Source organism: Shewanella sp. SM71 (assembly GCF_025653905.1).
In the GTDB taxonomy this organism is placed as follows: Bacteria; Pseudomonadota; Gammaproteobacteria; order Enterobacterales; family Shewanellaceae; genus Shewanella; species Shewanella oncorhynchi.
Genome location: NZ_JAKKRW010000023.1, coordinates 1 through 85,910, shown reverse-complemented (window position 1 = coordinate 85,910; position 85,910 = coordinate 1). Strand labels below are relative to the sequence as shown.

65 protein-coding genes, 1 rRNA gene and 1 other annotated feature are annotated in these 85,910 nt (G+C 45.9%); of the genes, 35 read left to right on the top strand and 31 right to left on the bottom strand.

Going from position 1 to position 85,910, the window contains the following annotated elements; all coding sequences use genetic code 11:
- Both L5L97_RS19440 and gmhB read right to left on the bottom strand, forming a co-directional pair.
- Window positions 1-725 (bottom strand): 16S ribosomal RNA (locus tag L5L97_RS19440); the annotation flags it as partial.
- A 653-nt stretch (window positions 726-1,378) separates the two neighbouring features.
- Window positions 1,379-1,927: a D-glycero-beta-D-manno-heptose 1,7-bisphosphate 7-phosphatase gene (gene gmhB, locus L5L97_RS19435; protein WP_198574014.1), complete on the bottom strand. Its 549-nt coding sequence runs from the start codon at window positions 1,925-1,927 to the stop codon at window positions 1,379-1,381.
- A gap of 468 nt (window positions 1,928-2,395) precedes the next feature.
- Between gmhB and L5L97_RS19430 the strand changes: the two genes are divergently transcribed.
- Window positions 2,396-3,067 (top strand): GntR family transcriptional regulator, encoded by a 672-nt coding sequence (locus L5L97_RS19430; RefSeq protein ID WP_028760950.1) that lies wholly within the window; start codon window positions 2,396-2,398, stop codon window positions 3,065-3,067.
- Between the two features lie 91 nt (window positions 3,068-3,158).
- Window positions 3,159-4,226 (top strand): ketoacyl-ACP synthase III, encoded by a 1,068-nt coding sequence (locus tag L5L97_RS19425; RefSeq protein WP_028760951.1) that lies wholly within the window; start codon window positions 3,159-3,161, stop codon window positions 4,224-4,226.
- A gap of 88 nt (window positions 4,227-4,314) precedes the next feature.
- On the opposite strand, the gene L5L97_RS19420 is transcribed toward L5L97_RS19425, so the two are convergent.
- The 12 genes from L5L97_RS19420 to L5L97_RS19365 form a co-directional block, all read right to left on the bottom strand.
- On the bottom strand, window positions 4,315-4,908 hold the full coding sequence (locus L5L97_RS19420; protein ID WP_263183557.1) for a lecithin retinol acyltransferase family protein: 594 nt from the start codon (window positions 4,906-4,908) through the stop codon (window positions 4,315-4,317).
- 214 nt (window positions 4,909-5,122) lie between these two features.
- Window positions 5,123-5,809: an exonuclease domain-containing protein gene (locus L5L97_RS19415; RefSeq protein ID WP_173244176.1), complete on the bottom strand. Its 687-nt coding sequence runs from the start codon at window positions 5,807-5,809 to the stop codon at window positions 5,123-5,125.
- Between the two features lies 1 nt (window position 5,810).
- Window positions 5,811-7,658 (bottom strand): DUF294 nucleotidyltransferase-like domain-containing protein, encoded by a 1,848-nt coding sequence (locus L5L97_RS19410; RefSeq protein WP_173497354.1) that lies wholly within the window; start codon window positions 7,656-7,658, stop codon window positions 5,811-5,813.
- A gap of 201 nt (window positions 7,659-7,859) precedes the next feature.
- Window positions 7,860-9,596 carry a sodium:solute symporter family protein gene (locus L5L97_RS19405; protein WP_105252157.1) on the bottom strand — a complete coding sequence of 579 codons (1,737 nt, stop codon included), beginning with the start codon at window positions 9,594-9,596 and terminating at the stop codon, window positions 7,860-7,862.
- Between the two features lie 11 nt (window positions 9,597-9,607).
- Window positions 9,608-9,874, bottom strand: coding sequence for a DUF4212 domain-containing protein (locus L5L97_RS19400; RefSeq protein WP_006082142.1), 267 nt, complete (start codon window positions 9,872-9,874; stop codon window positions 9,608-9,610).
- 631 nt (window positions 9,875-10,505) lie between these two features.
- The gene (locus tag L5L97_RS19395) at window positions 10,506-11,126 is read right to left on the bottom strand and encodes a thiol:disulfide interchange protein DsbA/DsbL (protein WP_263183554.1); all 621 of its coding nucleotides are present in this window, start codon (window positions 11,124-11,126) and stop codon (window positions 10,506-10,508) included.
- Between the two features lie 125 nt (window positions 11,127-11,251).
- A complete protein-coding gene (locus L5L97_RS19390) occupies window positions 11,252-12,115 on the bottom strand; it encodes an NAD(P)-binding domain-containing protein (protein WP_168824139.1) in 864 nt (287 codons plus the stop codon).
- Between the two features lie 56 nt (window positions 12,116-12,171).
- On the bottom strand, window positions 12,172-13,377 hold the full coding sequence (locus tag L5L97_RS19385) for an HD-GYP domain-containing protein (protein WP_263183551.1): 1,206 nt from the start codon (window positions 13,375-13,377) through the stop codon (window positions 12,172-12,174).
- A 222-nt stretch (window positions 13,378-13,599) separates the two neighbouring features.
- Window positions 13,600-14,085: a DUF2919 domain-containing protein gene (locus tag L5L97_RS19380; protein ID WP_263183549.1), complete on the bottom strand. Its 486-nt coding sequence runs from the start codon at window positions 14,083-14,085 to the stop codon at window positions 13,600-13,602.
- A gap of 246 nt (window positions 14,086-14,331) precedes the next feature.
- Window positions 14,332-16,389: an NAD-dependent DNA ligase LigA gene (gene ligA / locus L5L97_RS19375; protein WP_263183546.1), complete on the bottom strand. Its 2,058-nt coding sequence runs from the start codon at window positions 16,387-16,389 to the stop codon at window positions 14,332-14,334.
- A gap of 102 nt (window positions 16,390-16,491) precedes the next feature.
- A complete protein-coding gene (gene zipA, locus L5L97_RS19370) occupies window positions 16,492-17,565 on the bottom strand; it encodes a cell division protein ZipA (protein WP_131523551.1) in 1,074 nt (357 codons plus the stop codon).
- 23 nt (window positions 17,566-17,588) lie between these two features.
- Entirely contained in the window at window positions 17,589-21,005 is a 3,417-nt protein-coding gene (locus L5L97_RS19365) for a chromosome segregation protein SMC (protein WP_263183544.1), read from the bottom strand.
- 197 nt (window positions 21,006-21,202) lie between these two features.
- Here L5L97_RS19365 and cysZ point away from each other — a divergent pair, with 197 nt between their 5' ends.
- Window positions 21,203-21,982 carry a sulfate transporter CysZ gene (gene cysZ / locus L5L97_RS19360; RefSeq protein ID WP_131523549.1) on the top strand — a complete coding sequence of 260 codons (780 nt, stop codon included), beginning with the start codon at window positions 21,203-21,205 and terminating at the stop codon, window positions 21,980-21,982.
- A gap of 146 nt (window positions 21,983-22,128) precedes the next feature.
- On the top strand, window positions 22,129-24,570 hold the full coding sequence (locus L5L97_RS19355; RefSeq protein ID WP_411568959.1) for a DUF5916 domain-containing protein: 2,442 nt from the start codon (window positions 22,129-22,131) through the stop codon (window positions 24,568-24,570).
- Window positions 24,571-24,672: 102 nt separating this feature from the next.
- On the opposite strand, the gene L5L97_RS19350 is transcribed toward L5L97_RS19355, so the two are convergent.
- The gene (locus tag L5L97_RS19350; RefSeq protein ID WP_168824151.1) at window positions 24,673-25,794 is read right to left on the bottom strand and encodes a beta-ketoacyl-ACP synthase III; all 1,122 of its coding nucleotides are present in this window, start codon (window positions 25,792-25,794) and stop codon (window positions 24,673-24,675) included.
- Complete coding sequence (locus L5L97_RS19345) at window positions 25,791-26,993, bottom strand: RDD family protein (RefSeq protein WP_263183537.1); 1,203 nt, start codon at window positions 26,991-26,993, stop codon at window positions 25,791-25,793. The genes L5L97_RS19350 and L5L97_RS19345 overlap by 4 nt, the downstream gene beginning before the upstream one ends.
- Before the next feature lie 250 nt (window positions 26,994-27,243).
- Here L5L97_RS19345 and cysK point away from each other — a divergent pair, with 250 nt between their 5' ends.
- The 4 genes from cysK (at window position 27,244) to L5L97_RS19325 (ending at window position 34,193) form a co-directional block, all read left to right on the top strand.
- Complete coding sequence (gene cysK, locus L5L97_RS19340; protein ID WP_113940761.1) at window positions 27,244-28,212, top strand: cysteine synthase A; 969 nt, start codon at window positions 27,244-27,246, stop codon at window positions 28,210-28,212.
- Between the two features lie 202 nt (window positions 28,213-28,414).
- A complete protein-coding gene (locus tag L5L97_RS19335; RefSeq protein ID WP_263183533.1) occupies window positions 28,415-29,488 on the top strand; it encodes a methyltransferase in 1,074 nt (357 codons plus the stop codon).
- Between the two features lie 151 nt (window positions 29,489-29,639).
- Window positions 29,640-30,644 (top strand): TDT family transporter, encoded by a 1,005-nt coding sequence (locus tag L5L97_RS19330; protein ID WP_263183531.1) that lies wholly within the window; start codon window positions 29,640-29,642, stop codon window positions 30,642-30,644.
- A gap of 651 nt (window positions 30,645-31,295) precedes the next feature.
- Window positions 31,296-34,193 (top strand): TonB-dependent receptor domain-containing protein, encoded by a 2,898-nt coding sequence (locus tag L5L97_RS19325; RefSeq protein ID WP_263183530.1) that lies wholly within the window; start codon window positions 31,296-31,298, stop codon window positions 34,191-34,193.
- Window positions 34,194-34,337: 144 nt separating this feature from the next.
- On the opposite strand, the gene focA is transcribed toward L5L97_RS19325, so the two are convergent.
- Window positions 34,338-35,333, bottom strand: a complete 996-nt coding sequence (gene focA, locus L5L97_RS19320; protein WP_105252136.1) for a formate transporter FocA — start codon at window positions 35,331-35,333, stop codon at window positions 34,338-34,340.
- 1,218 nt (window positions 35,334-36,551) lie between these two features.
- Between focA and pflB the strand changes: the two genes are divergently transcribed.
- Both pflB and pflA read left to right on the top strand, forming a co-directional pair.
- The gene (gene pflB, locus L5L97_RS19315; RefSeq protein WP_028760972.1) at window positions 36,552-38,834 is read left to right on the top strand and encodes a formate C-acetyltransferase; all 2,283 of its coding nucleotides are present in this window, start codon (window positions 36,552-36,554) and stop codon (window positions 38,832-38,834) included.
- 63 nt (window positions 38,835-38,897) lie between these two features.
- Window positions 38,898-39,638, top strand: a complete 741-nt coding sequence (pflA, locus tag L5L97_RS19310; protein ID WP_105252135.1) for a pyruvate formate lyase 1-activating protein — start codon at window positions 38,898-38,900, stop codon at window positions 39,636-39,638.
- A 44-nt stretch (window positions 39,639-39,682) separates the two neighbouring features.
- On the opposite strand, the gene yfbV is transcribed toward pflA, so the two are convergent.
- Window positions 39,683-40,126, bottom strand: coding sequence for a terminus macrodomain insulation protein YfbV (gene yfbV, locus L5L97_RS19305; protein WP_081729091.1), 444 nt, complete (start codon window positions 40,124-40,126; stop codon window positions 39,683-39,685).
- 141 nt (window positions 40,127-40,267) lie between these two features.
- On the opposite strand from yfbV, the gene ackA reads away from it, so the two are divergent.
- The 3 genes from ackA to L5L97_RS19290 all read left to right on the top strand — a co-directional run bounded on the left by ackA (window position 40,268) and on the right by L5L97_RS19290 (window position 44,644).
- Entirely contained in the window at window positions 40,268-41,467 is a 1,200-nt protein-coding gene (gene ackA, locus L5L97_RS19300; protein WP_105252134.1) for an acetate kinase, read from the top strand.
- A 111-nt stretch (window positions 41,468-41,578) separates the two neighbouring features.
- Entirely contained in the window at window positions 41,579-43,732 is a 2,154-nt protein-coding gene (gene pta / locus L5L97_RS19295; RefSeq protein WP_263183528.1) for a phosphate acetyltransferase, read from the top strand.
- A 477-nt stretch (window positions 43,733-44,209) separates the two neighbouring features.
- Window positions 44,210-44,644: a hypothetical protein gene (locus L5L97_RS19290; protein ID WP_105252133.1), complete on the top strand. Its 435-nt coding sequence runs from the start codon at window positions 44,210-44,212 to the stop codon at window positions 44,642-44,644.
- Window positions 44,645-45,444: 800 nt separating this feature from the next.
- Here L5L97_RS19290 and L5L97_RS19285 read toward each other — a convergent pair.
- Window positions 45,445-46,362: a class I SAM-dependent methyltransferase gene (locus tag L5L97_RS19285; protein WP_131523541.1), complete on the bottom strand. Its 918-nt coding sequence runs from the start codon at window positions 46,360-46,362 to the stop codon at window positions 45,445-45,447.
- A 6-nt stretch (window positions 46,363-46,368) separates the two neighbouring features.
- Window positions 46,369-47,478: an AI-2E family transporter gene (locus L5L97_RS19280; RefSeq protein ID WP_219234382.1), complete on the bottom strand. Its 1,110-nt coding sequence runs from the start codon at window positions 47,476-47,478 to the stop codon at window positions 46,369-46,371.
- Between the two features lie 98 nt (window positions 47,479-47,576).
- Here L5L97_RS19280 and folX point away from each other — a divergent pair, with 98 nt between their 5' ends.
- The 3 genes from folX to gltS all read left to right on the top strand — a co-directional run bounded on the left by folX (window position 47,577) and on the right by gltS (window position 50,676).
- On the top strand, window positions 47,577-47,939 hold the full coding sequence (gene folX, locus L5L97_RS19275; protein WP_006082167.1) for a dihydroneopterin triphosphate 2'-epimerase: 363 nt from the start codon (window positions 47,577-47,579) through the stop codon (window positions 47,937-47,939).
- Window positions 47,940-48,026: 87 nt separating this feature from the next.
- Window positions 48,027-48,920: a TIGR01777 family oxidoreductase gene (locus L5L97_RS19270; RefSeq protein ID WP_263183524.1), complete on the top strand. Its 894-nt coding sequence runs from the start codon at window positions 48,027-48,029 to the stop codon at window positions 48,918-48,920.
- A 532-nt stretch (window positions 48,921-49,452) separates the two neighbouring features.
- Complete coding sequence (gene gltS / locus L5L97_RS19265) at window positions 49,453-50,676, top strand: sodium/glutamate symporter (protein WP_263183522.1); 1,224 nt, start codon at window positions 49,453-49,455, stop codon at window positions 50,674-50,676.
- Window positions 50,677-50,751: 75 nt separating this feature from the next.
- On the opposite strand, the gene lepB is transcribed toward gltS, so the two are convergent.
- The 3 genes from lepB to L5L97_RS19250 all read right to left on the bottom strand — a co-directional run bounded on the left by lepB (window position 50,752) and on the right by L5L97_RS19250 (window position 54,907).
- A complete protein-coding gene (lepB, locus tag L5L97_RS19260; RefSeq protein ID WP_263183519.1) occupies window positions 50,752-51,414 on the bottom strand; it encodes a signal peptidase I in 663 nt (220 codons plus the stop codon).
- A gap of 266 nt (window positions 51,415-51,680) precedes the next feature.
- Complete coding sequence (locus L5L97_RS19255; RefSeq protein ID WP_263183517.1) at window positions 51,681-54,176, bottom strand: ABC transporter permease; 2,496 nt, start codon at window positions 54,174-54,176, stop codon at window positions 51,681-51,683.
- 2 nt (window positions 54,177-54,178) lie between these two features.
- Window positions 54,179-54,907, bottom strand: coding sequence for an ABC transporter ATP-binding protein (locus L5L97_RS19250; RefSeq protein ID WP_212600695.1), 729 nt, complete (start codon window positions 54,905-54,907; stop codon window positions 54,179-54,181).
- A gap of 52 nt (window positions 54,908-54,959) precedes the next feature.
- On the opposite strand from L5L97_RS19250, the gene L5L97_RS19245 reads away from it, so the two are divergent.
- Together L5L97_RS19245 and L5L97_RS19240 are read left to right on the top strand one after the other, a co-directional pair.
- Window positions 54,960-55,559 (top strand): arylesterase, encoded by a 600-nt coding sequence (locus L5L97_RS19245; protein WP_028760985.1) that lies wholly within the window; start codon window positions 54,960-54,962, stop codon window positions 55,557-55,559.
- Between the two features lie 145 nt (window positions 55,560-55,704).
- Window positions 55,705-56,772: a DUF3083 family protein gene (locus tag L5L97_RS19240; RefSeq protein WP_028760986.1), complete on the top strand. Its 1,068-nt coding sequence runs from the start codon at window positions 55,705-55,707 to the stop codon at window positions 56,770-56,772.
- 87 nt (window positions 56,773-56,859) lie between these two features.
- Here the strand turns inward: L5L97_RS19240 and sohB are convergent, their stop codons facing one another.
- Window positions 56,860-57,876, bottom strand: coding sequence for a protease SohB (gene sohB / locus L5L97_RS19235; RefSeq protein ID WP_263183514.1), 1,017 nt, complete (start codon window positions 57,874-57,876; stop codon window positions 56,860-56,862).
- A 111-nt stretch (window positions 57,877-57,987) separates the two neighbouring features.
- On the bottom strand, window positions 57,988-60,498 hold the full coding sequence (locus L5L97_RS19230; protein WP_263183512.1) for a VolA/Pla-1 family phospholipase: 2,511 nt from the start codon (window positions 60,496-60,498) through the stop codon (window positions 57,988-57,990).
- Window positions 60,499-60,760: 262 nt separating this feature from the next.
- Between L5L97_RS19230 and L5L97_RS19225 the strand changes: the two genes are divergently transcribed.
- Window positions 60,761-61,498, top strand: a complete 738-nt coding sequence (locus L5L97_RS19225; RefSeq protein WP_105252124.1) for a YciK family oxidoreductase — start codon at window positions 60,761-60,763, stop codon at window positions 61,496-61,498.
- Window positions 61,499-61,644: 146 nt separating this feature from the next.
- Here L5L97_RS19225 and L5L97_RS19220 read toward each other — a convergent pair whose 3' ends face one another.
- From L5L97_RS19220 to rnm, 6 genes are all read right to left on the bottom strand, one after another.
- Entirely contained in the window at window positions 61,645-62,610 is a 966-nt protein-coding gene (locus L5L97_RS19220; RefSeq protein WP_263183509.1) for an exo-alpha-sialidase, read from the bottom strand.
- Window positions 62,611-62,711: 101 nt separating this feature from the next.
- Window positions 62,712-63,587, bottom strand: a complete 876-nt coding sequence (gene rluB, locus L5L97_RS19215) for a 23S rRNA pseudouridine(2605) synthase RluB (RefSeq protein WP_028760991.1) — start codon at window positions 63,585-63,587, stop codon at window positions 62,712-62,714.
- Window positions 63,580-64,176, bottom strand: coding sequence for an SMC-Scp complex subunit ScpB (gene scpB, locus L5L97_RS19210; protein WP_173496374.1), 597 nt, complete (start codon window positions 64,174-64,176; stop codon window positions 63,580-63,582). Before scpB ends, rluB begins: the two co-directional genes overlap by 8 nt.
- 3 nt (window positions 64,177-64,179) lie before the next feature.
- Window positions 64,180-64,968 carry a segregation and condensation protein A gene (locus L5L97_RS19205; RefSeq protein ID WP_105252121.1) on the bottom strand — a complete coding sequence of 263 codons (789 nt, stop codon included), beginning with the start codon at window positions 64,966-64,968 and terminating at the stop codon, window positions 64,180-64,182.
- Between the two features lie 159 nt (window positions 64,969-65,127).
- On the bottom strand, window positions 65,128-65,748 hold the full coding sequence (locus L5L97_RS19200; protein ID WP_028760994.1) for an L-threonylcarbamoyladenylate synthase: 621 nt from the start codon (window positions 65,746-65,748) through the stop codon (window positions 65,128-65,130).
- Window positions 65,745-66,605, bottom strand: a complete 861-nt coding sequence (gene rnm / locus L5L97_RS19195; protein WP_263183506.1) for an RNase RNM — start codon at window positions 66,603-66,605, stop codon at window positions 65,745-65,747. Before rnm ends, L5L97_RS19200 begins: the two co-directional genes overlap by 4 nt.
- A 210-nt stretch (window positions 66,606-66,815) precedes the next feature.
- Window positions 66,816-66,923 (top strand) — a sequence feature (Trp leader region).
- Window positions 66,924-67,020: 97 nt separating this feature from the next.
- Here rnm and L5L97_RS19190 point away from each other — a divergent pair.
- The 16 genes from L5L97_RS19190 (at window position 67,021) to xthA (ending at window position 85,224) form a co-directional block, all read left to right on the top strand.
- Entirely contained in the window at window positions 67,021-68,679 is a 1,659-nt protein-coding gene (locus L5L97_RS19190; protein WP_263183503.1) for an anthranilate synthase component 1, read from the top strand.
- A gap of 9 nt (window positions 68,680-68,688) precedes the next feature.
- A complete protein-coding gene (locus tag L5L97_RS19185; RefSeq protein ID WP_263183502.1) occupies window positions 68,689-69,291 on the top strand; it encodes an aminodeoxychorismate/anthranilate synthase component II in 603 nt (200 codons plus the stop codon).
- On the top strand, window positions 69,288-70,334 hold the full coding sequence (trpD, locus tag L5L97_RS19180) for an anthranilate phosphoribosyltransferase (protein WP_263183500.1): 1,047 nt from the start codon (window positions 69,288-69,290) through the stop codon (window positions 70,332-70,334). The genes L5L97_RS19185 and trpD overlap by 4 nt, the downstream gene beginning before the upstream one ends.
- 6 nt (window positions 70,335-70,340) lie before the next feature.
- On the top strand, window positions 70,341-71,819 hold the full coding sequence (gene trpCF / locus L5L97_RS19175) for a bifunctional indole-3-glycerol-phosphate synthase TrpC/phosphoribosylanthranilate isomerase TrpF (RefSeq protein WP_263183498.1): 1,479 nt from the start codon (window positions 70,341-70,343) through the stop codon (window positions 71,817-71,819).
- Window positions 71,820-71,997: 178 nt separating this feature from the next.
- Window positions 71,998-73,188, top strand: a complete 1,191-nt coding sequence (trpB, locus tag L5L97_RS19170) for a tryptophan synthase subunit beta (RefSeq protein WP_063884781.1) — start codon at window positions 71,998-72,000, stop codon at window positions 73,186-73,188.
- Window positions 73,189-73,193: 5 nt separating this feature from the next.
- The gene (gene trpA / locus L5L97_RS19165) at window positions 73,194-74,015 is read left to right on the top strand and encodes a tryptophan synthase subunit alpha (RefSeq protein ID WP_248067121.1); all 822 of its coding nucleotides are present in this window, start codon (window positions 73,194-73,196) and stop codon (window positions 74,013-74,015) included.
- A gap of 246 nt (window positions 74,016-74,261) precedes the next feature.
- Complete coding sequence (locus L5L97_RS19160; protein WP_263183495.1) at window positions 74,262-74,693, top strand: glycerate kinase; 432 nt, start codon at window positions 74,262-74,264, stop codon at window positions 74,691-74,693.
- Between the two features lie 71 nt (window positions 74,694-74,764).
- Window positions 74,765-75,049: a DUF2798 domain-containing protein gene (locus L5L97_RS19155; RefSeq protein ID WP_028761002.1), complete on the top strand. Its 285-nt coding sequence runs from the start codon at window positions 74,765-74,767 to the stop codon at window positions 75,047-75,049.
- A gap of 732 nt (window positions 75,050-75,781) precedes the next feature.
- Window positions 75,782-77,296, top strand: coding sequence for a lysine N(6)-hydroxylase/L-ornithine N(5)-oxygenase family protein (locus tag L5L97_RS19150; RefSeq protein WP_131523528.1), 1,515 nt, complete (start codon window positions 75,782-75,784; stop codon window positions 77,294-77,296).
- 2 nt (window positions 77,297-77,298) lie between these two features.
- Window positions 77,299-78,048, top strand: coding sequence for a GNAT family N-acetyltransferase (locus L5L97_RS19145; protein WP_263183491.1), 750 nt, complete (start codon window positions 77,299-77,301; stop codon window positions 78,046-78,048).
- Window positions 78,049-79,977: an IucA/IucC family protein gene (locus L5L97_RS19140; RefSeq protein ID WP_263183489.1), complete on the top strand. Its 1,929-nt coding sequence runs from the start codon at window positions 78,049-78,051 to the stop codon at window positions 79,975-79,977.
- Between the two features lie 84 nt (window positions 79,978-80,061).
- Complete coding sequence (locus L5L97_RS19135) at window positions 80,062-82,266, top strand: TonB-dependent siderophore receptor (protein ID WP_263183487.1); 2,205 nt, start codon at window positions 80,062-80,064, stop codon at window positions 82,264-82,266.
- 123 nt (window positions 82,267-82,389) lie between these two features.
- Window positions 82,390-83,454: a siderophore-iron reductase FhuF gene (gene fhuF, locus L5L97_RS19130; protein ID WP_263183485.1), complete on the top strand. Its 1,065-nt coding sequence runs from the start codon at window positions 82,390-82,392 to the stop codon at window positions 83,452-83,454.
- A gap of 113 nt (window positions 83,455-83,567) precedes the next feature.
- Complete coding sequence (locus tag L5L97_RS19125; RefSeq protein ID WP_028761007.1) at window positions 83,568-84,113, top strand: septation protein A; 546 nt, start codon at window positions 83,568-83,570, stop codon at window positions 84,111-84,113.
- Window positions 84,113-84,412, top strand: a complete 300-nt coding sequence (locus tag L5L97_RS19120; protein WP_028761008.1) for a YciI family protein — start codon at window positions 84,113-84,115, stop codon at window positions 84,410-84,412. The genes L5L97_RS19125 and L5L97_RS19120 overlap by 1 nt, the downstream gene beginning before the upstream one ends.
- Window positions 84,412-85,224 carry an exodeoxyribonuclease III gene (gene xthA, locus L5L97_RS19115; RefSeq protein ID WP_263183482.1) on the top strand — a complete coding sequence of 271 codons (813 nt, stop codon included), beginning with the start codon at window positions 84,412-84,414 and terminating at the stop codon, window positions 85,222-85,224. The genes L5L97_RS19120 and xthA overlap by 1 nt, the downstream gene beginning before the upstream one ends.
- The last annotated feature ends 686 nt before the right edge of the window (window positions 85,225-85,910 follow it).

The following is an 85,910-nucleotide window of genomic DNA, read 5'->3' as shown; positions in this document are numbered from 1 at the left end:
CCACCGGTATTCCTCCAGATCTCTACGCATTTCACCGCTACACCTGGAATTCTACCCCCCTCTACAAGACTCTAGTTCGCCAGTTCGAAATGCTATTCCTAGGTTGAGCCCAGGGCTTTCACATCTCGCTTAACAAACCGCCTGCGCACGCTTTACGCCCAGTAATTCCGATTAACGCTCGGACCCTCCGTATTACCGCGGCTGCTGGCACGGAGTTAGCCGGTCCTTCTTCTGTAGGTAACGTCACAGTAACGTGCTATTAACACGCTACCTTTCCTCCCTACTGAAAGTGCTTTACAACCCGAAGGCCTTCTTCACACACGCGGCATGGCTGCATCAGGGTTTCCCCCATTGTGCAATATTCCCCACTGCTGCCTCCCGTAGGAGTCTGGGCCGTGTCTCAGTCCCAGTGTGGCTGATCATCCTCTCAGAACAGCTAGGGATCGTCGCCTTGGTGAGCCATTACCTCACCAACTAGCTAATCCCACCTAGGTTCATCCAATCGCGRAAGGCCCGAAGGTCCCCTYCTTTCCCCCGTAGGGCGTATGCGGTATTAGCAGTCGTTTCCAACTGTTATCCCCCTCGACTGGGCAGATCCCTAGGYATTACTCACCCGTCCGCCGCTCGCCGCCTCAGGAGTAAACTCCCTTGCGCTGCCGCTCGACTTGCATGTGTTAGGCCTGCCGCCAGCGTTCAATCTGAGCCATGATCAAACTCTTCAATTAAAGTTTTGTTGTTTGACTTACGTCAAACGGCTCAATGAATTCTACTGTTTTGATTCGCTTTGCTCACTAAGAAACATCGCGTTTCAATTCATACATTACTGTATGTACATATTACTATGAACACTCAATCATGCTTCCCGCTAAGGAGAATGACTTGAAAACATTGATTTAAATTTTTGACTGCTAACCCGAAGGCTAAGCAGTTTCGATTAACTCAACACCTGTGAGTGTCCACACAGATTTGCTTGATAAATTGTTAAAGAGCATGGTTAGCGGCTTATTCAGCGTTTAACCCTTGACCCCGCTGGGTCAGTGGATGCGCATTATAGGGATGTCAGATTTTACCGCAACCCCTTTGGCGCGAATAATTACGAAAAACGATTCAAGCGCACACTTTTTAAACTAAAAGTGTGTTTTAACGCCAATATTATCGAATTTGTGCTGGATTAAGGCAAAAGATGAGGTTAACCCAGCGCTAGAAATGACAAGAGCCAACCTATTAGTTAGCTCTTTATGCCATATTAGATCGCTTTTAACGCAAGCTTCCATTCAACAAGAGCAACAACCCACGCTACTGGCTACTATGATAGTAGCTACTTGAGATGAACTTAATAAGCAAATGTTTATCTGCTTATTAAGTAGTAGCGTAGCGACTAGCCTAGGCTTTTTAAGTAAGCTGGCACATCGGCAATACTGTCGAGTACCACAGTGGCATCACTGTCATCAGCAATAACCTTACCACTGCGCACTAATATACGAGTAGTCACGCCCGCAGCTTTCGCGGCCTGCATATCTTCAGCTTTGTCGCCAACCATGACTGAGTTCGCTAAGTCGATTTTTAAGAATTGCGCCGCATCATTGAGCATACCCGGCTTAGGTTTACGGCAATCACAATCAACCTTATATTCCCCTATGCCTTTCTCGGCATGATGCGGGCAATAGTAAATACCATCGAGCTCGACCCCTTTGTCGGCAAAGTTCCAATCCATCCACTCCGTTAAGCTGTGGAATTGGTCTTCAGTATACATGCCACGGGCAATACCGGATTGATTAGTGACGACAACTAACTTGTAGCCCATTTCTTTTAAAGAGAGGCAAGATTCAAACACACCGTCAATATATTCGAAGTCATCCACTAGGTGGACATAACCATGGTCTTTGTTAATCACACCATCACGGTCTAAAAATACTGCTCGACTCACTGTAATACTCCCAAATCGCCTAAGGCGTTATCGCGCTATTATTCCATTCATTATCAGAAATTGCACCGCGAAGTTATGCTTTTAGCGCTAAATTGCGCATTAGTGATATTTCGTGGCTGTACAGGCAAATCTCTATGCACAGCTTGTGTCTATGCGAGATAGCAATTGTCCCACCAAATTAGAGTCCAAAAAAATCCAGCAGTGAAATGTGTAATTACACTGTTTTAATCAAAATACTCAATCGAAGAAGCTGAACAGCGTTTTTACAAATAATTGCCACCGTTGCCATCGAAGCCGCTCGCAAGGAATGCGCTTCAAATCGTAAGAGAAAACCACAAAAAAACCCGTCTTTTGGGCATTGTTAGTCTCTGAGATGCTGCACTCAATCAAGCATTTCCCTTTATTTGTGGTGTTTTTAACGGTAATCTTGGGCAAATAACGAGAAAATACCCGAAATAGACGGAAATAATGAGTCGAACTACGCCTATCGTCCACAAAACCCGCACCCAGTTAGTTGTTGAAGTGCTCAGAGAGAGAATTCTTTCAGGTGACATAGCCGCAGGAGAACCCCTCAGACAAAGTGCCTTGGCTGAAGCGTTAAATGTCAGCCGTATTCCGGTGAGAGAAGCATTATTGCAACTCGAAGCCGAAGGACTCGTTAAGTTTGAGCCCCATAAAGGTGCGACCGCGACAGTTTTATCCGTCGAACAAGTCACCGAACTCTTTGAATTACGTGCAATGATCGAAACCGATCTGCTTGCGAAAGCGATCCCACGACTTCAAGAGGCTGATTTAGAAAAAGCAGAACGTGTACTCGAACAATTGGAGTCGGCCTTCAAACATGAAGATGCCGTCGCCAGTTGGAGCGAGTTGAATACGCAATTTCACACTTGCTTATATCAGGCGGCTAATCGCCCACACACCCTTGAGGTTGTTCACGGCCTCAATACTAATTGTGATAGATACATTCGTTTGCAGTTATTGCTCGCGGGGGGGATTCCTGCTGCAGAGCATGAGCACAGAGCTTTACTCAACCACTGCAAACTGAGAGAAACAGAAAAAGCGACGGCGCTACTGCGTCATCATATTCTGCATGCCGCAATGACAATTCGAGATCTCGTCGCCAAACAGGTGGTCTAGATCACGGACGGCCATTAGAGTTGCCGATAAGCTTTGTTGTCGATTCAAGGCAGCGCTCAGGTTCTGCCTTTTTTATTTGAGAGAAACCACCATGCAGTACGCCACTATCACAGGTTGGGGCAAATGTGTTCCACCAGCCACTCTAACCAACGATGATCTTGCGACCTTTATCGAGACATCCGATGAATGGATTAAATCTCGCACCGGCATTAGCCAGCGCCATATCAGTCATGTTAACACCTCTGAACTCGCTTCAGTTGCAGCACAACGTGCGCTCGCAGCAGCGGGTATTGATGGCAGTGAAATCGACATGATCATTCTGGCCAGTGCCAGCCCAGACACTTTGATCCCAAATATTGCATCCACTGTACAAGCTAATATTGGCGCCAGTTGTGCCGCATTCGATATCAATGCTGCCTGCAGTGGCTTCTTATATGGCTTAGGTTTAGCCAGCTCACAAATCAAGAGTGGCCAGAGCAAGAAAGTATTAGTCATTGGTGCTGAACGTTTATCTTTCTATTTAGATTGGTCGCGCCGCGAAACTGCAGTGCTATTTGGTGATGGTGCGGGTGCCGTTGTGGTTGAAGCGACAGATGTTGCCGGTGGCGTGCTCGGTTATGAGCTAAATAACGATCCTGAAGGTCGTGATATTCTGAAAGCGGGCTTTGGCACGGCGATGGACAGATTCTCTGCCGACTCATTGGACTTTTTCATTGAATTCGATGGCCAAGAAATCTTCAAGCGTGCGATTAACGGAATGAATAAATTGAGCACTAAAGTGCTTGAAAAATGTGGTGTTGATAAAGATGAAGTGGATCTCGTGATCCCGCATCAAGCCAACGAACGTATTATTGATACCTTAGTTAGCCGAATGAAAATCCCGAAAGAAAAAGCCTTCGTGAACATCGCTAATTATGGCAATACCTCGGCGGCGACGATTCCAATTGCCATTTGTGATGCGTTAGAACAAGGCATTATCAAGCCGAATCAAACCATACTCTCTTGTGCCTTTGGCGCAGGCTTAACCTCTGCCGCACTCTTGCTGCAATGGGGTAATCGCGTCACACCTATCAATATCAGTGATGCCGAGTTACCGCCTTGCGATAAAACAGGCATAGAGTTAGTCAAACGCGCTGTAGATTATTTTTGTAAGCCGTAAACGGTTTCTGCAAAACGATTACATAGTGTTTCACTAAAACATAAAAGCCATCTTAATCGATGGTTTTTTTAGTATATGACTACAGAACTTATTCATTCAGCTTGCTAATGATCATCTCATCCCAATAGATAGCTTGATTAAAATGTTCGGCGAGTTTTTGATTTAACTCGTTAAAGCCTTTAATCACGCCTTCGCTGCCACTAATACAAGACCAGACAAATCGATGGCAATTATTATCGAATAAATCATATTCCCGATACTGATAAATCGCCTGTTCAGCGCGGGGCAACACAGAGTCGGCAATAAGAGGCTGATGTTGGTGATTACAGGCAAGATAGATTTGGCTACCGGTCCGTCCCGCTAAAAAACGCTTTACCGATACAGCCCGTACCAGCCCTGAGCCATGTAACTCTACGAGGCAATCATCACCAAGCCAAATGCCAGTATGCTCAATCACGCCAAAAACATAACAACAGACGATACTCCCAGGAATTGGCGATACTTGTTTTAATCCCTTTTGCCATTGACTCGGCGGTGCCACCATAGCGCGATTGGCAACGGGGTACTTAGGGGCCTTACCGAGTAATCTGTCACGCTCAAGCTGTTGACGCTGCTCGCGCTCATCGGCCAGCAAAACCGCACCGATTACGGCACCACCCACCCAAAGTAAAGGTAACGGCATCATATTCTCCTACCCACTCAACTTAGTAGAGTGAAGTACAAGTTGGTTGGATTGCCAAATCAACGGCAGGTTGAATTTGAACAGAAGATTAAATGTCAACTGAGTTTAGCTTGTCAGTGATTAACCTAAGATGAAATCAAATTGAAATCAAAGTGAAACCAATCCATCTCAAATAGATTCACTCACCACAAAGAGTGATTTCAGTTAACACTGACTAAGTCGATTTTTGCAATAAATCAGCCACGGTAAGCTTTGCCGCACCGCCCATGGCGGCCATTTGCGCGAGTAATAATTCTCCACAAGCTAAGGCATCGGTCAGCGCGCTATGGGCCGTATAAATGGGTAAACCATAACGCTCGCGACAAGCGCCAAGGCGCAAACTCCCCTCTTTAATCACTGAGTGCTCCCGTAGTAAACGGTGTTTTTCAATCATTAAAGTATCAATTGTAGGTAAAACAAGGGCTTGATGATAAATCGTCAATAAATCCTGCTGTAAAAAACGACAATCTAAAGGGGCATGATGTGCCACCAGCACACGGCCATAGGTTTGATTGATAAACCAGCCCATAGCCTCCTCAATGGTGACAGCTTGCACCAAATGATTATCAAGAATGCCGTGGATCGTCGCGCTTTGGCCTACGCTGCCGCGAATTTGCACTAACTTTTGCTCGGCGCGTACCAACGGGATCTCACCGCGCTCAATCGGCACCAATCCAATGCTGAGAATTTGATCTTGCTGCGGATTGAGCCCTGTCATCTCCAAATCCATCGCCGTTAACGGCGCTTCGGATAACGGCATTGCCAGCAGAGGCAACAGCGACTGATAATAGCCTTTAAATAAATGATGTTGGCAACGCAGCGCCCGCCAATTGAGCTGAGTTTTCAGCAACAATGTATTCATATCAAAAGCTTCGCATAAATTTCATCTTCATCCCCGCCTGCGCCTCATGTACGACTTTAAAAGCGTCACGTAACTGATGACGAACCAGCGAAGATAAATGCCCAGGCAGCAAATAATTACTCACCTCTACCCCTTGATTATGTTGATAACCTTGGTTCGATAACCGCATATGGGCGATAAACTCGTGGGCATCAGCCAAATTGAGCGCATCTTGTCGATTGAGAATATTCGCATCCATCAAGGCACGAATACGTTTTGCAGTATTCACTTCTTTAATGCCCGCAGACAAGGCATAAACACGGGCAATATCGTTGATCAATGCATTGCCCTTATGTTTCAAATCTATGCCTTTAACTTCGCTACCATCCCGTTCGAGTACAAATTTGCGGAAAAATCCTAGCGGCGGCGACTCCACCAGGGAATTACCTGTCATACCCGCGAGGAAAATATCGTTATCGCGGGTTTGAGCTAAGACTTTATCCTGTAAGGCATCAAAAAGGGTTTGTGGACCGTAAACCGATCGCATATCGAAGAAGATGCTGGCGTGCATTAACGCCTTAGGCTCAGGCGTTATGACCCATTTTTCAAATACCTGTTGCCACTGTTTGAGTGACATCCGCCATTGGGGATTTTGCGCCATAATATTGCCGGGACAAAATTCATAACCGCATTGGTCAAGCCCTGCGCACACGGCATGGGTTAAGGCATCAAAATAACCTTTAGCAAAATCATCCATCTCTTCTGCGACTAACAAGCCATTATCTTGATCTGAACACGCAGCCTGATCTTGTCGTCCCTGCGAGCCAAATGCCAACCAGCAAAAGGCCATTGGCGGTTCACCAAGCAATTGTTGATTGAGCACAATTAATCGCCGCGTCAGCGCATCGGTGACAGAGGTTAACACTCGACCAATTTCTTCAGCTCTGGCATCGGCACTAATAAGATTTTGCAGCAATAGGGGAATTTGCTTACTGACACCAATTAAACTGGCAAGATCCTGCTGCCGTTCAATCTCACCAATCAACAGTAGCGGTTGTGAGCCCTGCCCGCGCAAGATGTCAGTACTGGTCACCATACCGATAGCTTTATCTTGATCGATAATAGGTAAGTGATGAATGTTATGCTCACTCATCAGCAGCATGGCTTCAAAAATCAAGGCATTGGAGGAAATCGAGATAGGTGAAACCGTCATAGCTTGATGCACAGCAACGCTGCCATCAAGCCCTGCTGCTAACACGCGATTACGCAAATCCTTATCGGTTAAGATGCCAACCAATTTATGATTATCCGTCACCAATAAGGACGATACTCGGCGATTTCGCATCAAGAGTGCCGCCTGAGTCACGCTAGCTTGGGCATCTATAACGATGGGAGTGGAAGACATCAAGGTACTTATCCGACTTGTGGTCGTCAGATCCTTTGCCTTAAAGCGGGCCTCATGGCGTAAACGCTTTGCGAAGGCGCGGGTAAAAAACTTATCGAAGTGACGACTCTCACTCCTAAGGCTATCAAACAAGGCTTGGGGCAGATGATAAACTAGACCGTCTTCAAGAATAGCGACTTTATTAACGACTTTTTCCCCTGATAACAAAGTAGAAAAGCCAAAAAACTCACCCTCGCCCACTCTATCCACCAACACACCGTCAGGATCGCGCACCTCAAAGGCGCCGCTACGCACCATATACAACTTAGGCGAATTCGCGTCGAAATTAACATAACCAGAGGCTTTGCTGTAATACCCAACAGTAACAGCCTTAGCGCAGCGCACGACTACATCCTCAGGCAGAGCATCAAAGGGCACAAGTCCCTGTAGAAATTGCACTACGGGTTGTAACTCACTGGCATTCATAGGCAACACCTTCTTTAGGCGAATTTTTACTGAGATGTCATCACTATAGCCTGCATTGTCGCTACGCTACATTCGACTAAAGTCAGCCGCAAGCATAATAAAGTGACTCCCCACAGAGTGATAAAGGCAGGCCAAAAGAGGCAATAAAAAAAGAGCGCTGAAGCGCTCTCTTGTGTTGATACTCACCATTACGCAGTAAGGTTAGTGGCCGCTTGCTTCACCCGAACCTTTAGGGAAACGAATCGATTCAACCATCTCCTGAACATGCAGTGGTGTTGCCGCAGTGACTCGACTCACTATCGCTGCCACACCGAAGTTCACTAACATGCCTACCATACCAATACCTTCTGGTGAAATACCCAGGAACCAGTTAGCAGCTACGTTAGCCGTTGGATCAACAAACTTGAAGTAGATGATATAACCAGCAGTAAACAGTAGACCCGTTAACATACCGGCAATCGCACCTTCTTTATTCATTGTCTTAGAGAAAATACCCATAACAATGGCAGGGAACAGTGAGGAAGCCGCTAATCCGAAGGCGAATGCCACCACTGCCGCCACGAAACCAGGAGGGTTCACCCCAAAGTAACCCGCAATCACAATGCCGATACCTGCCGCCAAGCGAGCGTATAGCAGCTCTTTTTTATCGGAAAGGTTAGGCATTAAATTCTTTTTCAATAGGTCGTGTGAAACCGACGTTGAAATCACCAATAGCAAGCCTGCAGATGTTGATAACGCTGCTGCTAAACCACCCGCCGCCACGAGGGCGATAACCCAAGCTGGTAAATTAGCGATTTCTGGCGTAGCAAGTACGATAATATCGTTATCAATCTTCATTTCATTTTTGCTAGCGGGATCTTCAATCTTACCTGACGAATAGTAAATTTTACCGTCGCCATTTTTGTCATCCCACTTAATCAAACCGGTTTTTTCCCAGTTCTTAATCCAATCTGGTGCAGACTCATAAGCCACACCTTTAGAATCGGGACCGTTAATAGTTTCAATCATGTTCACGCGGGAGAACGCTGCTAACGCAGGCACTGTGGTGTACATAATAGCAATAAAAACAAGCGACCATCCGGCAGTGATACGTGCATCTTTCACCTTAGGTACAGTGAAGAAACGCACGATAACATGGGGTAAACCCGCAGTACCCACCATCAAGGCACCCGTAATACAGAACACATCTATCATGCTCTTAGAACCGTCGGTGTAAGGTGCAAAGCCGAGCTCAACCGAAACGTTATTGAGTTTTTCTAACAAATACACACCGCTATTATTGCCAGCGGCATCCAGTAACTCAGCACCAAAACCAATTTGCGGAACTAAGTGGCCTGTCATCATCACTGAAAGGAAAATAGCCGGAACCATAAAGGCGAAAATCAGTACGCAGTATTGGGCAACCTGAGTGTAGGTAATCCCTTTCATACCACCGAGTACCGCGTAGAAGAACACGACCGCCATACCGATATATACGCCAGTATCCACCTCCACTTCAAGGAAGCGCGAGAACACAACACCCACACCGCGCATTTGCCCTGCAATATACGTAAAGCAAATAAAGATGGCACAGATAACCGCTACAGTACGTGCCGCCTGTGAGTAATAACGCTCTCCGACGAAATCTGGCACAGTAAACTTACCAAATTTACGTAAATACGGTGCCATACAAAGGGCAAGCAATACGTAACCGCCCGTCCAGCCCATCAAGTACACGCTACCATCGTAACCGACGAAAGACACAATACCCGCTAACGAAATAAATGACGCCGCTGACATCCAATCTGCCGCCGTTGCCATACCGTTCACCACAGGGTGAACACCGCCGCCAGCAACATAGAACTCTTTGGTTGAACCCGCACGGGTCCAGATTGCAATCCCAATGTAGAGCGCAAATGAGAGCCCTACGATAATATATGTGAGTGTTTGAACATCCATCTCAAAGCTCCTTAGTCTTCTTGTACGTTATATTTTTTATCTAAGGCGTTGGCTTTTGCCGCGTAGACAAAGATAAGCGCAACGAATACATACATAGATCCCTGTTGTGCAAACCAGAAACCTAATTTGAATCCCATGAAATGGACTTCATTGAGTACATCAACCAATAAAATGCCGCATCCAAAAGAAACTGCCGCCCAAATGGCTAATAAGCTCAGTACGAGACGAATATTCTCGCGCCAATAACCCTTTGCCTTGTCGTTGTTTTCAAAACCCATAGTGACTCCCCTGTGCTGTTTTAATTTTAAGTCATGTTTAATCTAGCAACAGCTGGTGTGAGCACAATCACGACTTTCGTCTAACCCGTGATTCAAAACACTGTCCGAAAATAGCGAATAGAAACAAATTCAAAGAGTTAACAATGATATTACATTTTGATACGGTTTTAACTTTTTTAACAGGTTAGACCAATGTCGAACATGAATGAGTGGGATGTGAATGGAGAAAGAGGATTTGCAACCCATAAATAGAAATAACTTATTGTCTGAACTAGGGAAATTAGAAATTTAAATGACCTTTAATACGACTCTAGACTGGTTAAAAATCAGATAATTGAGATTTTTAGCCTAGATTATTGAGAGTTTTAATCATGAGTTCCTCAATTAATTAGAGACGTTAAATCTCTCATCAAACCTAGGTCAGGCCAATTGCTTACCGTTTTATTTCATCATGTTATTTCGTCAAAATGTTAGGGTTTGACTCACAGTCACCTTGCAGGTTTACAACAAAAAATAACCCAGCCTATGCTGGGTTACTCAATCGACCTTGAGGAAACGTGACTAAGCGTTACTCGCAACAAGCAACTTTCATCGCATGATACATCGCGCGCCGTCCGTCTATAAAATGCCGTTACTTCGCAGCTAAAAACTTCACTAACGCCGCCAATTCTTCTGCGGTATGTGCGGTTGAGGTCAGCATATAACGGCCATTAACCAGTAATGACGGTACCCCCTTGATCCCAGCAAGCTCAGCTTGAGAGTCATAATTCATTAGGGTGAATTTAGCATCGACGGAATTCATCGCGGCATCGACATCATCCGCCTTAGCGCCTTGGGCAAGGAAAAAGGCTTTTACTTGCTCAAGGGTGGTAAATTGCTCACCTTTCTCATGAATTTGCTTAAAAATGGCACCATGGGTTTGCTTAGTCATCTTTAATTTTTGCGCCATATAATAGGCAAACTGGCTCAATTCCCAAGCGGGACGACCTGCACCAACGGGTGTACGCTCAAAGGCCACATCTTTGCCAAGCAGCTTTACTGTCGACTCAATGAGCGGTTCTTGCTTATAACAATGTGTGCAGTTATAAGAAAAAAACTCCCGCAGCACTGGCTTTTGCGTTTCGGTAATGCCCGCCACAGTGACATAATCCTTGCCTTCTTCGAAACTTGCAGCCTGCAGGGCAAAACTGGCACTCAGCATTAATCCGCACGCAAATACTGCTATAGGTCGAACTCGATTAAACACGCCCATTATATTGTCTCTTTTTATTCGTCATTTGTTTAAATAAATAAGGATTACACATTTGCTAAAGCAAATTTGGAACCCAAAGATAACCTAAAAGTTCGACTTTTACCTTTTACAGTAATGAACCTTTCTCAACATGCCGCTAGCATATCCAGCGGCGAAACATACTGATATCGAAAGCCTAAATCTGTGACAATCGCGTCAGCTTGGATGACTTTACTCGGCATAGATTGTTGATTAAATTCTGGCGCGACTAAACCTAGAGATTCGGCAGCAGCTTGATAAAACTCAGCTTTAGTCGGATGTGAAGGTGCGCAAAGATTATAAATCGGCGCCACTGATAATCCAGAATGAGTTGCCGCGAGAATTGCGCTAACGGCGTGCACACAGTCACTAAGATGGACTAAATTTACCGCGACATTCGCCCCACTCACATCAGTTTTTCCAGCAAGAAAACGCCCAGGATGACGTTTAGGACCGACGAGTCCAGCAAAACGAACGATACAGGTATGGGGCAATGCTTGAAATAAAGCTTCAGCATCTAATAGCACTTGGCTATCGCTTGATTCTGCTATCGCATCGGCTTCTGTCATCAATTTATCTTGGGTCGGATATACGCCCGTAGTGCTGATAAACACAATCCGCTGATATTGCCAGCCTTGAGTTAATGCGATGAGTTGTTGTAATTCTTCAAGATAAGCGGCATTACCACGCTTTAATCGGGGAGGAATATTGACCACTAAATAATCGGTCTGAAATAAACCGCTTAACGCCTGAGCATCGGGGGCAGATGATGCTTCGTGGCCCAATTGCAGCGGATAGGCTTCAATCCCGACTTCAGTTAATACCGATAATTCTTCGGCACTGCGCTTACAGCCAGTGACTCGATAGCCCTCATGGACAAGTTGCTTTGCCAAAGCAAAACCAAACCAACCACAACCGACCAAAGCAACACTGGATTTTACTGTGCTGTTTTCTGCTTTTACATTCGCCATATTAGCCCTAAGGGAATCACATCAGCGGATAGAATACGGAACTTAGCGCATAAGATTCAAGTTTGTAGCGAACTAAAATAAAAACTAATCCCTTTATCGACTTGTAAGGTACGAATAGCCCCCTCGGACAACTCTTCCGCCTTGATGGCTTTTTGTACTGTCACGCCTTCATTACTTAAAAAACGCAGCGATGGTTCACTGCCATCCTCTTTGCAGGCCCACACTTGGGGTTGACTCACATCTTTAGTCGTCATCATGACTTTTGCGATACAGCCATCGGAGAGTTTCACTATGGTTCCTGGTGGATAAATACCGAGAATTTTAACCAAAATAGCGATTAAAGATTCGGCATGTTTAGTGGCCCGATTCTTAAACAAATAACCTAAAGCGACTTGAGGGGAGGATATTTGTTGACCACTGAGCTGTTGATCGTAGTCATTTGCCAAACTTACGATCTGCGTAATGATAGGAATTTTATGGTCAGTTAACCCATCAGGGAAACCTGAACCGTCAATAAACTCATGGTGGTGTAGCACAATGTGGAGTACTTCTTTTGGGAATAATCCGGAACGATTGAGCATGTCATAGGCGAAATTAGGGTGCATTTGCAGATAATTTGACTCATGAGGTGTTAAGGCTCCACGCTTACGGCGAATAACATCAGGTACCTTAAGTTTACCAATATCATGTAACAAACTACCAAGAGCAATATCACGCAGTTCCCTTGGACTTAAATCCAGTGCATGGCCCATCATCATTGCTAATACTGCCACGGAGACGCCGTGCTGGGTCACACTGACATCGTTATCATCCATTCCAACCAAAGTGAGGAAAGGTTTTTCAACTTCCTGTAGATGGCTGAGCAAGTCTTCTACCAATGACGCCGACAATCGATAGGCACCTTCGGGATCACTGGCTATCTTGCCAAATACATTTCTGCAGTTATTTACGTTCTCAAGGAAACGTTTTTGGCTTAAACGTATCGCCTTACGGGTATCGGCCTTAAGATCTCGCTCAGGTGGAACTTCAATTTCATATTCAACATCCTTATCTTCCCTAACTGTCTCCGATCCGCGATTCAATTCAGATAACAAAAAAACATAGGGAACACCTAAGCCACGGATCATTTCGATTTGAGCGGCACTGCTAATATCAACACGGTTAAATAAAAAAGGGTGGTTCGTCCATGACAAAGGCAACTTGACTCTCATGCCAAGTTGAATTTCTGACAGTAACAACTTTTTTTGAGGTACTTTTGCCACGCAATATGACTCCTTTCAAATGTAATGTGGGTATAAACAGATGGCCTCATCTGCGTATCCAACAGGGCACATTTAAGCTAAGTACATATAACTATAGATGATTCAAAGAATTCAATGGCGAAATAAGGTAAAAATCCTTATCAAACTGAGGGATAGAACACATCGTCATGTGCCCCACCGCTCAGATCTAAATAAAGTTATTATATAACAATACGATAAAAACTAAGGCTGAAGTTCTTTAGCTTCTTCTTTTGGCCAATCACGGAGGTAATAACTGAGTCGCTTCGATTTAATAAGATAAATACTCGACCAAAACAACATTAAAGCATCTAAAGCAAGACTCCAATGAAACAGAAATTGGCCATGGAACAATCGCTGACCCAACAAAACGCCATCAATAATCAACAGCAACCACAACCCCCATTTTAAATGCACAAAAATCGGTCTTAACCATTGGGGCGAACGTCGACGTTCAGCTATCACCACAAGATAAATCAAAACCGCGCCAAGTCCCGCACCGAGTGCTAGCAAAAAATCTGACTTTTCAGGGTAAAAAATCCGCACTAACTCAGAACGATCACCCATCTGAGTCAGCGAGGCGATAAAAATACACCAACCACGCGCGAGATAAGCCAAAAGCGCATATAAAAAGATGGGCGGTTTAATGTGGCCTTTATCATCGAGCCAAGTGATGTGACTAAAATTCAAATAGGTTTCCAATCAGCAAAATCTAAAACAGCATATCAAGGAGATGGTGCCAATCGCGGTTAATTCAATAGCCAAAGCAGATAATCTTTCCGCACCTTGATTATTTTCAGACAAAAAATAGCGCCTTAAGCCAGGCGCTATTTAATATCGACTATTCGGCGGTTTCCCACCTTGATACAAGGCTGCAGCCGCTACAGCCAACATTGAATCAACATCAAGCCAACGCCCTCTCTCAACTGACGCCAATCAAGCGTTAGCCGCGAGAAGGGCTAACAACTCATCTTCATCCATCACTTTAACACCAAGCTCCTGCGCTTTAGCCAGTTTTGAACCTGCCGCCTCACCTGCCACTAAACAATCGGTATTTTTGGAGACACTGCCTGCCACTTTCGCCCCCAGCGCCTGCAACTGCGCTTTAGCATCATTGCGATTGAGCTGATTTAAGGTGCCAGTCAATACCCAAGTTTGGCCTTTAAGCGGCTGAGCATCTGCACTAGGTGCTTCAATGGCGGGCCAATGAACACCAGCAGCAACTAAAGCATCAATAACTTCAAGGTTATGGGGCTGGTCAAAAAAATGGGCCACATGCTGGGCAACGACAGCACCAACATCTTCTACTTCAGTTAACTGCTCCACAGTTGCCTCCCGCAGCGCATCTAGACTGGCAAAGTGCGCCGCCAGGTTTGCTGCCGTCGCCTCGCCCACTTCGCGAATACCTAAGCCATATAAGAAACGCGCGAGAGTGGTGGTTTTGGCTGCTTCAATCGCGGCAGCTAAATTGGTTGCCGACTTCATCCCCATGCGGTCAAGCATAGTCATCATAGAAGCGGTGAGCTTAAACAGATCCGCAGGACTTTGGACGAGTTCTTTATCAATCAATTGCTCAACGACTTTGTCGCCCATACCATCGATATCTAAAGCCTTGCGGGATGCAAAATGCTTAATCGCTTCTTTACGCTGCGCTTCGCAGAATAAACCACCGCTACAGCGAGCCACAGCCTCACCTTCTAGGCGCTCGACTAAACTGCCGCATACAGGGCAATTGTGTGGGAATACAATATCAGTCGCTGTTTCAGGGCGTCTTTCGGGCACTATGGCAACAATTTGTGGGATAACATCGCCAGCGCGGCGGATAATCACCGTATCACCGACCTTAATGCCTAAACGGGCAATTTCATCGGCATTGTGCAGAGTTGCATTTGATACAGTGACGCCGCCAACAAACACTGGCTTTAAGCGTGCTACTGGCGTGACAGCACCTGTGCGGCCCACTTGAAAATCAACGCCTTCAAGTTGGGTCATTTCTTCCTGTGCGGGGAACTTATAAGCAATCGCCCAGCGGGGTGATTTAGCCACAAAGCCTAAACGTTGCTGCTGGGCAATGTCGTTAACTTTCATCACTACGCCATCGATTTCAAAGGCTAAATCACCGCGACGGCTGAGAATATCTTTGTAGTAGTCATAAACTTGGCTTAGTTCAGCGCAGACTTTGATTTCGCTACTTACGGGTAAGCCCCACGATTTAAGCTGCTGTAACTGCTCGAAATGGGTTTTAGCTAACGGATGGGAATCCGGCTCCACCACACCGAGCGCATAGGCATAAAAAGCCAATGAACGGGCAGCAGTAATTTTACTGTCAAGTTGTCGCAAGCTACCGGCTGCTGCGTTACGCGGATTCACGAAGAGTTTTTCATCTTTGGCGCGCGCCCTGTCATTCAAAGCTTCAAAAGCGGCTTTTGGCATAAAAGCCTCGCCGCGCACTTCAACGAGCTCGGGAAAATCATGACCACGTAATTTAAGCGGGATCGATTTAATGGTTTTAACATTTCCAGTGATGTCTTCACCCACTGAACCATCGCCGCGCGTCGCCGCACGCTCGAGCACACCATGGCGATACAAGATACTCACGGCAAGGCCATCGAGTTTAGGCTCACAACAAAAGCTCACCTCACCCACTTTATCGGTGACACGCTTATGGAAAGCACTGAAATCCGCCTCATCGAAGGCGTTATCTAGGCTTAACATAGGCTTAAGGTGCGTGATTTGCTCAAACTTAGCCAGTGCCAATCCGCCCACCCTTTGAGTCGGTGAATCAGCGACAATCAAATGGGGATACAAGGCTTCTAACTTGAGTAAACGCTGCATCAACCTGTCGTACTCAGAATCGGTAATGCTCGGAGCATCGTCCACATAGTAACGAATGTTGTGCTCGTTCAGCGATTGGCTGAGCGCCTGCATCACCTGCGATGCGTTTTCTGGGGTGACGTCTTTAGACAGAAGTATATCGAGTTGAATGTCTTGCATATTCTTTATCCAGAATTCTTTAGATCACAAAAAGTAGATCACAAAAAATGAGGCCGCAATCGCGGCCTCATCAATCTATTAACCGCCAAATTGCGGCGTCGGCTAAGCGTTAGCGCGAATGCGGTGTAAATAATCTTGCTTAGTGAACTCACCCCAAGGTTGGCGTTGTCCGTCAAGCACCACCGCATCGATATCATCCGCGAGTTGACGCGCCGAGTTAAGCATAATCGAGAAGTTCATTAGGGCGTCACCGTAACAAGGCAAAGTCATGAAAAACACCACGCCTTGGGTACTGAACTGCTCCATATTATCAGGATCAAACACGCCAGGCTTTAGCATATTCGCTATCGAGAACAATACTTTACCATTGCCAGCATTATCCACATGGCGATGGAAAATATTCATATCGCCATATTTAAAATTCAAGGTTAAGAAACAAGGCAGCAATTCGGCGCCGTTAAGCTGTAGACCCTCTTTAGCGACCACGTGTAATACCAGTACGTCGCGTGGTTCACCTAACTCATCTTCAGCGGCTTGTTCAACAACCTCTTCTTGATAGCTATCTTCTTTATATTCATTTTCGTCAAACAAGGCCGTTTGCTGCGGAGCTGCACTACGTAACGCATGTTCCTGTTCAGCTGCTTTTTGCGCGACAATAGCCGCATGGGATTGACCCATTGGCGGAGTTTGCATACTCGCTTGAGTGTTCAAAACGGGCTCTTGACGCGAGACTTTCGGGCCACGGTGTTGCTCTTTTGCCACGGGTGGCTGCAAGCTAAAATCAGGCTGAGCTGTCACAGGCTCGTGTTTAGGGCCAACTTTCAACTCTGGTTTAAATTCTGCTGATTTAAACTCTTGTGGTTTAAATTCAGGCTTTGGTTCTAGCTTTACTTCCTGCTTCAAATAAGGATTGGCCGCAGGAGTTTCATTGTTAGGTGCAAGTTCACCGGCTTTGCGCACGCGTACGGCGCCAATACCATCGGCATCAAACCCTTCTGAATCGATCCGCTTCGGACTCGGCTCACCTTTCTCAGCCTGTTTCTTATAAAAGTTGCTCATTGGGCTATCTTTCAATGATTTAGGCTGTTGTCTTCTGATAGACCAAAATCCATGCACCAGCACAGCAACTATGGCTATGGCGCCTAAAACGAACAATACTAGTTGCAAATCTTCCATTGGTTACCCTGTCTTTCTTCTAGTTATCCAGCGTCAGCCATCGCCACCGCTTGCTCTATGTCTACCGCAACTATACGAGACACACCGGGCTCGTGCATAGTCACGCCAATAAGTTGATCCGCCATTTCCATGGTTATTTTGTTATGGCTGATATAAATAAACTGTACGCTCTGTGACATTTCTTTTAGCAATCGACAGAAGCGTTCTACGTTGGCATCGTCTAATGGCGCATCCACTTCATCTAACATACAGAAGGGAGCAGGATTCAGCCTAAAAATGGCGAATACCAATGATAAAGCGGTTAATGCTTTTTCACCACCCGAAAGAAGATGGATTGTGCTGTTCTTCTTCCCCGGTGGTTGGGCCATGATAGTCACGCCCGTTTCTAACAAATCGTCGTCAGTTAACGCTAAATAAGCTCGGCCGCCACCAAACACTTTCGGAAATAAGCGTCCGAGATCTTCGTTGACTGAATCAAATGTCGTCTTGAAGCGGCTTCGGGTTTCCTTATCTATTTTACGGATCGCTTCCTCTAAGGTTGCAAGCCCTTTATTTAAATCGTCATCTTGATGATCAAGATAAGATTTTCGCTCACTTTGCTGTTCAAATTCTTCGATCGCTGCAAGGTTAATGGCACCTAAACGAACAATTTTCTGCCGTATTTGATCTAAATCACTCTGCCACTTGTCTGGCATCCCCTCTGCGGGCAAGTTTCCAAGGATTTCAGACAGAATGATTTGCTGTTCCTGTAAGGCTTCCAGCTGACTATTCGCTTGGCCTTTTATTCCTTCACGACGTAACTTTAACGTGCTCAGGCTTTGAGTCAAGCCCTCAAGCTTACCAAGCTCTTGTTTTTGCTTTATTCCTATACGGTTTAATGTGTCTGTAAGCACACTTTGCTGCTGACGAACCTCTTTTAAGCCCTGTTGTTGCTCATGTTGTTGCTTTAGTAACTGCGTTAACTGCTCAGTCAGCTGCACACTATTTTGCACCCCACTCAATTGGGCAACTTTGGCAAGTTCTGTTAACACAGACTCGCGGGAGTGGATGAGTTCATTGACACGCACTTGCTGTAACTCAATTTGCTCCGTGCTCACGGCCATGCGCATCGTCACAGCTTGCAAACCCGTCGCAGTGGCTGATAATTGACGTTCAACCTCAGTAATACGCCCTTTTAATGCTTGATGGCGCACACTATCTGCCTGTGTGTCTTGGATGAGTTGCCGCTGAATATCTTCACTAGCCTGCAGCGTCTCATCGAGCTCCATTTCTTGTTCTACTAATAATTCGCATTGCTCGCTTAAGCGTTCAATATCAATCAAACTCGCACTTAAAGCTGCGTCGAGTTTACTTTGCTGTTCGACGCGCGCCTTCACTTGCTCGATTAAACCACTAAGCTGCATCGACTTAGTCGCTTTGTCTAACTGCAATTGATGTAATTTTTGCGCGCCATCGGTCAGTTGCAGTCTTTGTTGCTGCAAAATAGCCGCAAGATCTGTCATCTTGTCTTGCCGAATCTGCAGGGATTGTTGCAAATCGAGGATATTTTTCGCTAACTGAGCTTGCTCTTTACTGAGTTGCACCAGTGACTGGGCGCCCTCTGTTTTCGTGATTAAAAAACCTTGTCCCAGTAGATAACCGTCGGCAGTGACAATCCGTTGATCGGATGTTAGCTGTGGCAGCAGTTCTTTCGCTGCATGGATATCCTTTGCCCACTTAAGCCCCGCTAACCAAGGGGCGAGATTCACCTTAGCCTGTAAAAATTCACTTTGGTTTGATTGTGACGCTAATGCTTGAAACCCCATTTCAGTTTCAGTGACGCCAACGGGCAAGGTCAACAAGCCATTTAGGGCGAGTTCCGCCGCGGTTTCCCAACCATTTTCAACGGTTAAACTCTGCCATAACTGCGGTTTATCACTCTGCTGTTCTTGCTTAGTCAACCACTGTTCAACCAGCTCATGGCGCGCTTTAGTCGCAGTTAATTGATGCTGAATTTGCTCAGCGCTATGGCGGGCTTCATCTAAGGCTTGCGTACTTGCACTTACACTTTGTTCTTGCTGATGATTAATTTCATTTTGCAGTGTGAGCGCATCATCCAAAGACTCAATATCTTGCTGCAATGGTGTAATACTCGATGCGAGATCACCATCCATTAACGCCGAAAGTTGCGCCTGCTGCTCACGACTTTGCTGCTGTTTGTGTTGCAGTAATTGCTGCTGATGCGCTAACTGGCTGCGACGCAGTTCAAGCTGTAACTTATGCTGAGAAACATCCGCTGCCTGTTGGCGCGCCACTTCGGCCTGCTGCTGACTGCGTTCAATGCTCATTTCCCATTGGGATTGCAGCTCATCCATGAGCTCTTGTTGCTCATCATGCTGTGGCCCAAGTTTGGCAAGTTCAAGCTCTAACGCGCTAAGACTCGCTTTATAGCCGTTAAGCTTATCGGTGTTTTGTTGGATCTGCTCTTTGACTTGCGCCAACTGGGTTTCGAGCTGGGCGTCGCGCTGCTTTTGATTCTGTAGCTGTTGCTCTAACTTAGCGATTTCAGTACCAGTCAGATAATAGGCTTCAACGGCTCGCTGCTCTTGCTCCGCCAATTGCGCGAGTTGCACTTGCAATTCAGTGGTCTGTAATTCATCGGTTTGCGCGAGTGACTGCGCCGACGCTTGCTGTACTTCAATAGCACTTATCTGCTCAGATAGACTCGCCATCTGAGCTTGCAACTCTTGATAGCGCATCACAAGGAGTTCAGCATGGGTCTTACGCTCGGCCTGTTTAAGCTCACGATATTGTTTAGCGGCTTTAGCCTGCTGCGCGAGTTTATCTAACTGCTTACCGAGTTCACTGCGAATATCGCCCAAACGCTCGAGGTTTTCGCGGGTATGGCGAATACGGTTTTCAGTTTCGCGCCGACGCTCTTTATAGCGGGAAATCCCAGCGGCTTCCTCAATAAAGGTACGCAAGTCTTGGGGTTTAGATTCAATCAGGCGGGAAATAGTGCCTTGCTCGATAATGGCATAACTGCGCGGGCCAAGACCTGTGCCCATAAACAAGTCGGTAATGTCTTTACGACGACACTTTTGACCATTGAGAAAATACCAAGACTCACCGTCGCGGCTCACTTGACGCTTAACGGCGATTTCTTCATAACTGGCATACTGACCAGCAAGACGGCCCTCTTTGTTTTCAAAAATAAGTTCAACACCCGCCACAGACACAGGTTTTCGCGCGCTTGAACCGTTAAATATCACATCAGCCATAGAATCACCGCGTAGGTGCTTCGCCGAGCTTTCACCGAGCACCCAACGCACGGCATCGATCACGTTCGATTTACCGCAGCCATTTGGGCCAATAATGGCGGTTAATGCCTGTAAAAAAGGAATTTTCGTGGGATCGACAAACGACTTAAAGCCGGCAAGTTTTATCTGTTTTAATCTCATGGTGCCAGTTAGCGCGTCTCTGAAGTCTGGCCCGAAAATGAGCCGAGCGGTGTAAATGCATTTATCGGCCAACTTTAACAAAGCAGGCAGCATTTTGTAACGCTTTTTATTGAATTCATGCGGCTTTTAGCTTGTCATCTGTCCATGAGTTGATCACAATCGCATATAGCTGTCGCTTAACTTTTTGGAAAAACGATATGACACAGAAAAAAACCTTGCCCTTCCCAGCCAAAAGTGGCGTTAATTATTTTCTCGATGGCTTTGGTTTAATCACACGTAAAGGCCTGCGCACTTTCGTATTTATTCCGCTAATGATTAACCTTCTGCTGTTTGCTGGCGTCATTTATGTAGCCATAGGCCAGTTAGATACGCTATTCACTTGGATGAATGCCCAGCTCCCTGAGTACTTAAGCTGGTTAAACTTTTTACTTTGGCCACTCGCCGTCACCACTATGCTGGTGATGCTTGCTTTTGTATTTAGCTCCGTCATGAACTGGCTCGCCGCCCCCTTTAATGGTCTGTTGGCTGAAAAAGTCGAACAGTTGTTAACTGGTAAGCAGCTGAATACCGGTTCTGGTATTGATTTAATCAAAGACTTACCGCGTATCCTTGGGCGTGAGTGGATCAAACTCAAATACTATCTGCCCCGCGCACTGGTATTTTTGTTATTGTTTTTAGTGCCTATGGTAGGCCAGACGCTGGCGCCGATTTTATGGTTTCTGTTCAGCGCTTGGATGATGGCGATTCAGTACTGCGATTATCCCTTCGATAACCACAAGGTCAGTTTTAAAGATATGCGCTTTGCCTTGAATCAAACCCGTGGCACCAGTTTTAGCTTTGGCGCCACTGTGACGCTATTTTCGATGATCCCCATAGTCAACTTTATCGTCATGCCAGTGGCGATTTGTGGCGCGACGGCCATGTGGGTCGATAAGTATCGTGAAGCGTATCGCAACCATGCAATCGCACCCGAGTAGTAACACCAGCAGTGCTGAGTCATGGCTCAGCACTGCTCCCCAATTTTTTTTTAGACCCAATAATCCAATCATGTTTCGCCTCGTTAAAATCAACGCAAACCTTGTAACAATTACTCGCTATTGTTAACTTCACGTTTTCTGGCAAAATGCGCGCCACGAATGTGTTATTTGAGTCTTTTTTGTTGAAATCAATCTTAGCCATAATCTTATCTAGTCTTACTTTTCTACCTGTAACTTGTCTTGCTGGCTATGCCAGCCAATTTCAGTTAGCCATTCCAACACTTAACAGTGCTGCCAATATCGACGGTGAGTTGGACGATGCCATTTGGCAACAAGCCGCAGTCACAGAGCTCAAATACGAAACCCAACCAGGGGAAAACATTGCCGCATTAGTGAAAACCGAGGCGCGAGTCTATGCGACTAAAACCAGTCTTTTTGTGGCATTTACTGCCAAAGACATTAATCCCAAACTCATTCGCGCCACACTCAAGGACAGAGACAAACTGTGGAGTGATGATTTAGTCGGAATTAAACTCGATACTTTTAATAATGCCCGTTTAGCATACCAATTTTTTATTAATCCCCTTGGCGTGCAATTAGACTCAATTGAAAACGAACTAACGGGTGAAGAAAGCGAAGCATGGGATGGTATTTGGAAATCCGCAGGCAAGATCACCGCCGATGGCTATCAGGTCGAAGTCGAGTTACCACTGAGACTGTTCAACTTTGACGACAAGAAAAGCCTGCAAGAATGGGGCTTTGAGTTAATTCGTTATTATCCACGCAATGAAAAACATCGCCTATCGACCCATAAGATTGACCGTAATACGAGTTGTCAACTTTGTCAGTTAGGTGTGGCTTCTGGCTTGGCGGGGGCAGAACAAGGACAGGATGTACAAATCACCCCGACTTTTATCGCCAACCGTAACGAACATAAACAGGCGGATGGCTGGGAAGCTGATAACAATCTCGAGCCAGGTGTAGACTTACGCTGGGGCATTAATTCCAGCACCTTACTCAATGCCACCATTAATCCCGATTTTTCCCAAGTGGAATCCGATGCTGGCCAGCTCGATGTGAACAGCACTTTCTCCTTGTTCTATGATGAGAAACGGCCGTTTTTTTTGGATAATAAAGACTATTTCGACACACAGGTCAATCTGCTGCACACCCGCAATATTGTTGCACCTGACTATGGTATCAAACTGACAAGTAAGAGCGATGATCACACTTTAGCTCTGCTAGCAAGTAACGATAGCCAAACCACGTTTTTAGTGCCGGGAAATTTAAGCTCAGAGGTTGCCTCGCTTGATCAAGAAAGTTTGAACCTTGCGGGACGTTATCGTTTCGACATGAGCAAAACCTTCTCCATCGGCGGATTACTTACCGCGAAAACAAGCAGTGACAACACTCACAATGGTGCAGCAAATGCCCCCCATAATGGGATCAACAGCCAACCCGATTACCACAACTATGTCATTAGTCTGGATGCGAAATATCAACCAACACCACAGGACAGTTTCACTGCGCAAGTGGCCCAATCGGATACTCAGTACCCCACTGGAGTCTATCGTCAATTTTGTACTGACACTGAAAAGGCCCCTAGTAATGGGTTGCCCTGTGGCCAATCTCAGCTTGATTGCGAACTCGGTCACTGCCAACTCAACGAACAAGTATTACGTAGCAAATCTGATAACCGCTTTGGCGGCAATTTATATCAGTTAACCTTTAAGCACGAAGAACGAAATTGGTTTGCTTACAGTGAATACAACGCCGTTGATCCCGATTTTCGTGCCGATTTAGGCTTTGTCGAAAAAATCGATTACCGCACCTTTGAGGCTGGTGCGGGTTTGATTTGGTATCCTACGGGCACCTTTAACAAGGTGGAATTAGCGGGAGATTGGGATATCACTCATAACCAAGCAGGCGAACGACTTGAAGAAGAGTATGAAGCCTACATAGAAATCCTCGGCGCATTACAAAGCGAAATCACCTTTGGTGTAGAAACCCGTGAACGTGTGGGCCCTCGCCTCGATGCTTCACTGCTCACTATCGCCGGAAATAGTCAACTATATGATGAAACCCAAGTGTGGTTTTATGGCGCAGTAACCCCGTTATCGCCCCTGAGTATGGAGCTTGAAATGTACTACGGCGATGAAATTGATTTTATCAATGATAGGCTGGGCACTAAAACGCAAATGAACCCGAGTATCAATTGGAAAATTGCTAATGGACTTTCTATCGATATCTCCCATCTTTATCAGCAAATGGATGTGGAACAAAGTGCGCTTTTTACCGCGAATCTGAGCGATGTACGCCTCAACTGGCAATTCAGTCTACACAGTTTTATTCGCCTTTCTAGCATTTACACCCGGATAAATCGCAATGTGGCGCAGTATTTATATTCGGCGCCGCAGAGTGAGGAAGCGCATTTAGGCAATGAGCTCCTCTACGGTTATAAACTCAATCCGCAGAGTGTATTCTACCTCGGATACTCTGATAGTTTGCAGGCTAATGATGAGTTAAGCCGCCTGACGCGGGACGAGAAAACCTACTTTATGAAGTTAAGTTACGCATGGCTGCTATAAACAATCATTGCCTTAAACAGAAAGCAACTTAGACAAACAACTGACATAATAAAAAGCCCACATCTTCCTCGATGTGGGCTTTTTATTATGACGGTGAGAATCTTAGACCTTCTGCAGAATAACACTGCCAATAGAATATCCTGCGCCAAACGAACTCAATAAACCTAAATCGCCAGCCTTAAAGTCACCGGAAAACTTGTGAAATGCAATCACAGAACCCGCGGAAGCCGTATTGGCGTATTCATCTAGTACCACGGGCGCTTGTTCCGCTGACACATCATCCCCTAACAGCTTTCTCACCACAAACTGATTCATGTTGATGTTCGCTTGATGTAACCACAAACGTTTGAAGGACTGTGGCGTTAACGCTTGTTCGGCCAGATGTTCATCCAAATGTTGATAAATCATCGGCAACAGCTCTTTAAATACCTTGCGCCCTTGTTGGTGGAATAACTTATCGGCTTGATGGGCCGCACTCGGATCGCAGCGATTCAAGAAACCGAAATTACTGCGAATATTGTTCGAGTAATCGGTAAAACAGCGGCTTGAGATGATCTTAAACACATGGTCAGACTGGGCTAAGCTTTGTTCTTCCAGTACCAGAGCCGTCGCCACATCACCGAAGATAAAATGGCTGTCACGGTCGCGATAATTCACCTGTGCCGAGCAAATTTCAGGGTTGATCACTAGCACTCTTGAGGCAGAACCCGTAGCAATGGCATTAGCCGCGGCGACAATTGCAAACGTCGCCGATGAACACGCTACCTGCATGTCGTAACCATAACCCCGCGTACCCAGTGCACGTTGAATTTCAATCGCCATAGCAGGATACGCACGCTGAGTATAAGCGCAGGCAACAATCACTAAGTCAATTTGTTCAGCCTTGAGATTGGCATTTTTAAGCGCCATCAATGCGGCTTCAAGGCCAATCTCGGCCTGCATCGATAATTCGTCACTACTGCGCTCAGGAATCAACGGCATCATGACTTCGGGATCCAGAATGCCCTCTTTCACCATCACATATCTGTGCTTGATGCCAGAGGCTTTTTCAATAAACTCGCTCGATGAATAGGACAAAGCCGCAACATGGCCTTGCTCAATTAAGCCTGCATTTTCAAGATTAAAAATATCCACATAAGCATTGAAGCTCTCAACTAAGGCTTCATTGGAAATACTGTGGGGCGGCGTAAATAGGCCACTCCCCGAAATGACGACCTGTTTCATAAATGCTCCAAACGGGTACTGGTTGTAAGGTGAGCAGAGGATGCATCATCACTCGTAAGCACAGGTGCTAACTCATTTTGCCCCTGCGCTTGTTGCTCTAATCGTTGCTTTTTATGCATTTGCACTAAGTCTATCACGACTGTTGAAGATATTTTATCTTGGATCCCCTGCCGATTGGCATCCCAAAATATTTGCATAAAGCCAAGTAAGCCTGTGGTAAAGCCTGCGGCATAGCCACCATAACGGCCAAACGCGGCCCATAAACTGATGTTGGCACCATCGAGCTGGATCACCCGAATGCCCAGCATCTTCTTACCTAAGGTTTGACCATCAAATCGTGCAGTAAAGACGGTAAAGTAAAACGCTGCCCAACCAAAACCCAGCCCCATATCACTCAGAAAGCCTTTAACCCAAGCGACAACTCTATGGCTTGTAGCTTCATCAACGGTTCTGAGGCGAGAATATTGCGAAGAGCTCACATTCACTGCATCAGCCACCGCGCTTTGCGGCTGTACATCCGGCGAAATAGCTTGAATAGGCTGAAGTGGCTCAGGCGGAGAATCTGTTGTCGCCAACTCAACAGGAAGCGTAATAACAGGCCATAGGCTGCCATTAAGCACTTCCGCCTGTAACTTTTCACTGTCTATGGCAGGCAAACTACTGTTGGCTATGGTTGCTAGCACTATTTCACGTTGATCATTTTCTGTCATGCCCTTTGATCCTGAAGCGCTTTTTATCGCTTCATGTAGGGATTGAACTTGAGTTTTACCACAAGCATAATTATTGCACTGGCTCAACGACATCAATGCTGGTAGTGACGTAATGATTTGTTCACCTAATGCCAATTGTTGCTCTACTCCCTCACTGCTTTTAACGTCTGTTCCATTAAAATCAAACAGATTATTGGCGGTTGTCAGCAACATAAAAACCAACATCAAGGCATAAAGTCCCCACTTGAGTAAACGACCAAACTTACGACTGCGCTTTTCAATCCAGATAATACTGACCACCAGCAAGACAAACATCCAATCCATCTGCTCAGCTAACACAGTGATCAGCAAACCATCAATCAGTATGGCTAACATCCGCTTCAACGGTGTCGCCAATGGGGTGTATAACACGGATGCTGCAATGGTAAATGCCTTTGGTGTTACCATCGTTTTTGGATCTTTACCCAGATCCATTTGTTGCTGCTTCATCTTTGCGCTTGTCCGATACGAGTGATAGGCTAGTTTTACGATTGAGACATCAAGAAGTTATCCCTGTTAATGCCACAATCTTTTTTATGTTAGCAAGAGGTTAACACAGTTAAACTGGCTGCCAATCAGGGTTTGCGAATAACAGCACCCCCTTTAATAACCAAATCGAATAAAGAAGAACAAACAATCACTTCTAAAAGCGCCACAGCAGATTATGATTCAGTAGTGCCAACATAGGAGCAAGCAATCCATGAGCAAAATTTTCGAAGATAATTCATATACTATTGGTAATACACCACTAGTACGTTTAAACCGTGTTAGCCAAGGTAAAGTGCTGGCCAAAGTCGAAGCCCGTAACCCAAGTTTCAGTGTTAAATGCCGTATCGGTGCCAATATGATTTGGGATGCCGAGAAGAAAGGTCTATTAACAAAAAATCACGAGCTGATTGAGCCGACATCAGGCAACACAGGTATTGCATTAGCGTATGTTGCCGCGGCCCGTGGCTATAAACTGACCCTGACCATGCCAAATACCATGAGTTTAGAGCGTCGTAAGCTACTCAAAGCCCTAGGCGCAACTCTCGTGCTGACTGAAGGCGCGAAAGGCATGAAAGGTGCCATTGATAAAGCGGAAGAAATTCGCCAATCGGCTCCTGAAAAATACATTTTATTGCAGCAGTTTAATAACCCTGCTAACCCAGAAATCCATGAAAAAACCACAGGTCCAGAAATCTGGAATGATACCGATGGTGAAGTGGATGTGTTTGTTGCCGGTGTAGGTACTGGCGGTACAATTACTGGGGTAAGCCGTTACTTGAAAAAAGTGGCCGGTAAAACCATCACCTCAGTTGCGGTTGAGCCAGCAGATTCTCCTGTTATAGCTCAAACCTTAGCGGGTTTACCTGTGCAACCAGGGCCGCATAAAATCCAAGGTATTGGTGCTGGCTTTATCCCAGGTAACTTAGATTTAGAATTGATTGACCGTGTTGAAGCTGTTACTAACGATGAAGCCATCGACATGGCCCGCCGCTTAATGCAAGAAGAAGGCATTTTAGTGGGTATTTCATCGGGTGCCGCCGTTGTCGCCGCCAACCGCATCGCTGAGTTGCCAGAGTTTGCAGGCAAAACCATTGTGGTGATTTTGCCATCGGCTGCCGAGCGTTACCTATCTTCAGTCTTGTTCCAAGGCCAATTCGGCGACGAAGAAAACGTTCAATAAACGACGTTTTATCGTCCTTAAAATACCCAGCTTTGGCTGGGTATTTTTATTTATGGCATTCCATTGTTTAGATCTCGATTACAGAGCATAAACAAGTTACTGCTCAAGTTTGGATACAGCTCATAGTTCTTTGTATCTCAACTGGCTTTCACGGCTAACTTGGTTATAAAGAACGGACCAGCTCGCCAATTCATTCCTTTTTATGTCTTTTTACCGAACACCAAGTAATATCAGCGCCTTCAATGCGAAGTTTGAAGCTCAAAAAATTGCCTTTGGCCCCATCAGCTTTCAAGTCACCCACTGCCTACTCAAATTCGATGTGCTAGCCCAAATAGATAACGCGGCCGATCATGGGATCACTGCAGCCGAGTTAAGCCAATCCACCCCACTGAGTGAATATGCCTTGGGGGTATTGTTGGATATGGGACTCAGTATGGGGCTCGTTTGGCAACATGAAAATGGTTATGTGCTCGATAAAACGGGGCACTTTTTACTCCATGACGACATGGCAGCCATCAATCTTAACTTTGTGCAGGATGTTTGCTATCAAGGCCTTTTTAACCTTGATACCGCGCTACTCGAAGGCAAGGCCACAGGACTTAAGGTGTTCGGTGACTGGAATACCATCTACCCCGCCTTAAAAGATCTACCGCCCAAAGCGAAACAGAGCTGGTTTGCCTTCGATCATTACTATTCGGATCATGCCTTTCCACAGCTTCTGCCATTAGTGTTTGCCCATAAGCCAAGCCATTTAGTGGATATAGGCGGCAATACGGGAAAATGGGCACTGAGCTGCTGTGATTATGACGCGAACGTTGAAGTCACGATTATGGATTTTCCGGGGCAACTAGAGGTAGCCACACAAAATGCACTCGCACGAGGTTTTGCAGCACGCGTGCATACCTTTGCCACCGATCTGCTGGACGACTCACTACCCTTTGTCGAAGGCGCCGATACTTACTGGATGAGTCAATTTCTGGATTGCTTCTCAAAAATCCAAATCCTGAGCATTTTACAACGCACGGCAAAGGCAATGACATCAAGCAGCCAACTCTTTATCGTCGAAACCTTTTGGGATAGACAGCCATCGGCCGCCTCCGCCTATTGCGTAAATGCCACTAGCCTCTATTTCAGCGCCATGGCCAATGGCAATAGCCGCATGTATCACTCTAAGGATTTATTGGCCCTGCTTCACCAAGCGGGACTGTATGTGGATGAAGACACAGACAATCTTGGCCTAGGGCACACGCTACTGCGTTGTAAACTCAAACCTTAAGTTTAATAGCAACATTAAAGTAAATAAAACTTATGCAATGAATAAAATTAATCAAATTTATTTATCATTGATACCCGCAGTACACTAAATATATCAAAACAGCGCCCCAAAAAGCGATGTTAAGCATTGTCAGTATTGAGAGGTATTCAAAATGACTTCAAAACGCAAACGCTGGACATCCCACGCAGCTAAACTTCCCAGCCCTATGGCTGGGTTGGCACTGGCAATTGCCAGCTTAGGTTGGACATGGGAGAACATGACACCTTCACTTAATGGCGCAGGACAACTCACAGGGGCCATCATAGCCTCTGTGTTACTGTTATTGCTCATGGGTAAATTCATGCTTCATCCTAATATTTTAAAGGACGAGCTAAGCCACCCAGTGATTGGTAGTGTGATCCCCACCTTCGCCATGGGCTTGATGGTGGTGTCTAAATCACTCGGCGATTATTTCCCCCATGCAGGCTTAACTCTGTGGCTAGTCGCCATTGGTATCCATGTGATCTTCCTAAGCGCGTTTATCTACTTTCGCGCCATCGATTTTAAACTCGAGCACATGGTTCCAAGCTGGTTTGTACCACCGATTGGCATTATCGTCGCGGCGGTGTCTTTCCCTGTGTCTGATTACCAATGGTTAGCAAACGCCATTTTGGTTTTTGGAATGTTAGCCTACTTAATCATGCTGCCTTTGATGCTCTATCGCCTAATTTTCTGTCAGGCGATACCTGATGCCGCTAAACCAACCATTGCCATTCTCGCAGCTCCCGCCAGTTTATCACTCGCGGGCTATCTGACTGTTTGTGAGCAGGCATCAATTCCCTTAGTCGCCTTACTACTGAGCATCGCCATTCTGATGACCAGCATCATCTACTTAGCCTTCTTTCACCTACTAAAACTGCCCTTTAGCCCAGGCTACGCCGCCTTTACCTTCCCAATGGTGATCGGTGCAACCGCCCTCTTTAAAACCGCAGCTTGGTTAACGCAGTTCAATAACATGGGTGAGTTAGCGATATGGATAAAATACTTAGCAGAATTCGAACTGGTAATCGCCACCTTAGTGGTTGCCTATGTCGCCCTACGTTATTTAGGACACTACTTTCCACTGCAATTTAACGTGGTAGAGCTAATAAACAGAATAGAACCAAGTAAAAATTAATTCTCTATTTTATGCACTCTGTACACATTAATTAGAAAAAACTACTGAAACTCAAAAGAAGATGAATATCGATTCGTCTTCTTTTGAGTAATTAGAATATTAAAACACCCCCTCAAAAATCTGTTCAATTTCAAACCAAACCTATCCTAGATCTTCTAAAAAAAGCGCACATTTAAGAGAATAAACTATCTAACTTAAACAGCATGAAACCCTATATATCAAGTCCAGCTTCACGAACAAACCTGAAGATATACAGAATGAAAAACTAAATAAGCAACATTTCCTGTTTTCTCTATAAAAATAATAAAAAAGTATGATTTAACCAAAAACAAATTAAAGCAAAATTAAAACAATATAACAACAATACACTCAAAATCTAAACAGAATTTAAACAAAATTTACAAAAAAAGATACATGAAATGTCAAATAACCATCACTAACGGCATTAATGATGCGCAAACCCTTTTTAAAAAAACATTTAGTATCAACTTTTACAAATCAGAAACAATTTAAGAAACATTTAGAATGTTGCACTTGTTATTTTCTTGTGGTTATATCTTGAATCTAATTAAAAGTGACACTTATTAATTACAAAAGTGACTTTTAATAAAATAAGAATTAAACAAAAAACAAATGTCAAGGGAGAATAAAATGCGCGCAAATTCTACATTAGCCAAAGCCGTTCGCTTTGCGTTAATCAGCGGGGCAGCAACTGCTGCTTTAAGCACTTCAATAGTCAATGCAGCTGAAGATGGGGCAAAAGTTGAACGTATTGAAGTAACAGGATCTCGTATAATTAGGGAAGGAGCAATTGCTCCTACGCCTGTCACTGTAATTACGGGAGATGAGCTGCTGTCAACAGGTGTAACTAACATTGGTGAGGCACTAAACCAATTACCTGCACTAGGTAATACATACTCTTTAGCTAACTCAGGTCGTTTCATTGGCACTTCAGGTTTAAACCTTTTAGACCTAAGAAGTATGGGAACTGACAGAACTTTGGTACTTGTAAATGGTAAACGTCATGTTGCAAGTTCAGCAGGAACTTCTTCAGTTGACGTAAATACGATTCCTAGCGGTTGGGTTGAAAAAGTTGAAGTTATTACCGGTGGCGCATCAGCCATCTATGGTGCAGACGCCGTAACTGGTGTTGTCAACTTTATCCTAAAAAAAGACATTGAAGGATTGGATGTTTCAGCGACTAAAGGTTGGGCAGGAGATAATCCACATTCAAAAGACCGATTAGCTTTATCTTACGGTAGTAATTTTGACCAAGATCGCGGTAATGTGGCCTTTGCAGTTGAATACAGTGCTCAAAATCAGTTAAAAGCATTTGATCGAGATGAAACGTCAACTTCATTTACTAATCTGAAGAACACTAATCGTCCGATCGGACCTGATGGTAAGCCTATTGATTCTAATAACCCATCAGATCCTGATAAATATTACACCCCCAATGGTGGTCATTATACGATCAGTAACGCAGGAACATTTTTCTTAGATGGTTGGAAAACATTTAATCAAGATGGTTCGTTGCGTGATGTCTATTCTGGCCCTAAAGTAGACGGTATCTACTGTGTTGATTGCGATTACACTAACCTCAATCAGTTTGTGGAATTACAACCAGAATTTAAACGTTACAACATTAACTTCAAAACAAACTATCAAGTTAATGATAATATGAACGCATATTTCGAAGCAAAATATGTCAATAGTCAATCTACGAATGAAGGTCAACCTGCATTCTTTTTTGGCAAAGGAAGTGACCCTCTAAAAAATACTGACATAAAAATTGATAATGCATTTATTAGCCCAGAACTAGTGGCATTAATGAAAGCTAATAAAGACGCAGATGGTAATCCTGCACCACTTGATACCATTAATATCCGTCGCTTTATGACTGATCTAGGTCAACGTATTGAAGACGATACTCGTGAAACCCAACGCTATGTTATCGGTCTTGAAGGTCTAGTCTTTGAAGACTGGGACTACGATGTCTATGGTATCTACGGTCAAACTGATCTTGAGCGAGTAAATAAAAATAACCTCGTATTAGCCAATTACCAACACGCATTAGATTCCATCAATGTTAATGGTAGTGCTGTATGCCGTGATGAAAATGCAAGAGCGGCAGGATGTGTTGCTCTAGATATTTTTGGCTTTGGAAAACCAAGCCAAGCAGCTATTGATTATGTCAACACCATTTCAACAGGAACATCTGTCATTAAACAAACTGTCCTTGGGGGTTCTTTAACCAACTCAGCTTTATTTGATATGCCAGCTGGTGCTGTTGGTTTTTCAACAGGTGTTGAATACCGTAAAGAAGAGAGTGAAATTTTTGAACCTTCAAATGCCAAAGGAACCTTCTTTAATGCCTTAGGTGAAGATAAAGGTGAGTTTGATGTAAAAGAAGTCTTTGCAGAGGTCAATGTTCCACTACTCACAGATCTACCAATGATCCGTCAACTTGACATGGAGTTAGCAGTTCGTTTTGCTGATTACAGCACTATCGGAAATGCTACTACCTGGAAAGCAGGTCTAAGTTGGGAAGTGAATGACGAACTGCGTGTCCGTTCAACTTACTCAGAAGCCATTAGAGCACCAAATATTAGCGAATTATATGGTGCTGAGAGTCAAAACTTCTTTAGAGTCGAAGACTCATGCAGAACTAAATACTTAAACGATTTAAGCAACCCAGATATACGTAAAGCTAACTGTGCTGCGTTAGGCATTCCAGCAGATTTTAACTCTGATTATGACTCAAAAACACTTGAGGGTGTGAGTAGTGGTAATCAAGATTTAGATCCTGAGGAATCAACTAGTTATACTGTCGGATTTGCTTATCAGCCTAGCTTCATTGATGGCTTATCTATCACGACTGACTACTGGAATATCGCCATTGACAACGCTATTTCCTCAGTAAGTGCACAAGATATTATTGATCGCTGTGTTGATTCAACTTCAGGCATTAACAACGAATATTGCGCATTACTAACCCGTAACCCAACGACTCATGAAATATCATCAATCAGACAGTCATCTCTCAATATCGCAGCTTTGGAAGCCGCTGGTGTTGACTTTGATATTGGCTATAACTTTGATGCATTTGGTGGTGACTTCCGTACAAATCTAATTGCAACTCGTTTGCTAAAACGTAAGAACTTTTCATTCCAAGATGATCCCGATGATTTTGAGGAAGTAGGAGGCACATTAGGTTATGCGAAGTGGCAAGCAAATTGGTCTTTAAACTACTCAATAGCTGAATGGAGCGCCAACTGGAGAACACGTTTTATTGAAGGTGTAAGTCTATATACTGACAAAGAACTTTCACGCAACGCGAACCCAAGTAGCAATATGGAATATAGTGATTATTTTATCAGTGATATCTCTGTTGCCTATGCTTTCGATTCAGGCGTTACATTAAAATTTGGTATCGATAACGTATTCGACCGTGACTTACCATATGGAACAACAGGTACTAGCGCTGGTGCTGCAGCGTACGACAACGTAGGCAGATTCTTCCATACAACAGCAAGCTTTAAATTTTAATTTAAAGTGACTTGTATCAAAAAACGGCATCTTCGGATGCCGTTTTTATTTACTTCATCATTTACACATCATAGAAAACCGACATAAAAAAGTGCCCAGCTACCTGCTGGGCACTTTCACTTCAGACTGATAATTAAAGACGTTTTAGGAATGTTTAGTCAGCTTAATTTCACTCTGATGCTGAGGTTTTTCAGTATGTGAATGTGGTGCAGAAAAGTGTTCATGATGAGCTTTGTGTGGTTCAGCCAAGGTGACTTTACCCTGCTCTATCCACCAATAACCTAAACCAACAATCACACCGCCACCGACAATATTGCCTAGGGTGACTGGGATTAAATTATTGAATATAAAGTTTGCCACGGTTAAATCGGCAAATTGTGCTTGAGTAACCCCTAAAGACACGAAGAACTCTGGGCTGGCGATTGATTGGATCATCATGCCCATAGGCACCATAAACAGGTTAGCGATACTGTGTTCAAAGCCACTACTGACGAACATAGCCACAGGTAAAATTAACAGTAACGATTTAGTCAGCACATCACGGCTGGCAAAGGTCATCCACACACCTAAACACACCAACATGTTACATAAAATGCCTAAACTAAAGGCTTGAATCCAAGTATGGTGCAGTTTGTGCTGTGCCACTTTAAGGGCATTTAATCCCCAGTTACCACCATCAAGATCATACATACCTGCGGCAGTGATCAAGCAAACCATCAACATCGCGCCGACAAAATTGCCGGCATACACGCGGCACCAACATTTGAGTAATTCAGCGCCAGTGACCTGTTTTTGTGCCCAGGCAACGGTACTGAGCACAGAACTGGTGAACAGTTCTCCACCGCAAACAACCACTAAAATTAAACCTAAACTAAAGGCTATTCCGCCAACGAAACGAACTAAACCCCAAGACGCATCGCCTGCGCCAGTAGTTACGGTTAAATAAAAAACAAAGGCTAAAGCGATAAATGCGCCAGCAAACACAGCTAAGCCAAAGGACTGCCAAGGTGCTTTAACCACTTTGCTTGTCCCGTAAATTTCAGCCTGATTGTAACAACTAAAATGAGCTGAAACCTGTGGCGCTTCATGTGCGCTGTTTGTCACAGTTGGAACTGATGACGATGGATTTGGGCTTTTCATTGCATAACTCCAACTTCAGATAAACAAACTTGAACGCGTAGCATAGGTATCTCCAGCAGCGCCATTGCGCAGATAACACGAATCAAAACCGAGATAATGATTTGCTTAGCTTAAATGATGATTCACTAAAGTCTCGCTTTGTATCATACAACGCGCTTATGCTGTGAAGCAGATATTGCTAAAGCGTGATGCTATTCACACCCAAAATGTGAAAACTTTGAAGCCAAAAACACAAAAGGTTAATTGGTCTTACCACGGCGACCCGATTTTCATCGCGAGAATGTGGCTTAATTAAGATGGTATACAATGCATATCCTGCACGTTTCCATTTCATATTTAGCGAACTAACGCTTAAATTAATGCCCTATAGATTCAAGTTAACCTCAGCAATGACACATTAAATGACCAATAGCTTGACGCGTGTATCTCAGTATTCATTAAATTGAACCCATACTTTAGCATTTACAGTTTAGTCCAACAGCAAGTAACAAGTTGCCTGCATCATTGCAAACTACCATATTTAGCCACTCTCTAACCCTTCCTGAATGATTTAAGCATTGCATGCTTTATTTGATGGCGTTATGACATGCCGTCTCCTAAATCGACACTAAGTTAGCAAAGAAAAATAAATTAATACAAATAGCTAACATCAAACTTATTTTTAATATCATAACCACTGCGCCTACTGTGACAGCTCCCATTATCGAGCCGTGACTCCCACCAATCAAAATCAGCCTATACGAGGATAGATTTATCCTCGCTAAAGGTGGACAGTAAATGGTAACAATATAGGCAGGCTGATTTAAGAGATAATGGGGTTCAGATGTCACACCAAGTTAAAAAGCGTGCCGTATTCCCTATTGTGGTAAAAAAATGCTACCTAGCTAGCAAATTTGGGATTAACAGAGCATAAACCAAGCCGTTTAAGATGCGATAGCGACAGACCTATGTTAATATGCTCATGGACAATTGGTCTTACCAATTATAAAGATTTATCAGTAGCCGATAATCAAAGTAAGCGAATATTTGTCATCTTATCGGGTATCAATAGACAGACTTTTGGAGTGACGAGCGCTTCAAAATCCAGTTCCCATCATAGGGCGTCATCATGAAGGGAGCTTTATTTCAGGAATTAGCTATTGGCTTATACTCAGCATTGCTTAACGCTTAACGCTGATCGCCAATAACCTTTTATCTCAACCAGAAGGTATTAGTACGATGACCGACAAAACTGAACTGTTTGCCAACGCATGGGAAGGCTTTACTCCTGGCGATTGGAAATCTGAAGTCAATGTACGTGACTTTATCCAACAAAACTACGCGCCTTTTGAAGGCGACGAGTCCTTCCTCGCCGGTGCCACCGAAGCGACCACAAAATTGTGGGATAAAGTCATGGAAGGCATCAAACAGGAAAACCGTACCCACGCGCCTGTTGATTTCGACACTAAGATGGTTTCAACCATCACTTCCCACGACGCTGGCTACATCAACAAAGAATTAGAAACTATCGTTGGCTTACAAACAGACGCGCCGCTAAAACGCGCTATGTTGCCTAACGGTGGTATTCGTATGGTGGAAAGCTCATGCGCCGCCTACGATCGTGTACTGGATGAAGATGTTAAATACGTTTATTCAGAACTGCGCAAAACCCATAACCAAGGTGTGTTCGATGTTTACACCCCCGAAATTATGGCCTGTCGTAAATCAGGTATTTTAACGGGCTTACCCGATGCTTATGGCCGTGGCCGTATCATTGGTGACTATCGCCGTGTGGCACTTTACGGTATCGATTACCTGATGAAAGATAAGTTTGCCCAATTTAGCTCACTGCAAGCGCAGTTCGAAGCGGGTGAAGAGTTATCTAACGTTATCCAATTACGTGAAGAAATTGCCGAGCAACACCGTGCATTAGGCCAAATGAAGAAAATGGCTGCCAAGTATGGCTTCGATATTTCTCGTCCAGCGACCAATGCACAAGAAGCGATCCAATGGACTTACTTCGGCTATTTAGCTGCAGTGAAGAGCCAAAACGGCGCTGCCATGTCATTAGGTCGTACCTCTTCATTCCTCGACATCTATATTGAACGTGATCTGAAAAATGGCACCTTAACTGAGCAACAAGCTCAGGAAATGGTTGACCATTTCGTGATGAAATTACGTATGGTGCGTTTCCTACGTACCCCTGAATACGACGAATTGTTCTCAGGCGACCCAATTTGGGCGACAGAGTCAATCGGCGGTATGGGCTTAGATGGCCGTACGTTAGTGACGAAATCAAGCTTCCGTTTCTTGAACACCCTTTACACTATGGGTCCAAGTCCAGAGCCAAACATCACAGTCTTATGGTCAGATAAACTGCCAATCGGTTTCAAAAAATATTGCGCCAAAGTGTCTATCGACACTAGCTCAATCCAATACGAAAACGATGACTTAATGCGTCCTGATTTCCAATCAGACGACTATGCAATCGCCTGTTGTGTGAGCCCTATGGTTGTGGGTAAACACATGCAGTTCTTCGGTGCTCGCGCTAACTTAGCGAAAACCATGCTGTATGCGATTAACGGCGGCGTAGACGAAAAACTGAAAATCCAGATTGCCCCTAAAGCAGACATGATCACAGACGAAGTGCTCAACTTTGATGATGTGATGAATCGCTTAGACGGTTTAATGGATTGGTTGGCGACTCAATATGTCACTGCACTGAACTCAATCCACTACATGCACGATAAGTACTCTTACGAAGCCGCGCTTATGGCGCTGCACGACAGAGACGTACGTCGCACTATGGCTTGTGGTATTGCGGGTTTATCTATCGCAGCCGACTCACTGTCTGCCATCAAATACGCCACCGTAAAACCGGTTCGTGATGAAAACGGCATAGCAGTTGATTTCGATATCAGCGGTGACTATCCAAAATTTGGTAACAACGACCCACGTGTAGATGATATCGCCTGTGACTTAGTTGAACGTTTTATGGCGAAAATTCGTGACCGTAAAATGTATCGCAATGCGATCCCAACGCAGTCAATTCTGACCATCACCTCAAACGTGGTTTATGGTAAGAAAACCGGTAACACACCCGATGGTCGTCGTTCAGGTGCGCCATTTGCACCGGGTGCAAACCCTATGCATGGCCGTGATGAAAAAGGCGCAATCGCTTCTTTAACCTCAGTGGCAAAACTCCCATTTGCCCACGCTCAAGACGGTATTTCTTATACCTTCTCAATCGTGCCAAATGCGCTGGGTAAAGATGATGATGCTCGCCGTACCAACTTAGCGGCATTGATGGACGGATACTTCGACCACAATGACAAAAAAGAAGGTGGCCAACACTTGAACGTCAACGTGATGAACCGCGAGATGCTCGAAGATGCCGTTAAGCATCCAGACAAGTATCCACAGCTGACCATCCGTGTTTCTGGCTATGCAGTGCGCTTCAACTCACTGACTCCAGAACAACAACAAGATGTGATCACGCGTACGTTCACAAAAGGTCTGTAAGCTAAATTAGTCAAGGCTGTAGTACACTGTGCTACAGCCTCACTTATTTTAACAGGAGTCACAATGGCAGTTATCGGTCGGATCCACTCGGTGGAATCCTTTGGCACAGTAGATGGTCCCGGCATACGGTTTATCACCTTTATGCAGGGCTGTTTAATGCGCTGCCAATATTGCCACAACCGTGACACTTGGGATCTTGATGGCGGAAAAGAAGTTCTGGTCGATGAGTTAATGAGTCAAATCATCAGCTATCGGCCTTTTCTCGATGCCAGCAATGGTGGTGTTACGGCCAGTGGTGGTGAAGCCATTTTACAGGCCGAATTTGTCGCCGAATTATTCACAGCCTGTCAGCAAGAAGGTATTCATACCTGTTTAGATACCAATGGTTTTGTACGTAAGTACACGCCAGTGATTGATGAGTTACTCGACCATACTGACTTGGTCCTGCTCGACATCAAGCACATGGACGATGAAAAACATATTGAGTTAACTAAAGTCAGCAACCATAGAACATTACAGTTTGCGCAGTATTTGGCAGAGCGTAATCAAGCGACGTGGATACGTTATGTCGTAGTGGGCGGATTTACCGACGATGAAGCATCGGCATTACAACTGGCCGAGTTTATCAAACCCATGAAAAACATTGAAAAGGTAGAGTTACTACCCTATCACGAATTAGGTAAACATAAGTGGGAAGCCATGGGCGAAAGCTATCAACTCGATGGGATATCCCCCCCGAGTCGAGAAACCATGGAAAAGATCAAAGCGGTATTTGTCCAACAAGGGATTAACGCGATTTATTAATCCACAGTAACAAAAGAGCCAAAAGGGATAACCGCGGCAACAGCCTAAAGTTCTTCCCAATAACTGGCATCTAAACGCTCAAAGGCTATTTTTAAAATCAGTGCCATATCGAGGTAACAGGCCTTAGCGCCTAACGTGTGGCAATTGATACCCATGGATGACAACTTCGCACTCAACTGGTTAATCCAGTCGAACAGCGTTAACGGTAATGGATGGCGAGCTCGCCAGCCTAACCACAGCAGCCCCTGTAACGGTAAGCTGATGAAAAATAAACCGAGAGTGACAGCTTGGGGCAGAAATGCCCAACCGTGAATATACAGCTGGCTCATGCTCACAAAAATCGCCAGCACTGGCATCACCAGTATGGCGAGCTGAGTTGCTCGGACGACCCGATACTCAGGAAAATAAAAACCCAGTTGTCTAACCATAGGCCAAGTCTTCATATACTGATGACCATCACCTAAGGTTTTGAGGATCTTAATGCTCAATCTTAGACACCAACTACAATGGAATACTGCTCTTACCATAGCACAATCTGGCGAATCGCCCCAAGACTGATATGGTAAAAACACCGCAGTTCCTCATTATTTTGAATCGTTATATTAAACACAATGGCAAAGGGTTTACACATGTCAAATAAACTGGTTTTAGTTCTCAATTGCGGTAGCTCTTCTCTCAAATTTGCCGTCATTGACGCGCAAACAGGTGACGACCAAATTTCTGGCTTAGCCGAATGTTTTGGTTTAGAAGACTCTCGCATTAAATGGAAAATCAACGGCGAAAAACATGAAGCAGCCTTAGGTGCATTTACGGCTCACCGTGAAGCAGTTGAATACATTGTTAATAAAATTCTTGCGGAACAACCTGAATTAGCAGCAAAAATTCAAGCCGTTGGCCATCGTATCGTTCACGGTGGTGAGAAATTCACTCGCTCAGTGATCATCGATGAGAGCGTGATCAAAGGTATCGAAGACTGTGCTTCATTAGCCCCACTGCACAATCCTGCTCACCTTATCGGCATCCGCGCGGCAATGGCCTCTTTCCCTAAATTGCCACAGGTTGCTGTATTTGATACCGCTTTCCACCAAAGCATGCCAGACAGAGCTTATGTCTACGCCCTGCCTTACAAGTTATACCGTGAACACGGTATCCGCCGTTATGGCATGCATGGCACGAGTCATTTATTTGTTAGCCGTGAAGCGGCAAAAATGCTCAACAAGCCAATTGAAGAAACGAATGTTATCTGTGCTCACTTAGGCAACGGTGCATCAGTCACTGCCATCAAAGGCGGCAAAAGTGTCGACACTTCTATGGGCTTAACCCCATTAGAAGGTTTAGTGATGGGCACACGTTGTGGCGATATTGACCCTTCAATCATCTATCACTTAGTCCATCAACTGGGTTACACCTTAGAAGAAGTGAATAACCTGATGAACAAGCAAAGTGGTCTGCTGGGTATTTCCGAGCTGACCAACGATTGCCGTGGCATTGAGGAAGGTTACGCCGAGGGCCATAAAGGCGCGACCTTAGCCTTAGAAATCTTCTGCTACCGCTTAGCCAAGTACATCGCCTCTTACACTGTGCCACTGGGCCGTTTAGATGCAGTCGTCTTCACCGGTGGTATTGGTGAAAACTCAGATTTAATCCGTGAAAAAGTGCTCAACATGCTGGAAATATTCAATTTCCATGTCGATAGTGAGCGCAACAAAGCGGCGCGTTTCGGTAAGAAAGGTATCATCACCCAAGATAAAGGCACGATTGCCATGGTGATACCAACGAACGAAGAATGGGTTATCGCCGAAGATTCCATTAAACTTATCAACAAATAAAAAGGCCGAAGCCGTTTGCTCACCCAAACGGCTTTATACCTTACGTAGCCGTACTCACAAGCAAATTTGCAGAAACTATTCTGCCAAAAACCATCGAAACTAGAGGTTTTTATGTCTCGTAATATTATGTTAATCCCCATAGGTACCGGAGTCGGCCTGACCTCCTTAAGCCTTGGGATGGTGCGCGCACTGGAGCGCCACGGGGTTAAGGTTCAGTTCTTTAAGCCTATTTCTCAGCTTCGTCCAAACGATAATGGCCCAGAACGCTCAACCACTATTCTGAGCAAATCGCCAACAGTAAATCCCTTAGAGCCCTTCGACATGACCCATGCCGAAGCCTTAATTCGCGCCGACCAAATCGACGTCTTAATGGAGCAAATCATCGCCCGTGCGGCCGATTGCGCTAGCAACACAGAGACCTTAATTGTCGAAGGTTTAGTGCCAACGCGTAATCATCCCTTCGCCGATGATGTGAACTATGCCATCGCTAAAGCCATGGATGCCGACGTAATTTTTATTGCCACACCAGGCAGTGATACGGCTACAGGGCTAATGAATCGCCTCGAAATCGCCTATAACTCTTGGGGCGGAAAAAAGAACAAACGCCTGATTGGTGCTGTGATCAACAAGATTGGTGCCCCCGTTGACGACGAAGGTCGCGCGCGCCCTGACTTATCTGAAGTCTTTGATCACCAAGGTGTTCAACGCTCAGATGCAGCCAGCATGTTCCAACTGCCGGGTAAGAGCCCACTGCGTATTTTAGGCAGCGTGCCCTACAATCTTGATCTTGTCGCTCCTCGTGCGTCGGATTTAGCGAAACATTTAAGTGCACGCATTCTGAATGCTGGTGAAATGCATACCCGCCGCCTGCGTAAAGTAACGTTTTGTGCCCGCAGTATCCCGAACATGGTCACTCATATTAAGACTGACTCCTTGCTTGTAACCTCAGGCGACCGCTCAGATGTGATCGTATCAGCCTGTCTTGCGGCCATGAACGGCGTGAAAATTGGTGCCCTGTTGTTGACCGGTAGCTATGAGCCGGAGCCAGAAATTCTTAAGCTGTGTGAGCAGGCCTTTGAAACCGGTTTACCTGTGTTCTTGATCGACAGTAACACTTGGCAAACCTCGCTCAACATTCAACGTTTCGACCATGAAGTACCCGTCGATGACGCGGTTCGTATCGATCTGGTGCAGGATTATGTGGCCAGCCACATTGACCAAACGTGGATTGAAAGCGTGACTAAAAACTCACCCCGTGAGCATCGCCTGTCACCACCCGCTTTCCGTTACAAACTCACGGAATTGGCGCGCGCCGCCCACAAGACTGTGGTGCTGCCAGAAGGTGATGAGCCGCGTACCATTAAAGCAGCGGCCATTTGTGCCGAGCGCGGTATCGCGCGCTGTGTACTTTTAGGCAAAAAAGATGAAATCCTGCGTATTGCCGCACAACAAGATGTAGTGCTTGGCGAAGGTGTGATCATTATCGATCCAGAAGAGGTGCGCGACCGTTACGTAGAACCTATGTTGGAACTGCGTCGCAGCAAAGGCTTAACTGAAGTCGTTGCCCGTGAACAGTTAGAAGACAACATGGTGCTCGGCACTATGATGCTGGCGCAAAACGAAGTCGACGGTATCGTTTCTGGTGCGGTTAACACCACAGCCAATACCATTCGCCCACCACTGCAATTGATCAAAACGGCACCGGGCTCAAGCTTAGTTTCATCCATCTTCTTTATGCTGATGCCAGATCAAGTGCTTGTTTACGGTGACTGTGCGATTAACCCAGATCCCAATGCTGAGCAGTTAGCTGATATCGCCATCCAATCGGCAGAATCAGCAAAAGCCTTCGGTATCGAGCCAAGAGTGGCAATGATCAGCTACTCAACTGGCAACTCAGGTACAGGTTCTGATGTGGATAAAGTGCGTGAAGCAACCCGTATTGCCAAAGAAAAACGCCCAGATCTGATTATTGATGGTCCATTGCAATACGATGCGGCAGTCATGCCAAACGTTGCACGCTCTAAGGCACCTAATAGCCCTGTCGCTGGTCAAGCTACCGTTTTCGTGTTCCCAGACCTTAATACAGGCAACACGACTTACAAGGCCGTACAGCGAAGCGCCGATCTGATCAGTATTGGTCCTATGCTGCAAGGTATGCGCAAACCTGTGAACGACTTGTCTCGCGGCGCGTTAGTCGATGACATCGTCTACACTATCGCACTAACGGCAATTCAAGCCGCACAAAACGACGCAGCTAAAGGCTAACAGCATTAAATCTGCATAGCGTTACGCACAAAAAAGCACTGGTTATTACCGGTGCTTTTTTATGCTCAAATTTAGCGTAAACCATACCGTTGATCGCAAGAATCGCTTAATGGATAAGTCGAAATTGCAAAAGATGAAGAAAAAAAGAGAAATATCGAATTATGCAGTGTGAATAAGCTCGGCAAATTGCGAAAAATATCCACAAGTAGAAGTGGAACATAATGGAAAGCAGAAAAGCGTCACTTTTTAACCAGCAAATAAAGCAAGACAATATCAATGACTTACAAAGTATCACTGAAGTCTTCAACATAGTTTTCCACAGTTTCTGTGGATAACCTTTTTATATGACTCCTAACTATATGCCACACACATGAGGTTTGAGTCAATGCTTTTCACAATAGACAGCGAATCACGACAAGACTTGTACATTACAGCTAAAATCGCGATACTCGGAACAAATTCCAATAACTAAAACTTATGCGAACTCTATTTTTTTTCTCCCTCCTGTTCCTCTTCGGTTGTGGCGATCCCTCAACGCAAGAGCAACGCCAGTTATCACCGGAAGAAGTGAGCTTAGGCTTTTTTAAAGCGATTTATGTTGATCGTAATGTTGAACAAGCCAAGCAATACGTCGACGATCCCATTAAACAAGTGCTCACCCATTACCACATTGCCGCAGCCGTACAGCGTAATATGCTCGGCCTATCTATGACCAATGTTGAAATGGAAATTGATGATATCGATATCGACTTCTTCCGCAAATTTACCAAAGACGTCATTGTTGTGGTCAAAATGAAAGGTCTTAAAGGTGGTCAACCATGGATTGATGACAGGACCATACGCCTACACAAAATTGGTAGCCAATGGATTATCGTCGAACTTCTGCCTGAAAAGCGCAAAGTTAACGGTTAACCCCCTTTCTTGCCTGCTTTCACCGCGCATACCTTGTCATACAATCATTCTGCTTACTTTCAGCCAAAAAAATAGCAACCTTAGGGTTGCTATTTTTTTGTGCTTGTTCTGTTATTTCCGACTCATAAGTACCGTCAGTTTAATCGCTATCGATTAAGCTTGGATCACTTCTTCTTCGCTTTCAGCAGGTAAAGACGTTAGTACATCGTCTTTCACTTGATAATAAGCATTTTCGTATTCATGAACTTCCATAACAACTCCTGCTTGATTGGGTAAGGTCGCAGAGGCTTGCCATTCTATGCTGACATTTTGCCTATGAGGAAAGGGATACATTCCGTGGGCTGGAGTATAACAAAGCAAAAGCCACAATTACAGAAAACTTTCAGTTTTGTATCACCAAGCATAGCATTTAAGGCTGGTTATCATTTAAATAGCTCACAATCAGTGATTCAACATGAAAGACTTTCACTTTCTACGAGGATATTGAGGCCATGCTGACGCCATTTCATCATTCGCTTTATACACAAAAGCGATTAACAGAAATCGCTTACATAAAATGAATCTAGGGAATGCCATTAGATGTTCAGGGCAGGCTCTATGGTGAAATGTCCACCCTAAAACACTTAGACCAACATCAAGTCAGTAAAGTGATTAAAACCTATGGGCGATCGCAGCTATCTGAGCGATTAAGCTACTGAATAATAAGTGCTGAGTAATCAGCGACAGTGTAAAAAGCTAAACACTCAACCTAAGCCGACAAAAAAGGCCAGTTAATACTGGCCTGTTAAGCTAAATCAGGCCTAGGCTTGAGTCGATAAGCGGTAGCGAAGCACCTTAAGTGACTTCTCTTCCGACACATCCATAAAGGCTAGCGGATTGGCTAAGCGCTCTATGTATTCGAGTGCAGGTGCTGCTTCCGCTACCTGTTGACGCAGGAAAGCGGTATCGAGTTCAGGTGCATTTAGACACAGTAATACTTCGCCATTCTCGGCAAGCAACTCAGGTAAACGCCTAATTAAACGCACATAATCCTTAGTCGCTACAAAACTGCCCTTCTGATTGCTCGGTGGATCGGCAACAACAATGTCGTAGGGACCGAGCTTTTTCAGTTTGCCCCAAGATTTAAAAATATCATGGCCTAAAAAACGGGCTCCCGCGCTAAAGCCATTCAGCAAATGGTTCTGCTTACCTATGCCTAATGCGCCTTTGCTCATGTCCATATTCACAACTTCATCGGCGCCCCCTTGTAATGCCGCGACCGAGAAACCACAGGTATAAGCGAACAAATTAAGCACCTTTTTATAACGGGCGTTTGCTCTAACCCACTCACGACCATTAGCCATATCGAGGAAGAGTCCGTGGTTTTGTCCGCGCATTAGGTGCACCTGAAACCGTGCGCCATTTTCGCTAACGATATGCGGCTCAGGCACTTCACCTTGCAATAATTGGGTAAACGTCTCCCCCGCACTACGGTATTGGTAGACTAAATTCAATTGGCTATCTGGCCTAATAGCTTGCCAGCGCGCTGCAATCGCCTGTTGGCAGAGGGTTAAATCCGTATCCTCCAAGGGAGTAAAACTGGTCAGCAATAGTACGGGTGCAAACCAATCTAAACATAGGTGCTCACAACCCACGTAATGCCCACCGCGGCCGTGGAATAACCGCACCGCATCATCACCTAACTCAATTGTCGCTAGCGCTTGTATAAAACTTTGCATCTTCTACTACTTACTCTCAGTTGCACTTGTATTGGCTTCATCGCCATTGGGAATTGCATTTTCCGTGTTACTGGCCAAGAACTTATCTTCGATATCGTCCGATAATAAAATGGCTAACCAATTACCACTCTTACTCGATTCGAGGGCAATTTTAACCACCATAGTCAATGGCACTGACAGCAACATGCCCACAGAACCTAATAACCAGCCCCAGAAAATTAATGATAAAAACACCACTAAGGTCGATAACCCCAGACCGCGCCCCATAAATTTAGGCTCAATGATATTGCCCATCACCATGTTGGCACCCACGTACAAAAGTGCAGTCCCCCCCGCAGCCGCAGGGCCAAGCTGAATAAAGGCCAACAACACCGCTGGAATTGCGGCAATGATAGAACCAATATTGGGAATGTAATTAAACAGGAAAGCAATCACCGCCCATAACATGGCGTAATCCACGCCAATGAAGGTCAACCCCACACCGACGATGATCCCAGTAGCCAAACTCACTAAGGTCTTGATCACCATGTACTGATTCACAGATTGTAAAAAGCGGTCAATCTGCTTTAAGCGCATATCGGGATCGTCCAATGCCAGATGCAATTTCTTTGGCAGCGACTGAGCTTCAAACAGCATAAAGACGATAGTGAGGATGATCAGAAATAAATTCGCCATCACATTGCCGACACCCGATAGCATATTCGTGGTCATAGACAAGGCCATACCTGGGTCAAAATAGGCTAATACCTGATCCTTCGAAATCTGAATATTTAATGCCTGTAATTTATGGATAATCCACGAAAACTGCTCCACCAGCTGATCGCGATATTGGGGCAATTGTTTAGAAAACTCATTGACAGAACTGCCGACGACTGAGGCTAACCATAGGCCCATCAACACAATAAAACCCATCAAGAGGATCACTGCCAGCCATTTAGGCACACGGAACTTTGTCATCAAACCGATTGCAGGATTACAAATCACCGCAAGAAAACTGGACAGCACAAACGGCACCACAATCGGGCTCGCCGCCTTAATCCCTGCCAAAATAATCACTACAAAGGCCATAACCGCAAAGCCACGATAGGCAGCAGAGGGCGCATTAGGTCGAGTCATTTATTAAAAATCCTTCTTGATCTTAGATAAAATTGTTAGGCTAACCCTTGAAACCACTTAACCTCAGCAACTTTAGCTTAAGATAGCCATTTGTCATTATGAAACCAGAAACCGCGATTATACGCATTAAAAACTTAAGACTTCGTACTTTTATTGGCATTAAAGAAGATGAAATCCAAAATCGCCAAGACGTGATCATTAATGTCGTGATCCATTATTGTGCCGAACGTGCCCGCAACAGTGACAATGTCGAGGATGCGCTCAATTACCGCACTATCACCAAAAAGATCATTGAACTGATTGAGAATAACCGTTTCTCATTACTCGAAAATCTCACCAGCCAAACGCTGGCCATCGCCAGTGAGCATCCTTGGGTTGAATTTGCCAGTGTCGAAATCGACAAGCCCCATGCACTACGCTTTGCCGATTCAGTCTCGATGGAGTTATGTTATCAAAAATAATCTAGCTAAAAATACTCCGACTAAGTGATCGTTGCACACCGCATTTTGGTATATATCCGCAGAGCTTAACCAATTAAGAGAGGTTCCATGAATATACTGATCACCGGCGCAAGCGGCTTTATTGGCCGCCAATTAGTCGAACGACTGGCGCCATATCATCAACTGACGTTATTAACTCGCTCGGTGCAACAAACACAAAAAGTGCTCGGCAATCAGCACCATTACCTCGAGAGTCTCGATGAGCTAAGCGACTTAAATCACATTGATGCCATTGTAAATCTTGCGGGTGAACCCATAGTCGCTAAACGTTGGAGTAAAAACCAGAAGCAACGCATTTGTGATAGTCGCTGGAATATTACGGCAAGATTAACTCAGCTAATACAACAGAGTAGCACTCCTCCTCAGATCATGGTGAGTGGTTCGGCAGTCGGTTATTACGGGCGGCACGATGATAAATTACTCGATGAGTCTAGTGGCGCCCATGTTGAGTTTAGCCATGACATCTGTCGAAAATGGGAACAAGAGGCGCTAAATGCAACCTCAGAGCACACACGCGTCTGTATTATCCGTATTGGTATCGTGCTAGGTAAAGGTGGTGCCTTAGAGAAAATGTTACCGCCATTTAAACTCGGACTCGGTGGCCCAATTGGCCATGGACGCCAAGGTATGAGCTGGATCCATGTGCAGGATCTCATTTCCCTTATTGATTTTTTACTCACTCAACAACACTGTAAAGGCATATTTAATGCCACTGCACCCAATCCAGTAAGTAACGCTGTGTTTACCAAAGCGCTCGGAAAAGTACTTAATCGCCCAGCGTTAATCACTACCCCACCGCTTGCATTACGCTTAGCGATGGGCGAAATGTCGGAGCTGCTGACAGAAGGGCAATTTGTTTACCCCAAACGTGCCCTCGAAGCGGGTTTTCAGTTTCAATTCAGTGATCTTGATAACGCCTTAACAAACGTGTTAGCCAAATAGGCTAGCACGCTAGAGCCTAAACTCAGCTTAAATATCCTGATAAAATCAGTCGCTGATGCAGGCGGATCTTAGTATTCAAATCCGCTCAACAACCAAGTATATTGTAGCGTCAATCTTGCCATTATTTTAGCAACACTAGAAAAACAAGAATATAACATCATGATTTCTATTATGATTTAGCGACAATCCGTCCATTTTCTGCTAAACTCGCCTCCATTCGGTCATAGGAGGCACGCATTAACCGCCTCAGCCTTGATCACAGATAGACTCAGCAACACCTCATAAATAGACAGTTATTTATGCTCAGGAACAGGCTATTTAATCTGCTGTTCTTGGTCTGTAGACCATAAAACGATACACACTCGCGCCTACTCGTCCTTTAAATTTTTTATCGGATTAACACTGATCTGTCCTCGACATCAAGCGCTTAACATCCAGCATTAGCAGGTACTTAATAACAAGATGGGTTACTTCTCATTGGACATTGTGCCCAATGAAACGCCCGCACTTAGACAGTTTGTAAGGAATTTTCATGCACACGACCTATATGATTGGCGAGCTAGAATCATTTTTAATTGCCATTTTCGTGCTATTTATCGGCCACTCTATCAATCGCCATGTACGTGTCTTCAGGCAATATAATATCCCCGAACCCATAGTGGGTGGCCTAGTTGTCGCCGCGGGAGTCACATTTCTTCACTTTCAAAATATCAGCCTCGACTTCAGCCTATCACTGCAAAATACCTTAATGCTGATGTTTTTTAGCACAATTGGCCTCTCGGCAAACTACAAGCTATTGCTCAGCGGTGGTAAAAAAGTCTCCATCTTTTTAGGTGTGGCCTCAGTGTATATTGTGATTCAAAATGCCGTCGGCGTCAGTTTAGCCAGCCTATTGGGGCTCGATCCCATCATGGGACTTATCGCAGGATCAATTACCCTGTCGGGCGGGCATGGTACCGGAGTTGCTTGGTCACAAACCTTTGCTGAGCGCTACGGTATCAACACCTTAGAGTTTGCTATGGCTGCGGCAACCTTTGGTTTGATCATGGGTGGGATCATCGGTGGCCCCGTCGCGCAGCGATTAATCGGTAAGCATAATCTTGTTTCTCGCTATGGGGTTGGCCGCAAGCATCACAGTGAACATCCACATTTAGTCACTTATGATCACTTAGAAGAAGACCAAGTCACCGCCAAAACCATATTAGAAACTCTGTTTGTGCTGTTGTTGTGTGTTGCAGGATCAAAATGGCTCACGCTGTGGATCAGCCAATCGGGTATTGTATGGCTAAAGATGCCCGACTTTGTATATGCTCTTTTTCTTGGCGTGCTCATCGCTAATCTCACAGAACTCACCCGCGGTTACAAACCCCATACCGAAAGCATCGATGTGATAGGGACTGTCGCGCTGTCTCTCTTCCTCTCAATGGCCTTAATGACTTTAAAGTTATGGGAAATTTTTGATTTAGCGATCCCGCTACTGGTGATATTACTGGTACAAACCGCAGTGTTGGCCATTTTTGCCTATTTCGTGACGTTCAAAGTCATGGGCAGTAATTACGATGCTGCGGTGATCACCGGTGGCCACTGCGGCTTTGGTATGGGCGCTACGCCAACGGCGGTAATGAACATGGGCGCGCTCGTCTCACGCACAGGGCCATCCCCCCAAGCCTTTATGGTAGTACCTATCGTCGGTGCCTTCTTCATCGACATAGTTAACTTAATTGTCTTACAGGGCTATCTGAGCTTTATGAAGTAGTTGTTTATAACTCAATCACTTAAAAAATAGGGCGCCGACTTTGGCGCCCTATTTCATGGTTCAAAATAGTTAAGACTAGAATTCACGCATTAAGCGTTCAGGCTGAGGCAGGTAATAATCATCATAATCAAGGGAGAAAACGACTGAACTTGAACGCCCAACAATCTCATCACGGGGCACGAAGCCAATAACCCGAGAGTCAGCGCTGTTATCACGATTATCACCCAGGGCTAAATAATGCGCATCTGGCACTGTGACAGGTCCAAAATTGGCAAGCCTTGAGGGTACTGGGTTAAGGCGAATACTGTGGACCATACCGAGTAAATTTTCCTGCATTTCTGTCACATCAGCGGGAGCATAAGTACTCAATGCTTGGGATGTGTAGCTGAGCAGTTTGCCGTTTAAATACAAGCGATTATCCTGCATCATCACAGTATCGCCTGGCACAGCTATTACTCGCTTAATCAGCTTTTTATCGGCCTTTTTCGAGTCAAATACCACAATATCGCCACGAGCAGGATCTGCCAGTTTAACTAATGCAATATGCGTAAATGGCACCCTAAGATCATAAGCCATCTTATTAACAAGAATGCGATCACCCTCGACGATAGTCGGCAGCATAGAACCCGATGGCACAGTATTCCAATCGGCCACCGCGCTCCTGAACACTAGCATTAAACTGATAAACAGAAAAAAGGAGCGATTATCCTTAAGCAGTTTTGTTATTCCTTTGAACATAATATTCCCTCTATGGCATATATAAGCTAGTCGCTGTTCTCAGTTAGATAGACCCATTGCGTTGCACTAAGTTCTGTTGCTACCTGCTTAAGCACAGATCAATTTGTAAGCCGATGTAAAAAGCATATTCAATTCAAGTGCAGCAGAATCAACCCCATAACAAAAAAGCACTGAGCTTATGTGGCATCAGTGCTTTTATTGTTGGCTCAGCTTGTTGTTTTAATAAGCTTTATGTTTTAGCCCATCAACAGAGTTCACAAACCGCCCTAGATCCCAGCTTTCAATAGCTCGGAACAGGATTGGCTGAGCAATTGTCGGCAACGCCATACCCCAAGTAAGGCGACAATTAAGGCTCCAGAAACTGGGGCAATACCCCACCAAGGCCAGTGCATGTATACATTAAGCTCAAACACTTGTGTCTTAAGTAGATATAACGCAAATTCGGCCACAATTACGGCTAACACACCCGCAATACCGCCAAGCAAGGCGAACTCTAAACCCGTTGCACTGCGCAATAACCATCCTGAAGCACCAAAGGTACGCAACACAGCGAGTTCACGTTGCCGAGTTGCCATGCCAGCCTCAGTCTGTGCAATCAAGACTAAGGCACTGGCTAATAACACTAAGGCCAGCACTAAAGACAAGGACAGCGACACTTGCTCAATTATCTGCCGCAACTGCCCCACCATAGCGCCAACATCTATGATAGATATCGTCGGAAATTGCTGAATAAGCGCAAGGATCACTGCATCCTTAGGCGTACCATCGGCACTCAGTGCTTGACCGTTTGTTGACTGGTCATTCAGATAGAAACTCGCCATCGAGGTATAAGCAAAGGGCGCGAGAGCTTCTTGGGTGAAAATCATAAAGAAGTTCGGCTGCAGCGTTTCCCAGTGCACGGCACGGATACTGGCAACCTTAACTGTGAGCTTTTGATTATCAATCACATAAGTCAACTTATCGCCAATGCCAATACCTAAACGGTCTGCCACGCCAGATTCCACCGACACTTCATCGGCCGCTTGATTAAAATGCCCCTCTAACAGTTCGTTGTTAGCAGGCATTGTATTGCGCCACGTTAAGTTTAACTCGCGCGAAATGCCCACTCTCCCCTTTTCACCCGCTTCGGACTGTTCATTCGAAATCAGCGCTTCACCGTTAATTTGGGTTAACCGGCCACGGATCACCGGATAAATGTCCGTCGCCACTATTCCCTTAGCCGTCATGAAATCATTCAAGGGCTTTGCATCATCAGGCGCAATATTGACAAGGAAATAATTAGGCGCATTTTCGGGCAACTGTTTTTGCCATTCGTTAAGTAAATCTTGTCTTAGCGCTAAAATCGTCAATAAAAGTACCAGTGCAGCGCTAAAACCAACCAATTGCACCGCATTTTGCCGCGCACGACGCCTTAGCCCCGCCAGCGCTAATTGCAAAGGATTGGTAGTCTTCATACCAACACTGTGTCCCGCGCGGATCATCACAAATCCGAGCAGACTTAACAGCACAGCCAGCAATAGCACAGCCGCGACCACAGTCAGAGTCAAAGTCCAACTTTGGGAATACAAATAGCCCAGTAGTGCCATAGCCCCTAGACTCAGTAGCAAATGCAGCCACATACCAAGCTGTAAGCCTTCTAACTGGCGCTGCAACACTCGCAGTGGCGGAATAGCCAGTAAACGCATCAATGGATAAGCCGAAAACATAAAGGCGCTGATGAGCCCAGTGCTGATACCGAGTAATAATGGCCGTGTGAGTGGCGGTGAATAGGCCGCAATTTCGGGTGGCAATAGATAACTGATCCCAAAATCGAGTAACCCTCCCCCAATTAGACCTAGACCAATTCCCAGTAGCGTTACCAACAATAAATGAGTACCAAACAACAGGCGAATTTGCTTTGCCGAGGCGCCAAAGGTTTTCAGCATGGCAACCACATCGTAATGGCGCTGACAATAACGCTGGGCGGCAATACCTATCGCCGCGCAGGCCAATGCAATGCCCATCAAACTTGCCAGCAGTAAGAAGCGCTCCGCTCGCTTAACCGCTCCCGCAATCGGTGAATCACCGGATTGCACATCGACCCAACGTTGGGTGCTATTCAAAAGCGGTTTAACACTTTGCTCAAAGGCCGTAAGCGAGGCTTCATCGCCAGCAAATTGATACAGATAGGTCACGCGGCTGCCTGGTTGAATAACACCTGTTTTGGTGACATCCTCCATCCGCATCAATACCACCGGCGATGAAGCAAAAGGATTAAAACCTGCGTCGGGTAAGCGGCTGATCTCATTGCTGAGCACAAATTCGCTGTTACCTAGTTCGATGGATTTGGGATAACCCAAAAGTCCGCCTAAGCGAGTCTCAAACCAGATTTCGCCCGCTTGAGGTAACGCCTTGGTTTTACCGCTGGTGAGTTCAATATCGCCCTTAAGCGGGTAACCCGACTCTACGGCGCGTACTGTGACTAACTGAAACTTATCTCCCGAATAGACCATGGAATTAAATTGCATGTTAGTCACATGCTTAAGCCCAAGCGCTTCGGCTTTGGATAAAATCGCCGCATCAATTTTAACCGGCGAATCGATAATACGGTCGGCAGCAATAAACTGTGAAGCTTGACCACTAATTGCCACTTGCAGACGTTCACTCACCCGCGCCAAGCCACTCACAGACAAAACCGCGAGCGTAATAGCGAGGATAATCAATAACAATTGTCCCTGCTGTAACTCGCGTTTAAACAGGCGCCATGCCAGACTTAACTCCATTATTAAGCCTCCTTAACATCGGCTAGCGGTTCTGTTTGAGTGATATCTTCCTGTAAATGGCCGTTATCCATCACCAATTGACGCTCACACCGCTTGGCCAGCAGCAGATCATGGGTAACAAGGACTAAAGTTGTATGGCTTTCTTGATTAAGCTCAAACAACATATCGGCAATCTTATGGCCGTTGACGCTATCTAAATTGCCTGTTGGTTCATCGGCAAACAAAACTGTAGGTTCACAGATAAAAGCGCGGGCAATTGCCACCCTTTGCTGTTCGCCACCCGAAAGCTGTTTGGGTAAATGGGTCAAGCGATGGGATAAACCAACCCGCACCAACATGGCCTGCGCTTTTTCCTTGGCATTGCTCACGCCTGCAAGCTCGGCGGGTAACATGACGTTCTCGAGCGCAGTTAAGGTATCAACTAACATAAAGGATTGAAAAATAAAGCTGACCTTCTGTTTACGCAGTGCAGCTTTTTGCTCTTCATTCAGTGGTGATAATGCCACACCATCGAGCCAAATCTCCCCCGACGTAGGCGTATCAAGCGCCGCAAGCAATCCCAATAAGGTGGATTTGCCTGAACCTGATGGGCCGAGAATAGCCACACTCTCACCTTGCTTGACATCTAAGTTAATGCCCTTGAGGATAGTGAGCGTTCCTTCCTGAGTAATCACTGATTTTTCGAGGTTAACAACATTAATGGCACTGTTTTTTAAGATGACGTTAGACATAGGATCCTTCTTATATAAATCGTTCTGGTATCAATCGCTAAGATTAAAATCAATGGCGAAGACCCTAGGGGCATTCATCCTACTGAGTGTACTCATGGTCACGCCCGCTCACGCGGCAAAGATACTGATCCTCGGCGATAGCTTAGGCGCTAGCTACGGCATGGCAGAACAGTCAGGCTGGGTAGCACTACTGCAAAAAAATCTGCCCGAACATCAGTTTACCAATGGCTCAGTGAGCGGCGAAACCACAGCGGGCGGCCTACGCCGATTACCCGCCTTGCTCGATTCTGTTGCTCCCGATCTTGTGGTCGTTGAGCTAGGAGGTAATGATGGTTTACGTGGATTCCCCCCAACGCAACTCGAAAATAATCTAATCCAAATCATTACCCTAGCCAAAGATAGCGGCGCAAAAGTGCTGCTGACCGAGATCATGGTACCGCCTAACTATGGCCCTCGCTATACCCAAAAGTTCACCCAAGTGTATCAAGACATATCTAAAACCCAGGATATAGTGTTGATCCCCTTCTTTATGCAGGATATCGCGCCCCATCCAGAATTAATGCAAAGGGATGGCATTCATCCCAACGAAAAGGCACAAGCTCAGATTGCGGCTTGGATGCAACCATGGATAGAAAATGCGTTAACCCAATAAAATAGCTGCTATTTTAAGCTAACGAACCGCTTACTTAGCTAAACTCATACTCAACGGATAAAAACGTGTTCTAACGCAAGATTAACCCTATAGATAAACAGTAAAATTCGTGTTAGCAAATGGTTAACTCAAACAAGGAGTCAATATGTCCCTTAGCCATCAGCAAAAAGTGTACATACCCAAGGAAGCCCGTACAAATCAATACATCACAGCCGAAATCAAGGTGACGGATGAGCTACTCAATCAATATCCCGATTATCAAAGCTGTTATCAAACGTTAAGCCGTTTGATATTTAATTTGGCAGAACAACACGATCTCCGTAATGTTCACGTGATCACTAACGATAAACTGCCAGTAGTGCGTTACCATACCGAAGCATATTGCTTCCAAACCACTGAACAAATTCTATTTTTTTATAACCCAGCCTACCACGAAGCCCAAAACTTATTCTCGCAAGAAAACTATCGCGCCCGTAAACTGCGCATTGTGTTTCTCGCCACAGGTGACGATATTCGCAGTAATTCCGCCAGTTTCCATATCAAGGTGCGTGAGTTACTCACTGAATTAATGCCCTTGATGCCGATAAGCGATCTTAAGGTTAAGGTCCGCGACCATCAGCATTTATCCTATGATCTGTTCGCAAAAGCTAAGGGCTATAAAGAAACCTATGGTTATAAACTGCGCGCCATCGGCCCAAGATATAAAGCCAGAAAATGTGAGTTACCAGAAAACGTTAGCTCTCTCACCTATGTGACAGTGAGCTTGCCGCTGAGCCGCAAACTCAAACAGGGTTTATTACCTGACTCAGCCACTGACTTTACGCCTTTATATCAACATCTTGAAGACTGCTTCCTCAAAGCGGCAGCTAATAGACAGCTGACACGCCTTGCTATGATAGCGAACGGCTTAACACCGCTTGTGCGTAACAGTAAGTTTGAAAAGCTCGACAGCAAAGCCGAAGTACAAATGATAGGGTTCGATCCTAATGCGACTGAGCAACAAGTTATCCGTCGCTGGGATGCCGATAACTTAGTCGAAGCCGCGCACTTTACCATAGTGGCAGGTACTAAGGACTGTGACGATTCGGGTTTCGGTCGTTTTATGAACAATGTTGAAACGGCTCTGAAGGCCTTCGCAGCCGACATAGGTGTCGATCCGGAGCGTGAAGATCTCATCGTACGCTTCCATCAACATATCAGCTATCAAATCTAACCCACTTAGGTATTAGCCGCGAAAGCTCAGCAAATGAAAACGCCTGCAAATGCAGGCGTTTTTACTTTTATTCACCAATAGACAGAATTACATAGGACGATTTTTTTCTATGAGGCGATTGAAAATAGCGTTCACAGACAAAGAAGCACCGTGGGCAATTTTATCGGCAAGTTTCTTTCTCACCTGATAACGCATCTTGTACACAGTACGCTCTGTGGCGAGTGACATTATCACATCATCGCTGGTCGAAATCGCATCAACTAAACCTAATTCAATAGCTTGCTGACCGTACCAATGCTCGCCAGTAGCGACTTTCACTAAATCCAACTCAGGGCGATACTTACCAACAAACGCTTTAAATAAGACGTGGGTTTCTTCGAGTTCTTCTTGAAACTTCTGTCTTCCCTCATCGGAGTTTTCACCAAATACTGTCAAGGTGCGCTTAAAATTACCGGCCGTGTGTTGCTCATAATCAATTTCATGCTTTTTCAGCAGGCGATTAAAGTTAGGCAGTTGAGCGACAACACCAATTGAACCGACAATGGCAAAAGGCGCAGCATAAATTTTATTCGCAACACAGGCCATCATATAACCGCCACTGGCGGCGACTTTATCAACACAGACAGTCAATGGAATATCTGCTTGACGTAAGCGATCTAACTGGCTGGAGGCTAAACCATAACCATGCACCATACCACCGCCACTCTCTACATTGACAACCACTTCATCGCCTTTTTCTGCGATAGCGATAATTGCACTGATTTCTTCACGCAGTGATGCAACCTCAGCGGCATCGATACTGCCCTTAAAATCAATCACGAACACTTTGCCCGTGCAGGCTTCATCTGCGGCCTTGTCTTTTGCCTTTTCGTCAGCTTTTAATTGCTTTTCATAGGCTTTGAATTGTTTCTTTGACAGAAGTTCTTCTTTTAAGCCATGCTTAAGTTCTTCTAACTCTTCAGACAAGTTAGTGATCCTCAGCTCGCCCTTATCTGACTTGTGTTTTACAGTGGAAGCCAACACCACAATAATAACGGCAACGATTGCGACCACTATTGTGACGGCTTTCGCCAAAAACATTCCATACTCGTATAAAAATTCCAAAGTGTTCTCCGTTAGGGCGTTACATCATTCAGTCAATTGCGCGCTATTCTAACAGCCTAAAGGCCCATAAAAAAACCCAGCAAAGGCTGGGTTTTTCCGATTAAGGCAAGATTAGTTAGGACAAGTCGCAATGACCTCACTGTTTGTCACTAAAATCGTCGCATCGCCCTTACCTGCAGTAGCAGCATAGGTTGCCACTTGAGTCTGCATTTCAACCGTGGCAGCCGCGGCCATACCATCCGTTGATTCCTTTTCTTTAGGATCAACAATCGAACTGTGGTGACCTTTAGCGAAGCGCACAACGCCATGACCTTTGCTCGTGCTATCGGCACAAGGTAGCCCGATGGCAGCGATCAGCGGCTCAGTGCCCGATAATGGGAAGTTATCGACGCGATTAGGCAGCACTTGGTCTGCTAAGTTACCGTTACCATCACCCGCCACTTCAATTAAGTGCACAGGTAAGCCAGTCACTTTTAACATAGCGGCATGGTTAATTGGATCCGCAGAATCCACAGCCGTTTGAACCGCAAAGGCAAACGTAGGAATAAACTGGGCATATACTGCCTGCACCAGTGCCTCATATTCAGGACTCCCCACCTCATATCCTGCAGTATTAGCCTTATCGACCAGCGCTTTAAAGGTGGCTGATGCGGTAATATTACTAAACAGCACTGGGCCAAATCTTACAGAACCGGCAAATGTTCCTGCCAATCCACCTGCTGGTGCAACTAAGGATACGGCTTTGATGCCATACGCATTTGGCAAGGCATCACCCGTAGCAGGATTCTTCATGCCTGTACTGGCATAAGTCGCAAAGTCGGTGCCGACAATGGCGCCTAAACTCAGACCTTGAGCACTGATTTTAGTCACGTCAAATAATTGTGGCTGCCCTGCTTGTGCTAAGCCCTGTGCTAATCCCGTAAGTGCAAGACGCACCCCTAAATGGTCCATCGTCGCTTGGCGGAAGTTATCTCGCACTGACAAAGTGCTCGCGATATTCACAAATACCAACGGGTTACCATTTTTATAGGCATCAGGTTTATTTGGAGGAGCGGGGAACAATGGATCTGTCGCAGAGACTTCATAAACCCCATCGTTGTTAGCATCGAATGAGCGCGCCCCATGGAGCGGCATATCAATCGCAACAGTGGCAACGCCCATTGCCGCATACGAACCCGCATAAGCCAGTGACATTTCTTTACCGCCGCCTAAACCATGCAGTGCGATTGTGGTTGGCCAACCAGCTGATGGCGCAGTCGCTAGATCAGGATTATTGTAGAGCGCTGCTAATTTAGCCGCATTAGGGATTGAAATCAGTACAGGTACGGTTTCATATCCTTTAATCGCTGGAATAGGATTGAACTTAGTCAGATGCTTAGTTTTATCTACCGCTGTACCATCGTCTAACAACCAAGTTTTACCCGCCATTAGAGCCGGATTTGCTAACGCATCGGCAGGGTTCGCAATCCCATTGGCCACGGCTTGCATACCAAAACTATTTTGGCTAAGAGTGCCCGCTTGCAAAGCTAATAGTACAGAGACTGGACTATCGCCTTGTGCTTTCCAATGGCCATTAATTAATGGTTTGCCTTCTGTTGATAAACAACTGACCGAAGAACAGTCACCGTAAATCGGCAGTTTAATTTTGGCGGTATACACATCGGCTAAATCAGCGGCTTTAAAGGCTGCACTATTTGAGTCCGTTAATCCCGCCGCTTGTGCAACAGTTATGCCTAAAGGCGTTGGCATCTGGGCAAAACTTGGCGCATAGGGAGACCCTGGTTGTACCATCAATAGTTTAGTGGTTTCATAAACATTAGCGACAGATTGTGTGGTGAATAAGCCGGTAAAGCTTATAGTCGATAAATCAACATTATGAGCCGCAGCTATGCCTTTCTCATAACTATTAATCAAAATCTGTAGGGACTTTTGTTCTGGTAACGGTAAGCCTAATGTATCAGAATCCATTCGAACCGCTTTATAAGTGCTAGATGTAACCAATGACTCGCCTTCAGAATCTCGTATGACATTAGTTGTTGCATAAATATACGATTGACCTGCTTTCAACGGCTTAATTGGAATGATGACAATCTGTTTACCGACAGCTTTAGAAACAAAGTCTACGCCAAATTGTAATTCGCTACCGACTTTACAAGCCGAAACCGATGGTTTTTGCTTACATTCAGGATCAGATGATAAAGGACCACCGACAGTGGCTTCAAACATTCTAACTGCACCGGGTAATCCAACGGTGTCTTCATCTAATGAAAGTACAACGCCCTTATGGACAAGCGTCACGTCATCAATTGGAATTGTAATGGGTGAAGTCGTAGACCAACCATCTAAAGCACCCAAAGCCATTTGAGGATCAGTGTAATCACTAGTGCCATCAGCCTTTTCCTTAGGCATATTTAATGTACCATCAACAGTACCATTAAATATTAGATCATTCGGAGTCGATAAAACTGGTGAAACCTTATTACCTGGATCAAATCCAATCGTTATACGCGATTCAGGGACGAGCGGATCAGTCTTATCCTTGAGTTCGTTAAAACTGTCCTCTCCACATCCTGTGAGGCCCAGTGCAGATGCGATCGCAACACACAAAATGAGTCTTTTCATCTTTTTTCCCCAAATCTTGTTGTAATAGTTTTGTTTTCCCCAAGAAATTAGTCACAATAGCTTTTAGATCTGTGACCAATAGGGCTTATGTTAGCCCCTAACTCATTTCAAGTTAACGTAAAAATATTGAGTTAGCCACAAGTTTGTCACAAAGATTTTAGCTATTGATAACAAAGTTTCATTCATTTGTTTGAAACATGCGTTTATCACTTCGGCGACTCTAGAAGTGGCGGGCATTCTCGCCAAGAGGAAAAAGAGACTCATGTTGGAATATCAAGCAGCAAAAGATTTACTCAAGGGCAAGACGATTTTAGTCACAGGCGCTGGTGCTGGCATAGGCCGAACCGCCGCCATTGAGTTTGCAAAACACGGCGCCACTGTGATTTTACTTGGTAAAACAGTGAAAAAATTGGAAGCAGTTTACGACGTAATAGAACAAGCCGGTTATCCCAAACCTGCCATAGTGCCATTGGATCTTAAGGGCGCAACGGAACAAAATTATCGCGATATGGCCGATACCATAGCCGAGCAATTCGATCATTTAGACGGCTTATTACATAATGCTAGCTTACTCGGTGCCTTAGGTCCGTTTGAACACATAGATATTCCATCACTCGAAGACGTGCTCAAAGTGAACGTCACGGCCCAAGTAATGCTAACTAAAGCATTACTACCTGTGATGCGCCAAGCACCCAGTGCATCGATTATCTTTACGTCGAGCAGTGTGGGGCGTCAAGGCCGCGCCTATTGGGGACCTTATGCTTTCTCTAAGTTTGCCACCGAAGGCATGATGCAAGTTCTCGCCCATGAATGCGATGGCACCTCAGTTCGAGTTAACAGCATCAATCCAGGAGCTACCCGCACTGAGATGCGCGCTAAAGCCTACCCTGCAGAGAATCCACTGGATCTCAAAACCGCTGAAGAGATCATGCCGACCTATCTCTATTTGATGGGTCAAGATTCTAGTGCCGTCAATGGACAGCAGTTTAACGCACAGTAATCAAATCGCTTATTGAGTTTCTGCCGGTATGATTCAGCAATATTAAAGGGCCTATCAAGGGCTCTTTAATATTTTAGATATTCTCAAAATGAAACCCAGAACTTGTCGATGACATTAAGTACGACAAAGATAGCGCACCGCCAATCTTAGCTTAACTGAATTTTTGCAAAATAAATCATCGTTTTAGCTTTGGCGACTCTGTTTGATTCATCAAGCGAATTTTGCGTATCCAGCAGTGAGTCTGCTAACTCATGGCTGGAGTAATAACTTACCCACAACTCATTTCCGTCAATCACAACGCCCGCATAACTGGTATCGCCCTTCGATGGCAGCGTCAATAACTCTTGAACCACGCCAGTATCTGGATGAATTTCAACTAAAGCCGTTCGAACTTGTTCATCGTATAAACGCACCACAGCCAACAAACGGGATTGATACATCAACATCACTGGCCCACCAATGCGCTTATCGAGTTCTTGCCATTGCCAATCAGTGAATGGCATTTGACTGCGGCCGAGTAAACCGACAAATTCTGGGCCCCATACGGGATCGCGCCTCAATAGACAAAAGCCGTTTTCTTGATGAAAAACAATGGCAGTTTCGTTGACATAACCTTGATTATTAAACACCTTTAACCAAGTCTCAAACTGCACCCCATCATCACTTTTATACAAGCGGGTATCGCCATCAGGCCCAGCGCGATAACCCACGCCATAGAGTGCATTTTGATGCTCGGTTAAGCGCCATAACCAATAGCCTTTATCAGCGACTTTTAACGCATCCGACCACGCTAGCCCATTGGCTGAGCGCCAAAGATGTGATTGTAAACCAGACTTATCGTGTAAAGTCCCGCCGCCGAGTAAGAGTAATTCCCCTTGATACTCAATCAGTTTGCCATCGCGTAAATCCGCCTCATCCGAACGGATCAGCGCCACGCTCTGCCAAGTGTCGCCTAAATCCGCTGAGCGTAGAATTCGTAGCACACCATCGGGTGACACATGGGCTGTCCCTTCACGGAAAACGCAAAACAGTGCCCCCTGAAACGTGATTAAATCGGTAAACGCATTATGGGCAGCATGTTCCCAAATCCGTTTCACTGAAATTAGCTTCATCCATTCACTCCTCAATCCAACTGAGACTTGTTATAACATAGCTGCAAATAACAGAAAGCAAAAAGGCCGCTTAGCGGCCTTTTTCATTGGGATAAAACAACTTAGCTGCGCTGACGCGATGGCTTAGGTTTTCCCGATCCGGTCACTTTATGCTTACGTACGGCGCGGCGAATTTTAGCACTCTTCACCTGAGCACGGGCTACGCTGTGTTTATCAGCGGCGAGCATAGTACGAGTTTCGGGCTCAAGACCTGCCAGCTTACGCAAGTAGTTAACTTGCTCTACGGGCAATTCAACCCAGCCACCGCGAGGCAGTGATTTTGGCAGTTCGACCATACCATAACGAATACGGATCAAACGGCTCACCTGCACTTCTTGAGATTCCCACAAACGGCGCACTTCACGGTTGCGACCTTCGCGTAAACACACATGCCACCACTGGTTCATGCCTTCGCCGCCCGCTGGCTTGATGCTATCAAACTGCGCAGGGCCGTCTTCTAACATGACGCCAGTACGTAAACGTTGCACTGTCGCCTCAGGGATTTCACCAAAGGTACGCACTGCGTATTCGCGGTCGACTTCGTTCGATGGATGCATTAAACGGTTCGCCAACTCACCATCTGACGTAAACAACAATAAGCCTGAGGTGTTAATGTCTAAACGACCAACCGCTACCCAGCGTGAATCACGCACTTTTGGTAAGCGATCGAATACCGTTGGACGGCCTTCAGGATCTTTACGACTGCAAATTTCGCCTTCAGGTTTATGATATGCCAGCACACGGCAAATCACGTCTTCGGCAGACTTTAACGAAATGGCTCTGCCATCGATACGCACTTTAGCATCCGCTTCAATACGATCCCCAAGGCTAGCAATTTCACCATCAATACTAACTCGGCCTGCAGCAATCCATGCCTCCATCTCACGACGGGAGCCATGGCCTGCACGGGCCAAGACTTTCTGCAATTTTTCACTCATTAGTATTTTGCTCTTCTGACTGTTCTGGCGCTGATTTCAAACCTGAAAAAACCGCCTGCAATGACTCAGTATCCGACAGCGGCGGTAAATCCGCTAAGGTGTCTAAGCCAAAATATGCTAAAAATTCTAAGGTAGTGGCATATAACGCGGGTCGCCCCGGTACTTCTTTATGGCCAACTACTTTAATCCAATGTCTATCTGACAAACTTTTTATGATATGGCTACTTATAGCCACACCGCGCACCTGTTCAATATCGCCGCGAGTCACAGGTTGACGATAAGCAATCACCGCCAAGGTTTCTAATGTCGCACGCGAATATTTAGGCGCCTTTTCTTGCCACAGAGGCTGCAAAAATGGACTCAAGACGTCTAAGGTCTGGAAGCGATAACCCCCAGCGACTTTCACAAGTTGTACACCTCTGTCTTGATAATCCTGCTGCAGCTCATCCAATGCCGCTTTTATTTTGTCTCTGGAAACCGTGAAATCCACCAATACAGTGTCTTTCAACATTTTCGCCGACAAGGGTTTCCCCAATACAAACAAACTCGCTTCAATAAGCTGTTTTAATTGAGTCGGATTTATCTGCATCAATTAATAGGCCTTAACGTAAATAGTTGAAAACGGCTCTGTTTGGTACAATTCGACCAATAATTCTTTGACTAATTCCATCAAAGCTAAGAAGGTGACAACCACGCCGGCACGGCCTTCTTCTAGGGTAAATAAACGTTCAAATGCCGTAAAATCTTCCGAGTTCAACATGGCTAAAATCTGGCTCATGCGCTCACGGGTCGATAACTGTTCACGCTTAACGTGATGATCTTCATAGGCATCGATACGTTTGAGTACATCACCAAAGGCGCGGGCAATTTCAAACAACGAAACTTCTGGCGGGATCATTAACGGCTTAATGTCGGGTGCTGCCACTGCTTTGGCTTGAAATACATCCCGCTCGAGCCGCGGTAAATCATCGAGTTTTTGCGACGCTTCTTTAATCACTTCATAGGCTTTAAGCTGCCGAATAAGCTGTGCCCGTGGATCTTCCTCAACCTCATCTTCGGCCACCATACGCGGCAGCAGCAAACGGGATTTAATCTCGGCAAGCGTTGCCGCCATTACTAAGTAATCGGCAGCAAGTTCGATTCGAGCCTGAGTCAGCAACGTAATATATTCTAAATACTGCGCGGTGATTTGCTGAATTGGTAAATCGACAACGTCTAATTTTTGCTTACGGATCAAATATAAAAGTAAATCCAATGGCCCTTCAAAGGACTCGAGGAACACTTCCAATGCCTCAGGCGGAATAAACAAATCCAGCGGCATTTCGGTCATTGCCTGACCACGAATAACGGCTAAGGGTAAACTCTGTTGCGTGCCCTGCATCCGCTATCTTGCTCCGTTAACACTGCGCTATCCAACCTAGGTTAACGCCAAACGCGCGATTATACCTGTAAATCTACGGCGATAAAACTGCCAAATGTTGACTACCACTATCCGAATCACTTACCCGCATCCATTAGCGATAAATCTAATGCGGCAGATTTAGAGGAACGGCGTGATATCACCCGCGCCTTCACGTAAAATCTCGGCGCCATCTTCAGACATATCAATCACTGTCGTCGGTTTTTCACCTAAATAACCGCCATGGATAATCACATCCACTTGATGCTCGAGCAAATCGCGAATTTGTTCAGGATCAGACTCGGCAAATTCTGCATTTGGCATCACTAAACTGGTCGACATCAGCGGCGCATCTAAGGCTTCAAGCAACGCCAGTGCGATCACATTGTCGGGCACACGAATACCTATGGTCTTTTTCTTGTCATTTTGTAAGCGACGCGGTACTTCTTTAGTCGCTTTGAAAATGAACGTATAAGGCCCAGGCGTGCAACTTTTTAGGATGCGATACGCCTGATTATCCACTTTAGCGTAAGTCGCAAGTTCGGATAAATCACGGCACATCAAGGAAAAGTTATGATCGTTCTCAATTTGACGAATTCTCGCCATCCGCGTCATCGCGTCTTTCTCACCAATCAAGCAGCCTAAGGCATAGCCCGAATCGGTGGGATAAACAATCACACCGCCGCTTTTCAATACGGCGACCGCCTGACTAATAAGCCGCGTTTGCGGATTTACTTCATGTACATAAAAAAACTGACTCATGGTCGTTCCATCCAAGATTCCGATTGCCAGACCCAATCAATACCTTGGGGCTGATACAGATTTTTACCTAATTCTATCCAACTGCTCGGAAAGTGAAAATCACTCCCTATCGATGCGAGCAACTGGTTTTGGACACTCAGCGCCACAAGATTGGCCCTGTCGTCTAACGTTTGCTGGCCAAGCACCACTTCCATGGCATCTCCACCCGCTTCTTTAAATTCACGCACTAAGCGCTTAAGCCACTTAGCCGATAACTTATAACCACTGGGATGCGCCAACACGGCTAATCCACCTGCGTTATGGATGATATCAATGGCACTGGCCATATCACCCCAATTATTAGGCACATAACCGGTTTTACCGCGTGCAAGGTAGCGTTTAAAGACGCTCGGCATATCCACAGCATGACCATTTTCAGCCATCCAGCGAGCGTAATGTCCACGGCTCAATGCCGCATCACCCGCCAACGCCTTAGCACCTTCGTAGGCACCTTCAATGCCGGCTTTAGCTAATCTATGGCCAATTTCTTGAGCACGTAATTCACGTAATTCACGCTGGTTTTCTAAAAATGCTAATAACGCTGGATTATCAGCATCGAAGTTAAGCGCCACTATGTGGATATCGTAACTGTTCCAGCGAGTAGAGATTTCCACGCCAGAAATCAATTTCAATGGCGCAGCTTGTGCCTGATTAAAGGCACGGGCTTCAGGTAAACCAGCCACTGTGTCGTGATCGGTAATGGCAAATAACTGCACCCCCTTTTCAAGGGCTCTTGCTACCAATTCAGACGGCGTTAATTGACCGTCTGATGCGGTCGTGTGGCTGTGTAAATCAGCCAATATGCTTTGAGTATTCATGGCGCTATTGTACGCGAACTTGTTAACAAATGCGCTGCTATCTCGTATTTTGTGGCTGAGTAACATCAATTTTATGCATCATTGCAGCGAATAAATCGCAGGAAGTGAAAAATATTCAATTGACATTCAGCTCCAGCTAAGGTTTTCTATACACCAATTACTGAATTAGCGAGACCCTTTTGAATGACACACATTAACGCTTCATTAAACATCATTTGGTGGTGGCACTTCCCAACGTAGCGGGTGGTGTGAAGCTCTGTGCTCATTTGAAAGTGACCAGAATCAACAAGAAGCCCGCAGAAATGCGGGCTTTTTTGTTAGGTGCGAAAAATGTCGGCAGACTCGGGTAAAAAATTAAGAAAGCGAGATAACTCATGATGTTAAAGACATTTTATAAGGTAGCTGGAATATGAACATGCCCAAACAGACATTCGCACGCTCAAGCACACTCAAGGCGGCATTAACCTACCACAGCGATCCACTACGCTTATATCAGCACATCACCCAAGATGCGCCCCATACTATGTTGCTCGAATCGGCCGAAATCGACAGTAAAGATCACTTAAAAAGCATGGTGATGACCCATGCCGCCATGATGATCCGCTGTGACGGTTATCAGCTGACCTTCACTGCACTGACCGACAATGGCGCGAGCTTACTTGCCCCTATCGAACGCTTTTTTAGCCCGACCGCCCACTGCCAAAGCGCGCAATCCACCTTAGTGGTGACATTGCAAAAAGACACTCAATTGCAGGATGAAGATGCACGCTTAAAATCGACCTCGCCACTCGATGGCCTGCGGATGTTTATCCAGCAGATTGATTGTGGCGCCCATACTGACAGCCAGACCAAGCCCGCCTTTGAGGATCTGTTTTTAGGTGGCGTGCTGGCCTACGACTTAATTGATACTGTCGAACCACTGCCCGCCGTACCGAACCGCGATAACGATTGTCCTGATTACTTATTTTACCTCGCCGAAACCTTAATCCTTATCGATCATAAACTGAAACAAGCCGACATCATTACCCATAATTTCAGTCGTGATTCAGCCCAGTATGCCGCCATCACCGCAGCGCTAAGCGAACGAGTTCAGCAGTTAAGCACACAATGTAAAACTCTGGGTAATTCACCTGCCGATATACCGACACTGGTCGCCATCGACGCAACTGAGCAAGTCAATATTTCCGATGAGGTGTTCAAACAAACCATTATCGATTTGAAAGAACACATTATTGCGGGCGATATTTTCCAAGTGGTGCCATCCCGTAGCTTTAGTTTACCTTGCCCGAATACTTTAGGGGCTTATCGTGCCCTGCGCCTGACTAACCCTAGCCCTTACATGTTTTATTTCAGGGGCCATGATTTCACGCTTTTTGGTGCCTCACCAGAAAGTGCGCTCAAATTTGATGCCAGCAGTAATCAGGTGGAAGTCTACCCGATTGCCGGCACCCGCAAACGCGGTAAAACCGCCACGGGCGAGATTGATTTTGACTTAGACAGCCGTATTGAACTTGAACTGCGTTTAGATAAAAAAGAACTGTCGGAACACTTAATGCTGGTCGATTTAGCGCGCAATGATATCGCACGCATCAGCCAAAGCGGCAGCCGCAAAGTCGCCGAATTATTAAAAGTTGACCGTTATTCCCACGTGATGCACCTCGTCAGCCGCGTAACGGGTCAACTGCGCCAAGATTTAGATGCGCTGCATGCTTATCAGGCTTGTATGAATATGGGCACATTAGTGGGCGCACCAAAAGTACGTGCATCACAACTGGTACGCCAAGCAGAAAAAGCCCGCCGAGGCAGCTATGGTGGCGCCGTGGGTTACCTTAATGCCCTTGGTGACATGGACACTTGCATCGTTATCCGCTCCGCCTTTGTTAAAAATGGCACCGCCTTTATTCAAGCGGGCGCGGGCGTGGTATTTGATTCGGATCCCCAAAGTGAGGCTGATGAAACCCGTCAAAAAGCTCAAGCCGTGATTTCGGCAATCAAAATGGGCGCTGGGCTGCCAGTCAATGAATCATCAGCGAATGACGCGTCAGCGCAATCCACTTCAGTAGAATATAAATAGGAGCCAAACATGAAACTCTATCTACTCGATAACTTTGACTCCTTTACCTATAACCTAGTGGATCAATTTCGCAGCCTAGGCTGTGAAGTGGTGATTTACCGCAACGATGTTGCCGCCGACTTTATTGCTGAAAAACTGCTTAACGAACAAGAACCCGCAGCGCTGGTGTTATCACCCGGTCCTGGTGCGCCCCATGAAGCAGGCTCTATGATGGCGCTTATCGCCAAAGTCGCGGGCAAGGTGCCTATGCTGGGGATCTGCCTTGGACATCAAGCTATGGTGGAATATTACGGCGGCACAGTAGCGCGCGCACCTTTTGTGGTGCACGGCAAGGCAAGCCCCACTTTCCATGACGGTACTGGCGTATTTGCCGGTTTGCCTTCTCCCCTGCCCGTTGCCCGCTATCACAGTCTGGTCGCCACTCACGTGCCTGATTGCTTACAAGTGATCGCAACCACTGACACTATGCCGATGGCAATTTTGCACCCGCAGCATAGAGCCGTTGGGTTTCAGTTCCACCCAGAATCGATTCTGACGACGCTGGGCAGCACACTGCTCATTCAAACCTTGGCATTTCTGACCCAAGACATGACAGCAGGAGTAAATGCATGAGTACAAACCATATTCAGCCTTTACTCGATGTTTTATACCAAGGTAAGAGTTTAAGTCGCGAGCACACCGCCGAACTTTTTGGCGCGTTAATTCGCGGTGAAATGAGTGAAGCCACTATGGCAGGCATGTTAGTCGCGCTCAAGATGCGCGGCGAAACCATAGATGAGATCAGCGGCGCCGCCGATGCCATGCGCGCCGCCGCCAAGACGTTTCCCTACTCGAATGGCGATAACCTTAGCAATGGAATCGTTGACATAGTTGGCACGGGTGGCGATGGCTTTAATACCATTAATATTTCCACCACTGCGGCCTTTGTTGCCGCGGCGGCGGGCGCCAAGGTCGCCAAACACGGCAATCGTAGCGTGTCGAGTAAATCGGGTTCATCGGATCTTTTGGCGCAGTTTGGCATTGACTTAACCATGTCACCAGACACCGCCAGTCGTTGCCTCGACGCATTGAACCTGTGCTTTTTATTTGCGCCCCACTACCACGGCGGAGTAAAACATGCGGGGCCGGTCAGGCAAGCACTGAAAACGCGCACTTTATTCAATGTGTTAGGGCCACTTATCAATCCTGCCCGCCCCGAATTTATGTTACTTGGCGTTTATAGCCCTGAGTTAGTCTTACCGATAGCGAAAGTATTAAAGGCGCTTGGCACAAAACGCGCTATGGTAGTGCACGGCAGCGGTTTAGATGAAGTCGCGCTGCACGGCAACACCCAAGTGGCCGAATTAAAAGACGGCGACATCATAGAGTATCAACTCACGCCCGCCGATTTAGGTGTGCCTTTAGCACAAATCAGTGACTTAGAAGGCGGCGAACCAGCGCTGAATGCCTTGATCACCGAGTCAATTTTAAAAGGCCGTGGCACAGATGCACATGCCAATGCGGTCGCCATCAATGCGGGTTGTGCTTTATATGTGTGTGGGATTGCTGATTCAGTGAAAACAGGAACCTTACTTGCGCTCAGTACCATACAAAGCGGTAAAGCCTTTGAATTGTTAAGCCAATTAGCTAAAGTCAGCAGTGAAACAAAGGAATAAGTGGCAATGACTCAAGAACTGATAACAAATAGCCAAGATATGAGAACTCAGCCACAGGCAGCAACAAACCCTATGCCAAAAAGTAATGTGTTAACCCGTATAGTCGACACCAAAGCGGCCCATATTGCCGCCCTGAAGCTGCGTTTCCCCGAGGCCAGTCTGTCGCCAAAAATCTCTGACCGCAGTTTATTTGCCGCACTCAAGGCGCCCAAGGCGGGTTACATTTTAGAATGTAAAAAAGCCAGCCCGTCCAAAGGGCTTATCCGCGATGTGTTTGATGTAGAAGCCATTGCCGATATCTATGGTAAATATGCGGCGGGCATTTCGGTATTAACCGATGAGCAGTTTTTCCAAGGGGATATGGACTATATCCCTAAGGTGCGCGCTCGGGTGAACCAACCTATTCTGTGCAAAGATTTTTTTGTCGATGAATACCAAATTAAACTCGCCGCCCACCAAGGCGCCGATGCCATTCTGTTGATGCTATCCGTACTCGATGATGCGCAATATCACCGCCTAGCGAAAGAAGCCACTAAGTATCAACTCGATGTACTGACCGAAGTCAGTAACGAAGAAGAACTTAAGCGCGCCATCGCATTAGATGCGCCGATTATCGGCATCAACAACCGTAACTTAAGGGATTTAAGTACCGATCTCGCCACCACAGAAGCCTTAGCGCCACACATTGGCAGCGACCGCGTGGTGATCAGCGAATCAGGCATCTACAACAATCAGCAAGTACGCCGCCTGAGTCCACTGGTTGATGGTTTCCTCGTCGGCAGCTCAATTATGGCCGAGGCTGATATCGACTTAGCCTGCCGTAAATTGATCTTCGGTCACAATAAAGTCTGCGGCCTCACCCGCATGGAAGATATTCGCGCCGCAGCAACGGCAGGCGCCGTCTATGCCGGGCTGATTTTTGCTGAAAAATCCCCCCGCGCGTTAACCCTTAACGCCGCTGAACAATTGCTCAGGGAATATCGCGCATCCGCGGCTCCCGCCATTGAATTCGTCGGCGTGTTTGTTAATGCCGCGCCAAGCACCATTACGGATACCGCAGCCAGTTTGCAGTTATCTGCCGTGCAGCTGCACGGCACTGAAACTGAACTTGAAATCGCCCAGCTCGCTGAGCGTCTTGAGCAAGCGGGACTTACAACTCAAATTTGGAAAGCCGTCAGCGTCGATGCGCAAACGGGGGAAATTGGCAATTTACCCCAAGGAGCATCGCGATATCTCTTTGATAGTAAAACGGCAGACCAATTTGGCGGCTCGGGCCAAGCCTTTAATTGGCAAAGCATTGATGTGAAATCCCTCTGCCCACAAAAAGCCCATGCCATGTTGGCGGGCGGGCTCAATCCAGGCAATGCGGCCAGTGCCAATGCCCAAGGATTTTACGGTTTAGATTTTAATTCTGGCCTAGAAACCGCCGCAGGAATTAAATCGGCGCAACTGATCCAAACGGCTTTTGCCCATTTACGTCTCTAGCCTATCGCGCTAAGCAAGAAGCCCTAGATGCTGTTGGTGCTCGACAAGAGTGATGCTCAACAAACAATATGAACCTATTAATGCCAGTGGCCAAATAGATAACGATGCGGTTAACCCCAAGATGCTGTTAGCACCATCAAGCCACTGACAAACTGATTGATAAGATAAGGAAAAAGGTATGTCAAAGTTAAAGCTTAACCCTTATTTCGGCGAATACGGCGGCATGTATGTGCCACAGATTTTAGTGCCAGCCCTTAAGCAATTAGAAACTGCCTTTGTGGAAGCGCAGGAAGATGACGACTTTAAAGCCGAGTTTACCGATTTATTGAAAAACTACGCGGGTCGCCCAACAGCACTGACCTTAACCCGCAATTTAAGCCCAAACCCTATGGTGAAAATCTACCTTAAACGGGAAGATTTACTCCACGGCGGCGCCCATAAAACCAACCAAGTGTTAGGCCAAGCCCTGCTGGCTAAGCGCATGGGTAAAAAAGAAATTATTGCTGAAACCGGTGCAGGACAACACGGCGTTGCCACCGCCCTTGCCTGCGCGCTGTTAGGCTTAAAATGTAAAGTCTATATGGGCGCGAAAGATGTTGCGCGCCAATCACCTAACGTATTTAGAATGCGTTTGATGGGCGCAGAAGTCATTCCTGTCACCTCAGGTTCTGCCACCTTAAAAGATGCCTGTAACGAGGCGATGCGCGACTGGTCTGGCAGCTACGAAAAGGCCCACTATCTTCTGGGCACAGCTGCGGGGCCACATCCGTTCCCAACCATAGTGCGTGAATTCCAACGCATTATTGGCGAAGAAACCAAGAAGCAAATGCTGGAACGTGAAGGTCGCCTGCCCGATGCCGTTATCGCTTGTGTTGGCGGCGGTTCGAACGCTATCGGTATGTTTGCTGACTTTATCGACGAGCCAAGTGTCGAACTGATTGGCGTCGAACCTGCGGGTAAAGGCATAGACACGCCAATGCACGGCGCGCCGCTTAAACACGGTAAGACTGGTATTTTCTTCGGCATGAAAGCGCCTTTGATGCAAGACAGCGAAGGGCAAATCGAAGAATCTTACTCGATTTCAGCCGGATTGGACTTCCCCTCCGTTGGCCCTCAGCACGCACATCTTAATGCCACTGGCCGCGCCCGTTATGAATCGGCTACCGATGATGAAGCCTTAGAAGCCTTCCAACAACTGGCGCGCTGTGAAGGGATTATCCCCGCATTAGAATCGGCGCATGCTATCGCCTATGCCGTGAAAATGGCGCGCGAGTGTACCAAGGAAACCATTTTAGTGGTCAATCTTTCCGGTCGTGGCGACAAAGATATTTTCACCGTTTCTGACATTTTGAATGGTAAAGAGGAATAATAAACATGAGTGACACGTCTACCAACACTGGCCGTTACCAAGCCACCTTTGCCAAACTCAAGGCCGAAGGCCGGGGCGCTTTTGTCCCCTTCGTCACCCTTGGCGATCCTAGCCCTGAGTTATCGCTAAAAATTATCGATACCTTAGTACAAAACGGTGCCGATGCCTTAGAACTGGGCTTTCCGTTTTCCGATCCCTTGGCCGATGGCCCAGTGATCCAAGGCGCTAACCTGCGTTCTTTAGCCGCAGGCACGACTCCAACGGCGTGTTTTGAATTACTGGCGCAAGTGCGTGCAAAATATCCTGAACTGCCAATCGGTTTGCTGCTGTATGCGAACTTGGTGTTTGCTAACGGCATAGATGCGTTTTACGCCAAAGCGCAGCAAGCGGGTGTGGATTCAGTGCTTATCGCCGATGTGCCAGTGGAAGAATCCGCGCCCTTTAGCGAAGCCGCAAAAGCCCATGGTATTGCGCCGATTTTTATCGCGCCGCCCAATGCCGACAGTGAAACCCTTGAGCAAGTGAGTAAAAGTGGTGAAGGTTACACCTATCTCTTATCCCGCGCGGGAGTCACAGGCACAGACACGAAAGCTGGCGTGCCGGTAGAGGAAATTTTATCTAAATTAAAAGCCTTTAACGCCCCGCCACCGCTCCTCGGTTTTGGTATTGCCGAGCCTTCACAGGTAAGCGCCGCCATCAAAGCGGGCGCTGCGGGGGCGATTTCTGGCTCTGCCGTAGTAAAAATCATCGAAACCCACCAGCACGATGAAGTTAAGCTACTTGCAACGCTTGGGGAATTTACTCGCGCAATGAAGGCTGCAACCTAAACGAGTCTTGATTTAAATAATCCAATATAAATCAAGAATTCAATTACAAATAAAATAAGTGAGGTAGACTCGTCGCCTCGCTTATTTTGTTTATATTTACCAAGCTCTATGTTTACTCAGCCTTTATCTCCCTCAAACACAATCTATCAAGGAAATACTGACACTCACGCAGTACTACACTGACAGCGTATTTATTTAGTCACAGTTCCTCGATAGAATGCCCTATCGAAGAAAAACGGACTTTTTATGCAGTATCGGATCTATATTCTCGAATTAACGCCTTGGGGCTGTGGTTTTGAAGGTGAAGTTGCAGGTAAATGCGATAATGGTGCGCCAATTTGGTTTTACTACCAAGGTAGCGATCAGCAGGCCGAAATTCGCTTTCCGGTTAACCAATGGGTCACAGTTGAATTGCTTGGCCGATTAGCAAGTGCAAGTCTTCAAGCTGATATGATTAAACAAACGCCACACCAGCATCTGAAGTTTCCGCTGCATAACTGTCACTTTGAAGCTTCAGTACAAATCATCGACATCAGCCAAACACCCGAAGATACAATTTACCTGTTGCAATCAAACCTACCGCTCCCCTTTGATAATGAACTTGGGAAATCCCCTATCTCGCTAGGCCATTGGGTCAATGTAACAGGCGAGCTTTGGGTAACAAATTGGATGAATTGAGTCGATAAAAAAAGGTATAGTGCTAGCCTGTAACAAATCATTCGCCTGATACATATCCATTAGAGGATCCGATGACCATTTCTAAATCTTTACCCGATAACAAACCTCGTACTTTTTTGGGAACACCCAAATTACCGGCCAAGTATGCCACTGTGGTGATGCCATTTTTTCTCTCTATTCTCATGAGTTGTATCGTTTCTGGGATCAGCACTTTCAATGGCGTTGGCGCCTCACCGCAATTTCTCGAACTCTGGCTCGGCGCTTGGCTGATCTCATGGGTTGTCGCCTTTCCGACACTGCTGATGGTGTTACCTTTGGTGCGTAAAATCACAGCTCATTTTGTCGATTTACGCTAGTTTTACGACTTAATCTTCCGATTTAACTATTTTATTTCAAAGCCGTTTTAGGACGGCTTTATCTTGAACTCCTTCTCTTATGCGTACAGCGACTAAAAATTACATCGATAATTGCTCGATCTGTTACCCTGCCAATATTCACTTAAACTAAAACAGTACGACCTACACCATACCAATCGTATTAAATCAAAGCGCTCATTGAGCCCCTGTCCACGCTTTACAATGGATTTACACTGACCGTTTAGCGGCACCTATGTTTATTGTATAAGGATGACATGACTCCCACCTAAATCAATTTTCCTCTGCTCTCGAACCAACTCAAGCATTAATGTAACCCACTGTATTTATATCTTTTATAAAAATAGAGCTCGTAAAACCCTAAATGATTTATCCCCAAAACGCTGCCTAATTATCACCCCTTTATCACTTACTTATTTGTACCATTAACCGTATCTGCCCCCCTTATTTATCAGTTAAAAGTATTAACCCACAGCCACACTCAAATGAGAATGGTTTGCATTTGAATATTTTCACATGCTAATTTACCTACCGTTGTCGGGACAGAGACAGCAGGAAATGGCCTAAGGACTGAGCTAAAAATAGCGAGTTGATCAACGCAAGATAAATAGCCAAACAGTCTATTTTGATAACCGCATTCACTTTGGTTTGTGTCCTTAGGTAACTGATTACTGGATCGGCAACGCGCAGTAGCATGTTGCCAAGGAGGCGTAAGTGAGTACACAGCAAAGGGAAATGGATCGCGAAATCTTTGATCTACTTGGCATAGGCATTGGCCCATTCAATCTTGGCCTCGCCGCCTTATCAGAACCTATTGACGGCTTTAACTGCTTATTTTTAGATGCTAAAACCAGTTTTGACTGGCATCCAGGCATGCTACTCAAATCCTCAAGATTGCAAACACCCTTTATGTCGGATCTGGTGACTATGGCCGATCCCACCAGCCGCTACAGCTACCTTAATTTTGCCAAGCAAACGGGCAGACTTTATCCCTTTTATATTCGTGAGAATTTCTTTTTACCCCGCCACGAATACAACTTGTATTGCCAATGGGTGAGCCAACAACTCAGCAACCTTAAATTTGGTTTTAAGGTCACTCAAGTGGATTACAACGCAGGTGAAAGTATTTATCGAGTTACAGGTTTTGATAGGCGCAGTGGTAAAACCCATTCCTATCAATGCCGAAAGCTAGTGCTAGGCACTGGCACTGAACCTTATCTACCAAAGGATTGCCCAATCCAAGATGCACGGGTCATGCATACCGCCAGTTATATGCAGCAAAAAACCTACCTGCAGAGTCAGAGTGCCATCACAGTAATTGGTAGTGGCCAGAGTGCGGCGGAAGTGTTTTACGATCTACTGCAAGATATTGATACCTATGGTTATCAACTCAATTGGATGACACGATCAGCGCGTTTTTATCCCTTGGAATATACCAAGCTTACTTTAGAGATGACCTCGCCAGATTATGTCGATTACTTCCACGAGTTGACCCCTAATCAAAGATGCTCACTGATCGCCAGCCAGAAACAGCTCTACAAAGGGATAAATTCTGAGCTGATAAACGACATTTACGATTTGTTATATCAAAAGCGCCTATTGGCCGATTTTCAATGCCGACTGATGACGAATGCGGCGCTGACTCATATCGAGCCCCAAGCCAATATGCTCAAGTTGCATTTCCACCACAATGAAAAAAATCACACCTTTGAGCAAGAAACGGGCGCCGTCATTTTAGGCACAGGTTACCACTATCGTTTACCCGAGTTTATCAGTGGTATTAAACAACAAGTCGAATTCGATGACGCCGGACAACTTAGCGTGCAGCGTGATTACAGCATAGATATTCGAGGGGATATTTTTGTCCAGAATGTCGGTTTGCATACCCATGGGATAAGCTCTCCAGATCTGGGTATGGGCTGTTATCGCAACGGCACCATCTTAAAAGCTGTGCTCGGTTATGCGCCCTACCACATTGAGGAACATATCGCGTTTCAAACCTTCGATCCGGCCAAACTTGCCAGTCATCAGCCCTGCGGCGCCAATGCAATTAACACGCTGGAGCTTAATCCAAGACATTTTCCTAAGGCGCCGCACAGAAAAACTCAAGTTGATGCGCCACAAACTATCCCTCCAACCAAGATTCCAAATTCTGGCGTAAGTTCAACCGTGAGTTCAGGCGCGGGAACCAATATGCCGGTCTTAATGGCGCCGAACCAGGAGGCATAATAATGGCAAGCCAATTTAGCAACCATTGTTTAACGCAACTATCCGCTATTTCGAGCATTAATGGTTTCCAGTTCAGAGCGTTAGACCTTACACAAGACATTCCAACACTACAGTCTTGGTTTAACCAAGATTACGCCAAGTTTTGGGGTATGCAGGGCTTGAACCTTGATGCCATAAAAAATCTGTTAGCAACAACAGAACACAAGTTTGCCTTGATAGGTGAATGGCAGGCCAAAGCACTATTTATGGTGGAACTCTACGATCCCGTCCACGATGAAATCGGCCAGCACTATCGTGTTGCGCCGGGTGATTGTGGTATGCATCTGATTATCGCGCCGCCAGATGGCAAACCCGTCAGCGGCTTATCCTTGAAGGTGATGGATGCGATAGCGCAGCTCGTGCTTGAAAAACTTGCCTTTAATCGCCTCGTGGTTGAACCCGATCAACTCAATAGCAAAATTCATCGCTTAAATAGCCTGATAGGCATTCGCTATGAAAAAGCGATTCAATTAAGCACTAAAGCTGCTTTCCTCGGATTTTGCACTGCGGCCCAGCGCCTTCAACCATCGAGCACGCCCTCTTTGACGAGCCTAACCCAAACAACCTCAGCCCTGCCAAGCTCAGCTCAGTCAACGCCTGCTCTGCCAAACTTAGCAGAACAATACTTAGCAAGCCCAACCCTAGCAAAGCCAAGCTCGCACGCGGCATCTGCAATCTCTCCCATGACATTATCGACTCTTCAGGTGAATTAGATGAACTTACCCACAAAAGCCTTATTAATTAACCCATTGCCAACGCAAGATCATCATGTTCAAGCAGTACATGCTCAACAAAGCTCGGCGCTGTCGACAACATCGACTTCTATGCCAGAGCATTTAACCCCCGCCTATTGGCAAGCGGCTAATCGTCATTTAGTGAAGAAAATCCTCTGCGAATTCACCCACGAGAAGCTCATTACGCCGACCCTATACGGGCAAAAAGCGGGGCTCAATCACTATGAACTGCGGCTCAAAGACAGCACTTATTATTTTAGTGCGCGGCACTATCAGCTCGATCATCTTGCGATTGATGCTGATTCCATCCGCGTTTCACTTGCAGGACAAGAGCAAATCCTCGATGCGATGTCGCTGATCATTTCCCTTAAAAATGACTTAGGGATCAGCGAAACCTTACTACCAACCTATTTAGAAGAAATCACCAGCACCCTTTACAGCAAGGCGTACAAGTTAGCGCATCAGGCGATTCCCGCCGCCACTCTGGCGCGAGCTGATTATCAGAGCATAGAAGCGGGCATGACAGAAGGTCATCCGGTGTTTATTGCCAATAATGGCCGGATTGGTTTTGATATGCAGGATTACCGTCAATTTGCCCCAGAAAGCGCAATGCCGATGCAGTTAGTCTGGCTTGGTGTCCGCAAAAACAAAACCACGTTTGCCGCCCTCGAAAACTTGAGTCACGACGCATTACTAAAGGAAGAGCTTGGCCAACAGTTCACTGACTTCCAACAACGTCTAAAAACGCAGCAGCATGATCCACAGGACTTCTACTTTATGCCAGTGCACCCTTGGCAGTGGCGTGAAAAAATCGCCCGCGTCTTTGCCGGCGACATAGCTCGTGGCGATCTGGTTTATCTTGGTGAAGGCAATGAGCAATACCAAGTGCAGCAATCGATACGCACTTTCTTCAATCTTGCATCACCGCAAAAGTGCTACGTCAAAACCGCGCTTTCTATCCTAAATATGGGCTTTATGCGTGGTCTATCGCCCCTTTACATGAGCTGCACACCGCAGATCAATGCTTGGGTTGCAAACTTGGTTGAAAACGATCTTTACTTTGCCCAACAAGGCTTTGTGATCCTGAAGGAAATTGCCGCAATAGGTTACCACCACACCTATTACGAGCAGGCTCTCACCCAAGATAGCGCCTATAAAAAAATGCTTTCTGCCCTGTGGCGCGAAAGCCCACTGCCACACATTGATCCTAAGCAAAATCTGATGACCATGGCTGCGCTACTGCATACGGATCATGAAGATAAGGCCCTTATTGCAGCCTTGATAGCCGCCTCAGGCTTACCAGCAAAGGATTGGGTCAGTCGCTACTTAAACCTGTATTTATCGCCGCTGTTACATGCCTTTTTTGCCTACGATCTGGTCTTTATGCCGCACGGGGAAAACCTGATCTTAGTGCTCGATGAATATGTGCCAGTCAAGATTTTGATGAAAGACATAGGCGAAGAAGTCGCGGTACTCAATGGCGCGAAGCCGCTACCTGATGATGTAAAACGCCTTGCGGTGAGCCTTGAAGAAGAGATGAAACTTAACTACATCTTACTGGATATTTTTGACTGTATTTTCCGCTATTTAGCACCGCTGCTCGATGAGCAAACCAGTGTCAGTGAAAGCCAATTCTGGGAGCTAGTGGCGGACAATGTACGTGATTACCAAGCCCAGCATCCACATTTGGCCGACAAGTTTGCCCAATACGATCTGTTTAAGGACAGCTTTGTACGTACGTGCCTCAATCGTATCCAATTGAATAATAACCAACAAATGATAGACCTCACCGACAGGGAGAAAAACCTGCGTTTCGCCGGTGGCATCGACAATCCCTTGGCGGCCTTTAGACAAAGCCATGCCTTTAAGCACCCTATGCTTAGCAACGCTGAGCAAAAGGCACGTTAACACACCAACCCCGAAACTTTAGCTGGGCCAATGTTAGCCCAGCTTGTTTAACCCCCAACCTAAACGGAATTAAAGATCAACATTATGAAGACTTTTCCTCTCTCCAGCATCGCACTCGTCTGTCGGCAAGCCCTCGTTAACCCGAAGCTATTGCTGTGCTCAGCCATGTTAGCCACGGTTCCCCATGCCACAGCTGATACTGTCGATGCGGATAGTAAGACTAAAAAGCACCAAAAAGAAATTGAAGTCATCAATGTCATTGGCGCTAAGGATTTACACGACAACCGTTATAAGACCCAAGCGATGAACACGGCAACTGGGCTCGATTTATCCTATCTAGAAACGCCGCAGTCGGTCACGTCTATCACCCGCCAAATGATGAATGATCAACAGCTTAATAGCGTGATTGATGCCATGACCAGCGTCACGGGGATCAATGCCCGCCCAATGGATAACGACAGATACAGTATTAGTGCCCGCGGCATTGCCGTGAGCAGCATTTTGTACGATGGCGTGCCAACCACCTACGATACTCGCTTCAACTATGGGGATAATCTGATCGACACAGCCATCTACGAGCGAGTAGAAGTGGTACGCGGCGCGACTGGCCTCATGACGGGAGCTGGTAACCCCTCGGCGGCCATTAACCTTATCCGTAAACGCCCGACTCAAGAGTTTATGGGCAACACCTCGTTAAGTGTGGGCTCATGGAATAATGTGCGCGGTATGGTCGATGTTTCCAGCGGCTTAAATGATTCTGGTTCTGTGCGCGGTCGCGTGGTCGCCGCCTATCAGGATAAAGATTCATTCCAAGACAGGTACGAGCAGCAGCGCACTACGCTATACGGCATAGTCGAAACCGATATTGGCGATAGCACCTTATTCACCCTTGGTGTCGATTACCAAGATGCTACGCCGAGCGGCACTATGTCGGGCGGTTTACCGCTATTTTACAGCGATGGCAGTCGCACTAATTATGATCGTGCCACTTCAACGGCGCCCGATTGGGGCTCGGCGCATACCCAAGGACTCAACACCTTTGCGAGTCTCGAACACAGATTAAATAACGGTTGGAACCTAAAAGGGACTTACACCTACGGCGATAACTCATTGGAGTTCGATGTACTATGGGCCACGGGATATCCTGATCCTGTAACCAATATCGGCGCCACTGCAGGCTCTATCGCCTATGTCGACGGCAGTCGCACCCAACACAATGTGGATTTGCGCGCCGAAGGACAATACCAACTCTTTGGTCAGGAACATCAATTGATGTTTGGCTGGAATGGCCAACGCCAAGAGTTCGCCAATCCCTACTATTATCCCACTGCGGCAGTACCGCCTTTGGGGGATTTTCGCGATCCGAACTTCCAATATCCAAAACCTCAATGGAAGGAAACCTATACCACGGGTTCATTTGGCGAAACCAAACAGAGTGCAGCCTATGTGGCGACTCAGCTTAATCTCAGCGACGCGTTAGCTGTCATCGTCGGATTACGCCTCAATGAGTGGGAAACCGACCAAGATAATTTTGGCAGCCGTTACGATTTCAACATCAGCAACGAACTCACCACTTACTTCGGCCTCACCTACGCCCTGACCGAGCAATATTCGCTCTATGCCAGTTATACGGATATTTTTGCACCGCAAACTAAGCAAAGAATCGATAAAAGCTACCTAGATCCAGTCAAAGGGAAAAACTACGAAGGCGGGATTAAGGCGAGCCTGTTCGATGAGGCTTTAGATATGTCGCTGTCGGTGTTTGAGATCAGACAAGACAATGTCGGAGTCAGCACTGGCGATGTGATCCCAGGAACAACAACGCAAGTGTATGAAGGCGTAAACGGTACAAAAACACAGGGATTCGAATTTGAATCGACGGGTAAAATCACTGATGACTGGAATCTTTACTTAGGTTACACCCAGTTCACTAGCGAAGATCCTGAAGGCAAACGTATCAGTACCACGTCACCACGCCAGCAATTAAAACTCTTCACCACTTATACCTTTGGCGGTGATTGGCATAAATTGCAAATAGGTGCGGGAGTTAACTGGCAGAGCCGCGTCTACCAAACAGTTAATTCGCCACTTGGCAAAGTCGAAGTCGAGCAAGGCTCTTACGCGCTAGCGAGTCTAATGGCGAGTTACGCCTTCACCGAGCAACTTAAGCTCAGCGCAAACCTGCACAACGCCTTAGATAAAAGCTACTACAGCCAAGTCGGTCAATATAGTCAATTCCAATACGGTACGCCGCGAAGTGCCAGCTTAACCTTGGACTATCGCTTCTAAGTCAGATTTATATTGAGATCGTTCGAAAAACCTTGTGAGCCCAAATCTTGAGCTCGCAAGGTAATCAGTTACATGGACTTATCGATAACCGCGGCAATCAATCACAGCCATTAAGGAGTCACTATGGCAAGCCAACGGAGAGACACCAGACTGCAAACATTGTGCGATACCTCGCCAAGCCACAACGCGTTGAATCAAACTATTTTGACACTCAATCAGCTGTTACATGAGCGGGCACCCTTCTATGGCGAGCACCTTAGCGCAACGCAGTACCCTACTGGGCTCAGTTTTGATGAATGGAGTAACGTCGATACTTATCAAAAACTCATTGCACGTTTTGCCATCGCACATCCTAGCGCAGAAACTCAGGTTGAAACCGAGGTTAGTAAAACAGCTGCAACCAGCCGAGCGCCCGCTTTCGCCAGTAAAAGCGCCTTAGTCAGTAAAAGCGCTACGGCCAGTAGAAAAGACACTCGCAAAGCGCTGCATTCACTTTGGGGTCAATGGTATTTTGGCCTTTTAGTTCCGCCTGTGATGGAGTGGATTTTTAACGCAAAAAAAGCCGATTTCGAGCCTATTCACTGGCAGCTACAGTCCGTTTTTATGCAGGTACACGCCAGTGGCCGAGTGGCAAAATTTGAATTTAACATCGCAAAACCCCAGCCAAATACCGCTTTGGCCTTTAAAAAACACCACGACATCGAGCCACTTTCCCAAATAAACACTAAGCCAAGTTTCAAGACAGACACTAAGGTACACTCGCCATTAACCCCATATAAGCCGCCAGTTGATAAAGAACTCGCCCTACAAGGCCTTATATTAAACTTACTGCAACCGAGTGTTGAGCGCCTACTCACTTTGAGCCCCGTGCCCGCTAAATTATATTGGAGTCACTTAGGCTATCTGATCCACTGGTATCTAGGAGAGTTGGGATTATCTCAGCAACAAAGTCAGCAACTTAAGCAAGCTCTGTTTCGCAGAGCGACCTTTTTTGATGGCACCCAAAATCCACTGTATAACAGCATCAATTTGATTGTTGACCCCAAAGAAGGCAGCACAAACATCCAATGCATTCGCCGTACTTGCTGCCTAAGGTATCAACTCGCCAACACTGGCCAATGCCACGATTGCCCACTACTAAGTCGTCCTAACGCTAAGACAAACGCAACCAAACAGGCACAAGTCTAACTTGCCCATTAAACCCATTTAATGGGCAAGATCGCAATCCTAGGCCCATGGTGCTTTTGCCCTTATGTTGCACATGCTACACTCAAGCCCATGTCTCTTTAACATGATTATTTATGAAACAACTGCTTGATTTCCTGCCCCTCGTCATCTTTTTTGCCGTTTATAAATTTTTCGATATTTATATCGCCAGCGGCGCATTGATCGCAGCCACCGCGCTTCAATTGATCGTGACCTATGCGCTATATAAGAAACTTGAAAAGATGCACTTAATCACCTTTGCGATGGTGACAGTGTTTGGCACACTCACTTTAGTGTTTCACGATGATTCTTTTATCAAGTGGAAAGTGACCATCATCTATAGTTTGTTTGCCATCGCCTTAGGTGTCAGTCAATTGCTCAATAAATCGATATTAAAGTCGATGTTAGGCAAAGAAATGCAAGTAGACGACAAAATTTGGGCTCGCGTAACTTGGTATTGGGTGATCTTTTTCGCCGCTTGTGGCCTAGTCAATATTTATGTCGCCTTTAGTTTGCCATTAGAAACTTGGGTCAATTTTAAAGTGTTTGGTTTAACCGCTTTAACTTTAATTAATACTGTCCTGACCGTATTTTATCTTTATAAACACCTTCCCGAAGATCAACGCAAGGAACTCAAATAATGTGGTATATGATTTCAGCTCAAGATTTTGAGAATAGTTTAGAAAAACGTTTAGCCGCACGCCCAGCCCATTTAGCTCGCCTACAAGCCCTCGCCGATGAAGGTCGTTTACTGATCGCTGGCCCACACCCAGCCATCGACAGTGAAAACCCTGGTGATGCAGGCTTTAGTGGTTCACTGGTTGTCGCAGATTTTGAATCCTTAGTGGCAGCAAAACACTGGGCCGATGCCGATCCCTATATCGAAGCGGGCGTTTACCAAAGTGTTGTGGTTAAACCCTTTAAACGAGTCCTGCCTTAATGAAAATAGTGTCCTTTAACATCAATGGTCTGCGGGCACGCTTGCATCAATTGCAAGCCTTAATCGATAGCCACCAGCCCGACATTATCGGCCTGCAAGAAACCAAAGTGCACGATGAGGCGTTTCCATTAGCCGAAGTCGAAGCTATGGGATATCAAGTGCATTACCACGGCGGTAAAGCTCACTATGGTGTTGCCATGCTGTCTAAAATCGCACCAGAAAAACTGCAAAAGGGTTTTCCAAGCGATGATGAAGATGCCCAGCGCCGCATGATTATCGGCACATTTACCCAAGCGAATGGTCGTCCATTGACTGTGTTCAACGGCTATTTCCCCCAGGGCGAAAGCATAGACCACCCAACAAAATATCCTGCTAAACGTAAGTTTTATCAGGATTTAATGCACTACTTGCAGACAAATCACAGCAACGATGAAGATATCGCCATCATAGGTGACATCAATATTTCGCCGACCGATTTAGACATAGGTATAGGTGAAGTCAATCGTAAGCGTTGGCTAAAAACCGGCAAATGTAGCTTCCAACCGGAAGAACGTGAGTGGTTGAAAACCTTGCAAGACTGGGGTTTAGTCGACACTTTCCGTCAATTACACCCAGAGCGCATCGAACGTTATTCTTGGTTCGATTACCGCAGCAAAGGGTTCGATGACAACCGCGGCCTGCGAATTGATGTGATTTTAGCAACGCCTTCACTGGCAGCACGTTTAGTCGAATCCGACGTCGATTACGATCTGCGCGGCATAGATAAACCCTCAGATCATGCCCCCATTTGGAGCACGTTCAAAGAGGCTTAACCCGCTAACGTTCGATCATCTTAGTAGATATAAAACATCGGCTTAGGTCGATGTTTTTTTATGGGCGAAACATATTTTATCTTTATCGTTCGATGAATAGTCAATGAGTCAGGTGTGATACTGAACGTAATTCACTTTTGGACAGATATGTCTTGAAGACGAGTGTTTTGGGACCAATAATTTTAGTTGTGAGGAGTTTAGCGTTTGCTGATATCCACTCACACATGCTTGCCATGGCATTTGCTCGTCGACTCGCAGCCAGTCCATCCGTGGATGCTCGACCGCCCCATCTGATGTGAAAGGATTCACAAATGCCGCGATGGCATGGACGCCAAAGAGCGGCCATGTGCCGGACGGTCGTCTAGCTAATCACCATCGCTCACCTGTTTAGCATCGGCAAAACCTGTTTGTTTTAAAGAAATACGTAGCATGCTTTGGTCGGATAGACGGCATCTGTTACCAAGTGCCGCCCTCCTAAGAACCGTACGTGCAACTTTCACTGCATACGGCTCAAGCCTCCACTAAGGCGTGTTCTGTTACCCAGCACCCTATATAGCAGCTAAGACAGGATCGAACCAAGAGTTTCGACCTTCCTTTGCCTGTTTCCGCTTACTTAAGTAAGCTTCGTATTCGGGGTCGTAAGGTATGGCTGCGCTCCTGATTTTCACATGTCTCTTTATCAGCGT

Excerpts from the sequence above, each read along its gene's own strand:
- L5L97_RS19430 (WP_028760950.1), top strand. The coding sequence starts at position 2,396 with ATGAGTCGAACTACGCCTATCGTCCACAAAACCCGCACCCAGTTAGTT.
- L5L97_RS19425 (WP_028760951.1), top strand. The coding sequence starts at position 3,159 with ATGCAGTACGCCACTATCACAGGTTGGGGCAAATGTGTTCCACCAGCC.
- L5L97_RS19420 (WP_263183557.1), bottom strand. The coding sequence starts at position 4,908 with ATGCCGTTACCTTTACTTTGGGTGGGTGGTGCCGTAATCGGTGCGGTT.
- L5L97_RS19415 (WP_173244176.1), bottom strand. The coding sequence starts at position 5,809 with ATGAATACATTGTTGCTGAAAACTCAGCTCAATTGGCGGGCGCTGCGT.
- L5L97_RS19410 (WP_173497354.1), bottom strand. The coding sequence starts at position 7,658 with ATGAATGCCAGTGAGTTACAACCCGTAGTGCAATTTCTACAGGGACTT.
- L5L97_RS19405 (WP_105252157.1), bottom strand. The coding sequence starts at position 9,596 with ATGGATGTTCAAACACTCACATATATTATCGTAGGGCTCTCATTTGCG.
- L5L97_RS19400 (WP_006082142.1), bottom strand. The coding sequence starts at position 9,874 with ATGGGTTTTGAAAACAACGACAAGGCAAAGGGTTATTGGCGCGAGAAT.
- L5L97_RS19395 (WP_263183554.1), bottom strand. The coding sequence starts at position 11,126 with ATGGGCGTGTTTAATCGAGTTCGACCTATAGCAGTATTTGCGTGCGGA.
- L5L97_RS19390 (WP_168824139.1), bottom strand. The coding sequence starts at position 12,115 with ATGGCGAATGTAAAAGCAGAAAACAGCACAGTAAAATCCAGTGTTGCT.
- ligA (WP_263183546.1), bottom strand. The coding sequence starts at position 16,389 with ATGCAAGACATTCAACTCGATATACTTCTGTCTAAAGACGTCACCCCA.
- zipA (WP_131523551.1), bottom strand. The coding sequence starts at position 17,565 with ATGGAAGATTTGCAACTAGTATTGTTCGTTTTAGGCGCCATAGCCATA.
- L5L97_RS19365 (WP_263183544.1), bottom strand. The coding sequence starts at position 21,005 with ATGAGATTAAAACAGATAAAACTTGCCGGCTTTAAGTCGTTTGTCGAT.
- cysZ (WP_131523549.1), top strand. The coding sequence starts at position 21,203 with ATGACACAGAAAAAAACCTTGCCCTTCCCAGCCAAAAGTGGCGTTAAT.
- L5L97_RS19355 (WP_411568959.1), top strand. The coding sequence starts at position 22,129 with ATGCGCGCCACGAATGTGTTATTTGAGTCTTTTTTGTTGAAATCAATC.
- L5L97_RS19350 (WP_168824151.1), bottom strand. The coding sequence starts at position 25,794 with ATGAAACAGGTCGTCATTTCGGGGAGTGGCCTATTTACGCCGCCCCAC.
- L5L97_RS19345 (WP_263183537.1), bottom strand. The coding sequence starts at position 26,993 with ATGAAGCAGCAACAAATGGATCTGGGTAAAGATCCAAAAACGATGGTA.
- cysK (WP_113940761.1), top strand. The coding sequence starts at position 27,244 with ATGAGCAAAATTTTCGAAGATAATTCATATACTATTGGTAATACACCA.
- L5L97_RS19335 (WP_263183533.1), top strand. The coding sequence starts at position 28,415 with ATGTCTTTTTACCGAACACCAAGTAATATCAGCGCCTTCAATGCGAAG.
- L5L97_RS19330 (WP_263183531.1), top strand. The coding sequence starts at position 29,640 with ATGACTTCAAAACGCAAACGCTGGACATCCCACGCAGCTAAACTTCCC.
- L5L97_RS19325 (WP_263183530.1), top strand. The coding sequence starts at position 31,296 with ATGCGCGCAAATTCTACATTAGCCAAAGCCGTTCGCTTTGCGTTAATC.
- focA (WP_105252136.1), bottom strand. The coding sequence starts at position 35,333 with ATGAAAAGCCCAAATCCATCGTCATCAGTTCCAACTGTGACAAACAGC.
- pflB (WP_028760972.1), top strand. The coding sequence starts at position 36,552 with ATGACCGACAAAACTGAACTGTTTGCCAACGCATGGGAAGGCTTTACT.
- pflA (WP_105252135.1), top strand. The coding sequence starts at position 38,898 with ATGGCAGTTATCGGTCGGATCCACTCGGTGGAATCCTTTGGCACAGTA.
- ackA (WP_105252134.1), top strand. The coding sequence starts at position 40,268 with ATGTCAAATAAACTGGTTTTAGTTCTCAATTGCGGTAGCTCTTCTCTC.
- pta (WP_263183528.1), top strand. The coding sequence starts at position 41,579 with ATGTCTCGTAATATTATGTTAATCCCCATAGGTACCGGAGTCGGCCTG.
- L5L97_RS19290 (WP_105252133.1), top strand. The coding sequence starts at position 44,210 with ATGCGAACTCTATTTTTTTTCTCCCTCCTGTTCCTCTTCGGTTGTGGC.
- L5L97_RS19285 (WP_131523541.1), bottom strand. The coding sequence starts at position 46,362 with ATGCAAAGTTTTATACAAGCGCTAGCGACAATTGAGTTAGGTGATGAT.
- L5L97_RS19280 (WP_219234382.1), bottom strand. The coding sequence starts at position 47,478 with ATGACTCGACCTAATGCGCCCTCTGCTGCCTATCGTGGCTTTGCGGTT.
- folX (WP_006082167.1), top strand. The coding sequence starts at position 47,577 with ATGAAACCAGAAACCGCGATTATACGCATTAAAAACTTAAGACTTCGT.
- L5L97_RS19270 (WP_263183524.1), top strand. The coding sequence starts at position 48,027 with ATGAATATACTGATCACCGGCGCAAGCGGCTTTATTGGCCGCCAATTA.
- gltS (WP_263183522.1), top strand. The coding sequence starts at position 49,453 with ATGCACACGACCTATATGATTGGCGAGCTAGAATCATTTTTAATTGCC.
- lepB (WP_263183519.1), bottom strand. The coding sequence starts at position 51,414 with ATGTTCAAAGGAATAACAAAACTGCTTAAGGATAATCGCTCCTTTTTT.
- L5L97_RS19255 (WP_263183517.1), bottom strand. The coding sequence starts at position 54,176 with ATGGAGTTAAGTCTGGCATGGCGCCTGTTTAAACGCGAGTTACAGCAG.
- L5L97_RS19250 (WP_212600695.1), bottom strand. The coding sequence starts at position 54,907 with ATGTCTAACGTCATCTTAAAAAACAGTGCCATTAATGTTGTTAACCTC.
- L5L97_RS19245 (WP_028760985.1), top strand. The coding sequence starts at position 54,960 with ATGGCGAAGACCCTAGGGGCATTCATCCTACTGAGTGTACTCATGGTC.
- L5L97_RS19240 (WP_028760986.1), top strand. The coding sequence starts at position 55,705 with ATGTCCCTTAGCCATCAGCAAAAAGTGTACATACCCAAGGAAGCCCGT.
- L5L97_RS19230 (WP_263183512.1), bottom strand. The coding sequence starts at position 60,498 with ATGAAAAGACTCATTTTGTGTGTTGCGATCGCATCTGCACTGGGCCTC.
- L5L97_RS19225 (WP_105252124.1), top strand. The coding sequence starts at position 60,761 with ATGTTGGAATATCAAGCAGCAAAAGATTTACTCAAGGGCAAGACGATT.
- L5L97_RS19220 (WP_263183509.1), bottom strand. The coding sequence starts at position 62,610 with ATGAAGCTAATTTCAGTGAAACGGATTTGGGAACATGCTGCCCATAAT.
- rluB (WP_028760991.1), bottom strand. The coding sequence starts at position 63,587 with ATGAGTGAAAAATTGCAGAAAGTCTTGGCCCGTGCAGGCCATGGCTCC.
- scpB (WP_173496374.1), bottom strand. The coding sequence starts at position 64,176 with ATGCAGATAAATCCGACTCAATTAAAACAGCTTATTGAAGCGAGTTTG.
- L5L97_RS19205 (WP_105252121.1), bottom strand. The coding sequence starts at position 64,968 with ATGCAGGGCACGCAACAGAGTTTACCCTTAGCCGTTATTCGTGGTCAG.
- L5L97_RS19200 (WP_028760994.1), bottom strand. The coding sequence starts at position 65,748 with ATGAGTCAGTTTTTTTATGTACATGAAGTAAATCCGCAAACGCGGCTT.
- rnm (WP_263183506.1), bottom strand. The coding sequence starts at position 66,605 with ATGAATACTCAAAGCATATTGGCTGATTTACACAGCCACACGACCGCA.
- L5L97_RS19190 (WP_263183503.1), top strand. The coding sequence starts at position 67,021 with ATGCCCAAACAGACATTCGCACGCTCAAGCACACTCAAGGCGGCATTA.
- L5L97_RS19185 (WP_263183502.1), top strand. The coding sequence starts at position 68,689 with ATGAAACTCTATCTACTCGATAACTTTGACTCCTTTACCTATAACCTA.
- trpD (WP_263183500.1), top strand. The coding sequence starts at position 69,288 with ATGAGTACAAACCATATTCAGCCTTTACTCGATGTTTTATACCAAGGT.
- trpCF (WP_263183498.1), top strand. The coding sequence starts at position 70,341 with ATGACTCAAGAACTGATAACAAATAGCCAAGATATGAGAACTCAGCCA.
- trpB (WP_063884781.1), top strand. The coding sequence starts at position 71,998 with ATGTCAAAGTTAAAGCTTAACCCTTATTTCGGCGAATACGGCGGCATG.
- trpA (WP_248067121.1), top strand. The coding sequence starts at position 73,194 with ATGAGTGACACGTCTACCAACACTGGCCGTTACCAAGCCACCTTTGCC.
- L5L97_RS19160 (WP_263183495.1), top strand. The coding sequence starts at position 74,262 with ATGCAGTATCGGATCTATATTCTCGAATTAACGCCTTGGGGCTGTGGT.
- L5L97_RS19155 (WP_028761002.1), top strand. The coding sequence starts at position 74,765 with ATGACCATTTCTAAATCTTTACCCGATAACAAACCTCGTACTTTTTTG.
- L5L97_RS19145 (WP_263183491.1), top strand. The coding sequence starts at position 77,299 with ATGGCAAGCCAATTTAGCAACCATTGTTTAACGCAACTATCCGCTATT.
- L5L97_RS19140 (WP_263183489.1), top strand. The coding sequence starts at position 78,049 with ATGAACTTACCCACAAAAGCCTTATTAATTAACCCATTGCCAACGCAA.
- L5L97_RS19135 (WP_263183487.1), top strand. The coding sequence starts at position 80,062 with ATGAAGACTTTTCCTCTCTCCAGCATCGCACTCGTCTGTCGGCAAGCC.
- fhuF (WP_263183485.1), top strand. The coding sequence starts at position 82,390 with ATGGCAAGCCAACGGAGAGACACCAGACTGCAAACATTGTGCGATACC.
- L5L97_RS19125 (WP_028761007.1), top strand. The coding sequence starts at position 83,568 with ATGAAACAACTGCTTGATTTCCTGCCCCTCGTCATCTTTTTTGCCGTT.
- L5L97_RS19120 (WP_028761008.1), top strand. The coding sequence starts at position 84,113 with ATGTGGTATATGATTTCAGCTCAAGATTTTGAGAATAGTTTAGAAAAA.
- xthA (WP_263183482.1), top strand. The coding sequence starts at position 84,412 with ATGAAAATAGTGTCCTTTAACATCAATGGTCTGCGGGCACGCTTGCAT.